The organism is Leifsonia shinshuensis (genome assembly GCF_031456835.1).
GTDB lineage: Bacteria > Actinomycetota > Actinomycetes > Actinomycetales > Microbacteriaceae > Leifsonia > Leifsonia shinshuensis_C.
This window is the reverse complement of the sequence record NZ_JAVDVK010000001.1, coordinates 1,065,394-1,178,631: the sequence shown is the minus strand read 5'-3', so window position 1 is coordinate 1,178,631 and position 113,238 is coordinate 1,065,394. Positions and strand designations below refer to the sequence as shown.

Genomic DNA, 113,238 nt, shown 5'->3' with positions numbered 1-113,238 from the left:
AGCGGGGTGTCGAACAGGGCGCCGCGAGAACCGGTGTTGGTCAGCGTGAACGTGCCGCCCGCGAGCTCGTCCGGCTTCAGACGGTTGTCGCGGGTGCGCTGGGCCAGGTCGGCGATCTCCTTGGCGAGGCTCGCGATGTCGAGGTCCGAGGCGTTCCGCACCACCGGCGTGAGGAGGCCGCGCTCGGTGTCGACCGCGATGGAGATGTTCTCGTGGTCCGGGTAGACGATGTTCTCGCCGTCGACGGTCGCGTTGATGACGGGGTACGTCTTCAGCGCCTCGGCGGCGGCCAGAGCGAAGAACGGCAGGAACGAGAGCTTCACGCCGGTCTTCGCCAGGAAGTCGCCCTTCACGCGGTCGCGGAACGCCGCGACCTTGGTCACGTCGACCTCGACGACGCTGGTGAGCTGAGCGCTCGACTGCATCGAGACCACGGCGCGCTCCGCGACGACCTTGCGGAGTCGCGACATCGGCTGGGTGGTGCCGCGCAGCGGCGAGACCTCGGGGGCCGACGCGGCCGCGGGAGCCTCGGAAGAGGACGCCGCCGGAGCCGCCGCCTGGAGGATGTCCTCCTTGCGGATGCGACCGCCGACACCGGTGCCGGTGACGGTCGAGAGGTCGACGCCCTGCTCGTTCGCGAGCTTGCGCACGATCGGGGTCACGTAGCCCGCGTTGCCCGCGTGAGCACCGGACGAGGCCGGCGCGGCGGGAGCGGACTCCTGGGCGGGAGCCTGCTGGGCCGGAGCGGCAGCGGGAGCCGGGGCAGCGGGTGCAGCCTGCTGAGCCGGTGCGGCCTCCTGAGCGGGTGCGGCGGGGGCCGCCGGCGCCGGAGCGGCGGGAGCGGCCTGCTGCGGCTGTGCGGGTGCGGCCTCCTGGGCGGGGGCCGGAGCCGGAGCAGCGGGAGACGCCTCCTGGGCCGGAGCGGCGGGTGCGGCCGCGGCCGGCGCAGCCTCGGCGGGCGCGGGAGCGGACTCCTGGGCCGGGGCAGCCTGCTCGGCCGGAGCGGCCTCGGCGGGCGCGGCCTCGGCGGGCGCAGCCTCGGTCGGAGCGGCCTCAGCCGGCGCCGCCTCAGCGGCGGGCGCGGCCGGAGCCTCGGCGCCGGCGCCGGAACCGTCGCCGATCGTCACGAGCGCAGTGCCCACCTCGACCGTCTCGTCCTCCTGCACCAGGATCGCCTCGATGACGCCGGCGACCGGCGACGGGATCTCGGTGTCGACCTTGTCGGTCGAGACTTCGAGCAGGGGCTCGTCCACCTCGACACGGTCGCCAACGTTCTTCAGCCAGCGGGTGACCGTGCCTTCCGTGACGCTCTCGCCGAGCGCCGGGAGGCTGACGGATTCGCTCATGAGCTTCTCTCCTTCAAACCTGATCGTTCAGTAGCTTATTGCAGGCGGGTCCGCGCACGGCGGACCCGCCCGATGGTCCTACAGCGTGTGCAGCGGCTTGCCCGCGAGGTACAGGAAGGCCTCGCCGAGCGACTCGTTCTGCGTGGGGTGGGCGTGGATGAGCGGAGCGATGTCCTCCGGGTACGCCTCCCAGTTCACGGCCAGCTGCGCCTCGCCGATGAGCTCGCCGACGCGGGCGCCGATCATGTGCACGCCGAGCACGGGGCCGTCGTTCAGACGGACGACCTTCACGCTTCCGTTGGTGCCGATGATCTCGCTGCGGGCGTTGCCGGCCAGGCTGTAGTCGTAGCTGCTGATGCTGTCCGCGCCGTACTTCTCGGCCGCCTTCGCCTCGGTCAGACCGATGGACGCGACCTCCGGGTCGCAGTAGGTGACCTTGGGGATGTTGACGTCCGGGACGACGATCGGGTTGAGGCCCGCGATCTCCTCGGCGACGAAGATGCCCTGCTGGAAGCCGCGGTGCGCGAGCTGCAGGCCGGGGACGATGTCGCCGACGGCGTAGACGCCGGGGATGTTCGTGTGCAGGCGCTCGTCGGTGATGACGAAGCCGCGGTCCATGGTGACGCCGACCTCGTCGAAGCCGAGGCCCTGGGTCAGCGGGCCGCGGCCCACGGCGACGAGCAGGAGGTCGGCCTCGACGGTGTCGCCGTTCTCGAGGGTGACGACCACGCCGTTCTCGTCCTGGGTCACGCCCTGGAAGCGGATGCCCAGACGGTAGTCGATGCCGCGGCGGCGGAACGCCCGCTCGAGCGACTTGCTGATCGACTCGTCCTCGTTGGGGACCAGGTGGGGGAGCGCCTCGATGATGGTGACGTCGGAGCCGAACGACTTCCAGACGCTGGCGAACTCGACGCCGATGACGCCGCCGCCGAGCACCGCGACCTTGCGCGGCACGAAGTCGAGCTCGAGCGCCTGCTCGCTCGTGATGACGCGGCCGCCGATCTCGAGACCGGGGAGCGAGCGCGAGTACGAGCCCGTGGCGAGGACGATGTTCTTGCCGACGATGGTGTCGTCGCCGACCTGGACGGTCGTCGGGGAGGTGAGGCGGCCCTCGCCCTCGATGACGGTGATGCCGCGAGCCTTCACGAGACCCTGCAGTCCCTTGTACTTCTTGGCGACGATTCCCTGGCGGTACTCGGTCACGCCGTTGATGTCGACGCCCTGCAGCTGGGTGACGATGCCGTACTTCGACGACTCACGGGAGTAGTCGGCGATCTCGGCCGCGTGGAGCAGCGCCTTCGTCGGGACGCAGCCGCGGTGCAGGCAGGTGCCGCCGACCTTGTCCTTCTCGATCATGCCGACGGTGAAACCGAGCTCGGCCGCACGCAGCGCTGCTGCGTAGCCTCCACTCCCACCGCCGAGCACCACAATGTCAAAGTTCTGCTCGGACACCCAGTAACTCCCTCGCGCATCAGGATCATGTGACACGAAGCCGCCCAGAGAGGATGGCTCCGGGGGGCGTGTTGATGGGCAGGTTTTCCCGCCCATACGACCCTACTACTTCCCGGAAAAGCTCTCGGCCAGGCGGATGAGCGCCCTTACGCTGACGGCGGACGGTCCCTTGCCTGTGAAGCCGTACGGGGCGGCCGGGCTCTTCGCCGGGCCGGCGATGTCCAGGTGCGCCCAGGGGATGCGGGGGGCGTCGTCGCCGTCGCCGGTGCGGCCGACGAACTCCTGCAGGAACACGCCGGCCAGCAGCGCGCCGCCCGCGGTGTTGCCCGGGTTCGCGTTGGCGATGTCGGCGACGTCGGAGTTGATGGTGGCCCGCAGCTCCCCGGGCAGCGGCATCGGCCAGAACAGCTCGCCGCTCTCCTTGGCCGCCCCGAGCACCTGGTCCACCAGGTCGTCGGAGCCCATCAGTGCGGCGTAGCGGGTGCCGAGCGCGACCATGGCGGCGCCGGTCAGGGTGGCGACGTCGACGATCGCGTCGGGCTGCTCCTCGCTGGCGGCGACCAGGCCGTCGGCGAGCACCAGGCGGCCCTCCGCATCCGTGTTCAGCACCTCCACCGTGCGGCCGCCGCGGATGCGCAGCACGTCGTTCGGGCGGATGGCCGAGCCGGACGGCATGTTCTCGGCGAGGCAAAGCCATGCCGTCACCTTCACCGGCAGCGCGAGCCGCGCGGCGGCGAGCGCGACCGCGAGCACCGTGGCGGCGCCCGTCATGTCGTACTTCATGCCGACCATCCCGGTCGCGGGCTTCAGGGAGAGGCCGCCGGAGTCGAACGTGATGCCCTTGCCGACGAGGGCGAGGTGACGGGATGCGCCCTCCGGCGCGTACACGACCTTCACCAGTCGCGGGCCGCGCGTCGACCCCTGCCCGACGCCGAGGATGCCGCCGAAGCCGTCGGCAGCGAGCTGCTCCTCATCCCAGACCGTGACCTCGACGGGAAGTCCGGACGCCGCGGCGGAGGCGCGCTCGGCGAAGGTCTCGGGGTAGAGGTCGAGCGGCGGAGTGTTAACCAGATCCTTGACCAGCGCGGCAGCCTCCGCCACGGCGGTCGCCCGCGCGACGAGCGCGTCCGCATCCATGTCGGATCCCGCGGCCAGCAGCTCGATCGCGGCCACCGGGTCCTTCGCCCCGGCGCGGCTCTTCTCGCGGTACTCGGTGAAGGCGTACGCGCCGAGCGCCGCGCCCTCCAGGGCAGCGCCGGCTTCGGCCGCCGACTCGGCCGGGAGGTCGAGCGCGACCGCGGAGGTGCCCGCCAGCTGGCGGACCGCGGTGCCCGCGGCGTAGCGCAGCGCGTCCTCGCCGCCCTCCGGCAGGCCGACGACCGCGACGGAGGGTCCGTCGCCCGTCCCGGGCAGGCGCACGAGCTCGTCCTTGCCGCCGGAGAACCCGATCTCCTTCAGCTGCCGCCCGAGCTCGTCGCGGCGCTCGCCGGAGAGGACGGTGATGCTGTCGCGCCCGGCACGGGCGGCGACGACCACGACATCGGCGGACGTGGCGGGGGTGGAGGAGAGGGTCACGGTCAGCGCGGGAACGGTCATGACTCGACCCTAACCCGGGTGTTCGCTGTGGGCGTTCCCCCACGGGCCGTCATCCGGGGTCGTGCGCCGGGCTCCGTCCTAGAGTTGGAGTATGCGCGACCCCGGCGAACTGTACGAGCTCGACCCGGCACTCGGTGTGCCGGAGGGATTGCCGCTGGTCGCGGGCCTCACGGGCTTCGCCGACGCCGGCTCCGGCGTCAGCCAGCTCGGCACCTATCTGCTCGGGACCCTCGACAACGACGTGGTGGCGACCTTCGACGCGGACATCCTGCTCGACTATCGCGCCCGCCGCCCCATCATCTACTTCGACCAGGACCACCTGACCGACTACCAGCCGGCGACGCTGAAGCTCTACCTCGCCTACGACGAGCTGCGCCAGCCGTTCCTCCTCCTGTCGGGCTTCGAGCCGGACTTCCGCTGGGAGGCGTTCACGGAGGCGGTGCTCGGCTTGATCGAGCGTTTCAAGGTGAAGAGCATCACCTGGGTCCACTCCATCCCGATGCCCGTTCCGCACACGCGTCCGATCGGCGTGACGGTGAGCGGCAACCGCTCCGAGCTCATCGACTCCATGTCGATCTGGAAGCCGCACACGCAGGTGCCCGCCAACGCGCTGCACCTGCTCGAGTACCGGCTCCAGCAGCTCTCGTACCCGATCGCCGGATTCATCCTGCTGATCCCGCACTACCTCGCCGACACCGAGTACCCGGCTGCCGCGGTCGCGGCCCTCGACTCGATCAGCGCGGCCACCGGCCTGATCTTTCCGACCGACCGGCTCCGCCAGGAGGACCGCGAGTTCGTCGCCAACATCGACGAGCAGGTCGCGGGCAATCCCGAGCTCGGCCGACTGGTCGGCACGCTGGAGGAGCGCCACGACTCGTACATGGAGGACACGCAGCTGCGCTCCCCGCTGACCGACAGCGACGGCGAGCTGCCGACCGCCGACGAGATCGCCGCCGAGCTCGAGAACTTCCTCGCCTTCCGCCGCCACGGCGACGAGGAGAACGGGCGGGGCGAGCGCTGATCGGCGAGCGCTGAGCGCACGGGCGACGGCCACGCCGAACGGGCGGCCGCTGCGCCGGGCGTAGGATCGTCCGGTGAATTCGCGTCGCTCCTGGGTCGTCTACGGGATCGGCGTCTTCGCCTACCTCATCGCCGTCATGCAGCGCACCACGATCGGTGTCGCGGGCGTCGCGGCGACCGAGCGGTTCCACGTCTCCGCCTCCGTCCTCTCCACCCTCGCCGTGGTGCAGCTCATCGTGTACGCGGGCATGCAGGTCCCGGTCGGGGTCCTCATCGACCGGATCGGCTCCCGCAAACTCATGCTGACGGGCACGGCACTCATGGTCGTCGGGCAGGTCGCCGTCGCGCTGGCGCCGAGCATCGCGATCGCCATCGTGGGTCGCATCCTGGTGGGGGCGGGAGATGCGACGGTGTTCACCTCGCTGATGCGCCTGGTGAACTCCTGGTTCCGCGGCAGGATCGTGCCGCAGCTGTCGCAGTGGATCGGCAACGTCGGCCAGCTCGGCCAGGTGCTGTCCGCCGTGCCGTTCGCCCTGCTGCTGCATCTCTCGGGCTGGACGGTCGCCTTCCTCAGCGCCGCCTCGCTGTCCGTCGTCGCCCTGATCGGCATCGCCGTCGCGGTCGCCGACCGGCCGGTCGGCGCGAGCGAGGGACCGCGTCCGGCGACGTGGTCCGACTCGCTGCGGCAACTGAGGATCAGCCTGGCCCGCCCCGGAACGCAGCTCGGCTTCTGGTCCCACTTCGTCACGCAGTCCTCCGGCACCGTCTTCAGCCTGATGTGGGGTATCCCGTTCCTGGTGTTCGCCCTGGGCATCGAGCCGGCGGAGGCGTCGGCCCTGCTGACCGTGCTGGTGGGAGCGGGTCTCATCTCGGGACCGATCCTCGGCATCCTGACCGCCCGCTTCCCGATGCGGCGCAGCAACCTCGTGCTCGGGATCGTGGCGCTCATGGCCGCCGCCTGGACGCTCGTGCTCCTGTGGCCGGGCGAGCCGCCGCTGTGGACCGTCATCGTGCTGATCGCGGCGATCGGGATCGGCGGCCCCGGTTCCCTGATCGGCTTCGACTTCGCGCGCACCTTCAACCCACTGCACAGCCTCGGGTCGGCGAACGGCATCGTCAACGTCGGCGGCTTCCTCGCGAGCTTCGTCATGATGTTCCTCATCGGCGTCTCCCTGGACGTGCAGGCGCATGGGGCGGAGGGGGACGCGCAGCTCTACCAGCTGGACCACTTCCGCTGGGCGTTCGCCATCCAGTACGTCATCGTCGGGATCGGCGTCGGCTTCCTGGTGCACGCCCGCCGCCGCACACGGCGCCGGCTGCAGGAGGACGAGGGAATAGAAGTGGCCCCTCTCTGGGTTGCACTTGTCGGAGCGTGGAGAAGGCGCGGCGGTCACGAAGCGTTGTAGGGGCGTGGGGGACGCCCGATCGATCCCGATCCGAGAGCTGGCCGCGAATGGTCGGGGGAGCGCGTGGAACGTGCAATAATTGACGTCTGGACCCGTTCATGTCCCGGGGCCGGAGCATTAGACGATGCCCGGCGCCTCATCCCGGACTTGACATGGGTCTTAGTAGTGTCCGCACGCAAACCCTGAGCCAGGCTCGGCCGTCAGGATCCCGGCCCTCTCCGCTTGGTATGAAAGGTGTTCACATGGCAACCCGTGCAGCAACGAAGACCCGCGACGCGGAGGTCGAGGTCGACGAGACCACGACCGTCGTCGCGGACGAGACGGCGAAGCCCGCAGCCAAGAAGGCGGGCGCGAAGAAGACGACGACAAAGGCCCCCGCGAAGGCGACCGCTGCGAAGAAGCAGGCTGCGCCCAAGGGCAAGGCCGGCGCTGCGGACGACGACGACCTGGATGACGACGCCGAGGTCGAGATCGACGACGAGGAGGTCGTGGTCGAGGCGACCGACGACACCGAGACCGACGACACGGAGACCGAGGCCGACGCCGACTCCGACGACGCGGACGACAGCGACACCGAGGGTGCGACGCCCACGGCCGCCGTCCCGGTGGTCGAGATCCCGCTGCCGACCGACGCGCTCGTGCTGCGCGCGGTCGACGAGGACGACGACATCCCGGTCTACTCCTCGACTATCACCGGCGCGACCGCCGACCCGGTCAAGGACTACCTGAAGCAGATCGGCAAGGTCCCGCTGCTGAACGCGGCCGAAGAGGTCGAGCTCGCCATGCGCATCGAGGCCGGTCTGTTCGCCGAGGACAAGCTCGCGAACACCCCGAACCTCAGCAAGGAGCTGGAGCGCGAGCTGAAGTGGGTCGCCCGCGACGGCCAGCGCGCCAAGAGCCACCTGCTGGGCGCGAACCTGCGCCTCGTGGTGAGCCTCGCCAAGCGCTACACCGGGCGCGGCATGCAGTTCCTGGACCTGATCCAGGAGGGCAACCTGGGCCTCATCCGTGCGGTCGAGAAGTTCGACTACACCAAGGGCTTCAAGTTCTCGACGTACGCCACCTGGTGGATCCGTCAGGCGATCACCCGCGCGATGGCCGACCAGGCCCGCACCATCCGCATCCCGGTGCACATGGTCGAGGTCATCAACAAGCTGGCCCGCGTGCAGCGCCAGATGCTGCAGGACCTGGGCCGCGAGCCCACCCCCGAGGAGCTGTCGAAGGAACTCGACATGACCCCGGAGAAGGTCATCGAGGTCCAGAAGTACGGTCGCGAGCCCATCTCGCTGCACACTCCTCTGGGTGAGGACGGCGACAGCGAGTTCGGCGACCTGATCGAGGACACCGAGGCGGTCGTCCCGGCCGACGCGGTGGGCTTCACCATGCTGCAGAAGCAGCTGGAGAGCCTGCTCGACTCGCTGTCCGAGCGTGAGGCGGGCGTGATCCGCATGCGCTTCGGCCTCGGCGACGGCATGCCGAAGACGCTCGACCAGATCGGCGACACCTTCGGCGTGACGCGTGAGCGCATCCGTCAGATCGAGTCGAAGACGATGGCGAAGCTGCGTCACCCGTCGCGTTCGCAGTCGCTGCGCGACTACCTCGAGTAAACCGGTGCGTTACCGACTGGCGGTCCTCGCCGGCCGCCTCGCCCGCTGGCTTCTTCGCCTGCGGGGAGGCGGCTCCGCGGTCCCCGGCCGTGTCGCGCTTGCCATCGCCCCGAAGTTCCTGGAGCGCGCGGTCAGCCGGCTTCCCCTGGGCGTCGTGTTCGTGTCCGGCTCGAACGGCAAGTCCACGACGACCAACATGCTCACCGCGATCCTGCGCGAGCACGGTCTCGAGGTCTTCACCAATCCCTCGGGCGGCAACCTGCCGCAGGGCATCGCCTCCGCGCTGCTCGCCGACGTGCCCCTGGACGGCTACGTTCGCGGCGATGTCGGCGTGATCGAGGTGGACGAGGCCTACGGCGTCGACCTCGCGCGCGTGCTGAAGCCGCGCGGCTCGCTGCTGCTCAACGTGCAGATCGACCAGCTCAACCGCTTCTTCGAGCCCACCCGCGTGATCGGGATGCTGCGCTCGATCGCCGAGGGCTCGTCCGAGTTCGTCGTGGTGAACGCGGACGACGACAGCCTGTCGCGGGTCGGCGCCGAGCTCGTCGCGCAGGGCCGTGACGTCTCCACGTTCGCCGTCGCGCCGTCCATCATCGAGTCGTCCCCCAACGGCCTCGCCAATGTGAAGGACCTGACCGGCGCGTCGGCGGGCTCCCTGCCCATCCCGTCGGTGTTCGTCAGCAAGCTGGAGGTGCAGAGCGCCCAGCTCACCATCGGCGGCGAGCACGTCCGGATCGGCCTGCCGGCCCGCGGGCTGCACTACGCGGTGGATGCGGCGGGCGCCACGGCGATGGCGCGCCGGCTGCTGGGGGAGAAGTTCCAGCCGCAGTCGGTCGTGGCGGCCATGGCAGCGCTGCGCACCGTCTACGGTCGCGGAGAGACGCTGAAGGTCGGCGACGAGGACGTCGAGATCATCATGATGAAGAACCCGCCGAGCCTCCAGCTCAACCTCGACTACCTGGCCGAGTCGCCGGAGCAGGTGTTCGTCGCGGTCGACGAGGGCACCCCCGACCCGTCGTGGGTGTACGACATCGACCTGTCGAAGCTCACGCACGTGGATGTGGTGTCCGGCACCAAGGCGTGGCAGTTCGCCACGCGGTTCGCCTACGCCGGCATCGACGTCGACCAGGTCCTGCCCGAGCTGAAGCCGGCGCTGCAGGCGTTCCTCGCCCTGCCAAAACCGTCGCGCGGCACGAAGACGATGATCGTGAACTACGAGCAGATGATGCTGATCCGGAAGCAGCTCGGCTTCCTCGACCTGGAGGGCCGCGAGCGATGACCGTGCTGCGCATCCTGCACCTCTATCCGGCCGAGCTCGGCATCAACGGCGACGCCGGCAACGTGCTCGCCCTCGCCGAGCGCGCGCAGTGGCGCGGCATCGACGTCGAGGTGGTCCGCCACAGCGTCGGCGCGGAGCTTCCGACCAGCGCGGACATCGTCCATATCGGCTCCGGCCCGCTCTCCGGTCAGCGCGCCGTACACGCCGACGTCCTGCGCATCGCCGCCCGGCTACGCGACTGGCGGGATGCGGGCGTGCCGTTCCTCGCCATCGCCGGCGGCTGGCAGCTGCTCGGCAGCGAACTGGAGACCCCCGAGGGCGAGGTGCTCGCCGGCGCGGCGGTCTTCCCGACCCGCGCTGCGCTCGGCGCCAAGCGGCACGTCGGCGAGATCGTCGTCACGCTCGCGGACGGCAGCACCATCGCCGGGTTCGAGAACCACTCCGCCCGCACCGTCCTCGACGAGGCGGAGCCGCTCGGCCGAGTCGTCAGCGGCACGGGCAACGGCGACCAGACGGAGGGCGTCGTCGTCGGCGCGTCGATCGGCACGCACCTGCACGGTCCGCTGCTCCCGATGAACCCCGCCCTCGCGGACCGCTTCCTGAGCACCGCCCTGCGCGGCGAGGTCGCGCCGGTTCCGCAGACGGAGCGGGTCGACCGCTACGCCACCAACGCGCGCCGCGCGATCGCGGACCGCCTCGGCGTCTCCCTCTGAGCGCGCGCCCGCTCGCCCTGTCCCTTTTCGCCGAGGTGCACGTTGTTGCGCACCTGTGCGGCGTGTCGAGCGCAACAAGGTGCACCTCGACGAAAGAACGCGCCGGGCTCAGTTGACGTAGACGCGGGGGACGCGGGCGGCGACGCCCGTCACCATCTCGTCGGCGATCGTCTCCGCCCAGTCGGCGTACTTCTCCGCGGTCGGCTCGCCGTCGGTGCCCGGGCCGAACAGGATGGCGGTGTCGCCCACCTCCACGCGGTGCGGACCCGCATCCACGAGCATGCTGTCGGCGTCCACCTCGATCACGGGGCAACGGCGGCCGTTCAGCTGGATGGACGTCTTGGCGATGCCGAGGGTCGGCACGCCGTCCGCGTAGCCGATCCCGAGCCGGGCGTGCGTGGTGCCGCCGACGTGCACCTCGGTGACCGGAGCCTCCAACCGCATCACCGGGATGAGGCCTAGTTCGGCGCCGGTGGAGTCGTCGAACGGCGAGAAGCCGTAGGCGGCGATCCCGAAGCGCACGAACGAGAAGCGAGCCTCCGGCATCCGGATGCCCGCGGAGCTGGCGGCGAGGTGCAGGGCCTCGAACCGGGCGCCGAGCTTCTCGGCCTCGAGCACCGCATCGCGGAACTCGGCGAGGGCCGCCTCGTCGTCGGCGATGGACGCGTCCGCGAGGTGCGACCAGGCGGCGCGGATGCGCACGATGCCGCGCTGCTCGAGGTCGACGGCGGCGCGGATGAGCCCGGGCCACTCCTCGCGGGTGGCGCCGTTGCGGCTGAGGCCGGTGTCGACCTTGAGGTGGATGACCGCGGGGCGGTCCGCGCCGGACGCGGCGATCGCATCCAGCTGCCACTGGGCGGAGATGCCCAGCTGGATGTCCGCCTCGATGCCGGCGCGCCAGTCCGTGTCGCGGCCGTGCAGCCAGGCGAGCAGGGGGACGGTGATCCCCGCGTGGCGGAGCACCAGCCCCGCCGGGATCTCGAGCACGGCGAGAGAGGTGGCTCCCGCCTCCAGGCCGGCTTCGGCGATGGGCAGCAGCCCGTGGCCGTACGCGTCCGCCTTCACGGCGAGCATCGTCTCGGCGGGGGCGATCAGCGCGGTGAGGTGCGCGACGTTGTGCCGCAGAGCGGCCAGGTCGATGACCGCGCGGGGGAGCGGTTCGGCGACGGCGTCCACGATCGTCATGCGGGCGTCCTCATCGGGTGTACGTCCTCTCGATGCGCCGGCCGAGCCTGCTGGTGATGACCGGGGCGGCCACGCCCAGGGCGTCCGCCCAGTCGAGCACCGTCGGCTCGCCGAGCTCCGGGTCGCCGAACAGGATGACCGGGTCGCCGGGCGCTGGACCGTCACCGCCGACGTCGACGACGAACTGGTCCATGGCGATCCGGCCGGTGATGCGGCCGATGATGTCGCCGACCTTGACCGGCGCCTTGTTGGACGCCACGCGCAGGATGCCGTCGGCATAGCCCAGCGCGACGAGCACGAGCGTGGTGGGGTGCGACGTGCGGTAGGTGTAGCCGTACGAGACGCCGCGGTCGGCGGGCACGCGCTTCACGGCGATGACCTCGCCCTCCAGCCGCATGGCGGGGGGCGATGGATGTGCGGGATCGAGCCCGAACAGCTCCGGCCCGCGAACGGTGCGGCCGGACTCCGGGGCGCCGATCTCGACCGGGACGGGGAGGCCTTCGTCCGCGAGCGCGGCGGCGTCCTCCACCCGGGAGACGAGAAAACCGCCGACCCCCGCATCCGTCAGCGCACGAGCCACGGGCAGGAGCCCGTGTCCGTACGCGTCGGCGCGGAGATCGGCGGTGCAGTCGGGGAGTGACGAGGAGGCTGCCGTCTGGCGGATGGTGTCGAGGTCGATGTGGGCGCGTCTGCGCACACCCGTCCGTGTCACCATCCTCCGGTCAGCCCCGCGTCTCGCGATGCGGTCGCGTTACGCGCGCTGCTCTTCGAACAGGCGAGCGGTCTCGTCGTGCCAGCTGTGGGCGATCTGAGAGAGCTTCTCCTGGTGCTTCTTGCCGTGGTGCGCGCAGAACAGCAGTTCGCCGTTGTTCACGACGACCCTGATGTACGCCTGCGCCCCGCAGCTGTCGCAACGGTCCGCGGCCGTCAGTTGCGGCCCTGATGCGAGCTCGTCAACGGCCCCGTTCTCCGAGGTTACTGTCGACATGTGATGCTCCTTCCGTCGCAACCGGTGAACTCGGTACGTCTATAGAACCACGGATACCCGGTAACTCTGCGCGTATCGCCTGCCATTTCGCTCAACGCGTAGCCACAGCGTCCCGACGGGTGTCGTGACGTAGGGTTCGGCGTCCGGCACGTACGCTGGAGAAGCACGCGCGCCCGCGGAAACGGGCGCACACCATCCACAAGGAGCGCACGTGGCGAGTTCGGACTATTCGGCCAGGCACCTGTCGGTGCTCGAGGGGCTCGAGGCCGTCCGCAAACGACCCGGCATGTACATCGGCTCCACCGACTCCCGCGGTCTCATGCACTGCCTGTGGGAGATCATCGACAACTCCGTCGACGAGGCCCTCGCCGGGCACGGTACGAGCATCGACGTGGTGCTGCACGCCGACGACAGCGTGGAGGTGCGCGACAGTGCCCGCGGCATCCCCGTCGACATCGAGCCGAAGACCGGCCTGTCGGGTGTGGAGGTCGTGTTCACGAAGCTTCACGCCGGCGGCAAGTTCGGCAGCGGCTCGTATGCCGCGTCCGGCGGACTGCACGGCGTCGGCGCCTCGGTGGTCAACGCGCTCTCCGAGCGGCTCGACGTGGAGGTCGACCGCGACGGCAAGACCTGGGCGATGTCGTTCCACCGCGGCGAGCCCGGCGTCTTCGACGACAAGAAGGGCGCGCCGAGCCCCGACAGCCCCTTCACCCCGTTCGTCAGCGGCAGCGAGCTGCGCGTGGTCGGCAAGGTGCCCAAGGGCCGGACGGGCACGCGCATCCGCTACTGGGCCGACCGGCAGATCTTCACCAAGGGCGCCGAGTTCAGCACGGACGACCTCGTCGGCCGTGCACGGCAGACGGCGTTCCTGGTCCCCGGGCTGTCGATCTCGATCGACGACAAGCGCGCCGGGAAGGACGGTGCCGAGCCGACCGGGCTGACCACGTTCCGCTACGAGGGCGGCATCTCGGAGTTCGTCGACTTCCTCGCTCCGGACAGCCCGATCACCGAGACCTGGCGGCTCACCGGCGAGGGACACTTCACCGAGACCGTCCCCGTGCTGTCGGACTCCGGCGCGATGGTGCCGACCGAGCTGCAGCGCGACTGCCAGGTCGACATCGCCCTGCGCTGGGGCACCGGCTACGACACCGTCATGCGCAGCTTCGTCAACATCATCGCGACGCCGAAGGGCGGCAGCCACCAGGCCGGGTTCGACCAGGGCCTGCTCAAGTTCCTCCGCCAGCAGGTGGAGCTGAACGCACGGCGCCTCAAGGCCGGAACGGACAAGCTCGAGAAGGACGACGTGATGGCCGGGCTCACCGCCGTGCTCACGGTGCGCCTGCCCGAGCCGCAGTTCGAGGGCCAGACGAAGGAGATCCTCGGCACACCCGCCGTGCGCGCGATCGTCGCGAACGTCGTCCAGAAGGCGATGGCCGAGCGGTTCGGCTCGTCGAAGCGCGACGACAAGGCGCAGTCGGCGCTCGTGCTCGACAAGGTCGTCGCCGAGATGAAGTCGCGTATCTCCGCACGCGCTCACAAGGAGACGCAGCGCCGCAAGAACGCGCTGGAGACCTCGTCCCTCCCGGCGAAGCTCGTCGACTGCCGCTCCAACGACGTCGCCAACAGCGAGCTGTTCATCGTCGAGGGCGACTCGGCGCTGGGGACGGCCCGCCGGGCACGCGACAGCGAGTACCAGGCGCTGCTGCCCATCCGGGGCAAGATCCTGAACGTGCAGAAGGCGTCCATCTCGGACATGCTCTCCAACGCCGAGTGCGCGGCGATCATCCAGGTCATCGGCGCCGGCTCCGGCCGCAGCTTCGACCTGTCGGTCGCCCGCTACGGCAAGGTCATCATCATGTCGGACGCCGACGTGGACGGGGCGCACATCCGCACCCTGCTGCTCACGCTGTTCTTCCGCTACATGCGGCCGATGATCGAGGAGGGGCGCGTCTTCGCGGCCGTGCCTCCGCTGCACCGTGTCGTGGTCGTGAACCCGGGGTCGAAGCCGAACGAGACGATCTACACGTACTCGGAGGCCGAGCTGCAGGCGGTGCTCGCGGACCTGAAGAAGCGCGGCAAGCGCTACCAGGAGCCGATCCAGCGCTACAAGGGCCTCGGCGAGATGGATGCGGACCAGCTCGCGACCACCACGATGGACCGCGCCCACCGCACGCTGCGGCGGGTGCGCGTCCCCGACGCGGAGGCCGCGAACCGCGTCTTCGAGCTGCTCATGGGCAACGACGTCGCCCCGCGCAAGGAGTTCATCATCGCGGGCGCCGACGACCTGAGCCGCGCCCGCATCGACGCCTGACCCCCTCATCCATTCATCGCTTCCTCAGTTAATCCGCTTCCGACGGCGCGTCGAGCGGACTAACTGAGGAACCGATGGTCAGGAGATGCGGCGGCCGATCGAGCCGACGACGGTGTCGAGGGGGGTGCCGGAGGCGTCGCGGCGGGCGCCGCCCTCGGGGAGGGTGCGCGCAGCGCCGTCGGGGGCGACGGCCAGCGCCGGGCCGCGGCCGGCCCATGCCATGACCAGCTCGCTCTCGCCCTTCAGGAACCGCTGGGCGCGGACGCCGCCGGTGGCGCGTCCCTTCGCGGGGAACTCGGAGAAGTCGCTCACCTTCGCGGTGCCCGGGTCTGCGCCGGGCAGCGTCGCGTCGCTCGCCGCGATCGTGGCGACGACGGCCTCGTCGGTGTCGCCCGAGGCGACGGCGCCGAAGTAGATCGCGCGCGCGCCCGATCCCAGGTTGATGCCGGCCATACCGCCCGCGGCGCGTCCCTGCGGACGGACGCTGGAGGCGGCGAACCGCAGCAGCTGCGCGTCGCTGGCGACGAACACCAGCTCGTCGTCGTCCGTCACCGTCGTCGCACCGACGAGCTCGTCGCCGGCTTTCAGGCTGATGATCTCGAACTCGGGCTTGTTGGCCCAGTCGCCTGGCGCGACGCGCTTGACCACGCCCTGCTTCGTCCCGAGGGCGATGGTGCGCTCCGAGTCGAGGGAGACGATCGCGAGGATGCGCTCCTTCTTGTCCGCGAGCGCCAGGTAGTCGCCGATCTTGACGCCGGCGCCCAGCTGGATGGAGTTGGCCGGCACCCCGGGCAGGTCGACGGGGGAGAAGCGGATGAGCCGCCCGCGGTTCGTCACCGCGCCGATCTCGCTCCGGCTGGTCGTGTCCAGCTGGGACAGGATCGCGTCGTGCTTGCTGCGCCGGGCCGGCGGCTGGATGCGGTCGAGCCCGCCCTCGCCGTCGGCGCCGGGCACCGCATCCACTCGCAGGATGCGCCCGGTGGTGGAGAGGTACACGCGCGTGGGCACGTCCGCCACCTCGAGCTGCACCGTCGCGGCCTTGCTGCGCGAGGCGCCGGCGATCGACGGCTTCGCCTCGGTGAGGAGGGTGCGCCGCGGCGTCCCGAACCGGGTGGCGACCTGCTCCAGCTCGTCCGAGACCAGGTCGTCGATGCGCTGACGGGAGGCGAGCAGGGCCTGCAGCTCCTCGATCTCGGCGCGCAGCTGGTCGCGCTCGGTCTCGAGCTCGATGCGGCTGAACTTGGTGAGCCGGCGCAGCCGCAGCTCGAGGATGTAGTCGGCCTGCAGGGTGCTGAGGTCGAACACCTGCATCAGCCGTCCGCGCGCCTGCTCGGTGTCGTCCGAGGTGCGGATGACCTGGATCACCTCGTCGATGTCGAGGATGGCGATGAGCAGGCCCTCGACGAGGTGCAGCCGCTCCTGCCGGCGCGCGAGGCGGAACTGCGACCGCCGGGTGACCACGCTGACGCGGTGGTCGAGGTACACCTGCAGCAGGTCGCGCAGGCCGAGGGTCTGCGGACCGCCGGCGACGAGCGCGACGTTGTTGATCGCGAAGCCCTCTTCGAGCGGCGTGTGCCGGTAGAGCTGCTCGAGCACCGCCTCCGGGCTGAAGCCGGTCTTGATGCCGATGACGAGACGCAGGCCGTGCTGGCGGTCGGAGAGGTCGGTGACGTCCGAGATGCCGTTGAGCTTCTTGGCGTTGACGCCGTCCTTGATCTTCTCGATGACCTTCTCGGGGCCAACGAGGTAGGGGAGCTCGGTGACGACGAGGCCGCTCTTGCGCGCGGTGATGGATTCGACGGTCACCTTGGCGCGCATCCGGAAGCTGCCGCGGCCGGTCGCGTACGCGTCGCGCACACCCGCCAGCCCGGCGATGGTGCCGCCGCCGGGGAGGTCGGGCCCGGGGACGTACGCCATCAGGTCGTCGAGGGTCGCATCCGGGTTCGCGAGCAGGTGGCGGGCTGCGCCCACGACCTCGATCAGGTTGTGCGGCGCCATGTTCGTGGCCATGCCGACCGCGATGCCGCTCGCGCCGTTGACCAGGAGGTTCGGGAAGGCGGCGGGCAGCACATCCGGCTGCATCAGCTGGTTGTCGTAGTTGGGGACGAAGTCGACGACGTCCTCGTCGAGATCCTCCGTCATCGCGAGCGCCGCTGCGGCGAGACGTGCCTCGGTGTACCGGGCGGCGGCCGGCCCGTCGTCGAGGGAGCCGAAGTTGCCGTGCCCGTCGACCAGCGGCACGCGCAGGGTGAAGTCCTGCGCCATGCGCACCAGGGCGTCGTAGATCGCGCTGTCGCCGTGCGGGTGCAGCTTTCCCATCACCTCGCCGGTGACGCGGGCGGACTTCACGTGACCGCGGTCCGGGCGCAGGCCCATCTCGGTCATCATGTAGAGGATGCGGCGCTGCACCGGCTTGAGGCCGTCGCGGGCGTCCGGGAGGGCGCGGGAGTAGATCACCGAGTAGGCGTACTCGAGGAAGGAGCCCTGCATCTCGGTCGTGACGTCGACGTCCTCGATGCGTTCGGTCGTTCCGGCGGGCTGATCGTCTGCGGGTGTCATTCGTGCATTCTGTGCAGGTCGGGGCTCGGGGGGAGCACGGGCTCGGGAAGCGCGTGCCCGGGGAGCGGGGGTGGCTCGGCCGGCGCCGTGATGCCTGTGCCAGACTGGGCCGGATGCCCCCCATGCTACCGGCCGCCTTCACCACGCGAGCGAGCCTCGCCACGGTTCTGCCGAGTTCGCTCGCGGCGCTGCGCGGCGAACGGAACGACCTCGACCTGCCGCGGCTGGATCACGTGGTCGTCATCCTGGTCGACGGCCTGGGCGCCGCGGCCTTGCGGGCACGATCCGGTCACGCGCGGACGCTGGCGCCGATGCTCGGGAAGGCGACGACGATCGACGCCGGTTTCCCCACCACCACCGCCGCTGCGCTGGCGACACTGACCACGGGCACGGCGCCTGGCGAGCACGGCCTGGTCGGCTACCGCGTCCGCGACGGCACCGGCCGCCTGACCAACCAGCTCTCCGGCTGGGACGCGCAGATGGATCCGTCCACCTGGCAGCGGTCGCGGACCGTCTTCGAGCGCGCGGCCGACGAGGGCGTGCGCGCGCGGGCGATCGGCCTGCCGAAGTTCGCCGGTTCCGGCTTCACCGAGGCGGTGCTGCGGGGCGCGGAGTTCATCGGCGTGCAGTCGCTGGCCGAGCGGTTCGACACTACCGCCGACATCGTCGCGACCCCGGGCCCGGGGCTGACCTATCTCTATGTCGCCGAGCTCGACCAGCTGGCGCACGCGCGCGGCTGGGAGTCGAGCGACTGGACGGCCGCCCTCGAGACGCTGGACGCGCTGGTCGCGTCCTTCGCCCGGCGGCTCGGCCCCGGGCGCGCGGCTCTGCTGACCGCCGACCACGGCGTGGTCGACGTCCCCGAGGGCGGTCACATCCTCTACGACACCGCCCCCGAACTCCTGGACGGTGTGGCCGACGTGGCGGGCGAGCCGCGCGTCCTGCACCTCTACACGGCTCCCGGCACCTCGGCGACGGACGTTGCCGAGCGCTGGCGCGACGCCGAGGGCGACCGCTCCTGGGTGGCGACGCGCGCCGAAGCGGTCGAGGCCGGCTGGTTCGGAGCGGCGGTCGCCCCCGAGGTGGCACCGCGCATCGGGGATGTGCTGGTCGCCGCGCGCAAGCGCATCGCCTACTACGACGGCCGCGACCCGCTGCGCACCGGCCGCAACATGGTCGGCCAGCACGGCTCGATCACGCCCGAGGAGACGCGGGTGCCCCTCCTGCGCTTCGGCGCCGCCGGGTAACCCGCGCTCCCGCATCCCGACACGGCTGAGGTGCACGTCGTTGCGTGCGACACGCCGCACGGGTGCACAAGAAGGTGCACTTCGGCGAGAAGAAGATCAGGCCAGGTCGTCGTCCGTGCGCGCGCCGAAGACGATCTCGTCCCAGCTCGGCATCGCGGTGCGGCCCTTCTTGCGGCCGGACGGCTGCGGACCCGAGTCGTTGCTGTTCGCGGGCGGCGGCACGTCGAGGGGGAGCGGCGGCTGCTCGGCGACCGGCGGCCGCTCGGCGATCCGCTCGTCCACCACACGGAACGGCGAGGGAGTGGGCGTCGGCGTGGGCACGGGCGCCGGGTCGGAGGCCAGCGGGCGCTCCGGGGCCGGCGTGCGGTCCTCGTAGGTCGCGGCCTCGCGCTCGCCCCGGCGGCGGCGCAGCGCCTCCAGCAGGTCGGCGGTCTGGTGCAGGTCGCGCGGGGCGCCCTCGTCGGCGCGCTTGATGGCGGACACCTGGATGGAGTTGTTGGCGCCCGGCGCGCGGCCCGGCGTCAGCGGCTCGATGGGCGCGGTGATCTCCGGCCCGAGCAGGTCGGCGGACGGCGCGGGGAACGTGAAGGCTCCGCTGTCGAAGCGCGAGTTGTCGGGCTCGCCTTCGTGCGGCAGCACGGCGCGGAGCCGGGGGATGAGCGCTCCGCCGCGCAGCTCGCCCGCCTGCGACAGGGTGGTCGCCTCCGAGTTGAGCGGCGCCAGGGCGTGCTTGCGCGCGTCGTAGGACCAGCGCGCGTCGTGGTCGATCGTGTCGGCCGTGAACTCGAGCTTCACGATCCAGCCGGTCTCGCTGTCCTTCCAGCTCGCCCAGCGCTCTCCGGACACGCCGAGGGAGGCGAGGCGGTCGCGGATGACCGACCCGAACGTCTCGGCCTCGCCCAGCGGGTCGACCGCGTCCGTCGTGTGCACCGGGACGCTGAGGGCGCTGGCGACGATGTGCTCGCGCTCGGCGATGATCGGTCCCTCGAAGCGCTGCACGTACTCCAGGGGCGCGCCGGTGACCGCCGCGACGTCCTCCGCGGACATGCCGGAGCGGATGTGGGCCTGCACCTCGCGGGGCGACAGTTTGGGGGCGTCGGCGGGCGTCTCCTGGCGCACCTGCCGCACTTTCGACTGCAATGCTTCGTCGACGGCGATGCGGAAACGCTCACCGTCGTCACCGACGGCGACGAGCGCGCCGTTCTCGACCCCGATGACCTTCAGATCCTGCATGTGGACTGCCTTCCGAGCTCGTTCGTACGGCCTCAGGATCGCACGCGACGGAAGGCATTCCGGGGAATACCGCGGGCGTGCCGGAAGTTGCACACCGAGCAATCGCTGAGAGGCCCCTGGAGTGGTTTTGCTATTCAGGGGTGATTGATGCAAACTATGGCCGCCGATTGCGAGAATCGGCCGTTATGACGAGAAGTGGATGGGCATGGCAACGGATTACGACGCACCGCGGAAGACCGAGGACGACTCCGAGTCGATCGAGGCCCTCAAGGAGCGTGTCCCGGACAAGATGTCGGGTGTCGTGGACGTCGAGGACGCCGACAACCCAGGTGGGTACGAGCTGCCCGGCGCCGACCTCTCCGACCTCGACCTGGACGTCGTCGTGCTGCCTCCCCAGGCGGACGAGTTCACCTGCGTGAACTGTTTCCTGGTGAAGCACCGCTCGCAGATCGACCACGAGACGAAGCTCGGACCGATCTGCGTGGAGTGCGCCGCCTGACGCGCACGCACCCCCGACGACGCCGCCTACGAGGCGGGTCGAGCCTCACCGAGAACCCGGACCAGCTGGTCCGGGTTTCTTGTTGAGAGCAGCCAGTAGGGCGCCGGGTCGTCCGCATCCAGCACGGGCACCTTCACGACCGGCTTGATCCAGCCGCGGATCAGCAGCCACGCGCGCGCGTCCAGCCGGCGCCCGCGCTCCTGCGTCGCCTCCTCGCCGCGGTACGCCGTCGGGGCGCCGACGAGGGCGAGCGGGATGCGCGCGGAGCCGGCGACGAGCTCGTCCTCCGTGACCCGGATGGTCGGGGCCGTCACGACGAGGAAGACCGCGAACGCGACGTAGACGACGATCGCCAGGACGACGCCCACCGAGAAGTTGATCGGTGCGAAGACGAGCATGATCGCGGGGATGACGAGCAGGGTGGAGATGAACAGCCAGGGCGTCGCCCACAGCCGCTCTCGGTACAGGTCCATGGCCTCTATTCGATCAGACTTCTGCACTACCCTCGACACGTGACCGATACCGTCGACGTCCCGATCATCGCCTCGTTCCCTCCCGCCTACGCCCACCCGGGCGACGCGGGCGCCGACCTGTGCGCCGCCGAGGCCGTCGTGCTGGGCCCGGGGGAGCGCTTCACGATGCCGACCGGCGTGTCCATCGCCCTGCCCGACGGCTACGCCGCGTTCGTCGTCCCGCGCAGCGGACTGGCCATGCGGCACGGCCTCACGATCGTCAATGCGCCCGGCACGGTGGACGCGGGATACCGCGGCGAGATCAAGGTCACCCTGCTGAACACGGACAGATCGATGCCGTACGATATCGCCGTCGGCGACCGGATCGCCCAGCTGATCGTCATGCCGGTCACGCGAGCCCGGTTCATCCCCGTCGACACCCTCCCGGACAGCCAGCGCGGCACAGCGGGCTTCGGCTCGTCCGGGTACACCGTGACCGAGGCAGGAGAACACGCGTGAGCGATATCAGCGACACCCCGCGCGGGTCCGACGAGGGCGCAGAGCTCGAACAGCAGGGCGAGGCCTTGGAGTTCGAGAAGTCCGCCCCCGAGGACCGCGCGACCGAGGGGCCGCTCGACGAGAGCGAGGCGAACCCGGTCCGCCCGTACGTCGACCTGGGCGGGGTGAAGATCCTTCCGCGCGAGGGGCTGCACCTGCGCCTCGAGGTGGAGGAGGAGACGCAGCGCGTCGTCGCCGTCGGCCTCGACTACGCGAACTCGACCCTGCAGGTCCAGCCGTTCGCCGCGCCGCGCTCCACCGGCCTCTGGCACGAGATCCGCGAGCAGATCACCGACCAGATCCAGCGGCAGGGCGGCCGCGTAACCGAGCGCGACGGCGCGTTCGGCCCGGAGCTCGTCGCCGAGATCCCCGTGGCGGCGGCCCAGGGCGGCACCGTCGAGACGCGCGTCGCCCGCTTCGTCGGCGTGGACGGCCCGCGCTGGTTCCTGCGCGGGGTCATCGCCGGAGACGCCGCGGTGCAGCCGGAGGCCGCCGCGCTCGTGGAAGACCTCTTCCGCAGCATCGTCGTCGTGCGCGGCACCGTGCCCATGCCGCCGCGCGACCTCATCCCGCTCCGGATGCCCGCCGCCCCCACGACCGGCACCGAGAACGACTACTCCTCTCTTTAAAGGCACCGCCATGACCGATCACGACCGTCCAGCACCCGAAGCGGACGGGCCAGCGGACGACGCGCAGCCGGCGACGCCCGCGCCCGCGCCGTCGCCGGCGCTCAGCGAGAGCATCGCCGCGGCGGCGCGCCGCTCCGGTCTGGGGCAGCTGGCCGAGACGGACACCTCGACGAGTGCGGCCCTGCTCGGCGCCCTCGGCGGCGTCCGCGGGCTCTGCGAGACCATCCTCCCGGGACTGGTCTTCCTCATCCTCTTCACGTTCACGCAGAACGTGCCGGTGTCGATCGTGTCGTCGGTGGCCGTCGCCGTCGTCTTCACCGTCGCCCGCGTGATCGGCAAGACCCCGGTCACGCAGGCGATGGCCGGACTGATCGGTGTCGGCATCTCCGCGATCCTCGCGCTCATCACCGGCCGCGGAGAGGACAACTTCCTGCTGGGGATCTGGACCAACGCCGCGTACGCCGCCGGCATCCTGATCTCGATGCTCGTCCGCTGGCCCGTCATCGGACTCGCGGCCGGCTATCTGATGGGCGACGGCGTGGCCTGGCGACGCGACAAGCGGAAGTTCCGGGTCATGCAGGCGCTGACGTTCCTGTGGTTCCTGCTCTTTGCCGCCCGCCTGCTCGTGCAGGTGCCCCTGTACCTCGCGCACACCGACGCGGCGACGAGCGCCCTGGCGCTGACGAAGCTGCTGATGGGCGTGCCGCTGTACGCACCGCTGCTCCTGGTCACCTGGTTCGTCGTGAAGGGGCAGTTCCCGCAGAAGCCGTCACGAACGACCGCCGACGTGCGTCCTACCAAGTAGAACGATCGACTGAGTTCACGGCGACGGAGGGGGACGGATGCTGGAGGCGGGCACGCAAGAGGGGCTGACTGCCGCCCAGGTCGCCCAGCGCGTCGCCGACGGCCGGGTCAACACGCAGACGCAGCCCAGCTCGCGCTCGGTGGGGGACATCCTGCGCGAGAACATCTTCACGCTGTTCAACGGCATCCTCACCGCCTGCTTCGTGGCCGTCGTGCTCCTGGGAGACCTGCGCGACGGCTTCTTCTTCGGGATCGTCGTCGTCAACGCCCTGATCGGGATCGTTCAGGAGTACCGCGCCAAGCGCGTGCTCGATCGCGCCGCCCTGCTCGCCGCCCCGCACAGCCGGGTGCGGCGTGACGGCGAGGTCGTGACGGTTCCGCTCGAAGATGTGGTGCTCGACGACCTCCTGGTGCTGCGACCCGGCGATCAGGTGCCGGCGGACGCGGTCGTCGTCGAGAGCACCGGGCTGTCGCTCGACGAGTCCATGCTCACCGGCGAGTCCGACCCGATGTTCAAGGACGCGGAGGCCCCGCTGCTGTCCGGTTCGCACGTGGTCACGGGCACCGGGCTCGCGGTGGTGACCGCCGTGGGCGCCGACTCCTACGCCAGCCGCCTGACGAGCGAGATCCGCAAGCACTCGCTGGTGCGGTCGGAGCTGCGGGAGGCGACCAACCGCATCCTGGTCTACCTCTCGTGGATCCTCGGCCCGCTCATCCTCATCACCCTGATCGGCCGCGTGCTGACGTACGGCGGCTTCGAGAACCTCTTCACGGACGACCACTGGCGCCGGGCGCTCGTGGACGCGGTGGCAGCCGTCGTCGGCATGATCCCCGAGGGGCTGGTGCTGCTGACCAGCCTCGCCTTCGGGGTGGCGGCCATCCAGCTGGCGACGCGCAAGGTGCTCGTCCAGGAGCTCGCCGCCGTGGAGGTGCTGGCGCGCGTCGATGTGCTCTGCCTCGACAAGACGGGGACGCTGACGACGGGCGAGCTGTCGCTGCACGGCACCGAGGCGCTCGGCGACGACGTCGACGTCGCGCTCGCCGAGACGGCGCTCGCCGCCTTCGGGTCGGACGAGGCCGGGAACGCGACGTCCGGCATCCTGGGGTCGCGGTTCCGCAGCGACCGGTTCCGGGTGAACCGCCGCATCCCGTTCAGCTCGGCGACGAAGTACAGCGCCCTTGTCATGAGCGTGGACGGCGCGGAGACGTCGTGGGTGTTGGGAGCGCCGGAGCGCGTGCTCGACGGGCACCCGGAGGAGCTGGCCCGGGCGACGGCGCTCGCCGCGACCGGGCTGCGGACGCTCGCGCTGGCCCGGGCGGTGGACCCGCTGCCGAGCGAGCTGCATGTTCCGCTCGCGGGCACCCGTGTCGAGCCCGCCCTGCTGGTGCTGCTCGCGGAGACGCTGCGGCCCGAGGCGCGGGACACCCTCGGCTACTTCCGCGAGCAGGCCGTCCGCGTGGTGGTCATGTCCGGCGACAACCCGGTCACCGTCGCCGCGATCGCGAAGGAGCTGCAACTCGACGGCGACACGATCGACGCGTCCACGCTGACGACCGACGAGGCGCTCGGCGACGCGTTGGAGCGCGCCGCTGTGCTGGGGCGCGTGAGCCCGGACCAGAAGCGCACCGCCGTCCGGCTGCTCCAGGAGCGCGGCCGTACCGTCGCCATGACGGGCGACGGCGTCAACGACGCGATGGCCGTCAAGGACTCCGATCTGGGCATCGCGATGGGCACCGGTACCGCCGCGACCAAGGCGGTCTCCAAGGTGGTCCTGCTCGACGACCGGTTCGACCGCCTGCCGGACGTGCTCTCCTCGGGCCGGCGCGTGATCGCCAACGTCGAGCGCGTATCCAACATCTTCCTGGCGAAGACGACCTACGGCATCCTGCTCGCGCTGCTCAGCGCCGTGCTGCTCTGGCCGTTCCCGTTCCTGCCGCGCCAGCTGACACTCGTGTCCTCCCTCGCCATCGGCATCCCCTCCTTCTTCCTCGCACTCGCGCCGAACAAGCGCATCTACACGCCGGGCGTGCTCGGCCGTGTGCTGCGATACTCGGTGCCGACCGGACTCATCGCAGGCCTGACCGCGGTCGTCGCGTATGCGCCGCTGTACCGCAGCATCCCGCTCCACGAGGCGCGGAGCGTGACCACCGTGGCGCTGTTCTGCGTGTCGCTCTGGATCCTGTGCGTGCTCACACGGCCGCTGACCGGCATCCGCTGGCTCCTCCTCGCGGCGGTCGCCGCGGCCTTCGTGCTGATGTGCGTCATCCCCTTCACCTCGTCGTTCTTCGAGATGCACCTGCAGCTGGATGCGGCCCTCGCCTGGGGCGTCGCGGTGGGCGCCGTGGGCGGGGCCGGCGTCGAGCTGTTCTATCGCTTCGCCAAGCGGCGCTCCCTGGTCTTCGACCGGCTCTGAGCGTGGTAGATTTATCTCGACGTCAAGATACTTTCCGTCAGCCGGGTTTAGGCTTACCTTGCTGGAAAGGCGCTTCGACGGACGACGAAGATGGACGAGGCGTGCGTGAACATCGCCTGCCGACGAAGGAGAGGGCATTGTGACGGCAACCGAGAACTCAGGACACGGCAGCTTCGGTGCGAAGAGGACGCTGACGGTCGGGTCGAGGGATTACACGATCTTCGGGATCGACACCGTCGAGGGCTACGAGCGGCTCCCGTTCAGCCTCAAGGTGCTCCTCGAGAACCTGCTCCGCACGGAGGACGGCGCGAACATCACCGCCGACCACATCCGCGCCCTCGGCGGCTGGGACCCGACCGCTGAGCCGGACACGGAGATCCAGTACACGCCGGCCCGCGTCATCATGCAGGACTTCACCGGCGTCCCCTGCATCGTCGACCTCGCCACCATGCGTGAGGCGGTCTCCGCCCTCGGTGGCGACCCCAAGAAGATCAACCCGCTCGCGCCCGCGGAGATGGTCATCGACCACTCCGTCATCGCCGACCTGTTCGGCCAGCCCGACGCGCTCGAGCGCAACACCGACCTCGAGTACGAGCGCAACGGCGAGCGGTACCAGTTCCTCCGCTGGGGCCAGACCGCGTTCGACGACTTCAAGGTGGTCCCGCCGGGCACCGGCATCGTCCACCAGGTCAACATCGAGTACCTGGCGCGCGTCACCATGACCCGCGAGGTGAACGGCGAGCTGCTCGCCTACCCGGACACCTGCGTCGGCACCGACTCGCACACCACCATGGTGAACGGCCTCGGCGTGCTCGGCTGGGGCGTCGGCGGCATCGAGGCCGAGGCGGCCATGCTCGGCCAGCCCGTCTCCATGCTCATCCCCAAGGTCGTCGGCTTCAAGCTGAGCGGCGCCATCCCCACCGGTGTGACGGCGACGGATGTCGTGCTCACCATCACGCAGATGCTGCGCAAGCACGGCGTGGTCGGCAAGTTCGTCGAGTTCTACGGTGCCGGCGTCGCCGAGGTCCCGCTCGCGAACCGCGCCACCATCGGCAACATGAGCCCCGAGTTCGGCTCGACGGCCGCCATGTTCCCGATCGACGACGTCACCCTCGACTACCTGCGCCTCACCGGCCGCAGCGAGGAGCAGGTGCAGCTCGTCGAGGAGTACTCGAAGGCGCAGAGCCTGTGGCACGACCCGTCGGTCGAGCCGGTCTACAGCGAGTACCTCGAGCTCGATCTCTCCACGGTCGTCCCGTCGATCGCCGGGCCGAAGCGCCCGCAGGACCGCATCGAACTGAGCCGCGCGAAGGACCAGTTCGAGAAGGACCTCGTGGACTACGCGGACGTCTCGCACGACCTGGTCGACCTGACCATCTCGGAGTCGTTCCCGGCCTCCGACCCCGGTGAGCTCCAGCCGGAGGACGCGCGCAGCACGCACCAGCACAGCCACCACAGTCACGCGCCGAAGGTCGTGTCCAACCCGACGCCGGTCACCCTGACCGAGAAGGGCGAGGACTTCGTCCTCGACCACGGAGCGGTCGCCATCGCGGCGATCACGTCGTGCACCAACACGTCCAACCCGTCGGTCATGCTCGCCGCCGGCCTGCTCGCCCGCAACGCGGCGAAGAAGGGCCTCAAGGCCAAGCCGTGGGTGAAGACCACGCTGGCGCCGGGCTCCAAGGTTGTCACCGACTACTACGAGAAGGCGGGCCTGACGAAGGACCTGGAGGCGCTCGGCTTCTACACGGTCGGTTACGGCTGCACCACCTGCATCGGCAACTCGGGCCCGCTGCCCGAGGAGATCTCGCAGGCGGTCAACGACAACGACCTCGCCGTCACCGCGGTGCTCTCGGGCAACCGCAACTTCGAGGGCCGCATCAACCCGGACGTCAAGATGAACTATCTGGCGAGCCCGCCGCTGGTCATCGCGTACGCTCTCGCCGGGTCGATGAACTTCGACTTCGAGGTGGACGCGCTGGGCACCGACGCCGACGGCAACGACGTGTTCCTGAAGGACATCTGGCCCGACGCCGCCGAGGTGCAGCAGACGATCGACTCCTCCATCAACGAGGGGATGTTCGTCCACCAGTACGCGTCGGTCTTCGAGGGCGACGAGCGCTGGAAGTCGCTGCCGACCCCGACGGGTTCGATCTTCGAGTGGGACGAGAAGTCGACCTACGTGCGGAAGCCCCCGTACTTCGAGGGCATGACCCTCGACACGACGCCGGTCACCGACATCGTCGACGCCCGCGTGCTCGCCAAGCTGGGCGACTCGGTCACGACCGACCACATCTCGCCCGCCGGCTCCATCAAGGCGGACAGCCCGGCCGGCCAGTACCTGACCGAGCACGGCATCGACCGCAAGGACTTCAACTCCTACGGCTCGCGCCGCGGCAACCACGAGGTGATGATCCGCGGAACCTTCGCGAACATCCGCCTGCGGAACCAGCTCCTCGACGGCGTCGAGGGCGGATACACCCGCGACTTCACGAAGCCGGACGCCCCGCAGTCGTTCATCTACGACGCGTCGCAGAACTACCAGGCGCAGGGCACCCCGCTCGTCATCCTCGGCGGCAAGGAGTACGGCTCCGGCTCGTCGCGCGACTGGGCGGCCAAGGGCACCAGCCTCCTCGGCGTCCGCGCGGTGATCACCGAGAGCTTCGAGCGCATCCACCGCTCGAACCTCATCGGCATGGGCGTCGTGCCGCTGCAGTTCCCGGCCGGCGAGTCGGCCGACTCGCTGGGCCTCGACGGCACCGAGGTCTTCTCGATCACGGGCCTCGAGCAGCTCAACGAGGGAACCACGCCGAAGACCGTGCACGTGGTGGCCGCACCGAGCGAGCACTCCGCGGAGGGCAAGCAGCCGGTCGAGTTCGACGCGGTCGTCCGCATCGACACCCCCGGTGAGGCGGACTACTACCGCAACGGCGGCATCCTCCAGTACGTGCTGCGGAGCCTGGTGTAAGCACGCCGCTGCTGAGACGGAGGCGTTGACGGCTAGAAGCGGCCGACGACGCCTCCGTTTTCGCTGTCTACCAGTGAGTCGCCTCGGCTATTCCTCCGCTTCCTATGACCGCCTCGAGGGTCGTGATTCGGTGGCGCGGCACGACACACCACGCCGGCTCTCGCATCCGAGTCCCGGCTCGTATGGAAGAGTCGAGACAACGTAGGAAAATCGAGTTTGGGGATTCGACGTGAAGCTAGTACGCCTTGACGTAAAGTCGTTTCGCTCGTTCGTGGAAGGCATCGATGTCTCGCTCGTCACGGGCATGAACTCTTTCGTCGGGCCGAATAATTGCGGGAAGTCCAATCTCGTCCGGGCGCTTAAGTTGGCGCTTGATCCGGCGTACGACTTCGAGGCGTCTCGAGATGTTCCCGGCCAGCTGCTCTATGCCTATCCGCGAACGACGCTCACCTTCAAGGTCGAGGGTCGTTCGAGCTCCGAAAGGACGCTGCTCAAGTATCTCCGGGAGTATGAGGAGAGTGTCGTAGGCGATGGCAAGCCCACCTACGCTGGTGCGAACGAGCTACGCCTGGTCGTCACCTATCGCGGTAACCAGGCAACCGGTCTGGTGAGGCAGGAGTACTTCGCGGCAAAGGGAGTCGGCGATCGGCGCGGCGAGGCGGCGCTCAACGAGCGTGCGCTCAAGCAGTTCCGCAAGCTCGTGAGATTCGTATCTGTTGAGAGCGGCCAGAGCATCGAGATGCTTCTGGTTGGGCAGTTCCGGGAGATCCTTCACTCCGTCTTGCGTGAGGAGTTGGGAACGGCATACGGGGAATCAGAAGAAGCTCGGATCGCGTACGAACAGCATCTTCAAGATGGTCTGCTTGCGCCGATGCGCGAGAAGATCCTGAACCTCAGCCAACGGCTGTTCCCCGAGGTGAAGAGCATCGCCCTTGTCCCGTCAGTGACATCGCTCGAAGAAACCCTGTCTAACATCCGGATTCGGCTCGAGGACTCGGTGATGACCGATCTGGCTTCTAAAGGCACAGGTATCGCCGGCGGCATTCTCATAGCGCTCTTGCGCTACCTCAGCGATGCGAGCAAGCAGTCTCTCGTTTTCGCGCTCGAAGAGCCAGAAGCCTTCCTGCACCCGGCAGCGCAACAAGCCCTACGAGACGATCTCGAGCTACTTGCGGAGCGAGATGATGTGACGCTACTGGTGACGTCTCATTCTCCATACATAGTCTCCCGGTCGTCGAATGCGCAGGTAGTCGCGTTGGAGAAGGGTTTGAATGACGGGATCTCGCGAGTTGTTGGGTCTGCCCTCGGGAACGGCGAGCACGCCAAAGTCATGTCCGGACTCTTCGTCGACACCGTCGTACCCGAACTCCTCGACCGTTATCACTCAGTTCCTCCCGACTGTGCACTGCTCCTCGTGGTGGAAGGTGAGACCGACAAGCAGTTCATCGAGTTGGCGGCGTCAGCCTTGGGCCGCGCTGACGAGTTGAGTTCTGTCACGATCGTGCCCTGCAAAGGCGCGCACTCAGCGGTCGCGCAGGCCATCCTCCTCCGCGCCGAGGCAAAGCAACAGGTGATTGCCCTGTTCGATTCCGATGAGGAAGGCCGCTCCGCACGCGACTTGCTATCTGGACGATTTGGCTTTGCGAAGAAGTCGATCCTGGAGTATCGAACGTTCGTCGGCGGTCACCAAGATGCGGAGAGCGAGTGGATGTTCCCAGCGGCGCTGATGCAGAAGTTCGTCGACGACCAAGGCGAAGAACTGGTGTTGAAGTCCAAGGTGAAGTTCGGCGGAGAGTACCGATACGACTTTACGCCTCGCGGAAAGCAGGACTTTCCGGGGTGGCTGGCGCGGAACGCCAAGCCAAAGCACTACGAGAGGTGGTCAAGTCTGCTCGATGACCTCACTTCTCGCGTCGCGATCCTACAGACATCAGTTGTCGACGATGAGCCCATCGCCGCGAGTGTATGACCAACAGTCGCGAAGCAGAGACGAAGAAGTCGGCTTAGTGATGTTTGCGCTCTGAGCCACCAGGTCCCCTGGCAGCATCGTCGTATACCGGCCGGGATAAGCACGCCGCTGTCAAGGGGAGGCTCGGAACCGCCGGTTCCGAGCCTCTCTTGACGAAGGCGCGCCTAGACTCGAACGCATGGGCATCCTCGAGACCATTCAGGGTCCGCGCGACCTCGATCGGCTGACCGAGCGGGAGCTCGTCCAGCTCGCGGGCGAAGTGCGCGCGTTCCTGGTCGCCAATGTGGCGAAGACCGGCGGCCACCTCGGCCCGAACCTGGGCGTCGTCGAGACGACCATCGCCATCCACCGGGTGTTCGACTCGCCGCGGGATGCCATCGTCTTCGACACCGGCCACCAGTCGTACGTCCACAAGCTGCTCACGGGGCGGCAGGACTTCTCGCAGCTGCGCCAGCGCGGCGGCCTCGCCGGGTACCCGCAGCGCTCCGAGTCGGAGCACGACATCGTCGAGAGCTCCCACGCGTCGTCGTCGCTGTCGTGGGCCGACGGCATCTCCCGGGCGTTCGAGCTGACGGGCCAGCAGGACCGCCACGTGATCGCGGTGGTCGGCGACGGCGCCCTCACCGGCGGCATGACGTGGGAGGCGCTCAACAACATCTCCGACGACAACAACCGCAAGCTGATCATCGTCGTCAACGACAACGGCCGCTCCTACGCGCCGACGATCGGCGGCATGGCGCGCTTCCTCAACACGGTGCGCACCCGCCGCGGCTACCGCAACCTGTACCTCACGTCGCGCAAGGCGTTCGACAAGCTGGGCACCCCAGGGCGGTCCTTCTACCGTGGAGTGCGCGGCGGGCTGCACGGCTTCCTGAGCCGGTTCACGAACAATGAGGCGCTCTACTCGAACCTCGACATCAAGTACATCGGTCCGATCCACGGCCACGACGTGCAGGCGATGGAGGAGGCGCTCGAGCAGGCCAAGAACTACGGCGCGCCCGTCATCGTCCACGCCATCACGCAGAAGGGACGCGGCTACGAGCCGGCCCTGCGCGACGCCGCGGACCAGTTCCACTCCGTCGGGCAGATCGACCCGGAGACTGGTGAGTCGACAGCGGGGTCGAGCAAGGTCGGGTGGACGGACGTGTTCGCCGACGAGATCGTGCGGCTGGCCGAGAAGGACCCGAAGATCGTCGGCATCACCGCCGCCATGCTGCGGCCCACCGGCCTGCACAAGTTCGCGGAGCGTTTCCCCGACCGCGTGCACGACGTCGGCATCGCCGAGCAGCACGCGGCCACCAGCGCGGCCGGCCTCGCCTTCGGCGGGCTGCATCCCGTGGTCGCGATCTACGCCACCTTCATGAACCGCGCGTTCGACCAGGTGCTGATGGATGTGGGGCTCCACAAGGCGGGCGTGACGTTCGTCCTCGACCGGGCCGGGGTGACCGGGCCGGATGGTCCGAGCCACCACGGCATCTGGGACCTCGCCATCCTGCAGGTGGTCCCCCACATCCGGCTCGCCGCGCCGCGCGACGGCACCCGCTTCCGCGAGGAGCTGGGGGAGGCCGTGGCGGTCGACGACGCGCCGACCGTCCTCCGCTTCCCGAAGGGGGCCGTGCAGCCCGACATCGAGGCGGTGCGCCGGCTCGACGACGGAGTGGACGTCCTCCGCGAGGGCGACCGCAAGGATGTGCTGCTCGTGACGGTCGGCCCGATGGCCGACCTCGGGCTCAAGGTCGCCGACCGGCTGGCCGCACAGGGCATCGGCGCCACCGTCGTGGACCCGCGCTGGGTCGTCCCGGTGCCGAAGAGCATCCTGTCGCTGGCGGCCGAGCACCGCATCGTGGTGACGATCGAGGACGGCATCCGCGTCGGCGGCATCGGCACGCGTGTCCGTCAGGATCTCCGCGAGGCCGGCATCGATACGGCGGTGGACGAGCTGGGCCTGCCCGACGCGTTCATCGACCACGCCTCGCGCGAGCAGATCCTCGAGGATGCGGGGCTCACCCCGCAGAAGATCGCGCGCGACCTCGTCGCGCAGGTGCTCGGCAGCCGCGTGCCGATCGCGCGCCCGCTGCCCGACGACGACTCCGCCGCCGACGAGGCCGCTCCCGCCAAGAAGCGCCGCGCCTGACTCATCCCTTCCCGGGATAGATTTGCGCCAAATCTCGGTTATGGCCGCCGCATAACGACGATTTGGCACAAATCTTCCCGGTGGGTGGGGATCGGTTGACTTGGAGTGCGCTCGAAGTTCTACTGTGGCGATATGACCGACACACGGACGGCGATGTCGATCTCCGACGTCGCCGAGCGGACCGGACTCACCACGCACACCCTGCGCTACTACGAGCGCGAAGGGCTGATGCTGACCCCGGTCGGGCGCGCATCCTCCACCCACCGGCGCTACACCGAGGCGGACGTCACCTGGGTGACGTTCCTCACGAAGCTGCGCTCGACGGCCATGCCGATCGCGACGATGCGCCAGTACGTGGTGCTCGCCCGCGACGGCGACGGCACACAGGCGGAACGGCTCGAGCTGCTGCTCCTGCACCGGATGGCCGTCGTGCGGCAACTGGAGGAGATGACGGCGAGCCTGGCGGCCATCGACTACAAGATCGACCTGTACCGGCAGAGCGTCGGCCAGGTCACGGAAGGGAACGACGCATGAAGACGATCGCATTGGGAACCGAGAAGCTGGAGGTCTCGCAGCTGGGGCTGGGCTGCATGGGGATGTCGGCGTTCTACACCGGGGCCGGTGCCGACGAGGCCGGCTCGATCCGCACCATCCACCGGGCCATGGACCTCGGGGTGACGTTCTTCGACACCGCCGAGATGTACGGCCCGTACAAGAACGAGGAGCTGCTCGCGAAGGCGTTCGCCGACGGGCGCCGCGACCGCGTCGTCATCGCCACGAAGTTCGGCACCATCAAGCACCGCCAGAACGACGAGCGCGGGATGGACGGCTCGGCCGAGAACGTGCGGCTGTCGGTCGAAGGCTCGCTGCGCCGGCTGCAGACCGACCACATCGACCTGTACTACCAGCACCGGATGGACCCGGACACGCCCATCGAGGAGACCGTCGGGGCGCTGAAGGAGCTGATCGAGGAGGGGAAGATCCGCCACTACGGGCTGTCGGAGGCGGCACCCGCGACGATCCGCCGCGCCAACGCCGTACACCCGGTCACCGCCATCCAGACCGAGTACTCGCTGTGGACGCGCGACCCGGAGGCCGAGGTGCTGCCGACGGTCCGCGAGCTCGGGATCGGCTTCGTGCCGTACTCGCCGCTCGGCCGCGGCTTCCTCACCGGCACGATCCGGTCGCTCGACCAGCTGTCGGACGACGACTTCCGCCGGTTCAACCCGCGTTTCGAGGGCGACAACCTGGAGGCGAACATCCGGATCGTGGAGCAGGTCGACGAGGTCGCGCGCGAGCTGGGCGCCAAGCCCGGCCAGGTGGCCCTGGCGTGGCTGCTGTCGAAGGGCGACGACATCGCACCGATCCCGGGCACCACGAAGGTGGAGAACCTGGAGCAGAACGTGGCCGCGGCCGACCTGCACCTGACCCCCGAGCAGATCGCCCGCCTGGATGCGGTGGCCGCCCCGCTGGGCGACCGCTACCCCGACATGTCGACGGTCAACCGCTGACCCGTCCCGCTGCGTAACGCAACACGCCGTCCGCCACTTCAGGCGGACGGCGTGCTGCGTCAATGGGGCGGGCGCCTACGCGACGCCCTTGATCGGCGGGTGGTGGAACGTGTCCCCGAAGACCCGCTCTGACGCGCCGACCCGGTCGAGGTACGGCGTGATGCCGCCCATCTGGAACGGGAAGCCCGCGCCGAGGATCATGCAGAGGTCGATGTCCTCCGGCGCCTCGACGACGTGGTCGTCGACCAGCATGCGGTGGATCTCGTCGGCCAGGCCGTCCTCCAGGGTGCGGAGGATCTGCTCCTTCGTCCACGGGTTCTTGCCGCCCGAGACGATCTTCGCTGCGCCCTTGTCGAGGCCCTTCACCTTGCCCTTGGCGTCCTTCTCCAGCAGCGTGCCGTACTCGGCCAGCTTGTGGAGGTTCTCGGAGCGGTAGAACCGGTCCGGGAACGCCGCGTGGTGGGTGTCGAGCACGTGCGCGCCGACCTTCAGCCCGACCAGGTCGAGCAGGGCGGAGGGCGCCATCGGCAGGCCCAGCGGGGCGATGGCCTCGTCGACGACCTCGAACGGCGTCCCGTCGTCGACGGCGTGCATCGCGTCGCCGAGGATCTTGGCCAGTACGCGGTTGACCACGAAGCCGGGCGTGTCCGCCGTGATGACGGCGTTCTTCTTCAGCGCCGCGGCCGTGACCATGGCGGTGGAGAGGGTGGCCTCGTCGGTGTTCGGCGTCTTCACGACCTCGATCAGCGGCATGACCGCGACCGGCGTGAAGAAGTGGAAGCCGACCAGGCGCTCGGGGTGCTTCAGCTTCGCGCCGATCTGCTCGACGGAGAGCGAGGAGGTGTTGGTCGCGATGACCGCCTCGTCGGAGAGGAACGGCTCCACCTCGGCGAAGACGTCCTGCTTCACGGACAGCTCCTCGAACACGGCCTCGATGACCCAGTCGCAGTCGGCGAAGTCGGCCTTGTTCGTGGTGCCGGTGACCAGGGCGCGCAGCCGGTTGGCCTCATCCGGAGAGATGCGGCCCTTCTCCTGGAGTGTGCCGATCTCGTCGTGGATGTATGCAACGCCCTTGTCGACGTGGGCCTGGTCGAGGTCGGTGATGACCACGGGCACCCGCAGGCGGCGGACGAACAGCAGCGCGAACTGGCTGGCCATGTAGCCGGCCCCGATCACACCGATCTTGGTGACCTTCTTGGCGAGCTTGCGGTCGGGCGCGCCGGCGGGCTTCTTGGCCCGCTTCTGCACCAGGTTGAAGGCGTAGATGCTGGCCTGGAACTGGTCGCCGGCGATCAGCTCGGCGAGTGCGTCGTCCTCGAGGGCGAAGCCGGCCTCACGGTCGTTCGACTTCGCGGCCTTGAGCAGGTCGAGCGCCTTGTACGGCGACTTCGGCACGGTGCCGATGCGCGACTCGAGCATCTTGCGGGCGATGCCGATGGCGGCGTCCCACTTGACCATCCGCTCGACTTTGCCCGGCTCGTTCGGCCGCTTCACGACGGTCGCGCCGGTGAGCACGGAGTCGGCCCACTTCAGCGAGTCCTCGAGGAAGTTGGCCGAGTCGAAGATCGCGTCGGCGATCCCCAGGTCGAAGACCTCCTGCGGCTTGAGCATCCGGTTCTGCTTGAGCGGGTTCTCGACCACGACCTTCAGGGCGTTCTCGATGCCGATCAGGTTCGGCAGGATGGTCGCGCCGCCCCAGCCGGGGATCAGCCCGAGGAACACCTCGGGCAGCGCGAACGCGGCCGCGTTGCGGTCGATGGTGCGGTAGTCGGCGTTGAGGCCGATCTCCACGCCGCCGCCCAGCGCCAGGCCGTTCGTGAACACGAACGAGGGGACGCCTAATTTGGCCTGCTTGCCCAGGACGTAGTGGCCCAGCTGGGGGAGCAGCTTCGCCACCTCGACGCTCGGGATCTCGTTCACCCGGCTGAGGTCGGCTCCGGCGGCGAGGATGAACGGCTTGCCGGTGACGGCGACCGCGTCGATCTCACCGCGCTTCGCCCGCTCGGTCAGCTCGTCGAAGGTCTTCCCGAGCTCGAGGAGCGTCGCCGGGCCCATCGTGTTGGGCCGCGTGTGGTCGCGGCCGTTGTCGAGGGTGACCAGCGCGAGGTTCTTGCCGCTCGGCAGGCGAACATCCTTCACGAACGAGTGGGTGACGACCTCGTCGTCGGTGAGGTCGGCGAGGGGGGAGAAGTCGATCTTGCTGTAGTCGGTCACGTGCGTCTCAGCCCTTCCGCGCGGCGCGCTTGTCGTAGTTCGGGTTCTCCCAGATGACGGTGCCGCCCTGGCCGAGGCCCACGCACATCGCGGTGATGCCGTAGCGGACCTCGGGGTGCTCCTCGAACTGGCGGGCCAGCTGGATCATCAGGCGCACGCCGCTCGCGGCGAGCGGGTGCCCGATCGCGATCGCGCCGCCCCACTGGTTGACCCGCGGGTCGTCGTCGGCGATCCCGAAGTGGTCGAGGAACGACAGCACCTGGATGGCGAAGGCCTCGTTGAGCTCGAACAGGCCGATGTCGTCGATGCTGAGGCCCGCCTTGCGGAGCGCCTTCTCGGTCGACGGGACCGGGCCCAGCCCCATGATCTCCGGCTCGACGCCCGCGAAGGCGAAGCTGACCATCCGCATCTTCGGCGTCAGGCCGAGCTCCTTCACGGCGTCGTGCGACGCGAGGAGGGAGGCGGTGGCGCCGTCGGTCAGCGGGGACGAGTTGCCCGCCGTGACCCGGCCGTGGGGACGGAACGGCGTCTTGAGCGTGGCGAGGCCCTCCATCGTGGTCTGCGGGCGCATCCCCTCGTCCTCGGTGGCGAGGCCCCAGCCCGACTCCGAGCGAATGGCGACCGGCACCAGGTCCGGCTGGATCTTGCCGGCCTCGTAGGCAGCGGCGAGCTTGTGCTGGCTGCGCATGGCGAACCGGTCGGAGCGCTCCTTGGTGAGCGCGGGGAAGCGGTCGTGGATGCGCTCGGCGGTCATGCCCATGTTGAGCGCGTCCTCGGCGACCATTTTCTCGGAGAGGAAGCGCGGGTTGGGGTCGGCCCCGAAGCCCATCGGGTGGCGGCCCATGTGCTCGACACCGCCGGCGATGACGAGGTCGTAGGCGCCGAACGCGATGCCCGAGCCGAGGGTGGTGACGCTGGTCATGGCGCCCGCGCACATCCGGTCGATCGCGAATCCGGGGACCGACTTGGGCAGGCCGGCGAGGAGCGCCGCCGTGCGGCCGAGGGTGAGTCCCTGGTCGCCCTGCTGCGTGGTCGCGGCGATCGCCACGTCGTCGATCCGGTCCTTGGGCACCTCGGGGTTCCGCTCCAGCAGCCCGATCATCGCCTTCACGACGAGGTCGTCCGCCCGGGTGTTCCAGTACTGCCCTTTTTCGCCGGCCCGTCCGAACGGAGTACGGACTCCGTCGACGAACACGACATCGTTCCTATCGGCCACAGTGCCTCCCAAATCAAGGTCGGAAACGATCCTAGGTACACCGCTGTGCACGAAAAGAATCGTTTGATCCTTCCTACGAAGCGGGTTCGGACCCCTCGTCGGCGCTTTGGGTACTTTCCACAAACGCCTGGGCGATCACCTGTGAGGTTGCGGCAACCTGCCAGGGGCGGGCGCCGTGCGCGGTGAGGGCCTCGGCGACGGTCTCGGGCGTCACCTCGGCGGGCGGCGTCCAGGCGACACGGCGCAGCGTGTCGGGGGTCAGCAGGTTCTCGAGGGGGATGGCGCGCTCCTCGGACACGGTCGTCAGCGCCGCGCGGGCGGCCTTCAGCCGCGCATCCGCCTCGGGGTTGCGGTCGGACCACGCACGGGGCGGGGGCAGGCTGTCGCCGTTGCCGCGCAGCACCGGGAGGTCGTCCGTCGTGCGTCCCGCTTCGATCGCGGCCCACCAGCGGTCCAGCTCGGAGCGGCTGGCCCGCCCGGTGAACTCGCGCAGCGATGCGAGCGCGCGCTTGCTCTCCGGCATCGCCTTGGCGGCGGCGGTCAGCGACGCGTCCGGCACGAGGCGACCGGGCGCGGTGTCGAGCTCGCGCGCCAGCGCATCCCGGCTCAGCCACAGCTCGCGGGCGACCGCGAGGTTGCGCAGCCCCCGGATCGAGTGGATGCCCGACAGCCGGCGCCAGGGCTCGTGCCGGACCGGTACGAGGTCGCGCACCAGCTCGTCCGCGAACTCTTGGCGGGCGATGTCCATCTTGCCCGCCTCATCCAGCAGCGCGGCGATCGCGTCGCGGAGGTCGGGCAGCAGCTCGACATCGAGGGCGGCGTAGTTCAGCCACGGCTCCGGCAGGGGCCGCGTCGACCAGTCGGCGGCGCTGTGCTCCTTGGCCAGGTGGATGCCGAGCAGCTCCTCGACGACGGTCCCGAGGCCGACGCGCGGCATCCCGAGCAGTCGGGCGGCGAGCTCCGTGTCGAAGACGATCGACGGGTCGAGGCCCACCTCGCGCAGGCAGGTGAGGTCCTGCGTCGCCGCGTGCAGCACCCACTCGTCGTCGTGGATGGCGTCGTTCAGCTCGTCGAACCGGCCGACGGCCGGCGGATCGAACAGGAACGTGCCGGAGCCGCGGCGGAACACCTGGATGAGGTAGGCCCGCTGCGAGTACCGGAAGCCGCTGGCCCGCTCGGCGTCGACGGCGACGGGACCGGTGCCTGCGGCGATGCGCTCGACGGCCCGGAGGTATCCGTCGCGGGAGTCGATGACCGTATGTTCAGCCACGCGGTGTCCTTCTCGGCGAGGTCGCCCGTGTGCTCAGCAGGCTGACCCCCTCGCCGGTCGGGGGCAGCCCGGCGAGCATGCACAGCAGCTCGCCCCAGCCCTCGACATGCGCCGAGACGTCGGACTCCAGCGGGCTCCAGGAGGCGCGCAGCTCGATCTGCGAGCCGTCGCCCTGGGCGGCGAGCTCGCCGAACCCGGTGGAGATGATCTTGGTCGCCGTGCCACTCGCCGCGGTGTAGCGGGCGTGCCGCGCATCCAGCGCATCCACCAGCCACGACCAGGCGACGTCGGCCAGGAACGGGTCGAGCCCGATGTCGGTCTCCAGCGGCGCCTGGGCGAAGCAGACGATGCGGAACGGGCCGCCCCACGCCTCCGGCTCGTCCGGGTCGTAGAGCAGGATGAAGCGTCCGGTGCCCAGGTCGGAGTCGCTGCCATGCCGCGCCGGCCGCACGTCGGCGGCGAGGGCGACGGAGTACGGTGCGAGCTGCGCGGGCGCAGGGATCTCCTCGACGACGAGCTCCGGTCGCGACACTGCGGCACGGATGGACTGCAGCGCCGTGGCGAACTCCGCCGGATGCTGCGGTGGGGATGTCGGTGTCGGCACGCTTCGAACACTAGAAGCCTTTACCGGGTCCTGTCAGTACGGCACGCCGCCTGGGGAAGTCCTGAGGGCGCCTCCCGCCGCCCGCCGGTACGCTCGCACTATGGCGGAGAGCGGCACTCGATCGGCGTTCGGCAAGGCACTCGGCACGGCGGCGTTCGTCGGCGCGGGACTGGTGCTCGGCACGGCCGCGCTGGGCGCCGTGGTCACCACGCGTGTCGCCCGCACCGTGATCACGCCGGTGCGCCGCCGCCCGCAGAACCAGACCATCCGCTCGTTCGACGAGGATGCCGGGACGGTGACCCTGCGCGCGACGCCGGACGCGTCCATGCCCGGCCGCTTCGGCCTGTGGTGGGGCGGCGACACCGCGTTCGCGAAGGTCGGGGGACTGATCGAGCGCGGCGACGGCAGCGTCACCCGCGAACTCGAGGGGGTCGAGTTCGGGGAGCTGCGTGCCGGCCGTGCCCGGATCAGCGGCTACTACTACCTCCAGCCGGAGGAGCTGGGCCTCCCGGTGATGAGTGCGGAGATCCCCACCGACCTCGGACAGGCGCCGGCGTGGATCTTCCCGGCACCGGACGACGCGGACCCCGGACGCTGGGTCATCCAGGTGCACGGCTGGGGCGCCTCCCGCCAGGAGGGACTGCGCGCGGTGCGGGTGTTCCACGAGTCCGGCTTCACCTGCCTGCTCGCCTCCTACCGCAACGACGGGGATGCGCCCGAGAGCGAGGACCGCCGCTACGGCCTGGGCGGCACGGAGTGGCGCGACATCGAGGCGGCCATCGGCTACGCCGTGGAGCACGGCGCGCGGTCGATCGTCCTGATGGGGTGGTCGATGGGCGGCGCCGTGGTGCTGCAGACCATCACGCGCGGGAAGGGCCTGGAGCACGTGACCGGCATCGTGCTCGAGTCGCCCGTCATCGACTGGATCGACACCCTCGAGTACCAGGGCAACATGCTGCGCATCCCGGACGTGATGACCCGCGCCGCCCTGCGTCTCATCGAGGCCGAGTGGAGCGGTCCGATCACCGGACAGGGGGCGCCGATCGACCTCCGCAGCATGGACTTCGTCGCCCGCGCGTCCGAGCTCAGCCTGCCCATGCTCATCCTGCACAGCGACGACGACGGCTTCGTGCCCTCCACCGGGTCGCGGGCGCTCGCCGAGGCCCGCAGCGACATCGTCACCCTGGTCCCGTTCGACACGGCGCTCCACACGAAACTGTGGAACTACGACGAGGCGAAGTGGACGTCGGCGATCGCCGGCTGGCTCGCCGAGCACGTGCCGGCCGCGACTGCGCCCGCCGCGGCTGCGCCCGCCGCGACTCGTGAGTAGATGTCGCTTCGCGCGGCGAGTGGTGACATGATGTCGCAACTCGGCGAAACTCGACTCGCCGGGAGCGGACGCCTCAGTCGTCGTGCGGCGGCAGCTCGCCCGCGGTGAGGGCGATCATGCGCGACATCGAGCGCAGGTACTTCTTGCGGTAGCCGCCGCCGAGCATGTCGTCGTCGAAGACGTCGCTCAGGGGCACACCGGTCTGCACGACGGGGATCTCGGCGTCGTAGACGCGGTCGATGAATGCGACCAGGCGGAGCGCCGCCATCTGGTCGTGCAGCACCTCCACGCCCGTCAGGCCGATCACATCCACCCCGTCGATGATCTTGATGTAGCGGGAGGGGTGCACCGTCGCCAGGTGCGCGATGAGGTCCTGGAAGCCGTCGCTCGTCACGGTCTCTCCGCGGGCGGCCATCGCGGCGACGACGCGCTCGTACTCGGCGTCGTCGACAGTGACGGCGTTGCCGGTGGTGTCGCGGCGGCGGTAGTCGAGGCCGTCGATGCGGAGGGTCTGGAAGTTCGACGACAGCGACTGGATCTCGCGCAGGAAGTCGCTCGCGGCGAAGCGCCCCTCGCCCAGGGCGTTCGGCGGCGTGTTGCTGGTCGCGGCGATGCGGGTGCCGGAGGCGACGAGCTCGCCGAGCATCCGGGTCATCATCATGGTGTCGCCCGGGTCGTCCAGCTCGAACTCGTCGATGCAGATGAGGGTGGATCCGCGCAGTAGGTCCACCGCGCCCGCATAGCCGAGCGCGCCCACCAGAGCGGTGTACTCGATGAACGTGCCGAAGTACTTCGGGCCCGGCGCCTCGTGCCATAGGGCGGCCAGGAGGTGGGTCTTGCCGACACCGAAGCCGCCGTCGAGGTAGACGCCCGGCTTCATCGCATCCACCTTCTTGCGGCTGCGGCTGAACAGTCCCGCCGGACGCTGCGGCTCCCACGCCTTCGCGAACAGCTTGAGCGTCGCGACGGCCTCTGCCTGCGACGGGTAGTCGTGGTCAGGACGGTACGACTCGAACGTCGCCCGCTCGAACTGCGACGGCGGCACCAGACTGGCGGCGATCTCGGCGCCCGTGATCTGGGGGGAACGGTCGGCGAGGCGAGGGAGGGCGCCGGTCTGCTCGATGGTCATGGCGGAGTGTGCACCTTTGTGTCGAAGTCGTACCGCTGTCGTTCGCCGCCGCCTACGCTGGAGTCAGGTCCGCGGCTGTCGCAGGCTTCCCAGCCTAGCCCGCGCGCCCGACCGGACCCTGGACCGAACCCTGGAGGACCCACCGCATGACCATCGAGACCGACCCGTCGCCCGAGTTCGCCGGCTACGCGCACCCCGAGCGCCTGGTGAGCACGGAATGGCTCGCCGAACACCTCGGACAGTCTGGGCTCGTGGTGGTCGAATCGGATGAAGACGTGCTCCTGTACGACACCGGCCACATCCCCGGCTCGGTGAAGATCGACTGGCACACCGACCTCAACGACCCCGTCGTGCGCGACTACGTCAGCTCCGAGCGCTTCGCCGAGCTGCTCGGCTCGAAGGGCATCGCCCGCGACACCACCGTCGTCATCTACGGCGACAAGAACAACTGGTGGGCCGCCTACGCGCTGTGGGTGTTCACCCTGTTCGGCCACGAGGACGTCCGCCTGCTCGACGGCGGTCGCGACAAGTGGATCGCGGAGGGACGCGAGCTCACCCGCGAGGTCCCGCAGCCCGCACCCGCCGACTACCCGGTCGTGGAGCGCGACGACACGGTCGTCCGTGCCTTCAAGGAGGACGTGCTCGCGGCCCTCGGGACGCAGCCCCTCATCGACGTGCGCTCGCCGGAGGAGTACAGCGGCGAGCGGACCGAGATCCCCGGGTACCCGACCGAGGGCGCACTGCGCGCCGGCCACATCCCGTCGGCGAAGTCCGTGCCCTGGGCGAAGGCCGCCGCACCCGACGCGACGTTCAAGCGCCGCGCCGAGCTCGAGCAGGTCTACCTCGACGGGGCGGGGCTCGCCCCCGGCGACGACGTGATCGCCTACTGCCGGATCGGCGAGCGCTCCAGCCACACCTGGTTCGTGCTCACCCACCTCCTGGGCTTCGAGAACGTCAAGAACTACGACGGCTCATGGACGGAGTGGGGCTCGGCCGTGCGCGTCCCGATCGTGACCGGGACCGAGCCCGGCGAGGTCCCGGCCCGCTGACCGGTTGCGTCGCAAACCGACGTAGCCTTGAAGGATGACCGAACTGACGGGCGCGCTCGCCGAGATCCGCGACGACTTCCAGGCGCTGGAGCAGAACGACCGGCTGCAGCTGCTGCTGGAGTTCTCCGACGAGCTCCCGGAGCTGCCCGAGCGCTACCGCGACCACCCCGACCTGCTGGAGCGGGTGGAGGAGTGCCAGGCGCCGGTGTTCATCTTCGTCGAGGTGGATGCGGACCGCATCGTGCACCTGTACGCCACGGCACCGCGTGAGGCGCCCACCACGCGCGGCTTCGCGTCCATCCTGGTGCAGGGCCTCGCCGGCCTCACCGCCGACGAGGTCCTCGCCGTGCCCGACGAGTACCCGCAGACGCTGGGACTGACCCAGGCCGTCTCGCCGTTGCGCCTCCGCGGCATGTCGGCGCTGCTCGGCCGCGCCAAGCGCCAGGTGCGGGAGAAGCTCGCCGCCTGATCGGGAGCATCCGCCGAGCACTTCGGCAGCATCCCGAAACACAGTGTTTACACATCGGCCGGATGCGTAACACTCGCGAAACACGAGCATCCCTCTGACGAAACCTCTCGGCTCGAAACTGGCCACACCCCGAAAGCGCCCCCCACCCGGATCGGGATCGCGTCACCCCGCGGGGCTTGCACAGAGAGGCAGTTGATTCGCATGGTGCTCCACTCAGCAGCGGACTACGCGGAGGCAGGGACGGTCAACGCCCTGTGGCTCCTGGTCGCCGCGGCCCTCGTCCTCCTGATGACTCCCGGTGTCGCCTTCTTCTACGGCGGCATGGTCCGCGCCAAGAGCGTCATCAGCATGATGATGATGAGCTTCGGCGCGATGGCCCTCGTGGGCGTCCTCTGGGTCGTCTACGGATACGGTCTGTCGTTCGGCACCCCGTCCATCCCGCACTGGCTCGGCACGCCGGACTGGTTCCTGTCCAGCCTGATGGGCAAGGACGGCATCACCCCCGACCTCGGCGGCCTCGCCTTCGCCGGCTTCCAGGCGACCTTCGCGATCATCACCGTCGCGCTGATCTCCGGCGCCATCGCCGACCGCGCCAAGTTCGGCTCCTGGATGGTCTTCGCCGGCATCTGGGTCACCGTCGTGTACTTCCCGGTCGCGTACTGGGTGTTCAACCTGGCCGACGGATGGGCGCCCGCGGTCCTGCACGTGAACGACTTCGCCGGTGGCACCGCGGTGCACATCAACGCCGGTGCCGCGGGTCTCGCCCTGGCGCTGGTGCTCGGCAAGCGCGTCGGCTTCCAGAAGGGCATGTCCAAGCCGCACAACGTCCCGCTGACGCTGCTGGGCGCCGCGCTGCTGTGGTTCGGCTGGTTCGGCTTCAACGCCGGCTCGGAGGCCGCGGTCGACGGCGTCGCCGCGATCGCCTGGGTCAACACCCTGGCCGCCCCGGCCGCCGCGACCATCGGCTGGCTGATCGTCGAGAAGATCAAGGACGGCAAGCCGACGTCGATCGGCGCCGCATCGGGCGCCGTCGCGGGCCTCGTCGCGATCACCCCGGCCTGTAACATCCTGACCCCGGGCTTCGCGATCCTCCTGGGCCTCGTCGCCGGCGCCGTCTGCGCCCTGGCGATCGACCTGAAGTTCCGCCTCGGCTTCGACGACTCGCTCGACGTGGTCGGCATCCACCTCGTCGGCGGTCTGATCGGAACCCTGTGGATCGGCTTCTTCGGCTTCACCCACATGTACAACAGCAAGGGCGAGCCGACCGCGGAGTTCTCCAGCCTGCTGTACGGCGGCAGCTTCTACCAGCTGGGCGTGCAGGCCATCGGCGCCTTCTCGGTGCTGATCTACTCCTTCGTCCTGGCGTACGCCATCGGCTGGGTCATCCAGAAGACGATGGGCTTCCGCATCAAGAACGAGGACGAGCTGGCCGGCGTCGACACCGTGGTGCACGGCGAGGAGGGCTACTCGCTCGAGACGGTCTGATCCGACCGCAGACCGACAGCAGACGGGGCGTCGCCGGAAGGCGGCGCCCCGTCCGTCGTCGTCGCTAGGGTGTGGTGGGGCACGGATTCGAGCGAGGGAGCACATGGCACGGGCGACGCCGGACCAGGTGGATGCACTGCTGCTGTTCTTCTGCGGCGCGCTGGTGCTGCTCGCCGCCTTCGGTCTCGCCTTCTACGTCGGCGGCCTGGGCGGCCGCGCCCGGGCGGCCCGGGCGTTCCGGTTCGTGCTGCTCGGCACGGCGGTCACCGTGCTGCTGGCCGTGCTGGGCGGGTACGGGATGGTCGCCGGGGCTCCGCTCATCCCGCACCTGATCGGCGCCCCCGATCCGGGACTCTCGTCGGTCGCGGGGGTCCACCCCGCGTCGTCGTCGCCGTATCCGGCCGCGCGGGCCGGCTACCTGATCGCCGCGCTGGTGCTGTGCACGGCGGTGGTCGCTGTCGCCGTGGCCTCGCGGCTGACGCTCCGCGCCTGGATCGTGTTCAGCGTCCTCTGGCTCCCGCTCGTGGTCGCTCCGGTCGCCTACGGCGTGTTCGCGCTGGACGACGGCTGGGCGGTCGCCGGCCTCCAGGTGGTCGACTTCGGGGGAGCGCTGCCGGTGGTGGCCGCCGGGGGCAGCGCCGTCGGCGTCCTGCTCGCCTGCGGCCGCGGCGAGCACCAGCCCGCGCGGCCCGCGCGTCCCGCACTGGTCGCGTTCGGAGGCGCGGCGCTGTGGGTGGGGTGGCTCGGGCTCGTCGTCGGCTCGGAGGGCGCCCTCGACGCCTACGCGCCGCTGATCGCCGTCGGCGCGTTCGTCGCCTCGGCGACCGGTGTGCTGATGTGGATGCTCGTGGATGCGGTGCTGCTGCGGCGCCCCACCCTCCCCAGCGCCCTGTGGGGTGCGTTCGCCGGGCTGGTGTCGGTGACCGCGGCCTCCGGGGTGCTGACGCTCGGCTGGGCGATGCTCGTCGGCGCACTCTCGGCCCTCGCCTGCGCCACGATGGTCGATCTGGCGGCGCGAGCCCGATTCGGGCCGTCGCTGACGCTCTGCGTCGTCACCGTCGTCGGCGGGCTGGTCGGCCTGCTCTTCCCCGGGCTGTTCGCGAACGGCGGCGGAATGGTCGACAGCGGCAACTTCGACCTGTTCATCGCGCAGGGCATCGCCGGGATGTCGGTGCTGCTGTACGCGACGACGGTGTCGCTGCTGCTCGCCCTCGCGCTGCGGTTCACCATCGGGCTCACGCGCATCCGCTATGGTGCCGACCGTGGCCTCCGTCAGAAGCGTCCTGTCCGCACTGAGCGGTCTGTTCCGTCCGTCGCGGACCCCGCCGGCCCCGGCTCCGCCCGCTGAACGGGGCCGGTCCGGCGCCGCGGCCACCGCGCAGGTGGGCCCGCGCGGCCTCGGCCGCATCCGCACCTCGTACAACCCGCGGCTGGACGGCGACGCGGACCCCGGCGAGATCGTCTGGACGTGGGTGCCGTACGAGGAGGCCGACGGCCGCGGCAAGGACCGGCCGGTGCTCGTGGTCGCGACCGAGCCGTCGGGGGCGGTGCTGGCGGTCGCGCTGACCAGTCAGGAGCATCCCGGGCGCCCGGAGTACCTGCCGATCGGCTCGGGGGACTGGGACGGCCGGCACCGCCCGAGCTTCGTGCGGCTCGACCGCGTCTTCCGGGTGCAGCAGGGCGGGATGCGCCGCGAGGGCGCGGCGCTCGACGCGCGCCGGTTCGACGCGGTGCGGGCGGCGCTGGCGGCGCGGTACGGGTGGCGGTGAGCCGGGCTGTGTCGGCAGACGGTTCGCCAGCAGGGGCCGACCGCTACAGTGCGGGTATGGATGCGCGCATCGCCGGACCGGGTGACGTGGACGCGGTCGCCGAGACGATCGCCCTGGCCTTCCGGGACGACCCGGTCTGGGGGCCGGCCCTCGAAGCCGCCGACGGGGGAACCGGCCACCTGTACCCGTTCTGGCGCTTCTTCGCCGAGGGCGGCATCCCGCACGGCCACGTCTGGCTCGTCGACGGCCCGCGCGGCGAGGCGGCGACGGTCGCGCTGTGGATCCCGCCCGGCGCCGACGAGCTGACGGAGGAGCAGGAGCAGGCGGCGGATGCGCTGATGCAGCGCATCCTCACCCCGGAGCGGTTCGACGCCTACCGGCGGCTCTGGACGCTGTTCGAGCAGTCGCACCCGCACGACACCCCGCACATGTACCTGAGCCTGCTGGCGACGCATCCCGAGCATCGCGGCCAGGGCGTCGGGCAGCGCCTGCTCGCCGAGACGCTGGCACGCTTCGACGCGGACGGGGTGCCGTCGTACCTCGAGTCGACGAACCCGGCCAACGACCACCGCTACGAGCGCGCGGGCTTCCGCCCGGTCGGCGGCTTCCGCGCGGTGCTCGGCGGCGCGGCGGTCACCACGATGTGGCGGGATGCGCGGGGGCCGGTGGCGTAGCGGCTCGATGCTACGACGGGCGCGGTTGCTCGGCGGGCGTAAACTCGCCGCATGACCGTGATGGAGCGCCTGCGGGCGTGGATCGGACGCGAGCGCGACTACCGGCCACCGGAGGGTCGCCTCAGGGAGAGCCCGGCGCAGCGGCTGCCCAGCGGCGGAGCCGTACAGCACCTCCCGGGAGACGGCCTCGACCCGTCGAATCCCGCCGGGGAGACGCGCGGCCGCTGACGCGGGCGGCCGCCCGAATGCGACTGCGGCGCCACGTCACGTGTGCGGCCGCTCGAGCACGGGCAGATGTGACGAGCACCAGCAGTCACGAGGTGGCCCTGGCGCAACCGCTCAACGGACCAGCGGGTCAGGCGCCGGGGACCGGGAGCGGTGCGTGCTCGATGGCCAGGCCTTTCTGGCCGTACTCGGAGAGGACCTGTCCGATCACCACGCGGTAGGGCCCCAGCCACTGCTCGTGGGCGCCCTTCGCGACGCGGTGCGTGTCCATGCCGATCAGCTCGTGCAGCGACTCCAGGGACTCCCAGTAGTAGACCTCCGAGTGGAGGCCGGTCTCCGGGTTCTCCCACGCCTCCTCGCCGAGGAAGCCGGGGATGCGGCGGGCGCGCACGGCGATCTCGTCGTTCAGCCGGTGGAACTCGTCGTCGTATTGCTTGGTCGCGAAGATGAATGTGGAGGTGTACACCGTCGTGCTCCGTTCTGGCGTGCGGGCCTGCGTCCACCACCGAATGTAGCGCCGGCGACTCGGCCGCCCCAGTCTCAGCGGAATCACTGACATCGCTGGTTATCATCGGCGGGCGGTTCGCGACGCGCCCCCCTCGCAGATGGCGGACCGCAGCACCACAGCAGCCCACCCGAAGGACCCCCATGACCGACACCGAGACCCTCAACCCCGCCGATCCGCAGCAGCTGAGCTTCGCTGCGATGAAGCGGCACTTCGACGCGAGCGACCACGAGGCCGGACGGCAGTGCCTCACCGTCGGCTGCATCGACTGCGGCGGGCCGGGCGCCTGAAAACAAGAAACCCCCGGCTTGACCGGGGGTTTCTCTCTTGTCGCCGTTCCGATCTGGATCTACATCATCCCGCCGTTGCTGCGGCGTGCGGCGCATCGGCCGCGGCCCCTTGATGCTCGTGCCTCGGACGCCTTGTTCAACGCGTGCTGGTCGTCCCGGACGCGGCAGTGAGCACCGCCACGATGGCGAAGACGCCATTGATCTGGAGGAACGGCATGCCGCTGATGGTACGCTCGCGCCCACTCCCGCATCCGGTCTTCTCTTACGCAAACGAGCGTGCCTCGGTCTGCGGCGTCTGCTACCGCCAGACGCCAGAGAAGAACCGTGTCGTCTTCGGAAGCGTGGTCGGCAGCGCCGGGTTCAGCCGGTGCAAGGCGATCAGGAAGTTTGTGATGCCCCGGCGCGGGATGATGAGCGGGCTCACCCCGGATTCGGCCTTGAATACGACGATGCTCGGATTGAAGAAAGGTGCCACCCCGGTTACCTCAGCAACCGGGACGACGCCGCGGCGGAACGGCGCGAACCAGTACAAGTCCTGCCCGCGAACCTCCAAACGGTACGCGGCCCGGAAGAGCAAGAAGTGGGTGTTCAGCAGCAGGAGCCCGAACCAAACCACCATGAACACGGCTGTCAGAGGAGATCGGACGTGGAAAACGGCGAAAACACCGCCCGCGTACAGCACCGGCAGCACCAAAACGCCAAGGAGCGTTCTACTATTCGACCAAGTCGCGGCCACCGGCACGGTGCCGACGCCCACCGCGTCACCGGGTACTCCGTCATGCGGCTCCATCACAGGACGAAGAGCAGCACGAGCGAGATGCAGCCGAGACTCGATGTTCCGAGCCCGATGCCAGCCTGCCGCCGCTGCTCAGGGGCAACCGAACGTGAGAGACCAATGGAGGACTGGACGACGCCGATGACTCCGAGCACGGTCGCCGGGAGCGCCAGGACCACGAGGGCGACCCAGAGGAGCCAGTTCAACGCGTAGACGGTGCCGCCGAGCAGGCCGAAGAAAACCGTCAGCACGGCAAGGATGGCGGAGATCACACCGAGGACGAGTCCGCGCCGCGGTGCCGCACCCGGCTCTTTCGTCGCGGCGGGCGGCGCGGGAGCCTGAGCATAGGCCGGTAGTGCCGGCTGGACGGCGGGAGCCGGGTATGCGGCTGCCGGCTGCGGTGCACCGTGAGGCCGGGAGACAGGTGCTGGAGCTGCGAACGGTGCCGTGTTCGCCGTCCACTCCGCGCCGTTGAACCAGCGCAGCTGCGGCGTACCGCTCGGGTCGGGGTACCAGCCGGGATCGGCCATGACGAGCTCCTTCGCTTGAGTCCGCCCGTGTTGCAGGCCGGGCGTTGAGCAGACGTTATCGGATACCGCGTTGAGCTGGTAGCTCTGCCACCGGGATCCGCCCGATCAGTGCCGGGCTGCAGCGGCGGGTCGGGCTGCCGGTCGAGTGAGCTCTCACAATAGAGTGCGGCCATCAAACGTGTTTCTGCCGTCGCCGCGGTCGCAATCGCGGCGTTTCTGGCTGGGTGTACGACCCTACCGGCGGCCGACGCCACGGATACTCCGGATGCGACCAGCACCTCGTCGTTCACGGTTGATGGGACGTTCACGTTCGGGCTGGGGCACGCGACCAAGCAGCAGTTCCCTGAAGGCAGCCGCTGCGACCTCGAGGACCCGCTGCAGGGGCGGCAGGTGACCGTCTCGAATCAGTCCGGGGAGGTTGTCGCCACGGGGAAGCTCAGCGCGGAAACCACATCATGGGCGGCGAACCAGGGTGAGTGCAACTACGTGATGCAGATCAGCGCAATGCCGGGCGGGGAGAAGCAATACCGCCTCCACGTCGACGGTCACCAGGACACCGACTACCTCACCGCCCCTGACCTCCGCAGCTACCACTGGCTGGCGAAACTGTCGTAACCTCCGACCGACACGACAACGGGGCGCCTCCGAGAAGGAGACCCCGGTGTCGTTGTGGGTGTGGTTATCCGGCGGCGACGGTCCACGCACCGTCCGAGGTGACGGTTATCACGCTGGGGCCGGCCAGCATGGGGACCTTACCGTTGTACGGTCCGATTTCGTTGACGGCGAGGTTCGGGAATGCCGCACCGTACTGGATGACAGCGAAGTTGCCCTGGCCTTGGTTGGTGAAAGCCATGTTCGCGGCTTTGCCGCCGTACTTGTACACCTGGTCGCCGGTCGCGCTTCCAGGCAGGGGGAAGTCGGGGGCGGAGCTGACCGGGCTGATGGTGATGTTCCATTGGCCGTCTGCGGTGACCTGGAGGTTCGTCCCGGTGCCGCCGATCGAGTGCATCCCGAACGCGGTCGTGCCGGAGTACGCACCGATGGTGTTCACCAGCAGGTCGCCGGTGGACTGGTTGTTCGCATCGAGGACGTTGATGGAGAAGTTTGACGAGCCGTTGTGGCTGGCGATGACGATGCCAGCTTTCGCGCGGGCGGGGATGGCGATGACGGTGTCACCCGACCCGGCCTGATTGACGGGGGCGAACGTCCCGTATGCCTTGTCGTACGCTGCATTCGGGTCCGGCGGCGTCTCGGTCTTCGATGGTTCCGGGGACGGTGCGGCCGCTGCCGGGGTGGACGCACTGCTGCTGGTGGCGGCGGCGGGCGCGTCGGCGACCGGCGAGGCGGCTTTACCGCCTCCGTAGACGACGGCGAAGATCATGCCGATGACGAGCGCCGCCGCGCCCAGGGCGGTGCCGCTGATGGGGATACCGGACTTCGCGGGTTTCCGAACCAGGCTGAGGATGCCGAAAACAAGGGCGAGCACACCGAGGACGATGCCGAACCCCGCGGCGGGGGTGAACGCGAAGACGACGCCGACGATGCCGAGGACGAGCGCGGCGACCGCGAATCCGTTACCGCTCTTCTTCGGCGGCTGTGGAGCCGCGCCGTACGGTGCCGGAGGCACCTGACCGGCCGGCGGTGGCGGGTACGCGCCAGCTGTTTGACCCGCCGGCGGTGGCGGGTACGCGCCAGCTGTTTGACCGGCGGCGGGCGGCGGCGGGTACGCCCCGGGCGCCTGACTGGGCGCGGGAGGCGGCGGTGTTACTGCCGATGCGGGCGGGACAATTCCGGCGGTGCTCGGAGCCGGCGGGGGCGGGGGAGCGGATTCGGGGGTGTTCGGCTGCTGTGGTTCTGGGGTGCTCGGGTCACTCATGCTTGCGATCCTGTCAGAACACATAGGGTTCAATCAGCCCCCACTAAAGGTGAGAAGCGCTGTCTACCTTTCGCTCACCGAACGCGCTTAGGCGCCCGAGCGGGCGACCACGACGGCGAGCTCTGTACGGGTGCGCACACCCCACTTGGCTCGGATCCCGGCGAGAGCGGACTTCACCGTGGTCTCCGCAACGAAGAACCGTTGAGCAAGCTCCGCGTCGGACGCGCCATTGGTGACCCCGATGGCGTACTCCCGTTCCCGGTCGGTGAGCATCCGCATCTTCTCGGTGGCGTCCCGTCGCGCGTCGGACGCGTGGGAGTCCCGCACCCACGTGGTCAGCTGCTTCGCGGCGCGTGGCGAGAACGCGGAGTCACCTGCTGCGACTTCACGGACGGCGTCGATGATCCGGCGTGGGTCTTCGTCCTTGAGCATGAACCCGGCAGCTCCGGCGGCGACCGCGTCGAGGACACGGCCGTCCTCGTCGAACGCGGTCATCATCAGGAACGCCGGGCCTGTGCCGCCGAGCTGCTCGACGACGGCGACCCCATCCATCTGCGGCATCCGCACGTCGCAGAGCACGACGTCGGGGCGCAGGGCTGCAACGGCTGCCGCTACTTCGGTCCCGTCTGAGCATCGGCCGACGACACGGATGTCGCCGGAGAGCTCGAGGAGCGCGGTGAGCCCGTTCGCCGCCATCGTGTCGTCGTCGACGACCAGGACGCTGATCGGTCGGCTGTCGGTCACGCGGGTGAGTCTACCGGGGAGTGTTACCGCCGCTTGGGCGGGGCGCCCACGGCATCCACACCAGCACAGTGAACGTCCCGTCCGGCGTCGGCCCAGCCTGGAACGACCCGCCGACGAGGCCGACCCGTTCGCCCACCCCGGCGAGACCGTGCCCACCTCCGACCGAGGTTGGCGCAGCCTGTGGGGTGAGCCAGTTGATCGCCGTGATGGTCAGACCAGTGTCCGGGCCTCCGCGGACCTCGACTCGGATGCCAGCCCCTGGCGCGTGCCGGCGAACATTGGAGATGGACTCCTGGACGATCCGGTAACACGCGTGCGCGACCTGCGGGTCGCAGGATGTCGGGTCGTTGACGAGCACCTGCGCGCGAACATCAACGCCGTCGGCAAGAGCCTCGTCGATGAGATGGGCGATGTCCGCCAGCCCGGTGCTGATACCCGACGCGGCGGCGGGGTTGCGGAGGGTGTGGACAACATTGCGCAGCTCGTCGAGGGAGCTTTGCGCGGTTTCCCGGACCGCGCGGGCTGCCGCTGCCGCCCGGTCGTTGCTGCCATCGACCGTCAGCTCGAGAGCCCCGGCGTGAAGGGACAGGGAGCTGAGCCGTGCGGCGAGAGTGTCGTGCAGTTCCCGGGCGATTTCCTGCCGGTCGCGTTCCAGCTCCACTTCGTGGTGGAGGACGGCTATGTTCCGGTTCGCTTGGACAGCGCCGCGTCTTGCCGCGTCTCGTTCGCGGCGCAGCTGCCGCGCGAAACCGTACCCGGCGAACGGTGCGACAGCGACCGCGGCAAGTATCGGAACCGACCAGAACAACGCCAACCTGGCCGGGGTTCCCTCCGCTGGGGCGCTGACGAAATCCGACAGGATCGACACCTGAGCGGCAATGTCCCAGCAGAACGAAACGAAGACCGCGACGTACGTGCCCGCTACGAACAACCACCGCCGCCAACCCGTGAAAGCAGCGGTCGCCGCAGCACACGCGACCAACGCTGGCAGCGGTGTCGTTGGGAAGACGATGGCCCCGCCGATCGCGAGCGCTGACACGAGAACAGGGAAACGGTGCCGCCAAATCAGAAGCACGGACACCCCGATCATCACGAACGCACCGACCATCGCGAGGAGCTGCACTGCCGCTGGGAACGTCGAACCGGTGGTTCCGTAGTTCCCGCCGGCGGACATCGCAAAGAGCGCACACAGCACCGCCAAGCTGATCGATCCGACCAGCGCCCAGCGACGTCGAGCCGTCGACGGCACGAACACGGCGGGTGCGGCCGCCGGCCAGCTGCTCGTCGGAGGTGGGGTGATGGTCATGCACTGATCGTAGAGGCGGGCCGCAACAACTCCCCACCACCTTTCGGAGGGGGCGCAACCGTCCTTTCGTACAGCCCATCCTGACCGTTCCGACGTGTCGGCGACCGCACCGTCCGCGGTGTCCTGGTGAAGGCCGAAGGTCGGCCCCGAGAACTTCCACCAGGAGGACACCATGTTCCGTCGCACCGCCACCATCGCCACAGCCGCCGCGCTCATCGCCGGCCTCGCCCTCACCGGCTGCTCCGCCGGCGGCGCCACAGCCGGCGCTGGTTCCACCGCGGGCGACTCGGCCGCGCCAGCCGCCCCGAAGACCGCCGGCCTGAACACCCCGGTGAAGGTCGGGTCGTTCGAATACACCGTCACCGCCAGCAAGGACGCCGGAACCACCGCCGGAGCGTCACCGCTGACGAAGACCGCGCAGGGCACGTTCATCGAAGTGGACCTGACCATCAAGAACGTCGGCAGCAGCGCCGCGACGTTCCTCTCCAACTACGTCAAGCTCGTCGACGCGACCGGGAAGACCTACGACGCGGACCCGACCGCGACTCTTTACGCCAGCCCGAACCAGTCCGCCTGGGTTGCCGCGATCAACCCCGGCAACGCCATTACCGGGCCCATCCTCTTCGACGTCCCCGCCGGAACCACCGCCGCGAGTGTGCAGGTATCCGACAACGCGTTCACCAAGGGAGAGACGATCAACCTCAAGTGACCCGAAAATGACTGGGCGGCGGCTGCGACCCGAACCGGCCGCCGCCCTTCTAACGGGTTCGCGGTCGAGAACTCACGAGGTCGACCTGAGCAGCCAGCCTGCACCCCTGTTCTGGGGCCTCACCTGTTGATCATCGCCAACTAGCGTGGATTCGCCCCAAACAAGCAAGGAGATCTCAATGAGCACACCCGCCGGTTGGTACGACGACGGATCCGGACGCCAGCGGTGGTGGGACGGCGCCCAGTGGACGGACCACTTCGCCGACCAGCAGACGCCGCAGGTCGTCGACCGGGCCGGCGCGGTTGTCGCCACTGGCGAGCGGCAGGGTGTGTTCGCAAAGGTGAAGAGCGCGGCCGCGTCCGTCGCCGCGGAAAGCCTGGCGAACATCGGCTACGGGGTCTCGACTGCGACCGCGGTCCGCAACGACCAGGAAGTGTCGGTTGCCGTCGCCGGTGACGACGCGCCGCTGTACGAGATCGTCTCCCACATCGACGGGAAGAACGCCAAGGTGAAGCTCTGGCCGGACCGCATCGAATGGGAACGTGGCCGCGGCGTCTCCGGCGGGAAGATCACTGCCGGTGTCCTCACCGGTGGACTGTCGCTTCTCGCCACCGGGGTGAAAGGCGGCAAGGACGCGTACGAGATGCTGCCGATCAACCAGATCACGTCCGTCAGCAACCGGAAAGACGGGATGCTGTACCACCTGGTGGAGGTGCAGACTGCTGGGGGGACTGTCGGTTTCCGGGTCAACCGTGACGACGCCGCCGCGTTCCGGCAGCAGATCCTGAACCTCATGCAGGCCCGCGCCGCCACCCCCATCACCGTCCAGGTCGCAAACGCCGCCCCGGAGCAGCCCGCCGTCGCGGCGGCGCCGGACCATGTCGCCCAGCTGCAGCAGCTTGCGCAACTCCGCGACGCCGGCATCCTCACCGACGACGAGTTCGCGGCGAAGAAGCAAGAGATTCTCTCCCGGATGTGAGGTCCCGCGAGGCCATGCCTGAGACGATCCCCGGTTGACGGGAAGCGGTTCGCAATTGGGCGGCTACTCTCCAGCGTGAAGACACTCGCTGCTGGCGCGGACCACTGGTAGCTGAGGGGTGCCTGGTCCGGCAAAGATCGCAGACCATACGTGTCCCGACCGCCTCGGCGCCCAATCCGAGGCTGTACGAGCCAGCCTCGGACACGAAGATCCGCGTGATTCCGCGCCAAAACCGGTGATCGGCGGGCCGGCTTCCCGGGGGCCGCCAGCTTCCATCTATGCGAGCCCTGGCGACTGTGTTCGGGATCTTCCCGCAAGCGATGCACCCAATCGTCAAACGGCTGTGCGACGCCGGGTACTTGGTCCTACATGGGACCGGCTGCCCTCATGCGTGGCCCACGGCAAGGTGGCCCAAAGCTCGGCGCTGGCGAGTGCGCGGGCGTTTCTCGAACAGACAGAAAACCTCAGCCCAATGAGCGCGTTCTTTTGCTCCGGGCGCGGAGTCTGTCTCACCTGAAACGGTGCGTCTCGCCAACCTGATCGAGAGTTCGACCGGACACTCGGAGGCGGAACCGGACAAGCAGTCCGCGCGGAGCGTCAGCGATAGCGCACAGTTGAACGATCCCGAATGCGAGTGGGACGGGGAATGGAGTGCTTTCGGCGAGAATGGCGCGCGGGAAGCAGCGCGCGAGCTTTTTCCTGGACCACGACTGGAATCAGGCCGAGCCGCGTTGAAGTTTCAGGCACCAAACGAGCCCCACGGTCGCGACCACCTCAGCTGCTGGGCGAAGCGCACGTATCTCTTTCGACCTGTGTTCTAGACCTAGCCTGGCCGCGATGACTCTAGACGTGTACGCCGACCGCTTCGAAGACGACCTCGTGACCGTCTCAGACGTCCTCGCGGAGAAGGCGGCGGAGCGCACCGACGTCAGCCTCTGGGCACCCAAAATGATCCCGAAATGACCCCGCTCTGAACCGAAGTGTGGGTTTTCTGTGGGTGCGCGGCGGAGCGCGAGTGAGGACGATGAAGAAAAACCCCCGGCGTGACCGGGGGTTTCTTATTTGTGGGCGATACCAGACTCGAACTGATGACCTCTTCCGTGTGAAGGAAGCGCGCTACCAACTGCGCCAATCGCCCGGGGGGCTGCGAGATTCGATACTAGCCGACTCGGGGGTCCCGATGCACATCGACACGGAGGCGCGGATCGACACACCCGGACGTCGTCATCGGTTTTGTCTTGGGCGCGCGGATCGGCTAGAGTCTTTCAAGTGCCGCAGGGAACTGCGGAACGAAATGCGGATGTAGCGCAGTTGGTAGCGCATCACCTTGCCAAGGTGAGGGTCGCGAGTTCGAGTCTCGTCATCCGCTCGAGTCGGCCCGGTCTACGGATCGGGCCTCTCGGGTACGGTACGGTTCTTCCGTGTTGTGGCGTTCGGTGGATTGGCCGAGAGGCGAGGCAGCGGCCTGCAAAGCCGTATACACGGGTTCGAATCCCGTATCCACCTCGATCCTGAGCTTCGGTTCGGGCTCGGGCGATTGGCGCAGCGGTAGCGCGCTTCCCTGACACGGAAGAGGTCACTGGTTCGATCCCAGTATCGCCCACAGAGAGAACAGACAGAGAAGAGCCCCCGGAATTCCGGGGGCTTTCTTCATTGGGGCGCTGTGATCCCGTAGGAGAGCCCATCCCGCCCCGAGCGACGCCTGCTTGTGCGGCCACGCGCGCCTGGCGATGCTTGCTCTGTGACGGGACGGGACGGCGACCGGAGGAGTTGACGAAGGAGTCGCTCGCGTCGTGCGCTGCGCGGACGGGGACGCCTTGTCCGCGATCGCGACCGGGAAGGGGAGCGGATGAACACGGTCGCGGACATGCGCGAAACGGTCTTCTTCGAAGGCGACCGGGCATCCTCCAAATTCAGCCGGTTCTGGCTGCTGCTGTGCCTGTCCTCGGTGATCGCCGCGTCGGGAGTCGTCGGCGACTCGTCGGCCACCGTGATCGGTGCGATGATCGTCGCCCCGCTGATGACGCCGATCCTCGGGGTCGTGCTGGCCACGGTCACGGGCGACCGTCGCAATCTCATGCTGAGCTGGGGCATGGTCGCTGCGGGAGCCGTTACGGCCGTCGCGATCGGCTACCTCGTCGGACTCCTGGTCGCTGCACCCGTGGTCGCCGCCACCAACAGCCAGGTCGCCGCACGGGTCTCGCCGAGCCTCATCGATCTTCTGGCCGCGCTGGCAACCGGGGCCGTCGGCACGGTCGCCCTGGTGCGCAAGGACATCTCGGACACGCTCCCGGGAGTCGCGATCGCGATCTCGCTGGTGCCACCGCTCTCGGTGGTGGGTCTGACGCTCGAATCGCAGGCGTGGAGTCAGGCCGGCGGCGCGCTGCTCCTGTTCGTCGCGAACGTGGCGGCGATTCTCGCGACGGGGGTGATCATCCTCACGGGCTACCGGATCGGGGCAGTCTCCGGTGCCGCCGCCGAGACCCATGCGCGGCGGGGCTGGGGGAGGCGGCACCGGGCGATCATCTCGATCGTCGTGACCCTGCTGATCATCGGCGTGCCTCTGACGCTCACGTCGACGCGCTTCGCCGACCAGGAGCTGCTGGAGAACTCCATCCGACAGGCCGCTCAGCCCTGGGCGCAGCAGAACGGCTGGGAGATCAGCGAACTCCAGGCGACCAGCAGTCAGGCCACTCTGACGCTCACCGGTGAGCCTCCCGTGCCCGAGACCGGCTCGCTGGAGGCGGCGCTGAAGGCCCAGGGCGTCGATCCGGCCCAGGTCACGGTGCAGTTCGTGCCCGCGTACACCGTCCACCTGGGCGGGGGCGGCTGACACGAATCACTCGCCCGACCCGCAGGGCGCCCGAGGGCGCAACTCACACGCAGCTCGGCTGGTAGGCCGGGTCGGCCGGCCCGTTCGGGACGCTCAGCGCCTCCAGCACCAGCTGCTGCACGACGGGGTCGTTCGGTGTCTGGTCGTGCTCGATCGGGTCGGCGGGGCACTTGTCCTGGATGACCAGATTCGTGACCTGTGAGGCCGAACTGCTCAAGGCCTGGGTCTGGTACGGCGTCACGACCTCGTCGTGCGTGGTCGAGATGACCGTGTAGAACGGACCCTTCACCGTGTCGCCGATGGAGTTCAGCTTCTGCAGGAAGGCGGATCCCGCGGTCTGGTCCGCGCACGCCGGGCACGCGGTGGGGGAGGCGCTGGTCAGAGCAGGCAGCCCGTCCGGCCCGGGAACGATGACGCCCCGGGTGCCGTGGTTCGACGGGGCGATGCCGATCAGCTGGTGCACCTTCTTCGCGCCCCCGAGGAAGCCCAGGTAGTAGCGCGGCATCATGCCGCCCTGGCTGTGCCCGACGAGGTCGACCTGCGACGCCTTCGTGGACGCGAGCACCGCGTCCACGAACGGGGCGAGCTGCTTCGCGGAGTCGGCGATCGGGCCGGACGCATCGACACCGTTGTACTGCCCGTAGTCGAGGGCGAAGACGCAGTAGCCGGCCTGCTTGAGGGTCGGGGACATCGTCGCCCAGTTCTTCGCCATGCTCTCGAAGGTCCCCGGCACGAGGATCACCGGATACGGGTGTGCGGCGGACGGCACGCAGGACCAGTCGTTCGCGCCCGGGGGAGAGACGGACACGGTGTCCGCCTGCGCCGGCACGGCGAGCGCGATCGACCCGAGGGCCGCCGTAGTGGCGGCGATGAGCAGCTTCTTCAGTAACGACATCGGTACCTCTTCCGTCTGCGCCCTCCGGGGGACGGACGGGGCTATCCGTCGCGGGCGCGGCTTCGGCCAGAAACGGTAGACGCGTGAGCCGAGGGATCAACCGGCTTTGAGGAGCGTCGGAGGTCGGGCGGACGCTGTGCTCATCCACGCGCACCGTGTCCGACCAACCGGCGCCCCGGGTTACGCGTTGGCGCGCAGATAGGTCGTCAGCGAAGCCTCGATGGTCGTCAGCCGTTCGGCGCGCAACCGGACGTCGTCCCGCAACGCCGCGATCTGCTCGAGGAGCCCCGGACATGCCGACTCGGACCGCTCCCCGACGGTGCACGGGAGTACGTCCTTGACCAGCGCCGTCGGAAGTCCGATGTCCAGCAGGGACCTGATGGTTTCGACCATTGCGACCGCGTTCGGTGCGTACTCCCGGTAGCCGTTCGGCTGCCGCTCCGACGTCAGCAGTCCCTGCTGTTCGTAGTACCGCAGCGACCTCGGGCTCGCACCCGTCCGCGCGCTCAGCTCACCGATCCGCATGAGACTCCTCTTGACCTTGACACCGATGTCAGAGTTTACGCTTCCGGCATGGACTACCCCGCACCCACACGACTGACGAGCCCGCTCCTCACCTTGCCCGATCTCGCAGGACGACGCGCCGTCGTGACCGGCGGCGCGAGCGGACTCGGCCTCGTCACGACCCGCACCTTCGCGCTCCAGGGCGCCGACGTGATCATCGGCGCTCGGGACGTCACGAAAGCCGAGGCCGCCCGCGCGCACCTGCTGGCCGAGCACGACCTTTCCGCAGGCAAAATCACCGTCGCAGAGCTGGATCTCATCGACCCCGACTCGATCGAGCGGTTCGCGGGCATGGCCGCAGGCGCACCGATGGACCTTCTCGTCCTGAACGCCGGCATCAGCAGCGTCCCACTCCGACACGATCGCAACGGCATCGAGAGCCAATTCGCCACCAACCACCTGGGGCATTTCGCCCTCGCCGCCCGTCTGCTGCCCTCCCTCGAGCAGGGGACCGACCCGCGGGTCGTCACCGTGTCGTCCGCGCTGTATGCAGCGGCGAAGCTCGATCTCGAGGACCTCGCCAGCTCGTCCCGCTACTCACCGGGTCGCGCCTACAACCGCTCCAAGCTCGCCAATGTCATGTTCGCGCTGGAGCTCGGTCGTCGTCTCGCGGAGTCGGGGAGCTCCGTACGAAGCTTCGCCGCACATCCGGGTATGGCGCGCACACCCCTGCACACGACGTATCCCTCGGTGGCGACCCGGGTGATGACCCGGATCATCGCCGGAGCCATCGGTCGTGAACCCGGGCCGGCCGACGTCGGCGTCCTGACGGCAGCCCTGCACCCGGACGCTTCACCCGAATTGTTCTGGGGCCCGACCGGTTCCAAGACGCACCCGGATGCTGTCGGCGACTGGTTCAAGCCGGTCGCGACCGATCTCGGCGCGGCCGTATCACTCTGGGAGGTTTCGGAGCGGCTGACCGGCACCCGCATCGCGATGTGAAGGACGGGGAGGATTCGTCCCGAGCGCGCTCGACTCAACCGCCGAGGACCGGATCGGGCGCGTGCAGGAAGAGCATCGCGGTGACCCACAACACGACGCTGCTGCAGATGCCGACGATCGGCACGACCCAGACGCGGCGGGGGGACACAAGCCCGACCAATGCGGTCAGCAGCACAGCGAAGGCGAACGGCACCAGCGCGCCCGCGACAGCCAATTGCAGAGCCGGTCCCATGCGTCCCAGCTCGTCTCTCCCGATGGTGGGACCTCCGATCGTGAGGGCGATCGAAAGACCGAGCATGACCGCGACGAAGACGATGACGCCGTGCAGCAGGAGCAGCAGCGCGGCGGTCAGGACCGGGCGACGATGCCGCAGCGGCGCGAAAGTCGTGGACATGGGGCCAAGCTACTGGGCGACGAGGGTCGCCTCGTCCCTCTCAGGGATGACGCGTAGAGAGTGGCCATGAATCTCGTTTGAGCTCGGGGCTCGGGACCGACGGACTACGATCCCGCTATGGTCTTGCCCGCTGACAGCCACGTCCACAGCGAATGGTCCTGGGACACCGGCGGACCGCACTCCGCCGCCGTCGGTCGCATGCGGGAGACCTGCGAACAAGCGATCCGAATCGGTTTACCCGCGCTTTTCTTCACCGAGCACTTGGACATTCCGGGCACCTGGCGCGCGGAGCCGGGCGACCTGATGCCGCACCAGCGGCACTATGTGCAGCCGGACGGCCTCATGGAGTTCGAGCCCTTCGACGTCGACGGCTACTTCGACGACATCGACCGTATGCGCCGCGAGTTCCCCGAGCTCGGCATCTTCACGGGCGTCGAGTTCGGGCAGCCGCACCTGTTCGAGGCGGAGGCCCGCGCCCTGGTGGACCTGGACCGTTTCGATCGGATCAACGGATCGCTGCACACCCTGGACATGGGCGGCGGTCGCGCGGAACCGAGCAGGCTGCTGCAGGAACACCCTGCAGCAGACGTGATGACCGCATACCTCGCTGAGATCCCGGTCATGGTGGCGGGCTCGGACGCGTTCGACGTGTTCACCCACATCGACTACGCCCTCCGTCACTGGCCGGCGGAAGAAGCCGGTCCATTCGACCCGCGACGGTTCGAGGGCCTCATCCGCCACGCGATGCGCGCGATCGCCGACAGCGGCCGGGCGCTCGAGCTGAACACGCGACGGCTCTGGTCGTGGGTGCCGCAGTGGTGGGCCGAGGAAGGGGGTCGGGCGATCAGTTTCGCAAGCGACGCTCACACACCGGACGCGCTCGCCGCCAACTTCCCGGAGGCCGTCATCCTCGCGGAGACGTTCGGATTCCGCGCAGGAGCTACACCCGCCGACCTCTGGAGACGGCCACGACTCCGTTGAGACGGCCCGCCGCTACTGCGGCGATGTGGTCGAGAACCGACCGCTGGCGTCCATCCGCAGCCACAAGCCTTCCTGCCCGCACTGGTTGTGAACGAGTCGCGCGGTCGTACGGAACGACTGGACCGCGTCCGTACCTTGCACTGCCTCGGCGGTGAGCGCCATGCTGTCGCCGTCGTGTGGCAGGGTCGACGGCTCGTCCATGGTGAATGCGACGACGTTGTACCCGGTGAGGCAGCTCCCCTCGGCGCACACGCGCACGTTGGTCTCCGGATGCGCCGTGACCCACGAGTGCACATCGACCGTGATGCGTGGCGCCGGCGTGATCTCCTCTCCGCACATCCTCGCCTGGGTGCACCCGGTCAGCGTCAGCGCATACAGAGCCATCGCAGCGACGGCGATTCGCTGCGTGCTCGATGGCCGACGCATGGCCGGCACTCAGTCCTGCCGCTCGACGACGGGCGGAGCGTACGCCCCGCCGGCGTGGCGACGGTCGCGGACGGCGACCGTCAGCACCACTCCACCCAGCACCGCCCAGAGCGCGGCGAGAAGATATCGCCACGGTTGGCCGCCGTCCACGATCGAGACGGCGAACCAGCACGCAGCGAGCGCGAGCCAGACCACGCCGTTCCAGGTCCGGGGCTTCCCGAAGGCCACACGGAACCAGCGCGGTTCTCCCTGACGTTCCCCCATGACGCCGACTCTAGCGAGGTGGGTCTCCGGATGCCGCAAAGCCCGCGACCGTCAGGCCAGCCCGGCGAAGAATGCGCGGATGCGGTCGGCTGCCAGGTCCGGCTGCTCGAGGCCGAGGAAGTGGCCGCCGTGCGGGGCGCGCTCGAACGAGCGCACATCCGTCGCGGCGCGCTCGGCGAAGGAGCGGGGGTAGCCGTCCATCACCGGCTCGCGGCTGAGCAGCACGCCCAGCGGTGCGGTGATCGGCGGTCGGGGCGGGTTGGAGTCGTAGTCGTAGTACTGGCGGAAGGAGGAGCCGATGGTCCCCGTCGCCCAGTAGAGCGTCGCGATCGTCAGCAGCGCATCCCGGGGGATGACCGCATCCAGGTCGCCGTCGACCCAGGCCTGCCACTTGTCGGCGATCCAGGCGATCAGGCCGGCGGGGGAGTCGGCGAGGGCCGCGGCGATGGTGTCGGGCCGGGTGGCCATGATCTCGCTGTAGCCGCCGTCGGCGGAGTCGTAGGCGGCGACGGCGTCCAGGTAGGCGCGCTCCTCGTCGCTCTGCGGTTCGTCGTCCGTGGGGAAGGGTCCGTGGATCAACTGCACGCCGATCACCTGATCGGCGTGGTCGGCACCAAGCCAGGTCGCCGCACCGCCGCCGATATCGCCTCCGAAGGCCGCATAGCGGTCGTAGCCGAGCACCGAGGTCATCAGTTCGTGCAGGTCGCGCGCGATGGCCTGCCGGGTGAGCGGAGGCTCGGGGAGCTCCGAGAACACGAAACCGGGCAGCGACGGCACCACGACGTCGAAGGCGATCCGGGCGTCGGAGCCGAAACCGGCAGGATGGGCGAGCCGCTCGGCCAGCGGCAGGTACTCCGTGTACGCGCTGGGCCAGCCGTGCAGCAGCAGGAGCGGCACGCGCGTCTCCGCCGAGCCGGCCGCCGGGATGCGGACGAAGTGGATGCGGTGGCCGCCGACGTCGGCGAGGTGCTGGTCGTAGGAGTTCAGTCGCTCCTCCTGCGCCCGCCAGTCGAACGCGAGCCACGCATCCACCAGCCCCTTCAGCGCCGTGCCGCCTGCGCCGGCCTCCCAGGCGCCCTCACCGAGCGGGGCGACGTACCGGGTGGCCGCGAGCCGGGCGCGCAGATCGTCGAGCAGGTCGTCGGACAGGTGGATGCTGAAGTCGTCGATGCTCATCACGGCTACGGTACTGGGGCGCGGATCCCGCGTGGAAGTGGCGCCGGCTACACGATCAGCCGTTGCCCGGTATGAGCACGCCCATCGGCGTGCCGTTTTGGCTGCAGGACGAGACGGCGTGGAGCATGTCGCCGCGGAACGGCTCGCCCCACGGATCGAAGGTCTCGCCGGAGACGGCCGGGGGCGTGATCGTGGTGTCCGCCAGGAGCGCCCCGACATCACTCTCCAGCCCGTGGCTCACAAGCATCTTCAGCATCTGCAGCGTCGTCGGCGCCGTATTCACGATCGCGACGAACTGCGCGTCCGAAAGTGCGCCCTTCGCGTGCTGCAGGGTTGCGTTCTGGAGCTCCGTGTCCACTGCCGCGAGAACCGCACAACTCTCGCCGATGCGGTCGCGCGGGTCCGAGAACACCGGCGCCGTCGTTGTTGTCGGTGTCGGCTTCGGCGCGTCAGAATGCGGTCTCGCAACCGGCGGCGTCGTGCATCCCGTCACGGCGAGTGCGCAGCACACGGCCATTGCGCTGAGCGCGATGCGCACCGTCATCCTGTGCGGTCTGAGCGTCATCGTTCCTCCCCGAGGGTGATCGTAGCGGCCCAGCGGGCTCAGCGCGCTTCGAGCACGAACAGGATGAACGCGAGGAAGCGCCCGCTCTCGTGTTTGCGAATCTCCGGGAAGCGGTCGAACGCCTCCGGCGCGGGAGCCGGTTCGGAGATCGCCGAGATGCGGAAGCCTGCCGCCGCGAACGCGTCGGTCATCGCGTGCAAGGGTCGGTCCCAGAAGGTGAGCGTGGCCGTCTGGTCGCCCAGCGTCCACTCCTCGGTGCGCTCGTGGATCCCGAAGTACTCGCGGTCGCCGCCGGAGAGCCGGTCCGAGAAGAAGATCGCGGACGGGTGCTCCTCGGAGACGATGAGGCGCCCGCCGGGCTTCAGGATGCGATGGATCTCCGCGAGGCTCGGCCCCCAGTCCTTCAGATAGTGGAGCACCTGTGACGCGATCACGTCGTCGAAGGTGTCGTCCTCGAACGGCAGCGGCTCGGCGAGGTCGGCGACCCGCAGATCGATGTCGCTGCCAAGGCGCGCCCGTGCCTGGTCGAGCATCCCCGCGCTCGAGTCGACACCCGTCACGATGGCGCCGCGATCGCGAAGATCGGCCAGGATCGGACCCGAACCGCATCCGACGTCGAGGACCCTGCGGCCGGCCACGTCGCCGGCGAGCTCCGCGAGAGCCGGCCGGTTGTAGTACTCGTTGAGGAGGCTCGTCGCGTTGAGTGCTGCGTAGCCCTCGGCGATCGTGTCGTAGGCGGTCATACGGCTCATCATGGCAGCGCATCCCGCTGGCCCGCTCATGTCGGAGTGGATAGCTCACTAGGGTGGGTGGAGCATCGCGAGCCACCTGGGGGAGATGTGTCCTACGATCCGGACGATGACTTCGGCCCGCGCTTCAGTGGCCGTCCGCCCGCTCGCAGCGGTAGCGGAGACCTGTCGGCGACCATCGCGCTGCTCGCTATCGGCCTGATGGTCGGAGCTGCGTTCTCCTTCGCTGTGCTGCTCACCCAGATGAACGTTGCAGCGTGCTCAGCAGACCCGAGTGCGTGCGACTTCGCGCTCGTCGGCCTCAGCACCTGGGTCGTGCCGGCGGCGACGATCATCGCTCTCGTGGCGAGCTCGGTGGCGCTGGCGCGTCGCGGCCGCACCGGCGCGCACACCTGGTGGATCCCGCTCGTGGGCATAGTCCTGGAGGTCATCGCGTTCATCATCGCCATTGCTCTGATCGACGTCGCGATTCCTCGCTGATTCTCCAAGCCTCGACCCGGCACTTCAATCCGCCAGCGTCCCCGCGAGCACCGACCTCGCCGCCCGCACCCCCGAGTGCAGCGCCCCCTGGATCGACGGCGTCTCGCGGTGGTCGCCCGCGAGGTGCAGGCCGGGGCCGATGCGAGCGGGGGACGACCGCCGCATCGGCGGGGGCAGTGCGGGAAGCGCGTGCGGGATGTCGTCCCGGCGCAGGAGCCGCCACGACGCCGCGGCCCGGCCGTACAACGGCAGCAGCTGGGCGCGCACGTCGCTCTCGCTCGCCTCGCGCCCGGGAACCCACAGGCAGGTCGCCTGGACGAGGTGGTGGCCGGAAGGCGCCGCCTCGGGGATCGTGGCGGAGATCGCCAGCGCGTTGACGATCGGACCCTCGCGAGCGGCGTCGACCGTCAGATAAGCGGACGCCGGGGGTTCTTCGGTCGCGAACCACCACGTCTGCAATCCTCGAGTGGATGGGGCGGGCGCATCCACGAGTCCGTCGAGCGCCTCCGCGCCCACGGCCACGACCACGTCGCGCGCGAACAGGGTCCCCTCGCCGGCCGCCTCCACCTCCCAGAGCCCATCCCGTCGCTGCATTCGGCTCACGGCGCGGCCGACCCGGATGTCGGCTCCCGCCGCGCGGGCGCGCGAGGCGAGCGCCGTCGGGAGCGCGGTGATGCCGTCGCGGGGCAGTCCCGCCGCCGCAGGGAGGAACGACCGGGCGAGAAGGCGCACGTACGTGTCGGACGTCGAATCCGACGAGTCGGCGAGAACTCCCGAGAAGAACGGCGAGAGCACCTCGGTGCGCAGCGGCCCGGTGAGGCCAACGGCATCCCAGGCCTCCCCGATGGTGCGGTCGGGGCGACCGACCGCAGCGCGGGGCCGGAGGAGCATCGGCCCGAGCCAGCGGACCAGCCCGACGAACTCGCCCGGTGTCACGAGACCACTGGCGAGCGTCGCCGGAATCAGGTTCGGATGCCGAAGCGGATGCGCGAGGGTGGCCATGGCCCCATCCGTGCGGCGAACCCGGACCGCGGTCGGGAACGCCTCGACGGAGAGGCTCTCCACATCGACCGCCGCCCGGACGGCCGGATACGCGGTGTTCAGGACATGGAACCCGCGGTCGAGGGTGAAACCGTCGACGCGGTCGGTCCGTTGGCGCCCGCCGACGCGATCCGACGCCTCGAGCACGACCACGCCGCGGCCGCGGGCCGCCAGTTCGGCGGCACACCGCAGACCCGCCAGCCCGGCACCGATCACGACCACGTCATGCGTCTGCATGAGCCGAGTGTAGGAGCAGGCTCGGTGGCGAACCAGGGCGCCTCGTCAGCCGATCGCTTCCTCGAGAGCTTCCTGCAGGCGATCGTCCACCACGATGGAGACTTCACCATGCTCGTCCATCGACGACACGCGGCTCACCTGTCGGTTGCGCGAGAACAGTACGTCGGCGGAGATGACGCCTCCGGGCGGCGGCCCACCGCTGAGCACCTGCTGGGTCAGGTTCACCAGGTGCTCCACCGCGGCCAGCGTCTCAGGTCCGGTGATCGGCGCGGCGATGAGGATGTGGCGGTGCGGCAGGGTGAAGAGAGTCCCCAACGGCGCGGCGCCGAGCACGGCCGGGAGGTTCGCCGCCTTCGACGCGGTGAACAGCGAATCGCCGACGATGACGTGGATGCCCGGCGCGGGCTCGAAGTGCTCGCCCACGGGTTCCTGGTCGGTGTTGAGCTGGCCGTACGCGTACAGCTCGTCCAGGCTCAACGCCAGATCGTCGATGTGGGAGTCGTTGATGAAGTGAATGGTCGTGGGGAAGTCGACGCAGAGGGCCACGATCAGCTCATCGGTGAACGGCCGGGCGTACCGGAAGGTCGGCTCGTTCGGCCGCCCCTCGCCGCCCGGAAGGATGCGCGTACGCACCTGCCGCCGGAGCTCATCGGCCGACAGCTCCGCAGGGGAGGGTTCGCCCTGCGCGACGAGCAGGTTCTCGATGTGCTCGGCGATGGCCTTCGTCGCCTGCTCGGCGGTCGCACCGTGGGTCTTCGCGAACGCGTTGAAGAGCGGGTACACCTGGCCGTCGACGGCGATCAGCCGGACGTCCTCCGGTTCAGCGCCATGCTCGATGGTCGTTTCGACGCCCTGCTCGGCGAGGATGCGCCTGGCGACGGACGTAACCCATTCGATGCGGTCCTCGGGCTGCGGCTCATCCTTGCGACGTCGAAACAGTCCCACTCGTCCTCCTCAGTCGTCGTCAGCGTAGCAAGCGCGGTGCGGGACGCTTCGCTCACCGGTCGAACTGCTCCCAGTGCCCCTCGCTGATCACCTCCACCCGCCCGTCCACCACCGCGATCGCGGTCTGATCGTCGATGGCGTACGCGCGCCCGGGGATGCGTTCGGCCCAGCGCCGGGCGGCCTCGAGCGTGTTCTGTGACCAGCCGGGGTAGTCGAGGTGCGGAAAGATCGAGAAGTCGACGAGGCCGAGAGTGTCGTCGGGGCCGTCCGGCTGCCAGTCGAGGAACTCCGTGCCGACGCGCGGAGTCATCACCATGCTGCCGGCGCTCACGCCCACCCAGACGGTGTCGGCGAGTTCGGGCAGCATCGCCGCCAGGCCGGACTGCCGCATCCAGGTCCAGAGGTATCTCGCCTCGCCGCCGTCCACCAGCAGGACGTCCGCCGCGCGCACCCACGGCTTCCAGCGCTCCTCGGCGAGACTGGGCAGCGCGGTCAGCTCCAGCACGCCGACCGACTTCCAGCCCAGGCCGACCAGGCGGTCGTCGTCGTCCCTCGCCGCGGTCGACCGCCAGACGGTCTGCGGGCTGCACGCCGGCTGGCCCCACTGCGCGGTGGGGATGAACAGAGCGTCGCTGTCGGCGATCGGTTTGCCGAGCATCCCGATCAGCGCCTCGCGGATGCTGTCGTTCGTGACCCCGCCCGACGTGAGCAGCAGCTTCATCCTCGACCTCCCCCGAGTCTGTGGAACCGAGGATCACACTAGACCCCACGCAGCGACGCGCTACCCGACGGCGCCCTGCGCCCCGGTCTCGGCCACCCGCGCCCGGTCCTGCCGCCGCATCCGGTACTCACGCACGGTTAGCGCCACGATCAGGATGTCGAACGCGGTGAGCGCGACGAGACCCCAGGAGAAGTGCACCACCAGTTCGTAGCCCTGCCAGCCGATGAAGGCGACCAGGACGCCGATCAGCCACGGATAGGCCCACAGCTTGTCGCGCAGCACGGCCACGACCAGGACCACCTTCACCACCCCGTGCACCAACAGGTAGACGGCACCGAACAGGGTCGTCGACACGCTGAGGCCGGAGGCGTAGCCGACCAGGGAGTTCGCGATCGGGTCGTGAGGATGCTCGTGCAGCTCCGGCCGCGCGAGGGCGCGCGTGACCGCTTCGATCTGGGCGGGGGAGACGAGCAGGAGCGCGACCCCCGCGACCAGCTCGACCACGCCATCCACCCCCTTCAGCACCAGTGCGACGACGAAGGTGCGATCGAGCAGGGAGCGTCTGCGAGTGCCGGACACGCAAGACACGGTACCCGCCCGCGTCTGAGACACCGCGAGGCACTTCCGGGCGGCGCCCCCGGGCGAGGAGGATGACCGGGAAGACGACGGGAGGACGGATGGCAGAGACGATCGTGGTCGCCGTGGACGGCGAGCCGGCACACCGGGCGGCACTGGACTGGGCGGCGGCGCGGGCCGAGCGCACAGGAAGCCGCCTGCACCTCATCCACGTCGTCGAGCCGTCGTGGGGCGACCGCGGCGGAGAGCCCGGCCCGTCGCTCCTCCGGATGTCCGGCGAGCTGCTGGCGGCGGAGAAGGACTACGCGCTCGCCGGAGCCGCGGCGCTCGCCGGAGCCGCCGCCGCAATGCCGCTCGAGATCGGCACCGAGTCGCGCTACGGGCACCTCGCAGCGGAACTCGCCGCGGCCTCCGCCGACGCCGCCATGCTGGTGATCGGCACGCCGCCGGAAGCCGAGCGACGTCACGCGTTCGCCAGCAGCTCGGCCGCCCGCGTCGCGGCCGCGGCCCGGTGCAGCGTCGCCGCCGTCCCGCACGGCTGGGGCGCCGAGGGACGGGGCGTCGTCGTCGGTGTGGATGGCGAGCTCACGGAGGATCCCGCGGTCGAGTTCGCCGCGGTGGAGGCGGAAGCCCTCGGGGAGCCGCTCACCATCGCGTGTGCCGGATTCCTCTACCACCCGCTCCTCGACGAACGGGTGGTGGACGAGACGGAGGACGACCCGCGGGAGCAGGTGGTCGAGGACGCCGCCGACACCGTCCTCGCCGGGCATCCGGCCGTCACCGTGTTCACCGAGGTGCTCGAGACTTCGCCGGCCCGCGGGCTGGTCGCGGAGGCGGACGGATCCAGGATGCTGGTGCTCGGCTCCAACGACTGGCAGGGGGTCGAGCGGGCCGTCCTCGGCTCGGTCGCGCACGACGTGCTCGTCAACCTCCGGACGCCGGTGGTCGTGGTCCGGGCCGGGTAGCGCCGGCGGTCTCCGTCGTCCGGCCTCGGTCCCGCGACCTCAGTCCTCCGGTGGATGGGTCCGCTGCTCCGGCTCGCCTGTGGTGGCGAGGATCCACTCCTCGTCCCGTGCCCGGACGCGGCGCGGGCGGTCGACGAGGAAGAGGTAGATCGCGTCGAGGACGCCGAGCGTGTTGCTGAGCAGCAGCGCGACGAACCACGGTTTGCTGCCGTTGCGGGCGGCGCGCCACAGCGAGACGCCCTTCCACGCGAGACTCCAGGCGACGACGGCGGCGACCATCGTGCCGCTCTTGGCGGAGACGTCGTGGTCCCGCATCCAGGACATGCTCGACTGATTGGCTTTCATGCACTGAGTCAAGCGCGGGCGCGGCACCGCCGAAAGTCAGCTCCCCGCCGCGCCTGCGTCAGCGCTACTGGAGTTCGAATCGCCTCTCCGATCGCCCCGGTATCCGGCCGACGAGCAGTGCCGCGGCCGCCACGGTGAGCAGCGCGCCCAGCAGGATCGCCGATCCCTCGCCCGGCCGCAGCCCGCCCACCTGCAGCCCGAGCGCCACCGCCGCGACCGGGACCCCGAGCTGGCCGCCCGACACGATCGCCTGCGACCACGGAAGGCCGGCGATCCGGGAGGCGGCATGGGCGATCAGCGCCGAGACCCCCAGTGCGAGGCCGAGCATGATCATCGATGGATGCGCGACGAGCTCGCGCAGGTCGATCGAGGCGCCGAGCCAGACGAAGAACAGCGGGCCGAAGAAGCCCTCGGTCATCCCGAACAGCTGGCGCGCCAGCCGGTGCGGTTCGCCGACCGCCGAGAGCACCAGTCCGAGGGCGAAGCCGGCCAGCATGATCGACAGCTGGGCGAACTGTGCGATCGCGGCGAACGTGAACAGCACCAGCAGGCTGAGGCGCAGTTCGAGCGCGAACCGGCGGCGCTCCGAGTAGGCGTGGGCTCTGCGCCGGAGTCCGCTCCGGCCGACGCGGCGCAGGACGAGCACGAGGCCGACCGAGACCGCCGCGATGATCAGCGCGCCGACCGCGGCGCTTCCCGCCCGCCACGGCGCGACGGCGAACGGGAGGGCGACGACGCAGACGATGTCGGCGACGGCGATCTGCGTGACGAGCTGGCCCAGCATCCCGAGGTCGTAGCCGAGCGACGTCAGCATGGGCAGGACGATCGCCGCCGACGACGAGGCGAGCACGATCCCGTAGACCAGGGCGTGGCCGGTGCCGAACAGCGTGGCAAGGCCGGTCCCGAGCGCCGCGGCGACGACACCGGCGATCGCCGCACCGGCGAGACCCAGCAGTCCCGTACGGGTGTGGAACCGGTGGTCGCGCACCGGGATCTGCGAGCCGACCACCACCATCGTGAGCCCGAAACCGATGTCGGCGAGCAGCCGCAGGCCGTCCGCCTGCGGATCGATCAGCCGGAAGCCGGTCTGGCCGATCAGGATGCCGCCCACGATCTCGCCGACGACCACCGGCACGCGCCAGATGCTGCGCGCCGACAGCAGCGGCCCCAGAAGGCCGACGGCGACGACGAGCGCCAGAGCGGACGGGCTCATGCCGCCGGCCCGGGACGGGCGCCCGTTGGGCGACGTGTTCGCATGCCCTCAGTGTGGTGCACGACCGGCGTCCGGGCACGACGGGCGCGCTCCGGAACGACGATGCGGCACCCGGCGAAGGCCGGGTGCCGCGTCGTCAGCGCACGGAGAGCGAGATCAGTAGCAGACCTGCAGGCTGTCCACGTCGGAGGTGAGCACCGCGGTGCCGCCCGTGATGTTCATCGCGGTCGTGCCCAGGCGGACCATCTGGTCGCCGATCAGGCGCGGCACGCATCCCGGACGGGCCAGCAGCAGCGGGCGGGAGGCGGAACCCGCCGCGGCCGCGGCGACCAGCGAATCCTGCCAGGAGATGCCCGAGGCGACGTACACGGTCGGTGCGCTGTTGGACGAGAACGCGGACGCCGCGAGCAGCGAGCTGGTGCCGAAGCGGTCGGACCCGCCGATGCGGGTCACACTCGAGCCGGAACTCTGCGGCTGCGTGATCCAGACGTCCCCGACCACCGCGGTGCCGCCGATCAGCGTCAGGCTGTGGATGGACTTGCCGGCCAGGTAGGCCTGGGTCGGCGCGTCGATGGTGCCGCCGTTGACGAGCAGCAGGGGGCTGTTCTTCTTAGCGGCCACCGGAGCCGCGGAAAGGGCGTCCGCGAAGCTGTTCGCCGCGGCGACGTAGGCGGAGGTCGCGTTGGGGAACGCGTAGGCCGCCACCAGGCGCGAGGTGTCGTACCGGTCGACCCCGCCGATGCGGGTCACCGGGGCGACCGCCTTCAGCTGGTTGACGGCCGAGTCCGCGATCGCGGCGGTCCCGCCGACCACCACGATCTTGGCGGGCTTGAGACGCTGCACCTCGGCGAGCACCGTGTCCGGAATCGCACCCGGCATGGTCAGGAGGACCGGACCGTGCTGCGCACCGGCCGCGGGAGCAGCAGAGAGCGCGTCGGGGAAGTCGAGGCCGGAGGCGATGTAGACGACCGGGACGCCGGGCGTCGGGAAGGCCTTCTGCGACACCTGGACGCCGGTCGAGAACCGGTCGGAACCGGCCAGGCGGGTGGATGCCGGAGCCGACGCCGAGGCGGGGGAGACGAACGCGGTCTTGCAGCCGAGGTTGCCGTCACCGGCACGGTCGCCGGGCAGGGCGACGGCGGTCACGCAGGCGCCGTACTGGCCGTACCCGGTCCAGGGCGCCTGGGCGGTGAAGCCGTGCGCCGCGCCCGCGGACGGGTAGACGTTGCCGACATCCGGCCGACTGGCCCCGGCCGTGACGGTCGTGGTGCTGATCCCGCCCGGGGTGTTCCAGGTGATGCGGGCCTGGGTCGACGCCGCCAGGTTGGTCAGGTCGATCGTCCAGCCGGTGATCGTGAACGGTCCGTTCGCGCTGACCGTCGCCGTGTCGAGGGAGCCGATCGGCGGGTGGCTCTGCGCGCCGTACGCGAACGCCTGCAGCTGGGCGTACGTGCCGTTGTAGATGTCCTGGTCACCGGCGAAGACGCCGGAGCTGGCGTACTGCCACATGGTCCAGTTCAGCCAGCTCGCGGGGAGGGCGCCCGGCGTCGAGGTGCCGTAGCGGGCGACGAAGAGCGGGTAGGCGCCGAAGGTGTTGTTGGAGCCGGTGCACTGGTTCCACCAGTTGGCGGTGGAGTAGATGGCCGGCTCGATCCCGGTCAGGGCCTTCATCGTGTGCACGAAGTCCGCGATCCACACCGACATCGCCGTCGTCGACAGACCCCAGCACGTGCCACTGCCGTCGGTGGCGTACTCGATGTCGAGCAGCGGAGGAAGCGTGCGCCCGTCCGGGGCCCAGTTGCCGCCGTGGGCGACGAAGTAGCGGGCCTGCGTGGCGCCGTCCGTCGTGTTCGGCGTCGCGAAGTGGTACGCGCCGCGGATCATTCCGACGCTCGTCGCACCGGCCCACTGCGACGGGAAGTGCGAGCTGACGTAGTCGGTGCTCTCCGTCGACTTGATGTAGACGAAGCGGGCGCCGTTCGCCCACATGGCGTTCCAGTCGACAGTGGGCTGCCAGCCGCTGACGTCCATGCCGAGGATGCCGCCGACGCCGAGCGACGCCTTCGGCGCGACGGTGCGGGCGCCGGCCGCGGGGCCTTCGACCGCCTCGATCGTCGAACCCATCGCGTGGTCGCCCGCGGCGTCCTGCACGGCCAGGGACGGATCGGCGGCCGGCGTGGAGGCGGAGGGTGCGGGCGCCGTGGGAGCGGGCGTCTCCGTCGGAGCCGGGCTCGCCGTGGGAGCGGGCGTCGCCGTGCCGGCGGGCGTCCCCGCGTCGTCGGAGGTCGCCGCCGGGGAGGACGTGCTCGTCGCGGCCGGCGTCTGCACCGGCTCGGGCGCCGCCACTGCGGGCGAGGCGCCGATGAGGGACAGGAGCAGCGCTCCGGTCGCGAGGATACCGATTCTCATGGGGTGGACATCCGCTCTTCTTCTCGGAGGTGTGGTGTCCAGTCGGTCGGGTCCGTCCGGAGGCTGTGGGGCAGGGCAGGCCGGTCCAGTGTACGACGAGGGTCGATGCGAGCGCATGCACCCGTATGGGCTACAAGTGCCATGTCGTTGCGGACGAGGGCGCGGACGGCCCCGCCCGCACCCGGCTAGAGTTGGAGGGTTCTGAATACGACCCCGATCAAGGAGTGGACAGGTGGCCGACGGCTTCGAGCTCTTCACCGACCGTTCCGTTGTCGCGATGCGCGTCAACGGCGAGCTGAAAGACCTCGCGACGACCGTCACGACTACGGACACCGTGGAGCCGGTCACGATCGACTCGCCGGACGGGCTCAGCATCCTGCGCCACTCCACCGCGCACGTCCTCGCGCAGGCGGTGCAAGCGGTCAATCCTGAGGCCAAGCTCGGTATCGGACCGCCCATCACGGACGGCTTCTACTACGACTTCGACGTCGCCGAGGCGTTCACCCCGGAGGACCTGAAGGCGCTCGAGAAGGAGATGTCGCGCATCGTCCGAGCGGGCCAGCGCTTCGTGCGCCGTGTCGTGACCGACGACGAGGCGCGCGCCGAGCTCGCCGGCGAGCCCTACAAGCTGGAGCTCATCGGCCTGAAGGGCGGGACGCAGCACGGCGACACGGCCGCCTTCGACGAGAGCGAGAGCGTGGAGGTCGGCTCGGGCGAGCTGACGATCTACGACAACGTCGACCCCAGGTCGGGCGAGACGGTCTGGAAGGACCTCTGCCGCGGCCCGCACCTCCCGAACACCCGGATGATCGGCAACGGCTGGGCGCTCACCCGCGTCGCCGCCGCGTACTGGCGCGGCAACGAGAAGAACAAGCAGCTGCAGCGCATCTACGGCACCGCCTGGGCGAGCAAGGACGAGCTGCGGGCGTACCAGACCCGCATGGAGGAGGCCGCCAAGCGCGACCACCGCAAGCTCGGCGCCGAGATGGACCTGTTCAGCTTCCCGGACGAGATCGGCTCGGGCCTCGCGGTCTTCCACCCCAAGGGCGGGATCATCCGCAAGGAGATCGAGGACTACATGCGCGACCGGCTCATCGCCAACGGCTATGAGCTCGTGAACACGCCGCACATCACCAAGGCGCACCTCTTCGAGACCAGTCAGCACCTCAACTGGTACAAGGAGGGCATGTTCCCGCCGATGCACCTCGACGAGGAGCGCGACGCGGACGGCAACATCACGCGGCAGGGGCAGGACTACTACCTCAAGCCGATGAACTGCCCGATGCACAACCTGATCTACCGGGCGCGCGGCCGGTCGTACCGCGAGCTGCCCCTGCGGCTCAGCGAGTTCGGCACGGTCTACCGCTACGAGAAGTCGGGAACGCTCTCCGGCCTGACCCGCGTCCGCGGCCTCACTCAGGACGACGCGCACATCTACGTGACCGAGGAGCAGATCAAGGACGAGGTCGCGCGCCAGCTGGAGTTCGTGCTCGAGACGCTGCGCGGCTACGGCCTGACCGACTTCTACCTGGAGCTCTCGACGAAGGACCCGGACAAGTACGTCGGGAGTGACGAGAGCTGGGAGACGGCGACCGAGACCCTCCGCGAGGTCGCGATCGAGTCCGGCCTCGAACTCGTGGACGACCCGGGCGGGGCCGCGTTCTACGGTCCGAAGATCTCGGTGCAGGCGCGCGACGCCATCGGCCGCACCTGGCAGCTCTCCACCGTCCAGCTCGACTTCAACCAGCCGGAGCTGTTCGAGCTGGAGTACAACGCGGCGGACGGCACGCGCAAGCAGCCGGCGATGATCCACCGTGCGCTGCTCGGGTCGATCGAGCGGTTCTTCGCGATCCTGCTGGAGCACTACGCCGGGGCATTCCCGGTGTGGCTGTCCCCGGTGCAGGTCGTGGGCATCCCGGTCGCTGACCAGTACGCGCCCTTCCTCGACGACGTGATCTCGCGCCTGAAGGCACGCGGCGTTCGCGCCGAGGTCGACCACTCGGACGACCGCATGCAGAAGAAGATCCGCACCCACACCAAGGCGAAGGTCCCCTTCCAGCTGATCGTCGGCGAGGAGGACGCGTCGGCCGGCACGGTCAGCTTCCGCTTCCGTGACGGCACGCAGCGCAACGGTGTGACAGTGGACGAGGCGATCGAGCGGATCGTCGAGAGCATCCGCTCGCACGAGCTGGTCGACACGGCATGGCCCGCCTGAACCTCGGCTCGTACGACGAGGGCGCCGGCACGGGCGGGGACGACGGTCCCGTCCGCGTCGACGACCCGTCGTACCTCGTCGGTGTCCCGGACGAGTTCCAGCGGTTGTGGACCCCGCACCGCATGGTCTACATCCAGCAGGGCGACCCCGGTCACGACGACTGCCCGTTCTGCGTCGCACCGAGCATGAGCGACGAGGATGCGCTGATCGTCGCCCGCGGCAAGTACGCGTACGCGCTGCTCAACCTGTTCCCGTACAACAGCGGCCACCTGCTGGTGTGCCCGTACCGGCACATCGCGATGTACGACGAGGCGACCCCGGAGGAGGTCGCCGAGATCGGCAGCATCACCCAGACCGCGATGCGCGTCATCCGCGAGGTGTCGCACAACGACGGCTTCAACATCGGCATGAACCAGGGCGCCGTCGCCGGCGCCGGCATCTCGGCCCACCTCCACCAGCACATCGTGCCGCGGTGGGCGCAGGATGCGAACTTCTTCCCGATCATCGCCCGCACGAAGGCCCTGCCCCAGCTCCTCGGCGAGGTCCGCGCGTCCCTGGCGAACGCCTGGCCCCACCCCTGATCATCGCTTCCTCAGTTGATCCGCCGACACGCCGTCGAAAACCGGATCAACTGAGGAAGCGATGGAGGGGGAGCGGGTCAGCGCACCCGGGTGACGGGGAACTGCTCGCGGGGGTTGGCGTAGGAGTCCTGCGACTCGACGAGCTTGAGTTCGCGCTCGCCCGACTCCAGGGTGCGCGTCAGCAGGTCGAAGACGCTCGAGACCGTCTTCCGCAGCGCCAGCTCGGCGTCGCCGGTGCGCACGTAGTGCGCCGTGAACAGCGCGGCCGTGACGTCGCCCGAGCCGTTCGCCTTCATCGGGAGGCGCGGCGTCTGCACGATCCACGCGCCCGCGTCGTCGACGGCCAGCATCTCGATCGTGTCGGCCGGCGCATCCGGGCGCTCGACGCTGGTCACGAGGACCGTGCGCGGGCCCATCGCGCGGGCCGCATCCACCGACTCCAGGGTCGACTCGAGCGTGTCCGGCGACGTCTCGGTGAGGAACCCGAGCTCGAACTGGTTCGGCGTGATGATGTCGGCGACGGGGACGACACGCTCGCGGAGCAGCACCGGGATGGCCGGGGCGACGAAGCAGCCGGACTTCGCGTTGCCCATGACCGGGTCGCAGGCGTACACGGCGTCCGGGTTGGCCGCCTTCACGCGCGCCACCGCGTCGACGATGACGTCGCCGATGCCCTCGCTGCCCTGGTAGCCGGAGAGCACCGCGTCGATCTCGCCGAGCACGCCGCGCTCCTCGATGCCGGTGATCACGTCGCGGACGTCGTCCGGCGAGATCAGCGGGCCGCGCCACGCGCCGTAGCCGGTGTGGTTGGAGAAGTTGACGGTGTAGACCGGCAGCACCTCGACGCCGATGCGCTGGAGCGGGAACACGGCGGCGGAGTTGCCGACGTGACCGTAGGCGACCGCGGACTGGATCGAGAGGATCTTCATCCTTCGATCCTCTCACCTCGCACGAGCGGGTCCTGCCGCGACCGTCAGCGGGCGGCGTCCACCAGGTCGTCGATCAGGCGCGCGGCGTCGTCGTCTTCGAGGTCGTGCACCGTGAGACGGAGGTGGTGCGAGGGGGAGAGACGCTCGCCCAGCACGAACTCGTCGCCGGTGCGCGCGAGCCAGCCGCGGCGCATCAGCCGGTCGGCGACCACCTTCGCCTCGACCGGCAGGCGGACCCAGAGGTTGAGCCCGTCGCGGGCCTGGGTGGGCAGGCCGCGCTCGGTCAGCCGGGCGGCGAAGGCGGCGTTCCGTTCCGCGTAGTGCCGGCCGGCGGCGGCGACCTCCGCCAGCACCGCCTCGTCGGTCAGCTGGGCGAGCACCAGTCGCTGCAGGATGTGGCTGACCCACGTCGTGCCGGGGCTCAGCCGCATCGCGAGGCGGTCCGCCGTCTCCGGGTCGGTGGCCGCGACGGCGAGGCACATGTCGGGTCCGAGCGACTTCGAGACCGAGCGGACCAGGGCGTACCGCCGGTGCTCGGGCCCGATCAGCGTCTCGTAGGGCCGCTGGGACAGCATCGAGAAGTGGTCGTCCTCGATCACCAGGACGTACGGATGCTCGGCCAGCACGGCCCGCAGGGCCGCGGCGCGAGCGGGGGAGAGCGTCGCGCCGGTGGGGTTCTGCGCCCGCGGCGTGCAGATGACGGCGCGCACGCCGGACTCGAGCGCGGCACGCAGACCGTCGACGGTCATGCCCTCCGCATCGACGGGCACCGGCACCGCTCGGTAGCCGCCCAGCCGGACGGTGTGGATGCTCGCCAGGAAGCACGGGTCCTCGAGCGCGACGGCGTCGTCGCGCAGCAGGGCCTGCGCGAGCAGCCGCTCCACCGCATCCACCGCGCCGTTGGTGACGGTGATGCGCACGGGGCGGCCGGGAAGGTCGGCGCTGACCCAGGCGAGGGCGCGCTCCTCCAGGGCCGGGTCGATGACGGGCTCGCCGTAGAGCACGGGGCGCCCGACGGCGGTCGCGAGTGCGCCGGAGAGGTCCGGGATGCGTCGCGGGTCCGGGTTCCCCGTCCCGATGTCGCGAAGCACGCTGTCGGGCGCGTAGCCCTCCTGGGCGACGGCGGTCACCCCGGCGACGACGGTCCCGGCCCGGCCGCGGGCGGTCACGACGCCGGCCTGCGCGAGCAGGCGGTACGCGGCGACGGCGGTGTTGCGGTTCACTCCGAGCTGGGCGGCGAGCTCGCGGACGGGCGGGAGCGCATCCCCGGTCCGCAGGGCGCCCCGCTCGTGCAGCGCGCGCACGCTCGCCGCGATCTCGGACGCGGTGCTGCCCGTGATGGTCTGCTCGTCCATGTCCCTCCGGCTTGCGAGTCTAGCGAGCCGCGGCGAGGATGCTATCGTTCGGCATAGGCCAAAACCGTTTTTGTACGACGAGAGGGCGATGATGACAGACAGCGAGCAGGGCACGTTCGGATCGAGCCGGGTCAAGCGCGGCCTCGCCGAGATGCTGAAGGGCGGCGTCATCATGGACGTCGTCACCCCCGAGCAGGCTCGCATCGCCGAGGACGCCGGCGCGGTCGCCGTCATGGCGCTGGAGCGCGTGCCCGCCGACATCCGCGCCCAGGGCGGCGTGGCCCGGATGAGCGACCCGGACCTCATCGAGGCCATCATCGCCGAGGTGTCCATCCCGGTCATGGCGAAGGCCCGCATCGGCCACTTCGTCGAGGCGCAGGTGCTGCAGGCGCTCGACGTGGACTACATCGACGAGTCGGAGGTGCTGTCGCCCGCCGACTACGTGAACCACATCGACAAGTGGCGCTTCACCGTCCCGTTCGTGTGCGGCGCCACCAACCTCGGTGAGGCGCTGCGCCGCATCAACGAGGGCGCGGCGATGATCCGCTCGAAGGGCGAGGCCGGCACCGGCGACGTCTCCGAGGCGACCAAGCACATCCGCAAGATCACCTCGGAGATCAACGCCCTGAAGTCGATGACCAAGGACGAGCTGTACGTCGCCGCGAAGGAGCTGCAGGCGCCGTACGAGCTGGTGCGTGAGATCGCCGAGACGGGCAAGCTCCCGGTCGTGCTCTTCACCGCCGGCGGTGTCGCCACCCCGGCCGACGCGGCGATGATGATGCAGCTGGGCGCGGACGGCGTGTTCGTCGGCTCCGGCATCTTCAAGTCGGGCAACCCGGAGCAGCGCGCCGCCGCGATCGTGAAGGCCACCACCTTCTACGACGACCCGAGCGTCATCGCCGAGGTCTCCCGCGGACTCGGGGAGGCCATGGTGGGCATCAACGTCGCAGACCTGCCCGCCCCGCACCGCCTCGCCGAGCGTGGCTGGTAACGGCCCGCGGGTCGGCGTCCTCGCGCTGCAGGGCGACTTCCGCGAGCACCTCGCGGTCCTGCGCGGTCTGGGCGCCGACGCCGTCCCCGTCCGCCGGCCCGCCGAGCTGGATGAGATCGGCGGCCTGGTCATCCCGGGCGGCGAGTCGAGCGTGATGGACAAGCTCTCGCGCTCGTTCGGTCTCGCCGGGCCGCTGCGCGAGGCGATCGCGGGCGGTCTGCCGGTGTACGGCACGTGCGCCGGGCTGATCTTGCTCGCCGACCGTGTGCTCGACGGCATCGCCGGTCAGCAGACGCTGGGCGGCCTGGATGTGGCGGTGCGGCGCAATGCGTTCGGCTCTCAGGTGGACTCGTTCGAGACCGACCTCGACATCCCGGCGGTGGGGGACGCGCCCATGCACGCGGTGTTCATCCGCGCCCCGATCGTGGAGAGCGTCGGCGAGAAGGCGACGGCCCTGGCCCGCGTCGGCGACGGCCGGGTGGTGGCGGTCGAGCAGGGCAACCTGCTCGGAACGTCCTTCCACCCCGAGATCACCGGCGACACGCGCTTCCACGAGTACTTCCTGTCGAAGGTGCGCGACGCGGCGCTGAGCGCGGCGTAGGGGCGCGGCGTGAAGCTGATCGTTCTCCGCGGCGCCTCCGGTTCGGGCAAGTCGACGGTCGCGGCCCTGCTCCGGCAGCGGCTCGGCACCGGCATCGCGCTGGTGGAGCAGGACTACCTGGGTCGCGTCGTCCTCGGGCTCCGGGCCACGGACGACGGCACCAGCGCGGATGCGTTGGATGCGCTGGCCCGCGCGGCGCTGCGGACCGCTCCCGCCGTGCTCGTCGAGGGCATCCTCTCGTCCGAGCGCTACGGTGCCGTGATCGAAGGACTCCGCGGCATCCCCGGTGTGTCGTCGTGGCTGTACCGCTTCCGCCTCCCCTTCGAGGAGACGGTGGCCCGCCACGCGACCCGGGAGAAGGCGGGTTCGTTCGGCGAGGACGAGCTCCGGCGCTGGTGGCCCGGCGACGACCTGCTCCGCGATCACGACGGCCGGCCGGTCGAGCAGCTGATCGGGCCCGAGGCGACGGCCGAGCAGGTCGCCGAGCGGATCATCGCCGACGCGGGCCTGGTCGCCGGCGACTAGCGGCCGCCCGCTGAGACGCGAGGGGCATGGCGCGCCGGGCCGCCGCGACCCTAGGATCGCGGCGAGTCCCTAGTCACCCGAGCCTGCGAGGACCGCATGACCGACCGTCCGCCCTTCCGTGTCCCGGTCGGAAGCGCCGCCAACCCGGTGCTCGACCGGGAGTCCCTCGACCGCCTGCGTTCTCTCGGGATGACCGAGGAGGTCGCCGCGGGGGACACGCTGTTCCGCGCGGGTGACGAGAACCTCGACTTCTTCGTGATGGAGGCCGGCCGGGTGGACATCATCCGGGAGGCGACGATCGGGTCGCGCGCGCGGACGGTCGCGCAGTGGCAGGCGGGGGAGTTCCTCGGCGAACTGAGCATGCTCACCGGCCAGGCGTCGCTGCTCACGGCGCTGATCACCGAGCCGGGGCGGGTGCTGCGCATCCCGAACGCGCTGTTCAAGCAGATCATGGCGACGGATGCGGGGCTCTCGGAGACCCTGCTCGAAGCGTTCCGGGCCCGCCGGAGGCTGCTGATGGCCGCGGCGGACCGCACCCTCGAGCTCTTCGGCCGGGAAGGCAGCGCGGGCGCGCTCGCCCTGCGCCGCTACGCCGCGCGCATGGAGCTGCCGCACCGCTGGATCGACGTGGGGACGGACGTGGGCCGCGCGGCGCTGGCCGAGGCGGGCCACACTGAGGCCGACCTTCCGCTCGTCCTGACCCGGGGCACCGCGCTGCCGAACGCGACGCCCCGCCAGCTCGCCGAGACCGTGGGGCTCGCCTTCCGCTACCGGGACGGCGACTCGTTCGACCTGGTCGTGGTCGGGGCCGGGCCGGCCGGCCTCGCTGCGGGCATCTACGGCGCCTCCGAGGGTCTCAGCACCCTCGTGCTCGACGCGCTCGCCCCGGGCGGCCAGGCCGCCGCCAGCTCCCGCATCGAGAACTACCTGGGCTTCCCCTCGGGCCTCTCCGGCGCCGAGCTGACCGAGCTGGGACTCATCCAGGCGCTCAAGTTCGGCGTCCGCCTGTCCGCACCCGCCGACGTCGTCGAGCTGCGCCACGAGGAGGACAGGATCGTGCTCGAACTCGGCGACGGCGACAGCATCCGCGCCCGCTCGGTCGTCGTCGCGACCGGCGCCCGCTACCGGAGGCTGCCGCTGGAGAACTGGGCGGAGTTCGAGGGCGGCAGCATCTTCTTCGCCACGACGGAGCTGGAGGCGCGGACGGTCGCGCGGCGCCCGTCGGTCGTCGTCGGCGGCGCGAACTCGGCCGGGCAGGCCGCCCTGTACCTCGCCGGGCTCGGCGGCGACGTCGCGCTCGTCGTGCGCGGCGCGTCCATCGAGGCGAAGATGTCCACCTACCTGGTCGACCGGGTGGTCGCGCACGAGCGGATCCGGGTGCACGTCTCCTCCGACGTCACCGGACTTCACGGCGGCGAGCAGCTGGAGGAGGTCACCATCACCTCCTCGGCGACCGGCGAGACGGAGCGCGTCACCGCCGCCGCGCTCTTCTGCTTCGTCGGTGCGGAACCCGGTGCGTCCTGGCTCTCCGGGGCGGCCGTCGACGCGAGCGGATTCCTCCTCACCGACGTCGACCTGCCCGCTCCCGCGGACGGCGGCCGCGGCCCGCTGCCGTTCGAGACGAGCCTGCCCCGGGTCTTCGCCGCGGGCGACGTGCGTCACGGCTCGATGAAGCGGATCGCCGCCGCCGTGGGCGAGGGCGCGAGCGCCGTGGCGTCGGTGCACCGGGCGTTGGCGGTGCGCTGAGCCGCCGCGTCGTCCCGGGCCGAGCGCTGGCGAGGGCCTATTATGGACGGGTTCAGAAAGTGATCCGAGGGAGCAGCAGTGTCCGGGCATTCCAAGTGGGCAACGACCAAGCACAAGAAGGCGGTGATCGACGCCCGCCGCGCGAAGTCCTTCGCCAAGCTCATCAAGAACATCGAGGTGGCGGCGAAGACCGGCGGCGCCGACCTGTCCGGCAACCCGACGCTCGTGGATGCGGTGCAGAAGGCCAAGAAGACCTCGGTCCCCAACGACAACATCGACCGCGCGATCAAGCGCGGCGCCGGGCTCACCGGTGAGTCGATCGACTACACGACGATCATGTACGAGGGCTACGGCCCCGGCGGTGTCGCCCTGCTCATCGAGTGCCTCACCGAGAACAAGAACCGCGCCGCGGCCGAGGTGCGCACCGCGATGACCCGCAACGGCGGCACCATGGCCGACCCGGGCAGCGTCGCGTACAACTTCCACCGCAAGGGCGTCATCGTCGTCCCGCACGCCGACGGCGTCGACGAGGACACGGTGCTCGCGGCGGTCCTCGACGCCGGCGCCGAGGAGGTCACCGACCGCGGTGAGAGCTTCGAGGTGCTGACCGAGGCGTCCGACCTGGTCGCCGCGCGCACGGCACTGCAGGATGCGGGCATCGACTACGACTCCGCCGACGCCGAGTTCGTCGCGACGGTGAACGTCGAGGCCGACGCGGAGGTCGCCCGCAAGGTCTTCCGCCTCATCGACGCCCTCGAGGACTCCGACGACGTGCAGAACGTGTACACCAACCTCGACATCAGCCCTGAGGTGCAGGCGCAGCTCGACGAAGACGACGAGTAGGCCGCGACCGTGACGATCCGGGTGCTCGGCATCGACCCGGGTCTCACGCGCTGCGGCGTCGGAATCGTGGATGTGCGTCCCGACCGCCGCGCGGCGCTCGTCGAGGTCGCCGTCATCCGCACGCCTCCCGGCATGCCCCTGGAGGAGCGGCTGCTTGCCGTCGGGACGGGCATCGAGCGCCTGATCGACGAGCACGGCCCGGCCGTGGTCGCGATCGAGCGCGTGTTCGCCCAGCACAACCTCCGCACGGTGATGGGGACCGCCCAGGTCAGCGGCGTCGCCCTGCATGCGGCGGCGAAGCGCGGCCTCCCCGTAGGGCTCCACACTCCGAGCGAGGTGAAGGCCGCGGTCACCGGGTACGGGTCCGCCGACAAGAAGCAGGTGCAGGCGATGGTCGCGCGCATCCTGGGTCTGGACGAGGCGCCCAAGCCGGCGGATGCCGCGGATGCGCTGGCCATCGCGATCTGCCACGCCTGGCGCGGCGGACCGGTCGCCGCGGATGCCGGGGGAGCGGCAGGCGGGCTGACCCCGGCGCAGGCCGCGTGGCGCGCCGCGGAGCGCTCCACCCGGGCGTCGGCGGCTCCCCGTAGGCTGGCACGGTGATCTCCTCCCTCCGCGGTACCGTGCTCTCGGCGAGCGGCGGAACCGCTGTCATCGAGGTGGGCGGCGTCGGCTTCGCCGTGCAGCTCACCCCCGACCATGTGCTCTCCCTGCGGGTGGGCGAGGAGGCGTTCCTCCACACCTCCCTGATCGTGCGGGAGGATGCGCTGCAGCTCTTCGGCTTCGCCGACCGCGAGCAGCTGGAGGTCTTCGAGCTCCTCAACGGCGTCTCGGGAGTCGGCCCCAAGTCCGCGATCGGCGTGCTCTCGGTGCTCTCACCGAACGACATCGCCGCCGCCGTGACGGCGGACGACGACGCTCCCTTCCGCAAGGTGTCCGGAATCGGGCCCAAGACGGCCAAGCTGATCGTCGTCTCCCTCACCGGCAAGCTGGCGGCGGTGCGCCGCCCGGTACCGGTCGCGAAGACCACGCGGGCGCCGTCGTCCGTCTCCGACAGCGTGCTCGTCGCCCTGGTCGGCCTGGGCTGGCCGGAGCGCGTCGCGGCGGAGGCGGTGGCGGATGTCGTCGCGGACACCGACGAGGCTCAGCGCGACAGCGTCCAGACCCTCCTCCGCCTGACCCTGGCCCGGCTCGGTCCCGCGGCTCCGCAGGGAGCGCGATGAGCGACGACTTGACCGCGCCCGAACTCGAGTCGGAGTCGGAGCTCGCGTTCGAGGGCGCGCTGCGCCCCCGCTCGCTCGCGGAGTTCGTCGGGCAGGCGAAGGTGCGCGGCCAGCTGCAGCTGCTGCTCACCGCTGCACGCATGCAGGAGCGGACCGCCGACCACATCCTGCTGGCCGGGCCGCCCGGGCTCGGCAAGACCACCCTGGCGATGATCGTCGCGCACGAGAGCGAGCGCCCGTTGCGGCTGTCCAGCGGTCCGGCGATCCAGCACGCGGGCGACCTGGCAGCCCTGCTGTCCTCGCTCACGCCGGGAGAAGTGCTGTTCATCGACGAGATCCACCGTATGGCGCGCTCGGCGGAGGAGATGCTCTACCTCGCCATGGAGGACTTCCGCATCGACATCATGGTCGGCAAGGGGGCGGGCGCCACGTCCATCCCGCTCGACCTCGCGCCCTTCACGCTGGTCGGCGCGACCACGCGGTCCGGCCTGCTACCGAACCCGCTGCGCGACCGCTTCGGCTTCACTGCGCACCTCGAGTTCTACGACGACGCGGAGCTGACCCAGGTGCTCAGCCGCGCCGCCTCGATGCTCGAATTCGACATCGACCGGGAGGCGCTGGCCGAGATCGCGGGCCGCTGCCGCGGCACCCCGCGCATCGCCAACCGCCTGCTGCGCCGCGTGCGCGACTACGCACTCGTGCACGGCGGCCGCGGCGATGTGGATGCGGTGCGTGCCGCCCTCGAGCTCTACGACGTCGACCCGCTCGGACTCGACCGGCTCGATCGCGCCGTGCTCCATGTCCTCCTGGAGCGCTTCGACGGGGGACCGGTGGGTCTGAACACCCTGGCGGTCTCGGTCGGCGAGGAGGCGGAGACCATCGAGTCCGTCGTCGAGCCCTTCCTGGTGCGGATCGGACTGCTCTCGCGGACGCCCCGGGGGCGGATGGCGACCGCCGCGGCGTGGAGGCACCTGGGCATCCCCAGCCCGGCGAGGGATTCCTCCCAGCCTCCGTCGCTGATCGATGACATATAATCCAAGCTGGCCGTTCGGCCAACCCCCTTGCCCCCGATGAAAGGTTCGGCAACTCCCCATGGTCTTTGACCCGTTGACCATCGTGATGATCGTCATCCTGGCGGCACTCGTCTTCTTCATGTTCCGCAACAGCCGCAAGCGGCGCCGCGAGCAGGACGAGACCCGCTCGAAGATGGTGCCCGGCGCCGAGGTCATGACCAACTTCGGCCTCTACGGCACGCTCCTGTCCGTCGACGAGGACGACAACACCGCGCTCATCGAGACCAGCCCCGGCCACGTCGTGAAGGTGCACCGCCAGGTCCTCGCCCGCGTGGTCGAGCCGAAGGTGGCCGAGCCGGCCGCCGCGACCGAGGGCGACGTCGCCGCCGCCCCGGGTGTCGAGCTCAACGAGGACCACGCGATCGCCGCCGACGCCGACGCCACCACGCCGGAGTACGGCGAGCGGGTCGACGAGGCCAAGAAGCGCAAGAGCGACGACTGACACATTCCCTGTGACCCGGCGCTCTCGCTGAGCCGGTCACTCGTAGAAAGCTGAGTACCTAGGTGGCAAAGTCGACCCCGGTCAAGAAAGCCTGGCGTTCGCTGACATGGCTCGGCGTCATCGTGGTGGTGCTCCTGGGCACCCTCACGGCCGGCGTCCTGTTCAGCAACGCGACCTGGCTGCCCAAGCTCGCGCTCGACCTCGAGGGCGGCACACAGATCATCCTCGCGCCGCAGGTCGAGAACGGTCAGTCCGTGCAGCAGGAGCAGCTCGACCAGGCGGTCTCGATCATCCGCCAGCGCATCGACGCGTCCGGCGTGTCCGAGGCGCAGATCTCCACCGAGGGCTCGCGCAACATCGTGGTGTCGCTGCCCGGCAAGCCGGACCAGGCGACGCTCGACCGCGTGAAGTCCAGCGCCCGCCTCGACTTCCGCCCGGTGCTCGTCGCCGGCGGCCCGACCAACGAGGTCGTCGGAGCCGACGGCAAGTCGACCCCGGCGCCGTCGCCGGCTCCGGGGCTGCAGTCCACGCCGTCCACCAAGCCGACCAACGGCAGCGACCTCGCGTGGGTGACGCCGAAGCTCCAGGCGGAGTTCGACGCGTACGACTGCAAGGCCAACGCGAGCAAGACGTCGAGCTCCGCGCCGACCGATGAGCCGCTGATCACCTGCGACGACCAGAACCAGGTCAAGTACCTGCTCGGTCCGGTCGAGGTGAAGGGCCAGGACATCAAGGACGCCAGCGCCGGGCTCGTGCAGAGCTCGCAGGGCGTGACCACGGGTCAGTGGGCGGTCAACATCGTCTTCAACGACGCCGGCACCAAGGCGTTCTCCGACGTGACGACCCGTCTCGTGGCGCTGCAGGGCGCGCAGAACCAGTTCGCCATCGTCCTCGACGGCAAGGTCATCTCCGCTCCGACCACCCAGGCGGCGATCACCGACGGCAAGCCGCAGATCACCGGCAACTTCACCGAGACCACGTCGAAGGCACTCGCCGACCAGCTGAAGTTCGGCGCGCTGCCGTTCAGCTTCAAGGTGCAGAGCCAGGACACGATCTCGGCGACGCTGGGAACCTCGCAGCTGCTGAGCGGCCTGATCGCGGGCCTCATCGGTCTGATCCTGGTCGGCATCTACACCTTCTTCCAGTACCGCCTGCTCGGCTTCGTGACGATCTTCTCGCTCGTGGTCGCCGGCGTGCTCACCTGGCTGACGATCTCGCTGCTGTCGTGGCACTACGACTACCGGCTGTCCCTGGCGGGTGTGGCGGGTCTGATCGTCGCGATCGGATTCACGGCCGACTCGTTCATCGTCTACTTCGAACGCATCCGAGACGAGTTGCGCGACGGGCGCGGACTCGAGTCCGCGGTCGAAGCGGGTTGGGGACGTGCGCGGCGCACGATCTACGCGTCGAAGGCCACCAACCTGCTCGCGGCCGTGGTGCTCTACGTGCTCGCCGCGGCGAACGTGCGCGGGTTCGCCTTCACCCTCGGCCTGACGACGATCATCGACGTCATCGTCGTGCTCCTGTTCACCCACCCGACCCTGCAGCTGCTCGCCCGCACGCGGTTCTTCAGCTCCGGTCACCCGATGTCGGGTCTCGACCCGGAGGCGCTGGGAGCCGTCTACCGCGGCGCCGCGAAGTTCCGCGCGCCGACGGTCCCGGTCCCGGTCGGCACCGCCGTCCGCAGCAGCAAGGAGGCGGCGCGCCGCCAGACCATCGCCGAGCGCAAGGCGGCGGAGCTCGCCGGCGCGACGACGTCCTCGGATCGCTCGACCGAGGGGAAGGACTCCTGATGGCCAGTCGTCTGGTGAAATTCGGCAACGACCTCTACACCGGGGCGCGGTCGGTCGACTTCGTCGGCCGCCGCAAGATCTGGTACTCCATCGCGGCCGTCATGGTCGTGCTGTCGATCCTCGTCCCCATCGTCAAGGGCGGGTTCAACTTCTCGATCGAGTTCCGCGGTGGATCGCAGTTCCAGATCAGCGATGTGTCGAGCACCGACACGTCGAAGGCGCAGAGCGCCGTCACGAGCGTTGTGCCGGATGCGGTCTCGCACGTCAGCGTGGTCGGCGACAACGCCGTCCGGGTGCAGACGGACCAGCTGTCCGAGACGCAGACGCGCGACGTGTCGGAGGCGCTGGCGAAGGCCTACGACGTCGACGCGTCGGAGGTGTCCGCGACGTTCATCGGCCCCTCGTGGGGTGCGGACGTGACGCAGCAGTCCATCCAGGGTCTCGTCGTGTTCCTGCTGCTCGCGTTCATCGCGATGGCGCTGTACTTCCGCACCTGGAAGATGTCGGCGGCCGCGATCATCTCGCTGTTCCACGACCTCATCATCACGGCCGGCGTCTACGCGCTGGTCGGGTTCGAGGTCTCGCCTGCGACGATGATCGGCTTCCTGACCATCCTCGGCTACTCGCTCTACGACACCGTCGTGGTTTTCGACAAGATCCGCGAGAACACCAAGGAGGAGCTGGAGCTCACCCGGCGGACGTTCCCGGAGGCGGTCAACCTCGCCGTCAACCAGACGCTCGTCCGGTCGATCAACACCGCCGTCGTCGCCGTGCTGCCGGTCGCGTCCATCCTCTTCATCGGCGCCTACGCGTTCGGTGCGGCGACCCTGCGCGACATCTCGCTCGCGCTGCTGATCGGCATCATCGTCGGCACGTACTCGACGATCTTCCTGGCCGCGCCGATGTACTCGCAGTTCCGTGAGGGCGAGGCCGCGATCAAGAAGCACGACCAGAAGGTGCGCTCGATCCGGCCGAAGGCCGCGGTCAAGGCCGACGTCGTCGCGACCGCTGCGGAGTAACCCCGACGTATGTCCGACGCCTCCGCACCTTCCGGCTTCCTGGCCGAGGACGTGGTCTCCGCTGCGCGCGCTCGCGAGCTGACCGATCAGGACGCGGCCTGGCTGCTCGACGTGCGCGAGGGCTACGAGTGGGAGGCCGGGCACGCGCCCGGCGCGCACCACATCCCTCTCGGTGAGCTGAGCGAGCGCCAGCACGAGCTGCCGGAGGACCGGCAGATCCTGGTGATCTGCCGCAGCGGCGCCCGGTCGCGGATGGTGACCGACGCCCTGAACGAGGCGAACTATCCGGCGGCCAACGTCGACGGCGGCATGGGAGCCTGGCAGGCCGGCGGCGGTCCGGTTCAGCGCGACGACGGTACGCCAGGAGCGATCGTCTAGTCCCGGCGACGTTGACCGTGACAGAACGGTGTTCCGGAACCGTCATAATGGACGGAAGGAGGCGCGCGAATGGTTGATACGACGACATCGCAGAGCGCCTCTCTGCGCCGTCTGGTGCCGCGCATCTTCTCGCGCGCTCAGCCGACCGGCGCCATGGAGACCCTCATCCGCACGGTGCGCATGCACCACCCCAAGGCCGACCTCTCGCTCATCGAGCGCGCGTACGCCGTCGCCGAGCGGGCGCACCGGGGTCAGAAGCGACGCTCGGGGGAGCCGTACATCACGCATCCCGTGGCCGTGGCGCAGATCATCGCGGACCTCGGCATCGGCGCGAAGACCATCGCCGCTGCCCTGCTGCACGACACCGTCGAGGACACCGAGTACACGCTCGACGAGCTGCGCGACCAGTTCGGCGACGAGATCGCCATGCTCGTCGACGGCGTCACCAAGCTCGACAAGGTCAAGTACGGCGACAGCGCCCAGGCGGAGACCGTCCGCAAGATGATCGTCGCGATGTCAAAAGACATCCGTGTGCTGATCATCAAGCTCGCCGACCGGCTGCACAACGCGCGCACGTGGGGCTTCGTCCCGGCCGCGTCCGCGACCCGGAAGGCCACCGAGACCCTCGAGATCTACGCGCCGCTCGCCCACCGCCTCGGAATCCAGGCGATCAAGTGGGAGCTGGAAGACCTCTCGTTCGCGGTGCTGTACCCGAAGCTGTACGCCGAGATCGAGAGCCTCGTGAAGCAGCGCACGCCGGAGCGCGAGCGCCTGGTGCAGCAGGTCATCGACACCATCAACGACGACCTCAAGTCGGCGAAGATCCGCGGCAAGGTCGTCGGCCGCCCGAAGCAGTACTACTCGATCTACCAGAAGATGGTGGTGCGCGGGCGCGAGTTCGACGACATCTACGACCTGGTGGGCATCCGCGTGCTGGTGAACACCGTGCGCGACTGCTACGCCGTGCTCGGCCAGATCCACGCGCGATGGACGCCGATGCCCGGCCGGTTCAAGGACTACATCGCCACCCCGAAGTTCAACCTGTACCAGTCGCTGCACACCACCGTCATCGGCCCGCAGGGCCGTCCGGTGGAGATCCAGATCCGCACCGAGGAGATGCACCAGCGGGCGGAGTTCGGTGTCGCGGCGCACTGGAAGTACAAGGAGCAGACGACCGGCAAGAGCTCCGGCGGTCCGGCCAAGGTCGACACGGACCTGGCCTGGCTCGCCCACATCTCGGACTGGCAGGCCGAGACGGCCGACCCGAGCGAGTTCCTCGACTCGCTCCGCTTCGAGATCGGCGCCAAAGAGGTCTACGTCTTCACGCCGAAGGGCCGCGTGATCGGACTGCCCGCCGGCGCCACCCCGGTCGACTTCGCGTATGCGGTGCACACCGAGGTCGGCCACCGCACCATGGGCGCCAAGGTCAACGGTCGGCTCGTGCCGCTGGAGAGCACGCTGAACACCGGCGACGTCGTCGAGATCTTCACGTCGAAGAACCCGGACTCCGGCCCCAGCCAGGACTGGCTGAACTTCGTCAAGAGCCCGCGTGCGCGCAACAAGATCCGCCAGTGGTTCACCAAGGAGCGCCGCGACGAGGCGATCGAGCAGGGCAAGGATGCGATCGCCCGCGCGATGCGCAAGCAGAACCTGCCGCTGCAGAAGCTGATGACGCAGGATGCGCTGGTCGAGGTGGCCTCGTCGCTCAAGCACCCGGACGTCTCCGCGCTCTACGCGGCCGTCGGCGAGGGCCACATCTCGACCCAGTCCGTGATCGAGAAGATCGTGGCGTCGTTGCAGACCGAGGCGGAGTCGGACGGAGAGCTCGAGATCCCGGTCAAGGGCCGCCGGCAGCTGCGCAACAGCGACTCGGGCGTGCTCGTGCGGGGTGCGCCGGACATCCTGGTCAAGCTGGCCAAGTGCTGCACGCCCGTGCCCGGTGACCCGATCGTCGGCTTCATCACGCGCGGCCAGGGCGTCTCCGTGCACCAGGCCAGCTGCCACAACGTGCAGTCGCTGCTGCAGGAGCCGGATCGCATGATCGAGGTCGAGTGGGCGCCCAGCTCGAAGAGCGTCTTCCTGGTGCAGATCCAGGTCGAGGCGCTCGACCGCTCGGGGCTCCTCAGCGACGTGACGCGTGTGCTCTCCGAGCACCATGTGAACATCCTCTCCGCGACGGTCACCACGTCGAGCGACCGCCTGGCGTTGAGCCGGTTCGTCTTCGAGATGGGCGACACGACGCACCTCGACCGTGTGCTGAACGCCGTGCGCCGCATCGACGGCGTCTACGACGTGTACCGCGTCACCGGCGGCTGACCGACGCATTCAGGCCGCCCGGACGGCATCGGGTGCCGGCAGCCGCGTACGCGCCACCGCGGGCAGGCGGCTGCGCGCCAGTGCGCATCCCTTGCGCCGTCGGGACCGCAGGGCCGCATCGAGCTGCGCCGGTGTCAGCTCGGCCAGCGCCAGCAGGTGACGGATCTCCAGCGCGGCGGCGTCACCGAACCCGCTGGGATCGCTCAGCAGATCGATCGCGGTGCGGAGCGGCGTGGTGACGCTGATCGGCCCGACCGTCATGACCTCGTCCGGCTGCAGCGAGCGGTGCCAGGCGTCGAAGCCGGCCGCGCCGAGCCCGCCGCGATGGTGGGGCGGGATGCAGACCTGCGGGAGCGGCGGCATCATCGCCCGGGTGCCGTGCACCCAGGCGGCGGACCCACGGTCGGCGATCGCCCATCCGGGCAGTGTCGGGCTCAGGGCGTGCGCGCGCAGCTCCGGCACATCGGGTTCACCAGAAGGCGCGAACGCGTCGCCCACCCGGTAGAGCTGGCCGTCCAGGCACAGGGAGAGGAGTTCGGGCAGAGGAAGGACGCTCGAATCGAGCAGGGGCGGCGTGATCGTGGTCATGCCTCCAGCCTCGCCGAGGCGTGGGCGCGGCCGGGCTCCTCCCCGGGATCGGGGGAGAAGTCGTCAGAGTCTGGCGTTGTGGACGATTACCAGGCGGATCAGCCCAGCGCGTCCAGCCAGATCTTGCGTGCGTCGAGCGCCTCCTGGGCCGCCTTCACCTTCGCGCTGTCCCCGGACGCCTGCGCGTCCGCGAGCTCCTGCTCCAGCTTGGCGATGGCCGCGTTGAGCTGGCTCGCCAGACCCTCCGAGCGCGCCTTCTTCTCCGGGTTGTTCTTCTCCCAGTGCTCCTCGTCGAGCCGGCGCACGGCCGCCTCCACGCGGCGAAGGCGGTCCTCGATGGGCCGGACCTGCTCGCGGGGCACGCGGCCGATCTGGTCCCACCGCTCCTGGATCGAGAGCAGCGCCGCACGCGCCGACTCGCGGTCGGTCGCCTTCAGCAGCGGCTCCGCCTCGTCGAGGAGGGCCAGCTTGGCCTGGAGATTGGCCTCGTACTCCTCGCTGTCGCGCGCATCCACCTCGGCCTTGGCGGAGTAGATGGCGTCGCCGGCCGCCTTGAAGCGGGCCCACAGCGCGTCGTCGTTCTTCTTGCCCGCGCGGCCGGCCGCCTTCCACTGGTCGAGGAGGCGGCGGTACTCGGGCACCCCGTCGGCGCCGAGCGGGATGAGCTTCTCGGCCTGCTCGATCAGGGCGGTCTTGCGGTTGCGCACGTCGCGGTGCTGCGTGTCGAGCTCGGCGAAGAACGCCTTGCGGTTGTGCTCGATGGTGGAGCGCGCGGCACGGAACCGCTTCCACAGCTCGTTCGCCTCGTTCTTCGGGAGGCGCGGACCGTCGTGCTGGTGCGCCTGCCACCGCTGGAAGAGCGCGTCGAGCGCCGTGCTGGTGGACTTCCACTGCGTCCGGGCCGGATCCTGCGCGGCCAGCGCCTCGGCCTCCTCGACGATGGCGGTGCGCTCGGCGATCGCCCCCTCGAGGGCGGCCTTCGCCTCGGCGCTCTGCTGCTCGGTGAGCTCTTCGACCGTGCCGCCCAGCGCATCCAGGCGCTTCTGCAGCGACGCGAGGTCGCCCACCGCGTTCGCGCCCTCGACCGCGGAGCGGAGGTTGGCGACCGACTTCGCCACGTCGGCGGCCGGTGCGCCGCGCCGGGCGCGCTGCTCCAGCAGGCCGACCTGGCCGGCGAGATCGTTGTACTTGCGCTCGAAGTACGCGAGCGCCTCCTCGGCGGAACCGTCCGGGTATTCGCCGACGACACGCTCGCCATCGCCCTCGCGGACGTACACGGTGCCGGTCTCGTCGACACGTCCCCAGGGGTGCTGTTCAGAAGTAGCCAAGAGCCTCACCTTGCTGCTGCGCGTTACGGGCGGGATGCCGCCCCACGTTTGGGAATCAGCCTATTGCACGTGCTGGGATCACTGCAGGCTGAAGCTGTCGATGGTGGTCGCGACCGCGGGCTTGCCGTCGGTCCCGCCGCCCTGCACGCCCTTGTCGGCCACCTGCGTCTTGAGCTGGTCGAGCCCCGAGGTGACCTCGCCGATCACGGTGTAGCCGCCCGCCTGGTCGGCCGGGATGGGCGTGTCCTCGTAGACGATGAAGAACTGGCTGCCCTGGCTCGATGCGTTGTTGCTCTGGCGCGCCATGGCGATCGTGCCGGCCTTGTAGATGTTGTCGGACGGCGCGTTCTCGATCGGGCCGTAGGAGTACCCGGGGCCGCCGCTGCCGTCGCCCTTCGGGTCGCCGCACTGCAGCACGTAGAAGCCGCCGTTCGTGAGGCGGTGGCAGGTCAGGCCGTCGTAGAACTTCTTCTGCACGAGCGACACGGTCGACGACACGGCCTGCGGTGCGGCCTTGCCGTCGAGGGAGACGCCGAGGGGGATGCCGTTGATCGTCATCGTCCCGGTCCAGGTGCGGTCCTCGGCGAGCGTCTTGGGCGGCACGGCGGCTGCCGACGCCGACGCGGAGGGGGACGCCGACGACGAGGCCGAGGCCTTCGCCGCGCCGGGGCCCGCGGAGAAGTACAGCAGCTGGGTGCCGACCGCGAGGGCCACGATCACCACGGCCGCGATTCCGGCCACCCAGTTGTCACGCTTGCGGCGCTTGACCTTGTGCTCGTGGACGGTCTGGCGCGCCTGGTACGCGCGGAGCCGTTCCCGCGCCTGTCGCGCTTCGCGGTCGTTCTGCTTCGGTGCCACGTGTGTCCTCCGGCGGTCCGTACGGGGGATGTCCGCGAGGCGTCGCCCGCTGGATCATGGAGAACCCTATCCGTCGCCGCTATGCACGACCAACTCGCCGTTCCCAGCATTCCGCCCCTCCCAGCCGGAGTGTCGGTGGCCGCGACTACGCTTGTCAGGTGGTCGACGTGCAACCTGGGCTCCGGACGGGAGCGACTCCGCTCGCGGTGCGGATGCGCCCCAAGTCGCTCGACGAGGTCGCCGGCCAGCGCCACCTGCTGAAGCCCGGCTCGCCGCTCGTCGCCCTGGCCTCCGACAAGGAGGGGCAGTCGGGATCGGTCTCCGTCATCCTCTGGGGCCCTCCAGGCACCGGCAAGACCACGCTCGCGCAGGCCATCGCGCACTCGTCGGGGCGGCGCTTCGTCGAGCTCTCCGCCGTGACGGCCGGGGTGAAGGATGTGCGGCTCGTGATGGACGAGGCCCTCTCGACCCGCGATCTGTACGGCGTCTCGACGGTGCTGTTCCTCGACGAGATCCACCGCTTCACCAAGGCGCAGCAGGATGCGCTGCTCCCGGGCGTTGAGAACGGCTGGGTCATCCTCGTGGCGGCCACCACCGAGAACCCGTCGTTCTCCGTCATCTCGCCGCTGCTCTCGCGCAGCCTGCTCCTGACGCTGGAGACGCTGAGCGACGACGACCTGGGCGTGGTGATCGACCGCGCGGTCGCCGACGAGCGCGGGCTCGGCGGGCAGTACACCCTCGACCCGGAGGCGCGCGCGGCGCTGATCCGGCTGGCGTCGGGCGATGCCCGGCGTGCGCTGACCGCGCTCGAAGCGGCATCCGTGACCGCGGCGTCGTCCACCCCCGCCACCTCCAAGAAGAAGCCGGTCATCACGGCCGAGCTGGTCGCCCAGGCCGTGGACCGCGCGCTCCTGCGCTACGACCGCAACGGCGACGAGCACTACGACGTCATCAGCGCGTTCATCAAGTCGGTCCGCGGCTCCGACGTGGATGCGTCGCTCCACTACCTCGCCCGCATGATCGAGGCGGGGGAGGACCCGCGGTTCATCGCCCGGCGCATCATCGTGCTGGCCTCCGAAGACATCGGGATGGCCGACCCCCAGGCGCTCGGCGTCGCCATCGCCGCGGCGGACGCCGTGCAGTACATCGGGATGCCGGAAGGACGCATCCCCCTGGCCCAGGCGGTCGTGCACCTGGCGACCGCGCCCAAGTCGAACGCGACCTACATGGCGCTCGACGCCGCGATCGCCGACGTGCGCGCCGGGAAGATCGGCCGCGTGCCGAAACACCTGCGCGACGCGCACTACCCGGGGGCCAAGCGCCTCGGCCATGGGAAGGGCTACAAGTACCCGCACGACGACGCCCTCGGCGTGCTCGAGCAGCAGTACCTGCCCGACGAGCTGCAGGGCACGACCTACTACACGCCGACCGAGCACGGCAACGAGCGCGACGTCTCCGCACGCCTCGCCAAGCTCCGCCGCATCGTGCGCGGGCGCTGACCGCGATCTGTTAGACTTTCTGCGCCTAGAAGCGTGTCCGAGGTGCGGCTGCCGCGGACACGACTCGACGGGAACGGCCCTGTAGCCGGGCTTCCCTGGCGACAATCCCTCTCTCTGCGGCGCACTGTGCCTATGAACAGCGCGTGTGCGCCCGCATCCATCACTTCAGAGAGAAAACCGAAAGGAAACCGTGTCTTCACGTTCCCGCAGCAAGACCCGCGAGTCGCGGGCCCTGGGCATCCCGCTCACCCCGAAGGCGGCGCGCTACATGGAGAAGCGCCCCTACGCTCCGGGTGAGCACGGCCGCACCAAGCGCAAGGCCGACTCCGACTACGCGGTGCGTCTTCGCGAGAAGCAGCGCCTGCGCGCCCAGTACGGCATCCGCGAGAAGCAGCTCCGCATCGCCTTCGAGGAGGCCCGTCGCACCCAGGGCCTGACCGGTGAGAACCTGGTCGAGCTCCTCGAGATGCGTCTCGACGCCCTCGTGCTGCGCGCCGGCTTCGCCCGCACCATCACGCAGGCCCGCCAGTTCGTCGTGCACCGCCACATCCTCGTCGACGGCAAGATCGTCGACCGTCCGTCCTTCCGCGTGAAGCCGGGCCAGCTCATCCACGTCAAGGCCCGCTCCGAGGGCACCGAGCCCTTCCAGGTCGCGGCCGCCGGCGGTCACCTGGACGTGCTGCCGAAGACCCCGGGCTACCTGGACGTCGAGATCGACAAGCTCCAGGCCCGCCTGGTGCGTCGCCCGAAGCGCGCCGAGGTCCCCGTGACCTGTGAGGTCCAGCTGGTCGTCGAGTACTACGCGGCTCGCTGACACTCGCAGCACAGGCGCTCAGCGTCAACGCTCCCGGAACGGGGTCGCGGCATCACGCCGCGGCCCCGTTCCGCGTTCCCGGCGGCGCCTCTTCCGGCTACGCTTGAGCGGTATGCCCGTGGCGGAATGGAAGGAGTCACCGTGTCCGGTGGAGACATCGCAGGCCTGATCGCGGCCGTCGTGTTCGCGGTCCTGGTCGGTTTCATCGCCATCCCGCTGATCAAGCTCGGCCGCGTGCTGGACTCGACGCGGGACGCCATCAAGGAGGCGAGCGACGGCATCACGCCGATCCTCGACGAGACGGCGACCACCCTTCAAGAGACCAATAAGCAGCTGGCGCGGGTGGATGTGATCACCAAGAACGTCGCGGATGTCACCGGAAACGTGTCGGCGCTCGTCGCGCTGTTCGCCGCGACGGTCGGCGGTCCGCTCATCAAACTGGCCGGATTCAGCGCCGCGGCGCGCGCCGCGTTCATGGCGGCCGGGGGCTTCGCCTCGCGCACGTCCTCCACAGGCGGCGGGTCGTCCACCGGTTCGTCCCGCTCCCGGAGACGTCGCACCGACTCCCACTAGACTTGGGTACCGTGCGCCGGGGCTCGCCCGCGGCGGCATCCAGAGAGGGAGGATCAAGCATGAAGAGTTTCCTGTGGCTGCTCGTCGGGGTCGCCATCGGCTTCGCCGTCGCCCACAAGGTCAACGAGACCGCCAAGGGTCGCGAATTCTTCAGCAACATCGACCAGAAGGCGCGTGACTTCGGCGAGGCCGTCTCCGACGGCTACCGCCAGCGCGAGGCCGAGATCCGCTCGGCCATCCAGGGCGACTGACGCCCTTCTCCCACCTCGCAGACCTCGATCGACCGGAACCCATGCAGACCGCTGAAATCCACCGCCGCTGGCTCGACTTCTTCGCGCAGCGCGGCCACACCGTCGTCCCCTCCGCCTCCCTGGTCAGCGACGACCCGTCGCTGCTGTTCACGGTGGCCGGGATGGTGCCCTTCGTGCCCTACCTGACCGGTGTCGTGCCGGCGCCGTTCCCGCGCGCCACCAGCGTGCAGAAGTGCATCCGCACGCTCGACATCGACGAGGTCGGCAAGACGCCGCGTCACGGCACGTTCTTCCAGATGGCCGGCAACTTCTCGTTCGGCGACTACTTCAAGGAGCAGGCCATCACGTTCGCGTGGGAGCTGCTCACCACCTCCGAGGACGAGGGCGGCCTCGGCTTCGACCCGAAGGACCTCTGGGTCACGGTGTACGAGGAGGACGACGAGGCGCGCGAGATCTGGACCCGCGTCTCGACCCTCCCGCCGGAGCGCATCCAGGACCTCGGCAAGGACACGAACTACTGGTCGACCGGACAGCCCGGTCCCGCGGGCCCGTGCTCCGAGATCTTCTTCGACCGCGGCCCGGCCTACGGCGCCGACGGGGGACCGGCGACCGACGACGACCGCTACGTCGAGATCTGGAACCTCGTCTTCATGCAGTACCTGCGTGGTGAGGGCGACGGCAAGAAGGACTTCGAGATCCTCGGCGACCTGCCGAAGAAGAACATCGACACCGGCCTGGGGCTCGAGCGCGTCGCGTTCATCAAGCAGGGCGTCGACAACATGTACGAGATCGACCAGGTGCGTCCGGTCCTCGACCGCGCGGCCGAGCTCGCGAAGAAGCCGTACGGCAACGAGGCGCACGAGGACGACGTGCGGCTGCGTGTCGTCGCCGACCACGTCCGCAGCGCGCTCATGCTGATGGCCGACGGCGTGACCCCGTCGAACGAGGGCCGCGGCTACGTGCTGCGGCGCCTGCTGCGCCGCACGGTGCGCGCGATGCGCCTGCTGGGCGTTGAGACCGCGACCTTCCCGGAGCTCTTCCCGGCGTCGCGCGACGCCATGAAGGCGGCGTACCCGGAGGTCGAGACCGAGTTCGACCGCATCTCCCAGCTGGCGTACGCCGAGGAGGAGACGTTCCTGCGCACGCTCGCTGCGGGCACGACCATCCTGGACACGGCGGTCGCCACCACGCAGAAGGAGGGGCGCAAGCAGCTCGCGGGCGACACCGCCTTCCTGCTCCACGACACCTACGGCTTCCCGATCGACCTCACGCTCGAGATGGCGGAGGAGGCCGGCCTCAGCGTCGACCGCACCGCATTCGACACCCTGATGGCCGACCAGCGCGCCCGCGCGAAGGCGGACGCCAAGGCGAAGAAGACGGCACTGGCCGACCTCTCGGTCTACAGCGCCTTCCGCTCGCTGGGCGAGACTGTGTTCACCGGCTACACCGAGCTCGAGACCGAGTCGAGCGTGCTCGGCCTGATCGTCGACGGCCGTTCGGTCGACCGCGCCCGCGAGGGTCAGGTCGCCGAGATCATCCTCGGCGCCACCGCTCTGTACGCGGAGTCCGGCGGTCAGGATGCGGACGCGGGCAGCATCGTCGGCCCGGGCTACGAGCTCGACGTGCTCGACGTGCAGAAGCCGGTCAAGGGCCTGATCAGCCACAAGGTGCTCGTGCGCAGCGGCGAGGTGGGCGTCGGCGCGCCCGCGACCAGCCTCGTGGATGCGGACTACCGCCGCGGGGCGCGACAGGCGCACTCCGGCACGCACATCATCCACGCGGCACTTCGCCAGGTGCTCGGCCCCAACGCGCACCAGTCCGGCTCCTACAACAAGGCCGGCTACCTGCGGCTCGACTTCTCGTGGAACCAGGCGCTCTCGGCGGAGACCCGCAGCGAGATCGAGGAGATCTCGAACAACGCGATCCGCCAGAACCTCGAGGTCACCACGCGCGAGCTGCCGCTCGCCGAGGCGAAGGCGCTCGGTGCGATGGCGCTGTTCGGCGAGAAGTACGGCGACGTGGTCCGCGTGGTCGACATCGGCGGCCCGTGGTCGCGCGAGCTGTGCGCCGGCACGCACGTGGCGACGAGCTCGGAGATCGGCATGATCAACCTGGTGAGCGAGTCGTCGGTCGGTTCGACCAACCGGCGCGTCGAATCCCTGGTCGGCCTCGAGGCCTTCAAAGACCTGGCGGTCGAGCGCACCATCGTGTCGCAGCTCTCCAGCTCGCTGAAGACGCCGCGCGAGCAGCTGCCCGAGAAGATCGCCGACCTCATGGCGAACCTCAAGGCGGCCGAGAAGCGCATCCAGGCGTTCGAAGCGCGCGCGGTGCTCGACAAGGTGCCCGGGCTGCTCGAGTCCGCGTCGCGTCGCGGTGCCGTGACGGTCGTGGCCGAGGACGCCGGGACGCTCAACACCCCCGACGACCTGCGGCTGCTCGCGACCACGGTCCGCGAACGGCTCGGCTCCGACCCGGCGGCGGTCGCCCTCGCGGCGCGCGCCGGCGGCAAGCCCGTCGTCATCGTGGCGACGAACCAGGCGGCGCGCGACGCGGGCGTCAACGCGGGTGCCCTCGCGAAGACCGCGGCCGGCGTGCTCGGCGGTGGAGGCGGCGGCAAGGCCGACCTCGCACAGGGCGGCGGCACGGATGCCGAAGCGATCCCGGCGGCGCTGACTGCGGTCGTGTCGGCGATCGGATAGTCCCGTGCGCAGCGGGGTGCGGCTGGGCATCGATGTGGGCAAGGTGCGGATCGGCGTGAGCCGGTCCGACCTGCACGGGATGCTGGCCACACCGGTCGAGACGGTCGCGCGCTCCGAGGATGCTGCGGATCGTCGCCGCATCACGGAGATCGTGAGGGAACTCGGAGCGTTCGAGGTTATCGTCGGACTGCCGTTGGCGCTCTCGGGCGCGCAAACCGCCTCCACGGCGGACGCGATCGGTTTCGCCGAGGCGCTGGCCGCCGAGGCCGGCGTCCCGGTCCGCCTGATCGACGAGCGCCTCACCACCGTGTCGGCGGCCTCGGCGCTCCGGGCGTCGGGCAGGAACGCGAAGAAGGCGCGTCCGGTCGTCGATCAGGTGGCCGCCACGATAATTTTGCAGCACGCCCTCGATGCGGAACGGGCCACAGGCCGTCCGCCGGGTGACCCCGTCGAAACGAGCATTGGACAGTAGCGTGTCTCAGAACCCCGAGCAGCGGCCCGAGCCGCCCGTGTTCCCGGCGGTGAACCGTCCGCCGGTGCCGCAGGAGCAGCGGCCGGCGGGCGACCAGCATGAGCCGGCGCCGCAGCAGGGCCAGCCGGCCGCGGACCGTCCGCCGATGACCCGTCGCGAGGCGCGTGCCGCCCGGGAGGCGGCTGAGAAGGGCGGGCTGCGCGAACCCATCTCGTCGCCCACGCCGACCCAGGAGTCGCCCTCCGACCTCGCGGCCCTGGCGGGCCTGGACTTCGACGCGGTGATCACCGGCCCGATCGCGCAGGTGGAGGAGCCCGCCCCCGTCGGCGCGGCCGTGCGGCACGAGGCCGAGGAGCCGTCCTCGCATCACGATCATCCTGCGCGTACTGTGTTCGGAGTGCTGGAGGACACCGAAGACGAGTCCGTCGACGAGGGGCATCCCCTCGTCTGGCGACAGCAGAACTACCTGTCGCACGACGAGCCCCCGAAGAAGCGCCGCTGGGTCAAGCGCCTCATCGTCACCATCGTCGTGCTCGGCATCCTGGGCGGGATGGCGGGTGGCGCATACGCCATCTTCCAGCCCCAGATCGCCAAGGTCCACGACGCTCTGTTCCCTCCCGCGAACGACTACAGCGGCAGCGGCACCGGCGAGGTGATGTTCACGATCACGTCGGGCGACGACGGCTCGACCATCGCGAACAACCTGGCCAAGGCGGGCGTGGTGAAGACGTACGACGCCTTCTACTCGCTGCTGCTCCGGCAGAAGCCGGAGGCGCAGTTCCAGCCCGGCGTGTTCAAGCTCGCGAAGAAGATGAGCGCGGCCGCCGCGCTCGCCTCGCTGCAGGATCCGTCGTCGCGCGTGGAGAACACCGCCGTGATCCCGGAGGGGACGCCGGAGAAGGACATCCTGCAGACGGTGTCCGACGCGACGAAGATCCCGCTCGCCGACCTGCAGGCGGCGGCCGCCAACCCGGCCGCGTACGGTCTGCCCGCGCAGGCGAAGTCCCTGGAGGGCTTCCTGTTCCCGGCCACCTACACGTTCGCCCCGGGGACGACGGCGCAGGACGCGATCAAGACGATGGTCGACCGGATGTTCCAGGCGCTCGACGACGCCGGTGTCGCCCCGGAGAACCGGTGGAACACGGTCGTCCTGGCGTCGGTCGTGCAGCGCGAGGCCGGCCTCAAGGACGACTACCCGAAGGTGGCCCGCGTCTTCCTCAACCGCCTGGCGCAGGGCTGGGACCTCCAGTCCGACGCGACGGTCGCCTACGGCACCGGGCACACCGACCGGGTCGAGACGACGGACGCCGAGCGCGCCGACGCGAACAACCCGTACAACACCTATGTGCACCCCGGGCTGCCGGTCGGACCGATCTCGAACCCGGGCGACCTGGCGATCAACGCGGTGCAGCATCCCGCCGACGGCACGTGGATGTACTTCGTCACCTGGAACCTCCAGACCGGCGAGACGATCTTCTCCACCACGCAGGCGGAGCACGACGCCGCGGTGGAGAAATGGCAGCAGTGGATGAAGGACAACCCCGGCTATGAGTGAATCCAGCGCGCGTCAGGGCGACGACGAGACGACCGACGCGGCCGTGGAGGACGGCGTCTCCGAGGCGTCGGCGGAGGCGTCGATCGCTGAGCTGGTGGAGCGGGAGCGCGAGCTCGAAGCCGAGGAGGCCGCGGTCGCCGAGGCCGAGGAGGCGGCGGAGCGCGAGGAGCCGGAGGACGACGAGGAGCCGGCGGACGAGGAGCCGGCAGCGGTCGAAGCCGCCGCGCCCGACGATTCGGCCACGCCCGACGATTCCGCCGAGGCCGGGGATCCGCTCGAGCCCGCGCCGTTGCAGGCGGAGAAGAAGCCGGCCAAGTCCGCCGCGAAGCCGGCCGCCAAGAAGGCGTCGCCCGCCAAACCGGCGGCGAAGAAGGCGCCCAGCCGTCGGCTGGCCGTCCTCGGCTCGCCCATCGGCCACTCCCGGTCGCCCGAGCTGCACCGTGCCGCGTACGACGCCCTCGGGCTCGACTGGGCGTACGAGGCCGTCGACGTGACCGAGGAGGCGCTGCCCGGTTTCATCGGCGGCCTCGGACCCGAGTGGCGCGGCCTGTCGCTCACCATGCCGCTCAAGAAGGCCGTGCTCCCGCTGCTGAGCGAGACGGACCGGATCAGCGACCAGACCGGCGGCGCGAACACCGTGCTGCTCGACGGCGACGAGCTCCGTGGATTCAACACGGACGTGCCCGGCATCGTCCGCGCCCTGCAGGCCGCCGGGCTCGAGCAGGCCCGCTACGTCCACATCCTGGGTGGGGGAGCGACCGCCGCCTCGGCCCTCGTGGCCGCCGCCGACCTCGGCGCCGAGCGCGTGGACGTGCACGTCCGCGATCTCGCGCGCAGCGCGTGGATCGAGCCGCTGGCCTCCGACCTGGGTCTGCGCGTGCGCATCCGCCCGTTCTCGCAGGCCGACCGCTCGCTCGACGTCCCGGATCTGGTCATCAGCACCCTCCCGGGAGGAACGGCGACGGAGGCCGTGTACACGGACTCCACCCGCCGCCGTTCGATGCTCTTCGACGTCGCGTACGAGCCGTGGCCCACGCCGCTCGCGCGCCAGTGGGAGTCCGTCGGCGGCCGCGTGGTGTCGGGGCTGGCGATGCTCGCCCACCAGGCGCTGCTGCAGGTGCGCATCTTCGTCTCGGGCGACCCGCTGCAGCCGCTCCAGGACGAGGACGAGGTGCTCGCGGCGATGCTCGAGGCCGTCGGGATCGACGAGCAGGGCGCACCAGTGGAGGTCTGACGGCCGTTGCCGTTATGCCAGAATCGAAGAATGCTTCGTTGGCTCACGGCCGGGGAATCCCACGGCCCCGAACTCATCGCCGTCCTGGAGGGACTTCCCGCCGGGGTCCCGGTGTCGCTCGACGCCATCCGCGCCGACCTGGCGCGCCGCAAGCTCGGCTATGGCCGCGGAGCCCGCATGAAGTTCGAGCAGGACGCCCTCGACATCTCGGGCGGCGTCCGCCACGGGCTCAGCCTCGGCAGCCCGATCGCCCTGCGCATCGGCAACACCGAGTGGCCGAAATGGGTCGACGTGATGAGCCCCGAGCCCGTGGACCCCGAGGTGCTGAACTCGGGCCGCGGCGCGGCGCTGACGCGTCCGCGTCCCGGCCACGCCGACCTGGTGGGCATGCAGAAGTACGGCTTCGACGAGGCCCGTCCCGTGCTGGAGCGCGCGAGCGCCCGTGAGACCGCCGCGCGCGTCGCGCTCGGCGCCGTCGCCAAGTCGTTCCTCGACGAGCTCGGCATCACCCTCGTCAGCCACACGCTGTCGATCGGCCCGGTGCGCGTCCCCGAGGGCTCGCCGCTGCCGCGTCCCTCGGACGTCGACACCCTCGACGCCGACCCGCTGCGCTGCTTCGACCCGGCGACGTCCGAGCGGATGGTCGCCGAGGTGGACGCCGCGCACAAGGACGGCGACACACTGGGCGGCGTCGTGGAGGTGCTCGCGTACGGCCTGCCGCCCGGGCTCGGCTCGCACGTGCACTGGGACCGCAAGCTCGACGCCCAGCTCGCCGCCGCCCTGATGGGCATCCAGGCGATCAAGGGCGTCGAGATCGGCGACGGCTTCCTCACCACCACCCGCCGCGGCTCCGAGGCGCACGACGAACTGGTCGCCGACGACGGCACCATCCTCCGCACCAGCGACAAGGCGGGCGGCACCGAGGGCGGCATGAGCACCGGCGGCGTGCTGCGCGTGCGAGCCGGCATGAAGCCCATCGCGACCGTCCCGCACGCCCTGCGGACGGTGGATGTGGCCACCAGCGAGGCCGCACCGGCCCACCACCAGCGCTCCGACGTCTGCGCGGTGCCCGCCGCCGGCGTCGTGGCGGAGGCGATGGTGGCGCTCGTGCTCGCGAACGCCGTCCTGGAGAAGTTCGGCGGCGACTCGATCGCCGAGACGTCGCGCAACCTGCAGGGCTACCTCGACGCCATCCCCGCGAACCTCACCACCGAACGCGCCAGTGCTCCCTACGCCTGAGCCCCGAGCGTCTGAGGCCGGAGCGCCTGAGCCCGGCGCAGCCGGCGGATCGCCCGCGACGATCGCTCTGATCGGGCCTCCCGCGGCGGGCAAGTCCCGTGTCGGAAAGCGGCTGGCGAAGCTGCTCGGGCTGCCGTTCGTGGACACGGACGCCGTGGTGGTCGCCGAGCACGGGCCGATCTCCGAAATCTTCGCGACGCACGGCGAAGCCCACTTCCGGGTGCTGGAGCGCGCGGCCGTCGCCGAGGCGCTCCGCCGTCCGGGCATCGTCTCCCTCGGCGGAGGCGCGGTGCTCGACCCGGCGACGCAGTCCGACCTGGCCGGCGCGCGCGTCGTCCTGCTGACCGTCCGCCCGGAGGCGATCGCCAAGCGGATCACCAACGGCAAGCGGCCGCTGATCACCGACCTCGAGTCCTGGAAGCGGCTCGTCGCATCCCGAAGCGAGCTCTACCGGTCGCTCGCGGACTACACCGCCGACACGTCGTCCCGGCCGATCGACACGATCGTCGAGGAGATCGCCCAGTGGGCGCAGAAGGAAGGACACGCATGACCGACGCCCCCACCGAGATCACCGTCTCCGGAGCGCACCCGTACCCGGTGGTGGTCGGTCGCGGCCTGCGGTTCAAGCTGGCGGACCACCTCGGCACCGCGGTGAACAAGGTCCTGCTCGTGCACCAGCCGAGCCTGGGCGCCGCGGCGGCGGAGCTGCGGGAGTCGCTGCTCGGCCGCTACGAGGTGCTCCTCGCCGAGGTGCCGGATGCGGAGGCCGCCAAGCGCGTCGAGGTGGCGTCGTTCCTCTGGCAGATCATGGGGCAGGCCGACTTCACGCGCTCGGACGCCGTGATCGGCTTCGGCGGCGGCGCTGTCACCGATCTGGCCGGATTCGTGGCCGCGACGTGGCTGCGCGGTGTGCGGCTGGTGCAGGTGCCGACGACGCTGCTCGGAATGGTGGATGCGGCGGTCGGCGGCAAGACCGGCATCAACACCGCCGAGGGCAAGAACCTGGTCGGGGCGTTCTACGCGCCGGCCGCGGTGGTCTGCGATCTGGACACGCTCACCTCGCTGCCGCGCAACGAGCTGCTGGCCGGATTCGCCGAGGTCGTGAAGTACGGCTTCATCGCCGAGCCCGAGATCCTCGACACGATCGAGGCCGACGTCGACCGGGCGACCGACCCGGAGACGCCGGAGTTCCGGCGCCTGGTGGAGTTGTCCATCGGCATCAAGGCGCGCGTGGTGGGGGAGGACTTCACCGAGCAGGGGCTGCGCGAGATCCTCAACTACGGGCACACCCTCGGGCACGCGATCGAGCACGCCGAGCGGTACCAGTGGCGCCACGGCGCGGCGATCTCGGTCGGCATGGTGTTCGCGGCGGAGCTCGCCCGGCTGAGCGGACGGCTCAGCGACGAGGTCGCGGACCGGCACCGCCGCATCCTGGAGTCGTTGACGCTGCCCGTGAGTTACCCGCTCGGGCGCTGGCAGACGCTGCTCGCCACCATGCAGCGCGACAAGAAGGCGCGGGGCAGTATGCTGCGCTTCATCGTGCTCGACGACGTGGCGCGTCCGACGGTGCTCGCCGGCCCGGACCAGAGCCTGCTGTTCGCCGCATACCAGGAGGTGGGTTCGTGACCGACAAGACCGTGCTGCAACGGTTCCAGGCGAAGCCGGGCGACGGCGTCGCGGTGGTGATCGCCCAGGACGGCGACCGCGACCTCCTCGGACCGCTCCCCGACGGCGCGACCGAAGCGGGCATCGCCGAGGCGGCCGTCATCGCCACCGTCGTGCGCTCGCGCGAGGAGCTGCTGGCGCGCTACGCCGAGCAGCTGCCGGTCGCGGAGTCCGCCCGCGCGCTGTGGGTGGTCTACCCGAAGGGCGGACGCGCGGACGTGAACCGCGACGTCGTCGCGGGCGAGGCCCGCGCCTACGGGTGGCGCGGCATCAGCAACATCTCGGTCGACGACACGTGGTCCGCGGTCCGCGTGCGTCCGCTGAAGGACGGCGAGGAGTGATGGCGGACATCCTCGTCCTCAACGGACCGAACCTCGGCCGGCTGGGAACCCGCGAGCCCGACGTCTACGGGTCGGGGACGCTGGACGCCCTGCGCGCACTCCTGCAGGACGACGCCGGCGACGACCGGATCGACCTCCGCCAGACCGACGACGAGGCGGAGCTGCTGCGCTGGCTGCACGAGGCGGCCGACTCGGGCGCCCCCGTCATCCTGAACGCCGGCGCGTGGACGCACTACTCGTACGCGCTGCGGGACGCGGTGTCGCTGGTCACGAAGGCCGGCGGCACGGTGGTCGAGGTGCACCTGTCGAACCCGCACGCCCGCGAGGAGTTCCGGCACACCAGCGTCATCACCGCGGTGGCGACCGGAGTGATCGCCGGGTTCGGGTTCGAGTCGTACCGGCTGGCGCTGGCGTTCATTCGCCGAAACGCCCGCTGACGTCTAGAATCTTCTGGGACCGCCGCGCGGTCCGCCGTGGGCCGCATCCGCTCCGTCTCCCCGAGACCGGCGCGTGCGGCGTCCACCCGCATCTTCTCATCGAACGAACGGAACATCCCCTTGGCTTCAACCGCTGACATCAAGAACGGCGTCGTCCTCTCGATCGACGGCCAGCTCTGGACCGTGATCGAGTTCCAGCACGTGAAGCCCGGCAAGGGCGGCGCGTTCGTCCGCACCAAGCTGAAGAACGTCACCACCGGCAAGACCGTCGACCGCACCTACAACGCGGGCGCGAAGATCGACATCACCAACGTCGACCGCCGCGACTACCAGTACCTGTACCAGGACGGCGCCGACTTCGTCTTCATGGACACGTCGGACTACGACCAGATCACCATCCCGGGCCCGATCGTCGGCGACTCCGCCAACTTCATGCTCGAGAACCAGAACGTCACCGTCGCGCTGCACGAGGGCCTGCCGCTCTACGTCGAGCTCCCGGCCTCCGTCGTGCTCGAGATCACCTACACGGAGCCGGGCCTGCAGGGCGACCGCTCCACCGGCGGCACCAAGCCGGCGACCGTGGAGACCGGCTACCAGATCCAGGTCCCGCTGTTCCTCGAGACCGGCACGAAGGTCAAGGTCGACACCCGCACGGGCGACTACCTCGGCCGCGTCAACGACTAGATGAGCGCGCGGACCAAGGCACGCAAGCGCGCGCTCGACGTGCTCTACAGCGCCGACCTGCGCGGCATCCCGCTGCGCCAGGCGCTGGCGACCGAGGCCGAGCGCGCGGCGACCCAGCCGGCGCGCGAGGCGTCGTGGCTGTACGCCCGCGACATCCTCGACGGCGTGATCGAGCACCAGGACGAGATCGACGAGCAGATCGAGACGTACGCCCAGGGGTGGACGCTCGCCCGCATGCCCGCCGTCGACCGCGCCATCCTGCGCATCGGCGTCTGGGAGGTGCTGTTCAACGACGAGGTGCCCGACGGCGTCGCCATCTCGGAGGCCGTCGAGGCGGCGACCGTGCTCTCGACCGACGACTCGGCCGGCTTCGTGAACGGGCTCCTGGCGAAGATCGCCCAGACGAGGACCGCGTGACGGGCACGCGCGTGACGGGCCGCATGCGGCGGATCGCCGCGGCGACGGCGCTCGCGCTCGGCGTGGTGTTCGCCGCGGCGGGGTGCTCGCTGCTCGGCGGCGCCTCGAACGTCCCCGTGGCGACGGACGCGCCCCCGAAGGGCACCGACGGCGCCGTCGACTTCGACGGCGGCTTCATCACGGTCGGCGACGGGCAGAAGAAGGTCGACATCTGGTTCGACGCGATGTGCCCGGTGTGCGGCGCGTTCGAGAAGGCCAATGGCGCCACGCTCGCGAAGGCCGTCGACGACGGGTCGATCACGCTCCGGCTGCACCCGCTGACGTTCCTCGACGCGGTGTCGAACGGGACCGGCTACTCCACCCGGGCGGCTGCGGCGCTGACGTGCGTCGCCGTGTCCGACCGCACGGCCATCCTGCCGTTCTACCAGGCGCTCTTCACCGACCAGCCGGAGGAGAACTCCAACGGACTGACGGACAAGGAGCTGGCGTCCCGCGCGTCGAAGGCGGGCGCGAGCGACATCTCCGGCTGCCTGTCGGACAGCGGCCCGTACCAGGCGTGGGCGCAGGGCAACACCGCGAACTCGCAGAAGGGCCCGATCGAGGTCGACGGAAAGAAGGTCCTCGACACGATCAAGGGAACGCCGACCGTCCTCGTGAACGGCGAGCAGTACCCCGGCGGCGTGGACGACGCCAAGGCGTTCTCGCGCTTCCTCGCCGGCCACTGAGCGCAACGAGGGGTCGCAACACGCCGTTATCGGCCCGCCATGACGGCGTGTTGCGACCCCTCGACGGCGTCTGCGGGGGAGCGGGCACCTGGCCTGGTAGGGTGAGAAGCGTTAGGCATCCTTTAACAGCCGTCCTGTGAGGCGGGGAAGGAGGTCGGCATGACGGCGCGTACCGTGCTGCAGCAGGCTGACATCGCCCGGGCGTTGACTCGGATCTCCCACGAGATCCTGGAGTCCAACCGGGGAACCGACGATCTGGTGATCCTGGGGATCCCGACCCGCGGCGTCGTGCTCGCGCGGCGGATCGCGGACACCATCCAGCGCATCGAGCCGGCCGCGGTCGGCTCGCCCGCCGACATCGTGGGCGCGCTCGACGTGACGATGTACCGCGACGACCTGTCACGGCATCCCACGCGCACCCCGCAGCCCACGTCGCTCCCGGGCCCGATCGACGGCAAGACCGTCGTGCTCGTCGACGATGTGCTGTTCTCGGGCCGCACGATCCGGGCCGCGCTCGACGCGGTCAGCGACATCGGCCGGCCGCGGGCTGTCCGTCTCGCCGTTCTGGTGGACCGCGGCCACCGCGAACTGCCGATCCGCGCGGACTTCGTGGGCAAGAACCTCCCGTCGGCGGCCTCCGAGCGCATCTTCGTGCGTCTGGACGAGGTCGACGGCACCGAGGCCGTCACGATCGAGGAGCCGGGGGCCGACGCATGAGGCACCTGCTCTCGACCCGCGACCTCCCGCGTGAGGACGCCATCCAGCTGCTCGATGTCGCCGAGGACATGGCGGATGTGCAGGAGCGCGAGGTCAAGAAGCTCCCGACGCTGCGCGGCAAGACCGTCGTGAACCTCTTCTTCGAGGACTCCACGCGCACCCGCATCTCGTTCGAGGCGGCGGCGAAGCGGCTCTCCGCCGACGTCATCAACTTCTCCGCCAAGGGCTCGAGCGTCTCCAAGGGCGAGAGCCTGAAGGACACGGCCCAGACGCTGCAGGCGATGGGGGCGGATGCGGTGGTGATCCGCCACGGCTCGTCGGGCGCCCCGCAGACGCTCGCGACGAGCGGCTGGATCGACGCGGGCATCCTGAACGCCGGCGACGGGACGCACGAGCACCCGACCCAGGCGCTGCTGGACGCGTTCACGATGCGCCGCCGCATCCACGGGACGGCCTCGCGCGGCCGCGACCTCGACGGGGTGAGCGTCGCGATCGTCGGCGACATCCTGCACTCGCGGGTCGCGCGCTCCAACGTCTGGCTGCTGCGGACCCTCGGTGCGCACGTCACGCTGGTCGCGCCGCCGACGCTGCTGCCGGTGGACGTCTCCGGCTGGCCGGCCGAGGTGGGCTACGACCTGGACGCGGCGATCGCCGCCGGTCCGGACGTGGTGATGATGCTGCGCATCCAGGCCGAGCGGATGAACGCGGCGTTCTTCCCGACCACGCGCGAATACACGCGGCGGTGGGGGCTGGACGAGGAGCGGTTGGCCCGGTTGAAGCCCGATAGCATTGTGATGCACCCGGGACCGATGAACCGCGGGCTGGAGATCTCGGCCGCGGCCGCGGACTCCCCGCGCTCGACGGTCCGGGAGCAGGTCGCGAACGGCGTCTCCGTGCGGATGGCAGCCCTGTACCTGCTGCTGTCGGGTGCCGGTTCCGAGCAGGTACGGCCAGGCGGTGTGAGGTGAGTGTGGACGAGAAGTTCCTGATCCGCGGCGCGACGCTGGCCGACGGCTCGCGGACCGACCTGCTGGTCGACGGCGGCGTGATCACCGCGACCGGAGCCGGGCTGAGCGCCGCGGGTGCGACGGCGATCGACGCAGACGGGCTGCTCGCGCTGCCCGGTCTGGTCGACCTCCACACGCACTTGCGCGAGCCCGGGTACGAGCAGAGCGAGACGGTCCTGACCGGCACGCGCGCCGCCGCGGCCGGTGGATTCACCGCGGTGTTCGCCATGGCGAACACGTCGCCGGTGGCGGACACAGCCGGGGTGGTCGAGCAGGTGCTGAGCCTCGGCGAGGCGGCCGGCTACGCGACCGTGCGGCCGATCGGCGCCGTCACCGTCGGGCTGGCGGGAGAGCGGCTGGCCGAGCTGGGCGCGATGGCGCAGTCCCGCGCCCGCGTCCGGGTGTTCAGCGACGACGGCAGGTGCGTCTCCGACCCGCTGCTGATGCGCCGGGCGCTGGAGTACGTCAAGGCGTTCGACGGCGTCATCGCGCAGCACGCGCAGGAGCCGCGGCTCACCGAGGGCGCGCAGATGAACGAGGGCGCGCTGTCCGGCGAGCTGGGGCTGGCGGGCTGGCCGGCGGTCGCCGAGGAGTCGATCATCGCCCGGGATGTGCTGCTCGCCGAGCACGTCGGCTCGCGCCTCCACGTGTGCCACGTCTCCACCGCGGGCAGCGTCGACGTGATCCGCTGGGCGAAGGCCCGCGGCATCGCCGTGACCGCCGAGGTCACCCCGCACCACCTCGCTCTCACCGAAGAGCTGGCGACCGGATACGACGCCCGCTACAAGGTCAACCCGCCGCTGCGGAGCCGCGAGGACGTGGAGGCGCTGCGCGCCGGCCTCGCCGACGGCACCATCGACATCGTCGCGACCGACCACGCGCCGCACCCCATCGAGTCGAAGGACTGCGAGTGGGACGCCGCCGCGTTCGGCATGGTCGGGCTGGAGTCGGCGCTCTCGGTGGTGCAGGCCAGCGTTGTCGACAACGGGATGCTCGGCTGGGCCGACATCGCCCGCGTCCTCTCCGCCACCCCGGCCCGGATCGGCCGGCTGGACGGCCACGGCGGTGCGCTTGCGGAGGGCGCCCCGGCGAATCTCTTCCTCTACGACCCGACGGCCTCGCGGACGTTCTCGACCGCCGACCTCGCCGGCAAGGGCGTCAACTCGCCCTACCTCGGGCTCACGCTGCCCGGCCGGGTCGTCGCGACCTTCCACCAGGGCCGTGCGACGGTGCTCGACGGCGCGGTGCGCGACGCCGAGGAGGTGAGCGCCCGTGGATAAGGTGCTCCCCACGATCGGAATCCTGGCGGTCCTCGCCATCGTCATCGGGCTCGCCGTGCTCGGCTGGCGCCGGCGCGTGCGCCGCGACAGCCCGGCCGGCGGCGGGTACTCGACCCCCGGCACGCTGAGCGCTCCCGTCGCCGAGGTGGAGGCGCTGTACGTCGCCACCACGCGCGGCGGCGAGCACCTCGAGCGGCTCGCCCTGCCGGGACTGTCGTTCCGCGGCAACGCGACGGTCGCCGTCCGGCCGGAGGGCGTGTCCATCGCCGTCACCGGCGAGCCGGCGGTCTTCGTCCCGGCGTCCGTCCTCACCGGAGTCGGCGTCGCGAGCGTCGCGATCGACCGGGCGGTCGAGCGCGACGGCCTGGTCCGGCTGGGCTGGACCACCAGCGGCGGCACGGCCGCCGACAGCTACTTCCGGGTCGTCGACCCGGCCGGCCGCGCGCAGCTGATCGCGGCCGTCGAAGCAACCGTCCCGCGGGCGGATGCCCCGGATGCGGCGGGCCCGTCCCGCCCGAACGACAAGGAGGTGTGACGTGCTCGCAACAGAACCCGCGGTGCTCGTCCTCGAAGACGGAACCCGTTACGTCGGCCGGGCCTACGGCGCGCGAGGGCGCACCCTCGGCGAGGCGGTCTTCGCCACCGGCATGACCGGCTACCAGGAGACGCTGACCGACCCGTCCTACGCCGGCCAGATCGTGCTGCAGACGGCGCCGCACATCGGCAACACCGGCACAAACGACGAGGACATGGAGTCCCGGCAGATCTGGGTGGCGGGCTACGTCGTCCGCGAGCCCAGCCGCGTCGTGTCGAACTTCCGCGCGCAGCGCAGCCTCGACGACGACCTCGTCGCGCAGGGCGTCGTCGGCATCAGCGGGATCGACACCCGTGCAGTGACCCGCCACATCCGCTCGGCGGGCGCCATGCGCTCCGGCATCTTCTCCGGTGAGGACTTCGGGCTGAGCGACGGCGAGCAGCTCGACCTGGTGCTCGCCGGCGCGCCGATGAAGGGCCGCAACCTGTCCGCCGAGGTGTCCACCGTCGAGCCGTACACGGTTCCCGCGGTCGGCGAGAAG

111 protein-coding genes and 4 tRNA genes (2 of these 115 cut by a window edge) are annotated in these 113,238 nt (G+C 70.1%); 74 read left to right on the top strand and 41 right to left on the bottom strand.

Annotated elements, in window-relative coordinates:
• The 3 genes from sucB to J2W45_RS05765 all read right to left on the bottom strand — a co-directional run.
• On the bottom strand, positions 1-1,346 hold the 5' portion of the coding sequence (gene sucB, locus J2W45_RS05775; protein ID WP_310129734.1) for a 2-oxoglutarate dehydrogenase, E2 component, dihydrolipoamide succinyltransferase. It extends 223 nt beyond the left edge of the window; only the first 1,346 of its 1,569 coding nucleotides appear in the window; the start codon lies at positions 1,344-1,346; the stop codon falls past the left edge of the window.
• 78 nt (positions 1,347-1,424) lie between these two features.
• Entirely contained in the window at positions 1,425-2,798 is a 1,374-nt protein-coding gene (lpdA, locus tag J2W45_RS05770) for a dihydrolipoyl dehydrogenase (protein WP_310129731.1), read from the bottom strand.
• A gap of 105 nt (positions 2,799-2,903) precedes the next feature.
• The gene (locus J2W45_RS05765; RefSeq protein WP_310129729.1) at positions 2,904-4,394 is read right to left on the bottom strand and encodes a leucyl aminopeptidase; all 1,491 of its coding nucleotides are present in this window, start codon (positions 4,392-4,394) and stop codon (positions 2,904-2,906) included.
• Between the two features lie 91 nt (positions 4,395-4,485).
• On the opposite strand from J2W45_RS05765, the gene J2W45_RS05760 reads away from it, so the two are divergent.
• From J2W45_RS05760 to J2W45_RS05740, 5 genes are all read left to right on the top strand, one after another.
• Positions 4,486-5,415, top strand: a complete 930-nt coding sequence (locus J2W45_RS05760) for a proteasome assembly chaperone family protein (RefSeq protein ID WP_310129727.1) — start codon at positions 4,486-4,488, stop codon at positions 5,413-5,415.
• A 73-nt stretch (positions 5,416-5,488) separates the two neighbouring features.
• Positions 5,489-6,820, top strand: coding sequence for an MFS transporter (locus J2W45_RS05755; protein WP_310129725.1), 1,332 nt, complete (start codon positions 5,489-5,491; stop codon positions 6,818-6,820).
• 242 nt (positions 6,821-7,062) lie between these two features.
• Positions 7,063-8,427, top strand: coding sequence for an RNA polymerase sigma factor (locus J2W45_RS05750; protein ID WP_310129723.1), 1,365 nt, complete (start codon positions 7,063-7,065; stop codon positions 8,425-8,427).
• Between the two features lie 4 nt (positions 8,428-8,431).
• Positions 8,432-9,706, top strand: coding sequence for a MurT ligase domain-containing protein (locus J2W45_RS05745; RefSeq protein ID WP_310129721.1), 1,275 nt, complete (start codon positions 8,432-8,434; stop codon positions 9,704-9,706).
• On the top strand, positions 9,703-10,419 hold the full coding sequence (locus J2W45_RS05740) for a type 1 glutamine amidotransferase (RefSeq protein WP_310129719.1): 717 nt from the start codon (positions 9,703-9,705) through the stop codon (positions 10,417-10,419). Before J2W45_RS05745 ends, J2W45_RS05740 begins: the two co-directional genes overlap by 4 nt.
• A gap of 108 nt (positions 10,420-10,527) precedes the next feature.
• Here the strand turns inward: J2W45_RS05740 and J2W45_RS05735 are convergent, their stop codons facing one another.
• Genes J2W45_RS05735 through J2W45_RS05725 form a run of 3 tightly spaced genes read right to left on the bottom strand, consistent with a single transcriptional unit; the run spans position 10,528 to position 12,592 of the window.
• Positions 10,528-11,604 (bottom strand): alanine racemase, encoded by a 1,077-nt coding sequence (locus tag J2W45_RS05735; RefSeq protein WP_310129718.1) that lies wholly within the window; start codon positions 11,602-11,604, stop codon positions 10,528-10,530.
• 10 nt (positions 11,605-11,614) lie between these two features.
• Positions 11,615-12,319: an alanine racemase gene (locus tag J2W45_RS05730; protein ID WP_396427067.1), complete on the bottom strand. Its 705-nt coding sequence runs from the start codon at positions 12,317-12,319 to the stop codon at positions 11,615-11,617.
• A gap of 36 nt (positions 12,320-12,355) precedes the next feature.
• A complete protein-coding gene (locus J2W45_RS05725; RefSeq protein WP_121261337.1) occupies positions 12,356-12,592 on the bottom strand; it encodes a DUF7455 domain-containing protein in 237 nt (78 codons plus the stop codon).
• Between the two features lie 211 nt (positions 12,593-12,803).
• On the opposite strand from J2W45_RS05725, the gene J2W45_RS05720 reads away from it, so the two are divergent.
• Positions 12,804-14,903, top strand: coding sequence for a DNA gyrase/topoisomerase IV subunit B (locus J2W45_RS05720; protein ID WP_310129707.1), 2,100 nt, complete (start codon positions 12,804-12,806; stop codon positions 14,901-14,903).
• A 78-nt stretch (positions 14,904-14,981) separates the two neighbouring features.
• On the opposite strand, the gene J2W45_RS05715 is transcribed toward J2W45_RS05720, so the two are convergent.
• The gene (locus J2W45_RS05715; RefSeq protein WP_310129706.1) at positions 14,982-17,462 is read right to left on the bottom strand and encodes a DNA gyrase/topoisomerase IV subunit A; all 2,481 of its coding nucleotides are present in this window, start codon (positions 17,460-17,462) and stop codon (positions 14,982-14,984) included.
• Positions 17,463-17,584: 122 nt separating this feature from the next.
• On the opposite strand from J2W45_RS05715, the gene J2W45_RS05710 reads away from it, so the two are divergent.
• Positions 17,585-18,709 (top strand): alkaline phosphatase family protein, encoded by a 1,125-nt coding sequence (locus J2W45_RS05710; RefSeq protein ID WP_310134931.1) that lies wholly within the window; start codon positions 17,585-17,587, stop codon positions 18,707-18,709.
• A 96-nt stretch (positions 18,710-18,805) separates the two neighbouring features.
• On the opposite strand, the gene sepH is transcribed toward J2W45_RS05710, so the two are convergent.
• Complete coding sequence (gene sepH, locus J2W45_RS05705; RefSeq protein ID WP_310129705.1) at positions 18,806-19,942, bottom strand: septation protein SepH; 1,137 nt, start codon at positions 19,940-19,942, stop codon at positions 18,806-18,808.
• 205 nt (positions 19,943-20,147) lie between these two features.
• Between sepH and J2W45_RS05700 the strand changes: the two genes are divergently transcribed.
• Positions 20,148-20,441, top strand: a complete 294-nt coding sequence (locus tag J2W45_RS05700) for a DUF4193 domain-containing protein (RefSeq protein ID WP_026307201.1) — start codon at positions 20,148-20,150, stop codon at positions 20,439-20,441.
• A 26-nt stretch (positions 20,442-20,467) separates the two neighbouring features.
• On the opposite strand, the gene J2W45_RS05695 is transcribed toward J2W45_RS05700, so the two are convergent.
• Positions 20,468-20,914, bottom strand: a complete 447-nt coding sequence (locus J2W45_RS05695) for a DUF3093 domain-containing protein (RefSeq protein WP_310129704.1) — start codon at positions 20,912-20,914, stop codon at positions 20,468-20,470.
• A 39-nt stretch (positions 20,915-20,953) separates the two neighbouring features.
• Here J2W45_RS05695 and dut point away from each other — a divergent pair, with 39 nt between their 5' ends.
• The 9 genes from dut to J2W45_RS05650 all read left to right on the top strand — a co-directional run bounded on the left by dut (position 20,954) and on the right by J2W45_RS05650 (position 33,880).
• Complete coding sequence (gene dut, locus J2W45_RS05690; protein ID WP_310129703.1) at positions 20,954-21,412, top strand: dUTP diphosphatase; 459 nt, start codon at positions 20,954-20,956, stop codon at positions 21,410-21,412.
• Between the two features lie 65 nt (positions 21,413-21,477).
• The gene (locus tag J2W45_RS05685) at positions 21,478-22,080 is read left to right on the top strand and encodes a DUF3710 domain-containing protein (protein ID WP_310134930.1); all 603 of its coding nucleotides are present in this window, start codon (positions 21,478-21,480) and stop codon (positions 22,078-22,080) included.
• Positions 22,081-22,090: 10 nt separating this feature from the next.
• Positions 22,091-22,885 (top strand): DUF3159 domain-containing protein, encoded by a 795-nt coding sequence (locus tag J2W45_RS05680; RefSeq protein WP_310129701.1) that lies wholly within the window; start codon positions 22,091-22,093, stop codon positions 22,883-22,885.
• A 37-nt stretch (positions 22,886-22,922) separates the two neighbouring features.
• Positions 22,923-25,298, top strand: a complete 2,376-nt coding sequence (locus tag J2W45_RS05675) for an HAD-IC family P-type ATPase (protein WP_310129700.1) — start codon at positions 22,923-22,925, stop codon at positions 25,296-25,298.
• Positions 25,299-25,437: 139 nt separating this feature from the next.
• A complete protein-coding gene (acnA, locus tag J2W45_RS05670) occupies positions 25,438-28,266 on the top strand; it encodes an aconitate hydratase AcnA (RefSeq protein ID WP_310129699.1) in 2,829 nt (942 codons plus the stop codon).
• 229 nt (positions 28,267-28,495) lie between these two features.
• Positions 28,496-30,235, top strand: coding sequence for an ATP-dependent nuclease (locus J2W45_RS05665; protein WP_310129697.1), 1,740 nt, complete (start codon positions 28,496-28,498; stop codon positions 30,233-30,235).
• A 178-nt stretch (positions 30,236-30,413) separates the two neighbouring features.
• Positions 30,414-32,369: a 1-deoxy-D-xylulose-5-phosphate synthase gene (gene dxs, locus J2W45_RS05660; RefSeq protein WP_310129695.1), complete on the top strand. Its 1,956-nt coding sequence runs from the start codon at positions 30,414-30,416 to the stop codon at positions 32,367-32,369.
• A 132-nt stretch (positions 32,370-32,501) separates the two neighbouring features.
• Entirely contained in the window at positions 32,502-32,903 is a 402-nt protein-coding gene (locus J2W45_RS05655) for a MerR family transcriptional regulator (RefSeq protein WP_018191282.1), read from the top strand.
• Positions 32,900-33,880 (top strand): aldo/keto reductase, encoded by a 981-nt coding sequence (locus J2W45_RS05650; protein ID WP_310129693.1) that lies wholly within the window; start codon positions 32,900-32,902, stop codon positions 33,878-33,880. Before J2W45_RS05655 ends, J2W45_RS05650 begins: the two co-directional genes overlap by 4 nt.
• A 75-nt stretch (positions 33,881-33,955) precedes the next feature.
• Here J2W45_RS05650 and J2W45_RS05645 read toward each other — a convergent pair whose 3' ends face one another.
• The 4 genes from J2W45_RS05645 to J2W45_RS05630 all read right to left on the bottom strand — a co-directional run bounded on the left by J2W45_RS05645 (position 33,956) and on the right by J2W45_RS05630 (position 39,184).
• Positions 33,956-36,094: a 3-hydroxyacyl-CoA dehydrogenase NAD-binding domain-containing protein gene (locus tag J2W45_RS05645; protein ID WP_310129691.1), complete on the bottom strand. Its 2,139-nt coding sequence runs from the start codon at positions 36,092-36,094 to the stop codon at positions 33,956-33,958.
• A 7-nt stretch (positions 36,095-36,101) separates the two neighbouring features.
• Positions 36,102-37,289, bottom strand: a complete 1,188-nt coding sequence (locus tag J2W45_RS05640; RefSeq protein WP_396427066.1) for a thiolase family protein — start codon at positions 37,287-37,289, stop codon at positions 36,102-36,104.
• Between the two features lie 94 nt (positions 37,290-37,383).
• Positions 37,384-38,580 carry an HRDC domain-containing protein gene (locus tag J2W45_RS05635; protein WP_310129687.1) on the bottom strand — a complete coding sequence of 399 codons (1,197 nt, stop codon included), beginning with the start codon at positions 38,578-38,580 and terminating at the stop codon, positions 37,384-37,386.
• Positions 38,573-39,184 (bottom strand): DUF3000 domain-containing protein, encoded by a 612-nt coding sequence (locus J2W45_RS05630; protein WP_310129685.1) that lies wholly within the window; start codon positions 39,182-39,184, stop codon positions 38,573-38,575. The genes J2W45_RS05635 and J2W45_RS05630 overlap by 8 nt, the downstream gene beginning before the upstream one ends.
• Before the next feature lie 100 nt (positions 39,185-39,284).
• Between J2W45_RS05630 and J2W45_RS05625 the strand changes: the two genes are divergently transcribed.
• Positions 39,285-40,514 (top strand): alpha/beta hydrolase family protein, encoded by a 1,230-nt coding sequence (locus J2W45_RS05625; protein WP_310129683.1) that lies wholly within the window; start codon positions 39,285-39,287, stop codon positions 40,512-40,514.
• A gap of 73 nt (positions 40,515-40,587) precedes the next feature.
• Here the strand turns inward: J2W45_RS05625 and zapE are convergent, their stop codons facing one another.
• Positions 40,588-41,643 carry a cell division protein ZapE gene (gene zapE, locus J2W45_RS05620; RefSeq protein WP_310129681.1) on the bottom strand — a complete coding sequence of 352 codons (1,056 nt, stop codon included), beginning with the start codon at positions 41,641-41,643 and terminating at the stop codon, positions 40,588-40,590.
• A gap of 146 nt (positions 41,644-41,789) precedes the next feature.
• On the opposite strand from zapE, the gene J2W45_RS05615 reads away from it, so the two are divergent.
• The 7 genes from J2W45_RS05615 (at position 41,790) to J2W45_RS05585 (ending at position 47,317) form a co-directional block, all read left to right on the top strand.
• Complete coding sequence (locus J2W45_RS05615; protein WP_310129679.1) at positions 41,790-42,692, top strand: sulfurtransferase; 903 nt, start codon at positions 41,790-41,792, stop codon at positions 42,690-42,692.
• Positions 42,693-42,726: 34 nt separating this feature from the next.
• Positions 42,727-43,161 (top strand): SufE family protein, encoded by a 435-nt coding sequence (locus J2W45_RS05610; protein ID WP_310129677.1) that lies wholly within the window; start codon positions 42,727-42,729, stop codon positions 43,159-43,161.
• Between the two features lie 201 nt (positions 43,162-43,362).
• Positions 43,363-44,646 carry an ammonium transporter gene (locus J2W45_RS05605; RefSeq protein ID WP_310129676.1) on the top strand — a complete coding sequence of 428 codons (1,284 nt, stop codon included), beginning with the start codon at positions 43,363-43,365 and terminating at the stop codon, positions 44,644-44,646.
• A gap of 103 nt (positions 44,647-44,749) precedes the next feature.
• The gene (locus tag J2W45_RS05600) at positions 44,750-45,994 is read left to right on the top strand and encodes an ammonium transporter (RefSeq protein WP_310129675.1); all 1,245 of its coding nucleotides are present in this window, start codon (positions 44,750-44,752) and stop codon (positions 45,992-45,994) included.
• The gene (locus tag J2W45_RS05595; RefSeq protein ID WP_396427065.1) at positions 45,897-46,415 is read left to right on the top strand and encodes a type II toxin-antitoxin system PemK/MazF family toxin; all 519 of its coding nucleotides are present in this window, start codon (positions 45,897-45,899) and stop codon (positions 46,413-46,415) included. Before J2W45_RS05600 ends, J2W45_RS05595 begins: the two co-directional genes overlap by 98 nt.
• 56 nt (positions 46,416-46,471) lie before the next feature.
• Positions 46,472-47,089 carry a GNAT family N-acetyltransferase gene (locus J2W45_RS05590; RefSeq protein WP_310129673.1) on the top strand — a complete coding sequence of 206 codons (618 nt, stop codon included), beginning with the start codon at positions 46,472-46,474 and terminating at the stop codon, positions 47,087-47,089.
• Between the two features lie 51 nt (positions 47,090-47,140).
• Positions 47,141-47,317: a hypothetical protein gene (locus J2W45_RS05585; RefSeq protein ID WP_310129671.1), complete on the top strand. Its 177-nt coding sequence runs from the start codon at positions 47,141-47,143 to the stop codon at positions 47,315-47,317.
• Positions 47,318-47,444: 127 nt separating this feature from the next.
• Here the strand turns inward: J2W45_RS05585 and J2W45_RS05580 are convergent, their stop codons facing one another.
• Positions 47,445-47,780 carry an antibiotic biosynthesis monooxygenase family protein gene (locus J2W45_RS05580; protein WP_310129670.1) on the bottom strand — a complete coding sequence of 112 codons (336 nt, stop codon included), beginning with the start codon at positions 47,778-47,780 and terminating at the stop codon, positions 47,445-47,447.
• Between the two features lie 182 nt (positions 47,781-47,962).
• Here J2W45_RS05580 and J2W45_RS05575 point away from each other — a divergent pair, with 182 nt between their 5' ends.
• Positions 47,963-48,109 (top strand): hypothetical protein, encoded by a 147-nt coding sequence (locus J2W45_RS05575; RefSeq protein WP_310129668.1) that lies wholly within the window; start codon positions 47,963-47,965, stop codon positions 48,107-48,109.
• A 298-nt stretch (positions 48,110-48,407) separates the two neighbouring features.
• Here the strand turns inward: J2W45_RS05575 and J2W45_RS05570 are convergent, their stop codons facing one another.
• Both J2W45_RS05570 and J2W45_RS05565 read right to left on the bottom strand, forming a co-directional pair.
• On the bottom strand, positions 48,408-48,866 hold the full coding sequence (locus J2W45_RS05570) for a hypothetical protein (protein WP_310129667.1): 459 nt from the start codon (positions 48,864-48,866) through the stop codon (positions 48,408-48,410).
• A 32-nt stretch (positions 48,867-48,898) separates the two neighbouring features.
• Positions 48,899-49,414 carry a DUF2510 domain-containing protein gene (locus tag J2W45_RS05565; RefSeq protein ID WP_310129665.1) on the bottom strand — a complete coding sequence of 172 codons (516 nt, stop codon included), beginning with the start codon at positions 49,412-49,414 and terminating at the stop codon, positions 48,899-48,901.
• Positions 49,415-49,804: 390 nt separating this feature from the next.
• Between J2W45_RS05565 and J2W45_RS05560 the strand changes: the two genes are divergently transcribed.
• A complete protein-coding gene (locus J2W45_RS05560) occupies positions 49,805-50,029 on the top strand; it encodes a hypothetical protein (protein ID WP_310129663.1) in 225 nt (74 codons plus the stop codon).
• A 64-nt stretch (positions 50,030-50,093) separates the two neighbouring features.
• Here the strand turns inward: J2W45_RS05560 and J2W45_RS05555 are convergent, their stop codons facing one another.
• The 3 genes from J2W45_RS05555 to J2W45_RS05545 all read right to left on the bottom strand — a co-directional run bounded on the left by J2W45_RS05555 (position 50,094) and on the right by J2W45_RS05545 (position 53,340).
• Entirely contained in the window at positions 50,094-51,041 is a 948-nt protein-coding gene (locus J2W45_RS05555) for a DUF4190 domain-containing protein (RefSeq protein WP_310129661.1), read from the bottom strand.
• A gap of 336 nt (positions 51,042-51,377) precedes the next feature.
• Positions 51,378-52,034 (bottom strand): response regulator transcription factor, encoded by a 657-nt coding sequence (locus tag J2W45_RS05550; protein ID WP_310129659.1) that lies wholly within the window; start codon positions 52,032-52,034, stop codon positions 51,378-51,380.
• Positions 52,035-52,044: 10 nt separating this feature from the next.
• A complete protein-coding gene (locus J2W45_RS05545; protein ID WP_310129658.1) occupies positions 52,045-53,340 on the bottom strand; it encodes a sensor histidine kinase in 1,296 nt (431 codons plus the stop codon).
• Positions 53,341-53,512: 172 nt separating this feature from the next.
• On the opposite strand from J2W45_RS05545, the gene J2W45_RS05540 reads away from it, so the two are divergent.
• The 3 genes from J2W45_RS05540 to J2W45_RS05530 all read left to right on the top strand — a co-directional run bounded on the left by J2W45_RS05540 (position 53,513) and on the right by J2W45_RS05530 (position 55,991).
• The gene (locus tag J2W45_RS05540) at positions 53,513-54,049 is read left to right on the top strand and encodes a DUF4352 domain-containing protein (RefSeq protein WP_310129657.1); all 537 of its coding nucleotides are present in this window, start codon (positions 53,513-53,515) and stop codon (positions 54,047-54,049) included.
• 178 nt (positions 54,050-54,227) lie between these two features.
• Entirely contained in the window at positions 54,228-55,028 is an 801-nt protein-coding gene (locus J2W45_RS05535; RefSeq protein ID WP_310129656.1) for an SHOCT domain-containing protein, read from the top strand.
• Positions 55,029-55,865: 837 nt separating this feature from the next.
• On the top strand, positions 55,866-55,991 hold the full coding sequence (locus J2W45_RS05530; RefSeq protein WP_310129655.1) for a hypothetical protein: 126 nt from the start codon (positions 55,866-55,868) through the stop codon (positions 55,989-55,991).
• 102 nt (positions 55,992-56,093) lie between these two features.
• Here the strand turns inward: J2W45_RS05530 and J2W45_RS05525 are convergent.
• A tRNA-Val gene (locus tag J2W45_RS05525) sits at positions 56,094-56,166 on the bottom strand.
• 158 nt (positions 56,167-56,324) lie between these two features.
• Here J2W45_RS05525 and J2W45_RS05520 point away from each other — a divergent pair.
• The 4 genes from J2W45_RS05520 to J2W45_RS05505 all read left to right on the top strand — a co-directional run bounded on the left by J2W45_RS05520 (position 56,325) and on the right by J2W45_RS05505 (position 57,861).
• Positions 56,325-56,397 (top strand) — tRNA-Gly (locus J2W45_RS05520).
• A 66-nt stretch (positions 56,398-56,463) separates the two neighbouring features.
• Positions 56,464-56,534, top strand: a tRNA-Cys gene (locus J2W45_RS05515).
• A 25-nt stretch (positions 56,535-56,559) separates the two neighbouring features.
• A tRNA-Val gene (locus J2W45_RS05510) sits at positions 56,560-56,631 on the top strand.
• 246 nt (positions 56,632-56,877) lie between these two features.
• Positions 56,878-57,861, top strand: coding sequence for a DUF389 domain-containing protein (locus J2W45_RS05505; protein WP_310129654.1), 984 nt, complete (start codon positions 56,878-56,880; stop codon positions 57,859-57,861).
• Between the two features lie 43 nt (positions 57,862-57,904).
• Here J2W45_RS05505 and J2W45_RS05500 read toward each other — a convergent pair whose 3' ends face one another.
• Complete coding sequence (locus tag J2W45_RS05500) at positions 57,905-58,756, bottom strand: lipase family alpha/beta hydrolase (RefSeq protein WP_310129652.1); 852 nt, start codon at positions 58,754-58,756, stop codon at positions 57,905-57,907.
• A gap of 180 nt (positions 58,757-58,936) precedes the next feature.
• Positions 58,937-59,281: a MerR family transcriptional regulator gene (locus tag J2W45_RS05495; RefSeq protein ID WP_310129651.1), complete on the bottom strand. Its 345-nt coding sequence runs from the start codon at positions 59,279-59,281 to the stop codon at positions 58,937-58,939.
• 48 nt (positions 59,282-59,329) lie between these two features.
• Here J2W45_RS05495 and J2W45_RS05490 point away from each other — a divergent pair, with 48 nt between their 5' ends.
• A complete protein-coding gene (locus J2W45_RS05490; protein ID WP_310129650.1) occupies positions 59,330-60,262 on the top strand; it encodes an SDR family NAD(P)-dependent oxidoreductase in 933 nt (310 codons plus the stop codon).
• Positions 60,263-60,296: 34 nt separating this feature from the next.
• Here J2W45_RS05490 and J2W45_RS05485 read toward each other — a convergent pair whose 3' ends face one another.
• Positions 60,297-60,656, bottom strand: a complete 360-nt coding sequence (locus J2W45_RS05485) for a hypothetical protein (RefSeq protein ID WP_310129649.1) — start codon at positions 60,654-60,656, stop codon at positions 60,297-60,299.
• A 117-nt stretch (positions 60,657-60,773) separates the two neighbouring features.
• On the opposite strand from J2W45_RS05485, the gene J2W45_RS05480 reads away from it, so the two are divergent.
• Entirely contained in the window at positions 60,774-61,637 is an 864-nt protein-coding gene (locus J2W45_RS05480) for a PHP domain-containing protein (RefSeq protein ID WP_310129648.1), read from the top strand.
• 12 nt (positions 61,638-61,649) lie between these two features.
• Here the strand turns inward: J2W45_RS05480 and J2W45_RS05475 are convergent, their stop codons facing one another.
• Genes J2W45_RS05475 through J2W45_RS05455 form a run of 5 tightly spaced genes read right to left on the bottom strand, consistent with a single transcriptional unit; the run spans position 61,650 to position 64,811 of the window.
• Positions 61,650-62,021, bottom strand: a complete 372-nt coding sequence (locus J2W45_RS05475; RefSeq protein ID WP_310129647.1) for a hypothetical protein — start codon at positions 62,019-62,021, stop codon at positions 61,650-61,652.
• Between the two features lie 51 nt (positions 62,022-62,072).
• A complete protein-coding gene (locus tag J2W45_RS05470) occupies positions 62,073-62,327 on the bottom strand; it encodes a hypothetical protein (RefSeq protein ID WP_310129646.1) in 255 nt (84 codons plus the stop codon).
• Positions 62,328-62,378: 51 nt separating this feature from the next.
• Positions 62,379-63,503 (bottom strand): epoxide hydrolase family protein, encoded by a 1,125-nt coding sequence (locus J2W45_RS05465; RefSeq protein ID WP_310129645.1) that lies wholly within the window; start codon positions 63,501-63,503, stop codon positions 62,379-62,381.
• A gap of 55 nt (positions 63,504-63,558) precedes the next feature.
• On the bottom strand, positions 63,559-64,047 hold the full coding sequence (locus J2W45_RS05460; RefSeq protein WP_310129644.1) for a hypothetical protein: 489 nt from the start codon (positions 64,045-64,047) through the stop codon (positions 63,559-63,561).
• A gap of 59 nt (positions 64,048-64,106) precedes the next feature.
• Positions 64,107-64,811, bottom strand: coding sequence for a class I SAM-dependent methyltransferase (locus tag J2W45_RS05455; RefSeq protein WP_310129643.1), 705 nt, complete (start codon positions 64,809-64,811; stop codon positions 64,107-64,109).
• A gap of 66 nt (positions 64,812-64,877) precedes the next feature.
• Here J2W45_RS05455 and J2W45_RS05450 point away from each other — a divergent pair, with 66 nt between their 5' ends.
• Positions 64,878-65,297 (top strand): DUF6264 family protein, encoded by a 420-nt coding sequence (locus J2W45_RS05450; protein WP_310129642.1) that lies wholly within the window; start codon positions 64,878-64,880, stop codon positions 65,295-65,297.
• Positions 65,298-65,321: 24 nt separating this feature from the next.
• On the opposite strand, the gene J2W45_RS05445 is transcribed toward J2W45_RS05450, so the two are convergent.
• Genes J2W45_RS05445 through J2W45_RS05430 form a run of 4 tightly spaced genes read right to left on the bottom strand, consistent with a single transcriptional unit; the run spans position 65,322 to position 68,820 of the window.
• Entirely contained in the window at positions 65,322-66,575 is a 1,254-nt protein-coding gene (locus J2W45_RS05445; RefSeq protein ID WP_310129641.1) for an FAD-dependent oxidoreductase, read from the bottom strand.
• 45 nt (positions 66,576-66,620) lie between these two features.
• Complete coding sequence (locus J2W45_RS05440) at positions 66,621-67,520, bottom strand: hypothetical protein (RefSeq protein WP_310129640.1); 900 nt, start codon at positions 67,518-67,520, stop codon at positions 66,621-66,623.
• A gap of 52 nt (positions 67,521-67,572) precedes the next feature.
• Entirely contained in the window at positions 67,573-68,241 is a 669-nt protein-coding gene (locus J2W45_RS05435) for a Type 1 glutamine amidotransferase-like domain-containing protein (protein ID WP_310129639.1), read from the bottom strand.
• 60 nt (positions 68,242-68,301) lie between these two features.
• Positions 68,302-68,820, bottom strand: coding sequence for a DUF2127 domain-containing protein (locus tag J2W45_RS05430; protein ID WP_310129638.1), 519 nt, complete (start codon positions 68,818-68,820; stop codon positions 68,302-68,304).
• Between the two features lie 98 nt (positions 68,821-68,918).
• On the opposite strand from J2W45_RS05430, the gene J2W45_RS05425 reads away from it, so the two are divergent.
• On the top strand, positions 68,919-69,782 hold the full coding sequence (locus J2W45_RS05425) for a universal stress protein (RefSeq protein WP_310129637.1): 864 nt from the start codon (positions 68,919-68,921) through the stop codon (positions 69,780-69,782).
• A 39-nt stretch (positions 69,783-69,821) separates the two neighbouring features.
• Here the strand turns inward: J2W45_RS05425 and J2W45_RS05420 are convergent, their stop codons facing one another.
• From J2W45_RS05420 to J2W45_RS05410, 3 genes are all read right to left on the bottom strand, one after another.
• A complete protein-coding gene (locus J2W45_RS05420; RefSeq protein WP_310129635.1) occupies positions 69,822-70,127 on the bottom strand; it encodes a DUF5652 family protein in 306 nt (101 codons plus the stop codon).
• Positions 70,128-70,191: 64 nt separating this feature from the next.
• Positions 70,192-71,340 (bottom strand): cation:proton antiporter, encoded by a 1,149-nt coding sequence (locus J2W45_RS05415; protein ID WP_310129634.1) that lies wholly within the window; start codon positions 71,338-71,340, stop codon positions 70,192-70,194.
• 156 nt (positions 71,341-71,496) lie between these two features.
• Entirely contained in the window at positions 71,497-73,749 is a 2,253-nt protein-coding gene (locus tag J2W45_RS05410; RefSeq protein ID WP_310129633.1) for a GH25 family lysozyme, read from the bottom strand.
• 232 nt (positions 73,750-73,981) lie between these two features.
• Between J2W45_RS05410 and thrS the strand changes: the two genes are divergently transcribed.
• Complete coding sequence (thrS, locus tag J2W45_RS05405; RefSeq protein ID WP_310129632.1) at positions 73,982-75,964, top strand: threonine--tRNA ligase; 1,983 nt, start codon at positions 73,982-73,984, stop codon at positions 75,962-75,964.
• Positions 75,952-76,545 (top strand): HIT family protein, encoded by a 594-nt coding sequence (locus J2W45_RS05400; protein WP_310129631.1) that lies wholly within the window; start codon positions 75,952-75,954, stop codon positions 76,543-76,545. Before thrS ends, J2W45_RS05400 begins: the two co-directional genes overlap by 13 nt.
• Before the next feature lie 77 nt (positions 76,546-76,622).
• Here J2W45_RS05400 and pdxY read toward each other — a convergent pair whose 3' ends face one another.
• Complete coding sequence (gene pdxY / locus J2W45_RS05395; RefSeq protein WP_310129629.1) at positions 76,623-77,474, bottom strand: pyridoxal kinase PdxY; 852 nt, start codon at positions 77,472-77,474, stop codon at positions 76,623-76,625.
• Positions 77,475-77,518: 44 nt separating this feature from the next.
• Positions 77,519-78,829 (bottom strand): aminotransferase class I/II-fold pyridoxal phosphate-dependent enzyme, encoded by a 1,311-nt coding sequence (locus tag J2W45_RS05390; RefSeq protein WP_310129628.1) that lies wholly within the window; start codon positions 78,827-78,829, stop codon positions 77,519-77,521.
• Positions 78,830-78,917: 88 nt separating this feature from the next.
• Between J2W45_RS05390 and pdxS the strand changes: the two genes are divergently transcribed.
• From pdxS to J2W45_RS05325, 13 genes are all read left to right on the top strand, one after another.
• Entirely contained in the window at positions 78,918-79,820 is a 903-nt protein-coding gene (gene pdxS / locus J2W45_RS05385) for a pyridoxal 5'-phosphate synthase lyase subunit PdxS (protein ID WP_396427064.1), read from the top strand.
• Complete coding sequence (gene pdxT, locus J2W45_RS05380; protein ID WP_310129626.1) at positions 79,810-80,421, top strand: pyridoxal 5'-phosphate synthase glutaminase subunit PdxT; 612 nt, start codon at positions 79,810-79,812, stop codon at positions 80,419-80,421. Before pdxS ends, pdxT begins: the two co-directional genes overlap by 11 nt.
• Positions 80,422-80,430: 9 nt before the next feature.
• On the top strand, positions 80,431-80,946 hold the full coding sequence (locus J2W45_RS05375) for an AAA family ATPase (RefSeq protein WP_310129624.1): 516 nt from the start codon (positions 80,431-80,433) through the stop codon (positions 80,944-80,946).
• A 96-nt stretch (positions 80,947-81,042) separates the two neighbouring features.
• Positions 81,043-82,692 (top strand): FAD-dependent oxidoreductase, encoded by a 1,650-nt coding sequence (locus tag J2W45_RS05370; RefSeq protein WP_310129623.1) that lies wholly within the window; start codon positions 81,043-81,045, stop codon positions 82,690-82,692.
• Positions 82,693-82,770: 78 nt separating this feature from the next.
• Positions 82,771-83,535, top strand: a complete 765-nt coding sequence (locus tag J2W45_RS05365; RefSeq protein WP_310129621.1) for a YebC/PmpR family DNA-binding transcriptional regulator — start codon at positions 82,771-82,773, stop codon at positions 83,533-83,535.
• A 15-nt stretch (positions 83,536-83,550) separates the two neighbouring features.
• Positions 83,551-84,138 (top strand): crossover junction endodeoxyribonuclease RuvC, encoded by a 588-nt coding sequence (gene ruvC, locus J2W45_RS05360; protein WP_310134926.1) that lies wholly within the window; start codon positions 83,551-83,553, stop codon positions 84,136-84,138.
• A complete protein-coding gene (gene ruvA / locus J2W45_RS05355) occupies positions 84,135-84,758 on the top strand; it encodes a Holliday junction branch migration protein RuvA (protein ID WP_310129620.1) in 624 nt (207 codons plus the stop codon). The genes ruvC and ruvA overlap by 4 nt, the downstream gene beginning before the upstream one ends.
• Positions 84,755-85,792: a Holliday junction branch migration DNA helicase RuvB gene (ruvB, locus tag J2W45_RS05350; RefSeq protein WP_310129618.1), complete on the top strand. Its 1,038-nt coding sequence runs from the start codon at positions 84,755-84,757 to the stop codon at positions 85,790-85,792. Before ruvA ends, ruvB begins: the two co-directional genes overlap by 4 nt.
• Before the next feature lie 58 nt (positions 85,793-85,850).
• Positions 85,851-86,273: a preprotein translocase subunit YajC gene (gene yajC, locus J2W45_RS05345; protein WP_310129616.1), complete on the top strand. Its 423-nt coding sequence runs from the start codon at positions 85,851-85,853 to the stop codon at positions 86,271-86,273.
• 62 nt (positions 86,274-86,335) lie between these two features.
• Positions 86,336-88,066 (top strand): protein translocase subunit SecD, encoded by a 1,731-nt coding sequence (gene secD, locus J2W45_RS05340; protein ID WP_310129615.1) that lies wholly within the window; start codon positions 86,336-86,338, stop codon positions 88,064-88,066.
• Entirely contained in the window at positions 88,066-89,085 is a 1,020-nt protein-coding gene (gene secF / locus J2W45_RS05335) for a protein translocase subunit SecF (protein WP_310129613.1), read from the top strand. Before secD ends, secF begins: the two co-directional genes overlap by 1 nt.
• A gap of 9 nt (positions 89,086-89,094) precedes the next feature.
• Positions 89,095-89,463: a rhodanese-like domain-containing protein gene (locus tag J2W45_RS05330; RefSeq protein ID WP_310129611.1), complete on the top strand. Its 369-nt coding sequence runs from the start codon at positions 89,095-89,097 to the stop codon at positions 89,461-89,463.
• A gap of 69 nt (positions 89,464-89,532) precedes the next feature.
• The gene (locus J2W45_RS05325) at positions 89,533-91,779 is read left to right on the top strand and encodes a RelA/SpoT family protein (RefSeq protein ID WP_310129609.1); all 2,247 of its coding nucleotides are present in this window, start codon (positions 89,533-89,535) and stop codon (positions 91,777-91,779) included.
• 9 nt (positions 91,780-91,788) lie between these two features.
• Here J2W45_RS05325 and J2W45_RS05320 read toward each other — a convergent pair whose 3' ends face one another.
• The 3 genes from J2W45_RS05320 to J2W45_RS05310 all read right to left on the bottom strand — a co-directional run bounded on the left by J2W45_RS05320 (position 91,789) and on the right by J2W45_RS05310 (position 94,553).
• Complete coding sequence (locus J2W45_RS05320; RefSeq protein ID WP_310129608.1) at positions 91,789-92,367, bottom strand: type IV toxin-antitoxin system AbiEi family antitoxin; 579 nt, start codon at positions 92,365-92,367, stop codon at positions 91,789-91,791.
• A 98-nt stretch (positions 92,368-92,465) separates the two neighbouring features.
• Positions 92,466-93,644 carry a DUF349 domain-containing protein gene (locus J2W45_RS05315; RefSeq protein ID WP_396427109.1) on the bottom strand — a complete coding sequence of 393 codons (1,179 nt, stop codon included), beginning with the start codon at positions 93,642-93,644 and terminating at the stop codon, positions 92,466-92,468.
• Between the two features lie 129 nt (positions 93,645-93,773).
• Positions 93,774-94,553, bottom strand: coding sequence for a peptidylprolyl isomerase (locus J2W45_RS05310; RefSeq protein WP_310129604.1), 780 nt, complete (start codon positions 94,551-94,553; stop codon positions 93,774-93,776).
• Between the two features lie 158 nt (positions 94,554-94,711).
• Between J2W45_RS05310 and J2W45_RS05305 the strand changes: the two genes are divergently transcribed.
• From J2W45_RS05305 to carA, 21 genes are all read left to right on the top strand, one after another.
• Entirely contained in the window at positions 94,712-96,052 is a 1,341-nt protein-coding gene (locus J2W45_RS05305) for a replication-associated recombination protein A (RefSeq protein ID WP_310129601.1), read from the top strand.
• 190 nt (positions 96,053-96,242) lie between these two features.
• Positions 96,243-96,866 (top strand): 30S ribosomal protein S4, encoded by a 624-nt coding sequence (gene rpsD / locus J2W45_RS05300; protein WP_064109207.1) that lies wholly within the window; start codon positions 96,243-96,245, stop codon positions 96,864-96,866.
• A gap of 141 nt (positions 96,867-97,007) precedes the next feature.
• Complete coding sequence (locus J2W45_RS05295; RefSeq protein WP_310129599.1) at positions 97,008-97,439, top strand: DUF948 domain-containing protein; 432 nt, start codon at positions 97,008-97,010, stop codon at positions 97,437-97,439.
• A gap of 59 nt (positions 97,440-97,498) precedes the next feature.
• Positions 97,499-97,690, top strand: a complete 192-nt coding sequence (locus J2W45_RS05290; protein WP_310129598.1) for a hypothetical protein — start codon at positions 97,499-97,501, stop codon at positions 97,688-97,690.
• Positions 97,691-97,731: 41 nt separating this feature from the next.
• Positions 97,732-100,389: an alanine--tRNA ligase gene (gene alaS / locus J2W45_RS05285; RefSeq protein WP_310129597.1), complete on the top strand. Its 2,658-nt coding sequence runs from the start codon at positions 97,732-97,734 to the stop codon at positions 100,387-100,389.
• 4 nt (positions 100,390-100,393) lie between these two features.
• Positions 100,394-100,861 carry a Holliday junction resolvase RuvX gene (gene ruvX / locus J2W45_RS05280; protein ID WP_310129596.1) on the top strand — a complete coding sequence of 156 codons (468 nt, stop codon included), beginning with the start codon at positions 100,394-100,396 and terminating at the stop codon, positions 100,859-100,861.
• Position 100,862: 1 nt separating this feature from the next.
• Positions 100,863-102,416, top strand: coding sequence for an endolytic transglycosylase MltG (gene mltG, locus J2W45_RS05275; protein ID WP_310129594.1), 1,554 nt, complete (start codon positions 100,863-100,865; stop codon positions 102,414-102,416).
• On the top strand, positions 102,409-103,650 hold the full coding sequence (locus J2W45_RS05270) for a shikimate dehydrogenase (RefSeq protein WP_310129593.1): 1,242 nt from the start codon (positions 102,409-102,411) through the stop codon (positions 103,648-103,650). Before mltG ends, J2W45_RS05270 begins: the two co-directional genes overlap by 8 nt.
• A gap of 30 nt (positions 103,651-103,680) precedes the next feature.
• Positions 103,681-104,889 (top strand): chorismate synthase, encoded by a 1,209-nt coding sequence (aroC, locus tag J2W45_RS05265; RefSeq protein WP_310129591.1) that lies wholly within the window; start codon positions 103,681-103,683, stop codon positions 104,887-104,889.
• A 61-nt stretch (positions 104,890-104,950) separates the two neighbouring features.
• Complete coding sequence (locus J2W45_RS05260) at positions 104,951-105,439, top strand: shikimate kinase (protein WP_310134925.1); 489 nt, start codon at positions 104,951-104,953, stop codon at positions 105,437-105,439.
• Positions 105,436-106,515, top strand: coding sequence for a 3-dehydroquinate synthase (aroB, locus tag J2W45_RS05255; RefSeq protein WP_310129590.1), 1,080 nt, complete (start codon positions 105,436-105,438; stop codon positions 106,513-106,515). The genes J2W45_RS05260 and aroB overlap by 4 nt, the downstream gene beginning before the upstream one ends.
• On the top strand, positions 106,512-106,895 hold the full coding sequence (locus tag J2W45_RS05250; RefSeq protein ID WP_310129589.1) for a hypothetical protein: 384 nt from the start codon (positions 106,512-106,514) through the stop codon (positions 106,893-106,895). Before aroB ends, J2W45_RS05250 begins: the two co-directional genes overlap by 4 nt.
• Positions 106,895-107,332 (top strand): type II 3-dehydroquinate dehydratase, encoded by a 438-nt coding sequence (locus tag J2W45_RS05245; RefSeq protein ID WP_310129587.1) that lies wholly within the window; start codon positions 106,895-106,897, stop codon positions 107,330-107,332. The genes J2W45_RS05250 and J2W45_RS05245 overlap by 1 nt, the downstream gene beginning before the upstream one ends.
• A 120-nt stretch (positions 107,333-107,452) precedes the next feature.
• A complete protein-coding gene (efp, locus tag J2W45_RS05240; protein WP_310129585.1) occupies positions 107,453-108,016 on the top strand; it encodes an elongation factor P in 564 nt (187 codons plus the stop codon).
• The gene (gene nusB / locus J2W45_RS05235) at positions 108,017-108,433 is read left to right on the top strand and encodes a transcription antitermination factor NusB (protein WP_310129583.1); all 417 of its coding nucleotides are present in this window, start codon (positions 108,017-108,019) and stop codon (positions 108,431-108,433) included.
• On the top strand, positions 108,430-109,158 hold the full coding sequence (locus J2W45_RS05230; protein WP_310129582.1) for a DsbA family protein: 729 nt from the start codon (positions 108,430-108,432) through the stop codon (positions 109,156-109,158). The genes nusB and J2W45_RS05230 overlap by 4 nt, the downstream gene beginning before the upstream one ends.
• A 159-nt stretch (positions 109,159-109,317) precedes the next feature.
• Entirely contained in the window at positions 109,318-109,875 is a 558-nt protein-coding gene (pyrR, locus tag J2W45_RS05225) for a bifunctional pyr operon transcriptional regulator/uracil phosphoribosyltransferase PyrR (RefSeq protein ID WP_310129581.1), read from the top strand.
• On the top strand, positions 109,872-110,843 hold the full coding sequence (locus tag J2W45_RS05220; RefSeq protein WP_310129580.1) for an aspartate carbamoyltransferase catalytic subunit: 972 nt from the start codon (positions 109,872-109,874) through the stop codon (positions 110,841-110,843). Before pyrR ends, J2W45_RS05220 begins: the two co-directional genes overlap by 4 nt.
• Positions 110,844-110,845: 2 nt before the next feature.
• Entirely contained in the window at positions 110,846-112,162 is a 1,317-nt protein-coding gene (locus tag J2W45_RS05215; protein ID WP_310134923.1) for a dihydroorotase, read from the top strand.
• Positions 112,155-112,697, top strand: a complete 543-nt coding sequence (locus J2W45_RS05210) for a PH-like domain-containing protein (RefSeq protein ID WP_310129579.1) — start codon at positions 112,155-112,157, stop codon at positions 112,695-112,697. The genes J2W45_RS05215 and J2W45_RS05210 overlap by 8 nt, the downstream gene beginning before the upstream one ends.
• Positions 112,657-113,238, top strand: partial view of a glutamine-hydrolyzing carbamoyl-phosphate synthase small subunit gene (gene carA, locus J2W45_RS05205; RefSeq protein ID WP_310129578.1) — the 5' end (the start) only. 633 nt of this gene lie beyond the right edge of the window; 582 of the gene's 1,215 nt are visible here — the first part of the coding sequence; its start codon is at positions 112,657-112,659; its stop codon lies off the right edge, out of view. The genes J2W45_RS05210 and carA overlap by 41 nt, the downstream gene beginning before the upstream one ends.

Excerpts from the sequence above, each read along its gene's own strand:
- J2W45_RS05460 (WP_310129644.1), bottom strand. The coding sequence starts at position 64,047 with ATGACGGTGCGCATCGCGCTCAGCGCAATGGCCGTGTGCTGCGCACTC.
- J2W45_RS05715 (WP_310129706.1), bottom strand. The coding sequence starts at position 17,462 with ATGACACCCGCAGACGATCAGCCCGCCGGAACGACCGAACGCATCGAG.
- zapE (WP_310129681.1), bottom strand. The coding sequence starts at position 41,643 with ATGACCATCGAGCAGACCGGCGCCCTCCCTCGCCTCGCCGACCGTTCC.
- pyrR (WP_310129581.1), top strand. The coding sequence starts at position 109,318 with ATGACGGCGCGTACCGTGCTGCAGCAGGCTGACATCGCCCGGGCGTTG.
- J2W45_RS05425 (WP_310129637.1), top strand. The coding sequence starts at position 68,919 with ATGGCAGAGACGATCGTGGTCGCCGTGGACGGCGAGCCGGCACACCGG.
- J2W45_RS05270 (WP_310129593.1), top strand. The coding sequence starts at position 102,409 with ATGAGTGAATCCAGCGCGCGTCAGGGCGACGACGAGACGACCGACGCG.
- J2W45_RS05495 (WP_310129651.1), bottom strand. The coding sequence starts at position 59,281 with ATGCGGATCGGTGAGCTGAGCGCGCGGACGGGTGCGAGCCCGAGGTCG.
- J2W45_RS05675 (WP_310129700.1), top strand. The coding sequence starts at position 22,923 with ATGCTGGAGGCGGGCACGCAAGAGGGGCTGACTGCCGCCCAGGTCGCC.
- secF (WP_310129613.1), top strand. The coding sequence starts at position 88,066 with ATGGCCAGTCGTCTGGTGAAATTCGGCAACGACCTCTACACCGGGGCG.
- J2W45_RS05575 (WP_310129668.1), top strand. The coding sequence starts at position 47,963 with ATGACCGACACCGAGACCCTCAACCCCGCCGATCCGCAGCAGCTGAGC.
- J2W45_RS05435 (WP_310129639.1), bottom strand. The coding sequence starts at position 68,241 with ATGAAGCTGCTGCTCACGTCGGGCGGGGTCACGAACGACAGCATCCGC.
- J2W45_RS05535 (WP_310129656.1), top strand. The coding sequence starts at position 54,228 with ATGAGCACACCCGCCGGTTGGTACGACGACGGATCCGGACGCCAGCGG.
- J2W45_RS05470 (WP_310129646.1), bottom strand. The coding sequence starts at position 62,327 with ATGGGGGAACGTCAGGGAGAACCGCGCTGGTTCCGTGTGGCCTTCGGG.
- J2W45_RS05615 (WP_310129679.1), top strand. The coding sequence starts at position 41,790 with ATGACCATCGAGACCGACCCGTCGCCCGAGTTCGCCGGCTACGCGCAC.
- J2W45_RS05455 (WP_310129643.1), bottom strand. The coding sequence starts at position 64,811 with ATGACCGCCTACGACACGATCGCCGAGGGCTACGCAGCACTCAACGCG.
- pdxS (WP_396427064.1), top strand. The coding sequence starts at position 78,918 with ATGATGACAGACAGCGAGCAGGGCACGTTCGGATCGAGCCGGGTCAAG.
- J2W45_RS05370 (WP_310129623.1), top strand. The coding sequence starts at position 81,043 with ATGACCGACCGTCCGCCCTTCCGTGTCCCGGTCGGAAGCGCCGCCAAC.
- J2W45_RS05610 (WP_310129677.1), top strand. The coding sequence starts at position 42,727 with ATGACCGAACTGACGGGCGCGCTCGCCGAGATCCGCGACGACTTCCAG.
- J2W45_RS05290 (WP_310129598.1), top strand. The coding sequence starts at position 97,499 with ATGAAGAGTTTCCTGTGGCTGCTCGTCGGGGTCGCCATCGGCTTCGCC.
- J2W45_RS05505 (WP_310129654.1), top strand. The coding sequence starts at position 56,878 with ATGAACACGGTCGCGGACATGCGCGAAACGGTCTTCTTCGAAGGCGAC.
- J2W45_RS05585 (WP_310129671.1), top strand. The coding sequence starts at position 47,141 with ATGACCGTGATGGAGCGCCTGCGGGCGTGGATCGGACGCGAGCGCGAC.
- J2W45_RS05760 (WP_310129727.1), top strand. The coding sequence starts at position 4,486 with ATGCGCGACCCCGGCGAACTGTACGAGCTCGACCCGGCACTCGGTGTG.
- J2W45_RS05730 (WP_396427067.1), bottom strand. The coding sequence starts at position 12,319 with ATGGTGACACGGACGGGTGTGCGCAGACGCGCCCACATCGACCTCGAC.
- J2W45_RS05415 (WP_310129634.1), bottom strand. The coding sequence starts at position 71,340 with ATGAGCCCGTCCGCTCTGGCGCTCGTCGTCGCCGTCGGCCTTCTGGGG.
- nusB (WP_310129583.1), top strand. The coding sequence starts at position 108,017 with ATGAGCGCGCGGACCAAGGCACGCAAGCGCGCGCTCGACGTGCTCTAC.
- J2W45_RS05320 (WP_310129608.1), bottom strand. The coding sequence starts at position 92,367 with ATGACCACGATCACGCCGCCCCTGCTCGATTCGAGCGTCCTTCCTCTG.
- J2W45_RS05530 (WP_310129655.1), top strand. The coding sequence starts at position 55,866 with ATGACTCTAGACGTGTACGCCGACCGCTTCGAAGACGACCTCGTGACC.
- J2W45_RS05490 (WP_310129650.1), top strand. The coding sequence starts at position 59,330 with ATGGACTACCCCGCACCCACACGACTGACGAGCCCGCTCCTCACCTTG.
- J2W45_RS05625 (WP_310129683.1), top strand. The coding sequence starts at position 39,285 with ATGGCGGAGAGCGGCACTCGATCGGCGTTCGGCAAGGCACTCGGCACG.
- J2W45_RS05565 (WP_310129665.1), bottom strand. The coding sequence starts at position 49,414 with ATGGCCGATCCCGGCTGGTACCCCGACCCGAGCGGTACGCCGCAGCTG.
- J2W45_RS05220 (WP_310129580.1), top strand. The coding sequence starts at position 109,872 with ATGAGGCACCTGCTCTCGACCCGCGACCTCCCGCGTGAGGACGCCATC.
- J2W45_RS05485 (WP_310129649.1), bottom strand. The coding sequence starts at position 60,656 with ATGTCCACGACTTTCGCGCCGCTGCGGCATCGTCGCCCGGTCCTGACC.
- J2W45_RS05725 (WP_121261337.1), bottom strand. The coding sequence starts at position 12,592 with ATGTCGACAGTAACCTCGGAGAACGGGGCCGTTGACGAGCTCGCATCA.
- J2W45_RS05420 (WP_310129635.1), bottom strand. The coding sequence starts at position 70,127 with ATGAAAGCCAATCAGTCGAGCATGTCCTGGATGCGGGACCACGACGTC.
- J2W45_RS05710 (WP_310134931.1), top strand. The coding sequence starts at position 17,585 with ATGCTACCGGCCGCCTTCACCACGCGAGCGAGCCTCGCCACGGTTCTG.
- J2W45_RS05325 (WP_310129609.1), top strand. The coding sequence starts at position 89,533 with ATGGTTGATACGACGACATCGCAGAGCGCCTCTCTGCGCCGTCTGGTG.
- J2W45_RS05465 (WP_310129645.1), bottom strand. The coding sequence starts at position 63,503 with ATGAGCATCGACGACTTCAGCATCCACCTGTCCGACGACCTGCTCGAC.
- J2W45_RS05700 (WP_026307201.1), top strand. The coding sequence starts at position 20,148 with ATGGCAACGGATTACGACGCACCGCGGAAGACCGAGGACGACTCCGAG.
- J2W45_RS05595 (WP_396427065.1), top strand. The coding sequence starts at position 45,897 with ATGGTGCCGACCGTGGCCTCCGTCAGAAGCGTCCTGTCCGCACTGAGC.
- J2W45_RS05480 (WP_310129648.1), top strand. The coding sequence starts at position 60,774 with ATGGTCTTGCCCGCTGACAGCCACGTCCACAGCGAATGGTCCTGGGAC.
- J2W45_RS05475 (WP_310129647.1), bottom strand. The coding sequence starts at position 62,021 with ATGGCTCTGTATGCGCTGACGCTGACCGGGTGCACCCAGGCGAGGATG.
- J2W45_RS05545 (WP_310129658.1), bottom strand. The coding sequence starts at position 53,340 with ATGACCATCACCCCACCTCCGACGAGCAGCTGGCCGGCGGCCGCACCC.
- J2W45_RS05390 (WP_310129628.1), bottom strand. The coding sequence starts at position 78,829 with ATGGACGAGCAGACCATCACGGGCAGCACCGCGTCCGAGATCGCGGCG.
- J2W45_RS05605 (WP_310129676.1), top strand. The coding sequence starts at position 43,363 with ATGGTGCTCCACTCAGCAGCGGACTACGCGGAGGCAGGGACGGTCAAC.
- J2W45_RS05655 (WP_018191282.1), top strand. The coding sequence starts at position 32,502 with ATGACCGACACACGGACGGCGATGTCGATCTCCGACGTCGCCGAGCGG.
- ruvB (WP_310129618.1), top strand. The coding sequence starts at position 84,755 with ATGAGCGACGACTTGACCGCGCCCGAACTCGAGTCGGAGTCGGAGCTC.
- J2W45_RS05765 (WP_310129729.1), bottom strand. The coding sequence starts at position 4,394 with ATGACCGTTCCCGCGCTGACCGTGACCCTCTCCTCCACCCCCGCCACG.
- pdxY (WP_310129629.1), bottom strand. The coding sequence starts at position 77,474 with ATGAAGATCCTCTCGATCCAGTCCGCGGTCGCCTACGGTCACGTCGGC.
- alaS (WP_310129597.1), top strand. The coding sequence starts at position 97,732 with ATGCAGACCGCTGAAATCCACCGCCGCTGGCTCGACTTCTTCGCGCAG.
- sepH (WP_310129705.1), bottom strand. The coding sequence starts at position 19,942 with ATGCAGGATCTGAAGGTCATCGGGGTCGAGAACGGCGCGCTCGTCGCC.
- J2W45_RS05410 (WP_310129633.1), bottom strand. The coding sequence starts at position 73,749 with ATGAGAATCGGTATCCTCGCGACCGGAGCGCTGCTCCTGTCCCTCATC.
- J2W45_RS05680 (WP_310129701.1), top strand. The coding sequence starts at position 22,091 with ATGACCGATCACGACCGTCCAGCACCCGAAGCGGACGGGCCAGCGGAC.
- aroB (WP_310129590.1), top strand. The coding sequence starts at position 105,436 with ATGACCGACGCCCCCACCGAGATCACCGTCTCCGGAGCGCACCCGTAC.
- dxs (WP_310129695.1), top strand. The coding sequence starts at position 30,414 with ATGGGCATCCTCGAGACCATTCAGGGTCCGCGCGACCTCGATCGGCTG.
- yajC (WP_310129616.1), top strand. The coding sequence starts at position 85,851 with ATGGTCTTTGACCCGTTGACCATCGTGATGATCGTCATCCTGGCGGCA.
- J2W45_RS05400 (WP_310129631.1), top strand. The coding sequence starts at position 75,952 with ATGGCCCGCCTGAACCTCGGCTCGTACGACGAGGGCGCCGGCACGGGC.
- J2W45_RS05740 (WP_310129719.1), top strand. The coding sequence starts at position 9,703 with ATGACCGTGCTGCGCATCCTGCACCTCTATCCGGCCGAGCTCGGCATC.
- J2W45_RS05735 (WP_310129718.1), bottom strand. The coding sequence starts at position 11,604 with ATGACGATCGTGGACGCCGTCGCCGAACCGCTCCCCCGCGCGGTCATC.
- J2W45_RS05590 (WP_310129673.1), top strand. The coding sequence starts at position 46,472 with ATGGATGCGCGCATCGCCGGACCGGGTGACGTGGACGCGGTCGCCGAG.
- J2W45_RS05330 (WP_310129611.1), top strand. The coding sequence starts at position 89,095 with ATGTCCGACGCCTCCGCACCTTCCGGCTTCCTGGCCGAGGACGTGGTC.
- J2W45_RS05750 (WP_310129723.1), top strand. The coding sequence starts at position 7,063 with ATGGCAACCCGTGCAGCAACGAAGACCCGCGACGCGGAGGTCGAGGTC.
- J2W45_RS05445 (WP_310129641.1), bottom strand. The coding sequence starts at position 66,575 with ATGCAGACGCATGACGTGGTCGTGATCGGTGCCGGGCTGGCGGGTCTG.
- aroC (WP_310129591.1), top strand. The coding sequence starts at position 103,681 with ATGCTTCGTTGGCTCACGGCCGGGGAATCCCACGGCCCCGAACTCATC.
- J2W45_RS05695 (WP_310129704.1), bottom strand. The coding sequence starts at position 20,914 with ATGGACCTGTACCGAGAGCGGCTGTGGGCGACGCCCTGGCTGTTCATC.
- J2W45_RS05540 (WP_310129657.1), top strand. The coding sequence starts at position 53,513 with ATGTTCCGTCGCACCGCCACCATCGCCACAGCCGCCGCGCTCATCGCC.
- J2W45_RS05245 (WP_310129587.1), top strand. The coding sequence starts at position 106,895 with ATGGCGGACATCCTCGTCCTCAACGGACCGAACCTCGGCCGGCTGGGA.
- J2W45_RS05600 (WP_310129675.1), top strand. The coding sequence starts at position 44,750 with ATGGCACGGGCGACGCCGGACCAGGTGGATGCACTGCTGCTGTTCTTC.
- J2W45_RS05650 (WP_310129693.1), top strand. The coding sequence starts at position 32,900 with ATGAAGACGATCGCATTGGGAACCGAGAAGCTGGAGGTCTCGCAGCTG.
- J2W45_RS05500 (WP_310129652.1), bottom strand. The coding sequence starts at position 58,756 with ATGTCGTTACTGAAGAAGCTGCTCATCGCCGCCACTACGGCGGCCCTC.